Below are 113,816 nucleotides of genomic sequence, written 5' to 3' on the forward strand. Positions count from 1 at the left end.
ACGTCGTTGAAGAACGGGTTCTGCCCGTCGAGCACCACGAAGCCGACGGTCGAGCTCACGCCGTTGCGGAGCTTCCGCGCAGCGTCGTTCCGCACGTAGCCGAGCGACTCGACGGCGGCGTTCACCCGGGCGAGCGAGTCGTCGGAGACCTCGTCCGGCCGGTTGAGCACGTTGGAGACCGTGCCGACCGAGACGCCGGCGCGCAGGGCGACGTCGCGGATGCTCACTCGCGCCACATCGCCTCCCCTGGGACGCCGAGCCGCATCTCGCGTTGACCGCTCCGGCTCAGCGTCCCTATAGTAGCGATGAAGCTGGATGAATCGATTCAGGTCCTCTTCATCCGAAGCCGGGACCTGGACGCGATTCCCCTCGATGAGGAGGTACCACCCGTGGCATCAGATCCGCCACCCGCACTCGAGCTCGCCCGCGTGGTCAAGGCGTTCGGCGCCGTCGTCGCGCTGCGCTCGGGGACCATCGCCGTGCACCGCGGGTCGATCCACGCGCTGGTCGGCGAGAACGGCGCCGGCAAGTCGACGCTCGTCAAGATCATCGCCGGAGTGCACCAGCGCGACGCGGGCGAGTTCCTCCTCGACGGCGAGCCGGTCGACTTCTCCTCGACCGCGCAGTCGAAGGCCGCGGGCATCGCCGTGATCTACCAGGAGCCGACGCTCTTCCCCGATCTCAGCGTCACCGAGAACATCTTCATGGGCCGGCAGCCCCGCGGTCGCCTCGGCCGCATCGACCGCAGGGCGATGCGCACCGAGGTCGTGGGCCTCTTCGAGCGCCTCGGCGTCCGGATCGACCCCGACCGCCCCGCCGAGGGCCTCTCCATCGCCGACCAGCAGATCATCGAGATCGCCAAGGCCATCTCGCTCGACGCGAAGGTCCTCGTGATGGACGAGCCGACCGCCGCGCTCTCCGGCGTCGAGGTCGAGCGCCTCTTCACCGTCGCCCGGTCGCTCCGCGACGAGGGCCGCGCGCTGATCTTCATCTCGCACCGCTTCGACGAGGTCTTCTCGCTCTGCGACACCATCACCGTGATGCGCGACGGCGCCTACATCTCCACGACCGCCACCACCGACGCCACCGTCGACGGCATCGTCCGCGAGATGGTCGGCCGCGACATCACCGAGCTCTTCCCCAAGCAGACGACCGAGATCACCGACGTCCTGCTCGAGGTCGCCGGCCTCACCTCGGCCGGCGTCTTCCACGACATCTCCTTCACCGTCCGCGCCGGCGAGATCGTCGGCCTGGCCGGACTCGTCGGCGCCGGCCGCAGCGAGGTCGCCCGCGCCGTCTTCGGCGTCGACCCGTACGACTCCGGCTCGGTCACTCTCGCCGGTGGCCGGATCCCGGCCGGCAGCCCCTCCGCCGCGATGCGCGCCGGGCTCGCGCTCGTCCCCGAGGACCGCCGCAAGCAGGGCCTCGTGCTCGACTCCTCCGTCTCGCGCAACATCACGATGGCGATCCAGAAGTCGCTCTCCAGGGGCGGCCTGATCACCGGCCGCCGCGAGAACACGGCCGCCCGCGACTGGGCCGCGCGCCTCGAGGTGAAGACCGACGCGCTCGACACCGTCGCCGGCACCCTCTCGGGCGGCAACCAGCAGAAGGTCGTGCTGGGCAAGTGGCTCGCCACGGATCCGAGGGTCCTGATCATCGACGAGCCGACCCGCGGCATCGACGTCGGCACCAAGTCCGAAGTGCACCGGCTGCTCTCGCAGCTCGCCGGGGAGGGAATGGGGATCCTGATGATCTCGTCCGAGCTGCCCGAGGTGCTCGGCATGGCCGACCGCGTCCTGGTGATGCGCGAGGGGCGGATCACCGCCGAGCTCGACCGCTCCGACGCCACCAGCGAGACCGTGATGCTCGCCGCCACCAGAGGGGCAGCCGCATGAGCACCGCCCAGGCGCCGGCGCAGAAGCGCGTGCCGGCCGCGAAGCCCAACGCCTTCTCCTCCGGCTTCGGCTCCTTCATCCGGGCCCGCGAGACGGGAATCCTGCTCGCGCTGGTCCTCGTCGTCATCGCGACGACCGCGAAGAACCCGACCTTCCTCTTCTCCCCCGACGGCTGGCGCGACCTGCTGCTGACCCCGTCGATCCTGATCCTGATCGCGGTCGGCCAGGCCATCGTGATCATCACCCGCTCGGTCGACCTCTCGGTCGGCTCGATCCTGGGGCTGACCGCCTACCTCACCGGCCGGCTGTTCCTGGACGTGCCGGGGATCCCGATCCTCGCGGTCTTCGCCGCCGGCGTCGTCTTCGGCGGACTGCTCGGGCTGATCAACGGCGCGCTCGTCGCGTTCGCGAAGGTCCCGGCGCTGGTGATCACCCTCGGCACGCTCTACGCCTACCGCGGCATCAACGTCGCCTGGACGGGCAGCGACCGGATCAACGCGTCCGATATGCCCAAGGACTTCCTCGCCCTGGGCACCGGCCAGTTCCTCACCATCCCGTACCTCACGATCATCGCGCTCGTCGTGCTGGTCGCCGCGGGCTGGTACCTGCGCAACCAGCGCGCGGGCCGCGAGTTCTACGCGATCGGCTCCGACCCGGACGCCGCGCGGCTCTACGGCCTGCCCGTCACCCGGCGCATCCTGGTCGCCTTCGTCGTCTCCGGCGCGCTGACCGGCCTGGCCGGCGTGCTCTACGCCGCCCGCTACGGCACCGTCAACTCGCAGGCCGGCTCCGGCTACGAGCTCGACGCGGTCGGCGCCGCGGTGATCGGCGGCGTCGCGATCTTCGGCGGCTCCGGCACGGTCTGGGGCGCGGCGATCGGCGCGGTGCTGCTGCTCACCATCAACCGGGCCCTGCCGATCCTGGGCGTGCCCGACTTCTGGCAGCGCGCGGTCGTCGGCGTGCTGATCATCGGCGCGATCGTGCTCGACCGCGTGCTCTCCCTCCGACAGTCCCGCAAGCTCCTCGAAGAGAGGGACGACTCCTGATGAGCCTCGTCACCGACACCACCGCCGTGCGCACCGCGCGCGAGTACCGCGACTACGCCCGGCCGGCCTGGCAGCGCGTCCTGTTCAGCCGCGAGACCGCGATCGTCGTGCTGCTGATCCTCGTGATCGTCGTCGCCTCCGCCTCGGTGAAGAGCTTCGACAAGCCGATCACCATCACCTACCTGTTCCTCGACATCGCGCCGACGCTGCTGATCGCGCTGCCGATGACGCTGATCATCATCACCGGCGAGATCGACCTGTCGGTCGCCTCCACCGTCGGGCTGGCGAGCGTGCTCACCGGCACGCTGCACCAGGCCGGAGTGCCGTTCGAGGTCGCCGCGCTCATCGCGATCGTGGCGGGCGCCGTCGGCGGAGCGCTGAACGGCTTCCTGGTCACCGTCGTCGGACTGCCCTCGCTCGCCGTCACGATCGGCACGCTCGCGCTCTACCGCGGGCTCGCGGTCGGACTGCTCGGCACCACCGCGGTCACCGACTTCCCCGAGTTCTGGACCGACCTCGCGAAGGCGAAGCTCGTCGGCCCGGTGCCGCTCGTGGTGCTGCCGTTCGCGATCCTGGCGATCGTCTTCGCGGTGGTGCTGCACTCCACCCGCTTCGGCCGCGGCGTCTTCGCCATCGGCCTGAACGACGAGGCGGCGATCTTCTCCGGCGTGAACGTGAACCGCACCAAGTTCATCCTCTTCGTGGTCTCCGGCGCCGTCTCCGCACTGGCCGGCATCTACTACACGCTGCGCTACGGCTCCGCCCGCGGCGACAACGCGACCGGGCTCGAGCTGCAGGTGATCGCGGCCGTCCTGCTGGGCGGCGTCTCGATCTTCGGCGGCCGCGGCGCCCTGCACGGCGTGATCGCCGGCGTGATCCTGATCGGAGTGATCGCCTCGGCCCTGCGCCTCGCGAACGTCACCTCCGACGTCATCAACATCATCACCGGAGTGCTGCTCGTGCTCTCGGTGGTGTCCACCAGCTTCCTGGCCTGGCTGTCGCGACTGCGGCGCTCGGGCAGGAGACGCCCCTGATCGCGCATCACCGGCACAGCACCCGCACCACCCCGCACCACCCCCACAGCACCTCGACGAAAGGCAGACGATGATGTTCTCCTCCCGTGGGCGCCGCCTCGGCACCCTCACCGCACTGGCCGTCTCGGTCGCGCTCGTCGCGACCGGCTGCTCCGCCTCCGACGGCGACGCCGGCGGCGACTCCGGTGGCGACGCCGGCTCCGGCTCCGGCGACTACTCGATCACCTTCCTGCCGAAGAACCTCGGCAACGCGTACTTCGACACCTCCGACGCCGGCGGCGAGAAGGCCATCGAGGAGTTCGGCGGCACCTACGCCGAGGTCGGGCCCGCCGAGGCCTCCCCCGACGCGCAGGTCTCCTACATCAACACGCTCACCCAGCAGGGCGCCGGAGCGATCGTCGTCTCGGCGAACGACCCGAAGGCGATCTGCGACGCGCTGAACGAGGCGCGCGACAACGGCACCAAGGTCGTCACCTTCGACTCCGACACCAACGCCGACTGCCGAGACCTCTACATCAACCAGGCCACCGCCGAGGGCATCGCCAAGGCGCAGGTCGACCTGATCACCGAGCAGATCGGCGACAGCGGCGAGGTCGCGATCCTCTCCGCCTCCGCGAACGCCACGAACCAGAACGCCTGGATCGAGCTGATGGAGGAGGAGCTCACCGCGAACCACCCGGACGTGACGCTCGTCGACACCGTCTACGGCGACGACGACGACCAGACCTCGTTCGACAAGACCGCGGCCCTGCTGCAGACCCACCCCGACCTCAAGGGCATCATCTCGCCCACGACGGTCGGCATCGCCGCCGCCGCCCGCTACCTCTCCACCTCGGACTTCAAGGGCAAGGTCGCGCTGACCGGTCTCGGCACGCCGAACCAGATGCGCGAGTTCGTCGAGGACGGCACCGTCACCGCGTTCGCGCTGTGGAACCCGGGAGACCTCGGCTACCTCGCCGCCTACGCCTCGAAGGCCCTGATCGACGGCGACATCACCGGCGCCGAGGGCGACACCTTCGAAGCAGGCGACCTCGGCTCCTTCACGGTCGACGCCGACGGCACCGTCCTGCTCGGCGACCCCTTCACCTTCACCGCCGACAACATCGCCGACTTCGACTTCTGATCCGTCGCAGTCGTGCTGATCGCGGCATGCTGATCGAGTAGCGCCCGCAGGGCGCGTATCGAGATCCACCGTCCCTGAAGCGGTGGGTCTCGATACGCCGCTCCGCGGCTGCTCGACCAGCGAGGCTGCATGCCGCTCGAACAGCTTCCGCAGGGCGACCCTGTTCATGCTGATCGAGCAGCGCCCGCAGGGCGCGTATCGAGATCCCCCACCGAGAGGCCCCACCCATGCAGCGCGTCTGCTTCCAGCTCCAGGTGCGACCCGAGCGCATCCCCGAGTACACCCGCCGGCACGCCGCGATCTGGTCCGACATGGCCGCCGCCCTGAAGGCCACCGGCTGGAACAACTACTCCCTCTTCCTCCGCCCCGACGGCCTGCTGATCGGCTACTTCGAGACCCCGTCGCTCGAGGCCGCCCGCGCCGGGATGGCCGCCACCGAGGTCAACGCCCGCTGGCAGGCCGAGATGGCCGAGTTCTTCGTCGAGCTCGACGGCGCTCCCGACACCGGCTTCCTGCAGCTGACCGAGGTCTTCCACCTCGAGGACCAGCTGCCCTGACTCCTCCCCTCCTCCCCGACACCCATCGGACAGAGCCGCGGCTCCGAATGATGCACGGGGCCGATCGAGGAGGTAGTGCGGAATGTCGTTCAACAGCCGCCGCTGGCAGGTCCGCACCATCGTGGCGCGGGTCCAGGCCACCGCAGCACTCAGCACGTCGACGCTGGACACGGCCGGCCGCGCCGACCGCAAGCTCGAGATCCTCCGGATCGCGGACGGCGTCGACGCCGGGCGGGTCAGCAACGACGAGGCCGTCGCCGCATTCGAGCGCCTGGCCCAGGACGTCGGCCACACTCCCGAGGCGCGGCTCGGTTGACGCCTCCGCACCCGGGCGCACCGTGACGGACGGCGCCCCGTCCGCGCAGGACGACCTCGTCCCGACGCTCGCCGGCGGCGACCACGCCGCATTCCGCCGGCTCTACGAGCGCACCGTCCGCCGCGTCCGCTCGATCACCGTCGGCATCCTGCAGGACCACGCTCAGGCCGAGGAGGTCGCGCAGGAGACCTACTTCGAGCTCTGGCGCTCCGCCGGTCGGCACGCGGTCCTCGAGGAGCAGCAGCACCTCGTCGCCGTCATCGCCCGCCGCCGCGCCATCGACCGGGTCCGCGCCGCGCAGTCCTCCCGCGAGCGCGACCACCGCTACGCGATCCACAGCTACCTCCGCGAGATCGACGAGGCGGAGTCGCACGGCGAGATCGCCGGCGAGTTCCGCCGTGCCGCGGCCGAGATCCGCCGCCTCGCCCCGAAGCACCGCGACCTGCTCTTCCTCGCCTACGTCCGCGGCCTGACCCACGCCGAGATCGCCACCGAGCTCGGCCTGCCGATCGGCACCGTCAAGACCCGCCTCCGCGACACCCTCGCCCGCCTCCGCCGCGAGCTGACGCCCCCGCCCCCCTGACGCGCACTGCACGCCGGTCGAGCACCCGCGCAACGCCCCTGCATGCTGGTCGAGCACCCGCGCAGCACCCCCTGCATGCTGGTCGAGCAGCCGCGAAGCGCCCCCCGCATGCCGGTCGAGCAGCCGCGCAGCGGCCTCCGCATGCTGGTCGAGCAGCCGCGCAGCGGCGTATCGAGACCCACCGTCCCCAGCAGGCCCGGTCTGCAGACTCCCCGTCCGACGCCGGTGGATCTCGATACGCGCCCTGCGGGCGCTACTCGATCAGCATGGAGGGCGGTACCACCTCTCCAGCGGCCACGCCTTCCATGCTGGTCGAGTAGCCGCGGAGCGGCGTATCGAGACCCGCCCACGCCGAAGCCCCCGCCCTCCGGACACGGAGAGCGGGGGCCACGGCGAGACCGTCAGCGCGTCAGAGCGTCTGCGCGAACGGGTCGAAGTCCACCGGCACCGCGGGCACCGGCGCGGACAGCGTGCTGTCGATCGCGACGAACTCGCCGCTCTCGGCCGACTCCTGCGCCGACAGCATGACGTCGAGCACGTGGAAGCCGAGCTCGCCGGTGGCCACGTGCGGGCGGTCCTCGGCGATCGCGCGGACCATGTCGAGCAGGCCGAGGCCGCGGCCGACGACCGTGCCCTTCTGCTCGATCTCGGTCCACTCCTGCTCGCCCCACTGGCCGTCGGCGATCGAGGTGCGGGCCTTCACGTAGGCGGTGCGCCCCTCGAACTGGTTCGGGTCGGGGATCACGATCGACCCCTCCGTGCCGTGGATCTCGAAGACGCCGTGGCGCTCGAGCGCGGAGTCGAAGCTGAGCAGGCTCGACGCCTGCGGCCCGGCCGCGAACGAGGTCAGCACCTGCAGCGAGGTGGGCACCTCCACCGGGAACGTCGTCCCCGCGTCGGGCCCGGAGCGGATGACCCGCTCCTCGAGCTTCTTCCGCCCGAGGGCCGCGACCCGCTGGACCGGTCCGAACAGGCTGACGAGTCCGGTGAAGTAGTACGGACCCATGTCCAGCAGCGGGCCCGCGCCCTCCGCGAAGAGGAACGCCGGGCTCGGGTGCCACAGGTCCGGTCCGACCGTCTGGAAGACGGTGGACGCGAACATCGGCTCGCCGATCACGCCGTCCGCGATCGCGCGCTTCGCGGTCTGGAAGCCCGGGCCGAGCAGCGTGTCCGGCGCCGAGCCGACGCGCAGCCCCTTGGCGGCGGCGTCCTGCAGCAGCTGCGCGGTGCCGGCGCGGTCCAGGCCCAGCGGCTTCTCGCTCCAGACGTGCTTGCCCGCGGCGATCGCCGCGGCCGAGACCTCGACGTGCGCGGCGGGGATGGTCAGGTTGACGACGACCTGCACGCCGGCGTGCGCGAGGACGTCCTCGGCGGAGCCCCAGGCGGGGACGCCGTGCTTCTCGGCCTGGCTCTTCGCCCGGTCGAGCAGCAGGTCGCCGACGATCAGGACCTCGACGTCCGGGAAGGACGCGAGGTTCTCGAGGTAGGTGTCGCTGATGACGCCGACGCCGATGACGCCGATCCCGATGGGCCCGCTCATGCCGCGTACCCGCCCTTCACGAGGAAGTCGTAGCTGGCCTGGATGTCCGCGAAGACGTCGCCGGGGGCGTTGTCGTACTCGATGACGGCGTACTTGATGGCACCTTCGCCGGCCTTGAGCGCCTCGACGAGCGGCACGTCGCCCTCGCCCGGGCGGCGCTGGTCGAGGGTGTCCGAGCCGAAGGCCGCGGCGCCGGGGGCGAACGGGTTCTCGGCCGGCGCGATGCCGTCCTTGACGTGCACCGCGACCAGGCGCGAGCCCAGCTTCGACACCAGTGCGGGGCCGTCCTGGCCGCCGGTCAGCGCCCAGAACAGGTCGAGCTCGATCTCGACGCGCTCGTCCGTCGTCGCGACGAAGCGCTCATAGGCGGTCTGGCCGTCGAAGGAGGCGATGAACTCCTGCGCGTGGTTGTGGTAGCCGACCTTCAGGCCGAAGGTCGCGGCGACCTCGGCGGCCTTGTTCAGGCGGTCGGCGATGTCCGCCACGCCGTCCTCGGTCAGCCAGCGCTCGGCCGAGACGAACGGGTCGATGACGGTCTGGATGCCGATCTGCGCGGCCGCCTCGAAGACGACCTCGGGGGCGGGCGTGGGGATGGAGCCGTCCGGCGTCCACAGCTCGTCGGAGAGCAGCGGAGCGTGGCCGGTCGGCGAAGCGAGACCGCTCGCGTCGAGCGCGGCGCGGATCTCGGCGGGACGGCGGACGAAGTCGAACGCCTCGACGTTCTTCAGTCCGATCGCCGCGAGCTTCTCGAGCGAGCCGTTCGGGTCCTCGGAGAACTCCTTGGCCAGCGTGTAGAGCTGGATGGAGGCCAGGGGCAGAGTCATGATCGATGTCGCTTTCACTGGTGATGGTGGTGCGGGCAGGACTGTCGTCTCCGACCAGCCTGTCCTATGGACGTCCGAGAAAGGCCTATCGGACTTTCTTGATGGGGAGGATGACGAGTGCGCCGACCACTGCGGCCAGTGCGCAGACCGTGAACCACAGCCCGTAGTTGTTGCCGGTCGGGTCGCTGACGTAGACGAGGATGCCGCCGACCAGCGGCGCGAGCGTCTGCGGCAGCGCGTTGGCGATGTTGAAGACGCCGAGGTCCTTGCCGGAGTCGTCGGGGTTCGGCAGCACATCGACGACGAGCGCCAGGTCCACGCCGACGTAGATGCCGTAGGCGAGTCCGAGGACCGCCTCGAGGACGTAGAAGGCGCCGATGTCCTGCACGAAGATCAGCGCGAAGGTGCCGACCGCGAAGAGCGCGGTCGAGCTCCAGACGAACACCTTGCGGCGCCCGATCCGGTCGGAGAGCCAGCCGGCGAAGTAGCTCGCGCCGACGAGGGTCACCGTGTAGATCAGCACGCTGGTGGTGATCACGGCCGGGATGCTCCCCTCCTCCACGCCGATGTGGTTGAGGAGGTAGAAGAAGCGGAAGGTGGTGAAGCCGAAGCTCGCGAAGATGATCAGGAAGCGCGACCACCACGCGAGCGCGTAGTCGGGGTTCTTCACCGGGCTGACCCAGAAGGTCTCGGCCCAGTCACGCAGCGTCGCGCGCGGCGGCGCCTGCGGCAGGCGCTTGTCGGGCAGCACGACCGCGAAGACGACCATGGCGACGATCGCGAGGATCGACGGGGCGACGAACATCACGACCAGCTGGCCGGCGAACGCCTGGGCCACGTAGGTGCCGCCGAGGATGCCGACGTTCTGCGCGATGCCGAGCGCCGCGGTGATCTTGCCGCGCTGGAACTTCGGCACCTGGTCGGCGAGCGTCGCGGTGAAGGGGGCGAGCGTCATGTTCGCGCCGAGCTGGGCGAGCGACCAGCCGACGGTGGCGACGAGCAGGGTGGGGGCGAGCGCCATGATCGCGAAGGCGACCGTCATCAGCACCGTGCCGGTCACGATCCAGATCCGGCGGCGGCCGAAGCGGCTCGTCGTGCGGTCGGAGAGCCGGCCGACGACGACGTTCGCGATCGTGGCGAAGAGGGCGCCGAAGCCGCCGAGCACCGCCGCGGCGCCGGTCGCGCCGTCCTGCGCGATCTCGCCCGACTCGACGAGCGACTGGATCTTCAGGCCGATGCCGACAACCGCCGGCCCGAGCAGGGCGATGAAGAAGATCAGCTGCGCCGCGAGCAGCCAGAAGACGTAGCCCTTGGTCGCCGGCTCGGTCGGCTCGGAGAACGCGTGGTGCCCCCGCACCGTCGCCGTCGCGGTGGTCATGCCCGAGGGCATCCCCGCCGCGGATCCGCTGGACGTCGTCATGATCGTTCCCTCTCGTCATCGAGTGTGCAGAATCGAGCGGTCGTGCCCAAAACCTTGCGTCGTGTGGTTTTGAGTATGCAGGGCGGCTCACCTCGCCGCAACCGTCGACCGCTCGAGACGCCGGTCGGGAGTTGCGCAAGATTCTGCCCCCACGACGCTAGCCCTCCCCCTCGCGCCCCCGCCGCCCCTCACCCGAGCTGGCGCGCGACGTCCCGCGAGCAGACCCCTGACGTCGGACTGCACACCCCTCCGCGCCGAACCGCAGACGCCCCGGCGGCCGAACGTACGCTCGAAGCATGCCGACCATCAGCGTCACCGACGCGTGCGCGAACTTCTCCGAACTGATCATCCGCTCACGCACCGAGGCTGTCATCATCGTGCGCCAGGGACGTCCGGAAGCCGTGCTCATCAGTCCCGAGCAGTACGAGCGGATGAGAGACGCTCTCGAGGACGCGGAGGAGGTGAAGGCCTTCGACGCGGCGCTGGCGGAGGACGGCGACAACATCCCCTGGTCAGAGGCGAAGGCGGAACTCGGCCGTCTGCGAGCGGACGAACGACCTCAGTCCGGAGATGCGGAGGCTGCACCCTGAACCAGGCGTTGAACCAAGAACGGCCCGCCGAAGCGGGCCGTCCTGTTCTGTCTCAACCAGAGTGCGCCCGGAGGGATTCGAACCCCCAACCTTCTGATCCGTAGTCAGATGCTCTATCCGTTGAGCTACGGGCGCAGTCCATCGCGTGGCCTTGGGGGGCGCACGCAACGAGGTACGACTATACACATCGGGGAGCCCCTCCGCGAATCGAGCGGGCGCCCGCCCGGGCCCGCGTACCGTGGCAGTCATGGAGGCCGCCGCGATCGAGCTCGTGCGCTTCGTCGTCTCGCCGCTGCACCGGTTCGAGGGGCGGCCGGCGGACGGCCCGATCCCCTCCGAGGGCAACGAGCAGCCCGAGCGGATCGAGATCCGCGCGGGACTCGGCATCGTCGGCGACCGCTACTTCGCCCAGCGCGCGCACCGGACGGCCGCGGTCACCCTCTTCGCGATCGAGTCGCTCGAGCACGTCGCGGCGGAGCTCGGCCGTGCCGCGTTCGACCCCGCCGACACCCGCCGCAACATCATCGTGCGCGGCGCCGACATCGACGCGCTCGCCGGCCGCACCTTCGCGGTGGAGCAGGGCGGCGAGCGGATCGAGTTCCAGGGCGGCCGCCCGGCCAACCCCTGCGCCTGGATGGACGTCTCGCTCGCGCCCGGAGCCTTCAAGGCGATGCGGCGCCGCGGCGGCGTCCGCTGCGCTCCGCTCACCAACGGCGTCCTCCACATCGGGCCCGCCCGGCTGATCCTCCACCGCTCCGAGGACATGCTGATCTGAGCGGATCGGCCAGCGCCTAGGCTCTCCCCCGACCCGTTCCCGCCAGGCCGCTGCGCCGCGACACCCGAGGAGGCGCCCGTGCCCTACCCCGGCCGCCCCCTGCGCGCCCTCGCCTCGAGCGTCCGCCACGGCCTGCGCGACGTCTTCTCCACCACGCGCTCCCGCCGGCGCGACCCGCGCCGCCGCTACAAGAACACCGACGTCTCCGTCCTCCGCGTCCACCGCCGCGACGTCTACGCCCGCGTCAACACCGTCGGCCACACCGGCGAGCGCACCTTCGTCCTCGTCCCGGGCATCGGCGTCGCCGCCACCTACTTCGAGCGGCTCGCCCCGGCGCTCAACGAGTTCGGACCCGTGCACGCCCTCGACCTGCCCGGCTTCGGCGGCGTCCCGCACCCGCCGAACGCCCGGCACATGACCATCGGCGACTACGCCGAGCTCGTCGGCGCGGTCATCGACGACCTCGGCCTCGACGACCCCGTCGTCCTCGGCCACTCGATGGGCACGCAGGTCGTCGCCGAGCTCGCCGCGCGCCGGCCCGAGCTCACCACGATCGTCCTGCTCGGCCCGGTGATGAACCCGCACGAGCGCCGCCTCCCCGTCGCCGCCTGGCGGTTCCTCCAGTCGAGCGTCCGCGAGCCGGTCCAGGTCGCCGTGCTCGCCGCCGCGGCGTACCTGCTCTGCGGTCCGCGCTGGTTCTCGCGGGTGCTCCCCGAGATGATGCAGTACCGGATCGAGGACGTCCTGCCCCGGATCCGCGCCTCCACGCTGGTCATCCGCGGCGAGTTCGACCGCCTCGTCCCGCGGGAGTGGGCCGAGGAGGTCGCCGAGGCGATCCCGCACGCGCGCGCCTGGGAGATCCCGGACGCCTCGCACTCGGTGATGCACGCCCACGCGGAGGAGGTCGCCCGGCTCTGCGTCGAGCACGCCCGCGCGCCGCAGCCCGACCGCGGCGAGGCCGAGCTGCGCCGCTTCCCGGACGACGAGGTCGACCGCTCGCAGGAGGACGCCCCGATCGAGGACCCGCTGGGCGCGATCCGCGGCCGGGTGACCGAGCTCGCCGGCATCCTCGTCGACGACGACTCGCTGATCGCCGAGGGCAAGACCCAGCACGCGGAGGCGACCGACCCGGCCGCCCTGCAGGAGTCCGACACCGATGCCGGAGACGGCGACTCCGGGCCCGGCCTCTTCGACACGCCCGCCGCACGCTGAGCGCGGAGCCCGCTCAGGACTCCTCGCCCACGATCTCCTCGCGGATGCGCCGCAGGTCCTCGGCGAGCGCCCCCAGCAGGATCCAGTGCTCCGGGTGCGGGGTCACGATCACCAGCGGGGCGGTCAGCGCCGGCAGCTCATCGGTGATCGGCTCGGGTTCCGGCACCGCGACCGAGGACTGCACGAGCAGCCGCAGGTCGTGCGCCGCCCGGTGCAGCTGCACCGCGATGTCCCCGATCGTCGGCTCGCCCACCAGGTCCTGGTCGTAGAGGTCGTGCACCGTGCGGGTCATCCCGCGCACGCGCGTCACGATGCGGGCGAGCCGCGGAGTGACGGAGTCCAGCGCCAGCAGCCGGTCGCGGTGCGCGGAGCGGCGCGGGTTGAGCCGCAGCGACTCCTCACCGGTCGCGATCGCCTCCTCCGCCTTCGTCTGCATGGTCTGCAGCAGCCGCGCGTTGATCAGCAGCTCGCTGAGGCGCTCCCGGCCGACCTTCGTCTCGAGCACGTCGGCCAGGTCGTCGAGCGCCGCGGCGAGCTGCGCGGTGAGGTCGCCGACGGCCCGCTCCGCCGGTGCGAGGGTGATCGGCGGGACGATCAGCGCGTTGACGACGATCCCGACGGCCGCGCCGATCAGCGTCTCGAGGATCCGGTCCACGGCGTAGTTCGGCGTCACCGAGCCGACCGAGAGCACGAGCATCGCGCTGATCGGGATCTGCACCGCGGAGGCGGGCGTCAGCCGGACCACCCAGCCCACCGCGATCGCAGCGACGATCGCGCCGAGGACGATCGCGCTGTCGTCGCCGAAGAGCGTGCCGATCAGCGAGCCGACCACGACGCCGATGATCACGCCGACGCTGCGCTCGAGCGCCTTGGAGAACGACTGGTTCACGCTGGGCGCGACCACCAGCAGCGCCGCGATGGCGCCGAAGACGGGCAGCGTCCCGGGGAAGATCAGGGCGGCGATGATCCAGGTGACGACGGTCGCCGCCGCCGTCTTGACCAGCTGGAGCACCGGCGGCCGCGTGTCCACGGTGAAGCTGGACGTGAGGCGCATGGCTCCACGGTAGCCGCGGCGTGCGGGCGCGGTCACGGCCTCGGCGCCGCCTCGATGCTCGCGAGCACCGCGCGCAGCCCCCGGGCGGCGTCGTCGCGGAGCGCGTCGGGCACCGCGGCGAGCAGTTCCCGCTCCACTTCGAGCACCTCGGGGAAGGCGGCGTCGACCAGCGCGGTCCCCTCGGCGGTCAGCGCGATCAGCGCGCCGCGCCCGTCCGCCGGGTTCGCGGTCCGCAGCACCAGACCGCGGCGCTCGAGCGCGTGCAGCCGCTTCGTCACGGCCGGGGCGGAGGCGAGACCGATCGTCCGCAGCGTCGTCGGCGACTGCGGTGCGGCGAGCCGGCGCAGCGTCGTCAGCACGTCGAACTCGCCGCGGGTCAGATCGAAGGCGGCGAGCCGCTCCTCGGTCGCGCGCACCAGCAGGGCGGAGGCGCGGATCAGCCGACCCGCGACGTCCACCGCCGAGGTGTCCAGCTCGGGCCGCAGCCGGCGCCAGCCCGCACGGATCTCATCGACGGCGTCCGGAGCCGCGCCGGGGTCCGGATTCGACGAGTCGCTCGACAGAAGATGATTCACGAGTAAAGTATATCTGGTTCACCCGTGAACGACCTCTCCGGCCGGTGCCGCTCGGACCCGCCCGCCGACCCGAGGACTCCGATGCCCGCCACCCCCTCCCTCCGCAGCGCGCTGCCGCACCCCCGCGAGCTGGTCGCCTTCGGCCCGCACGACGGCGCCCACCGCGTCGCCCTGCGCGCCGGGATCTCGATGGCGGTGCCGCTCCTCCTCCTCTGGGTCTTCGGCCGCACCGATCTCGCCCTCTACGCCACCTTCGGCGCCTTCACCGCGCTCTACGGACGCCGGCACACCCACCGCCCGCGCCTGCTGATGCAGGCCTCGGCCGCCGCCTACCTGGTCGCGATGGTGACGATCGGCACCGCCGTCGCCCTGTCGCCGCAGCGCGACTGGCTGATCATCCCGGTGGTCACGCTCGCCGCCATCGGCGCCGCCTACCTCAGCGACGCCCTGCACTGGCACCCGCCCGGCCCGCTCTTCCCGGTGTTCGCCGTCACCGCCTGCGCCTCGGTGCCCGTCGAGACGACGCGGATCCCGGAGGCGTTCGCCCTCGCCGCCGCCTCCGCCGCCTTCTCGCTGCTCATCGGAGTGAGCGGGATCGCCGCCCCGCGCGCCCGGCTGCTGCCCGCGACGCCCTGGCGCCCCTCCTTCCGCGCCGCCGCCGTCCGCTCCACGACCCGCGCCGGGATGCTCCGCTTCGGCGCCGTCGTGCTGATCGCCGGTGCGATCCCCACCGCGACCGGCCTCGGCCACCCCTACTGGGCGATGGTCTCCGCCGTCGCGGCGGTCTCGGGCGCCGACGCGACCGCCCGTCTCGTCCGCGCCGGCCACCGGATGCTCGGCACCGTCATCGGCGTCGCGATCGCCGCGGCGCTGCTCGCCCTGCCGCTGTCCCCGCTCGCCACGATCGGCGTCGTCGTGCTGCTGCAGATGCTCGCCGAGCTCGTCGTCGGCCGCAACTACGGCCTGACCCTCGCCCTGATCACCCCGCTCGCGATCCTGATGGTCGAGCTCGCCCACCACACCGACGAGTTCGTCCTGCTGCGCGACCGCGCCCTCGAGACCGCGATCGGCGTCGCCGTCGGCGTGGCCGCCACCCTCCTGTCCCACGCGATCGCCACCCGCACGCACAGCGGAACCGCCGCCACCCGCTGACCGCCGCGCGCCTGCGGAGCACATCGCCCAACTCCAGATCTGCTCCAGATTCAGACACGATCTGGAGCAACGGGGCGCTCGGGTGGGGACCACAAGCGGACCGTCGTGCGGCTCCCCCAGCAGAGCGATCGCGCGTCCGGGCACGACGGAACCCCCGGTCGGCTCGCGCTGACCGAGGGCTCCACGGCGGGGGTCGGCGGGCGCCGGACCCGATGGGCCCGCCCGCCCCCGCACGAGGCGCGGAGTCGCGCGGCGGTTCCCCCCACCGCGCGACCCTCACGCCTCAGCTAGGCGACGAAGCTCCACCTCTGGTGATTGCCTCCGTTGCAGGACCAGGTCCCGAGCTGACGACCCGCGGTCGTGCTCTCGTCGGGCACGTCGAGGCAGGCGCCGCTCGCGCGGTTGACGATCGTCTGACCGCTCACCTGCCACTGCGCCGTCTGTCCGGACGTGCAGGGCGCCTGCACCAGCGCACCGCCGGAGCCCGAGGACCCGGACTGCGCGAGGCAGAGCCCGCTGTGCTGCGTCTGGAACTGCACGTAGCCACCGGCCGACGCCCGGGCGAACACGGCGTTCGACCCGTTGCCGCAGGTCCACTGGACCACCTTCGAGCCGGTCGCGGTCGAGTCGTCCGCGACGTTCACGCAGAGTCCGCTCGAGGCCGACTTGATCGTCGACCGCGGCAGCGCCGGGGCGGCGTTCACCGTTCCCGCCGCGGTGTCGATGACGACCCCGTCCACCTCGGGCATGGCGACCGAGGTGTTCGACGGGAACTGCAGCGGCTGCCAGACGTAGCTGGAGTCGTTGACCGCGCCGTTGTTGGCGCCCGCCCAGCGGTCGCCCATGTAGAGGTAGGACGTGCCGGCGCTGCCGCTGATGGTCGCGACGTAGGTCGGCTGCGAGCGGTTGCCGGTCGGCCCGCCGAAGTCGGTCGGCGTCGACCACGGCCCGGTGATCTTCGTGGCCGTGGAGTACTTGTTCTGGTTCGGGCTCCAGCCGGTGGTCCCGGACGAGAGCGCGAAGTAGACGCCGTTGCGCTTGAAGATCGTCGGCGCCTCACGCGACTGGTTCTCCCAGTGCAGGCCCTGGAACGACTCGACGTTCGTGTACGACGCGTTGAGCTTGAAGATCGCCGTCGACGCGTTCGTCGTGGGGATGGCCGTCGACGAGAAGAGGTACGCCGACCCGTCGTCGTCCTGGTACACCGTCATGTCGCGCGACTCGTAGCCCAGCGGCCGGAAGCTGCCCTGGTAGGCGTAGGAGCCGTCGATCGTGCTCGAGGTCGCGACCGCGACCCGGCCCTCCCAGTAGTTCTGCCCGTTCTCCCAGTGCATCCAGAGCACGTACTTCTGGGTCGCGGCGTTGTAGACCAGCTTCGGCCGCTCGATCGTGGAGACGTTCAGCTCCGGCGCCGAGTTCTTGGTGAGGATGTCGCCGCGGAACTCCCAGTTCTTGAAGTCGGTGGAGCGGTAGAGCGGGACCGAGATGAACCGGTTGTCCGCGTCGGTGCTCTGACCGACCCAGTAGTAGTACTTCCCGACCTTGAGCAGCCCGGCGCCGTGCCCGTGGATCGGCTGGCCCTGGGTGGTGAGGAACTGCGTGCCGTTGGTGACGGTCTGCGGCGCCGCCGTCGCGGGCGCCAGGCCCGTGACCGCGACCAGCGCCGCCGTGGCGAGCGCCATGAGCGCCAGCCTGATCCGTCCTCGTCGTTTCGTCATTGAAACTCTCCTTCTAGTTGAGGGTCATCGAGGGGACGACCCACGTGGTGGTCGACATCGCGGGAGCGGATGCCGTGAACCGGTTGCCGGCGAGCGCGGCCGAGGGCAGCGCCGCGAGGTCCTGGGAGCCGCTGGTGCGCACCCCGGAGGCGGTCGCGGTGGCGGGAGCGAATCGGGTGAGGTCGTAGGTGACCGTCGCGGCCGTCGAGGTGGTGTTGACCGTGACGAGGACGACGCGCCTGCCGGCCTCGTCGTGGAAGGCGACGGTGTCGTTGTCGCTCACGCCGATCACCCGGTAGCCGCGGCGGATGTAGCGGCTCCACTGCGCCATCGCCCAGAACTTCTTGTTCCGGGTGTAGCTCGACAGGTCCGCGGAGGCGTTGTTGAGGTCGGTGTCGAGCATCCCCCAGCCCCCGGAGTCGACCGCCTGCCAGTAGGCGAACGCGCTCGCGCCGAGCCACTTCACGTCCCAGAGGATGTTCTGCGAGAGGGTCGTGCCGCTGGCGTCGCCGTTGCCGTGCTCGGAGTCCCAGATCCGCGTGCCGCGAGCTGCGGTCTTGAAGCCGGTCCGGTCGGAGCCCTCGTAGCTGTGCACGTTGTACTGCCCGACGAGCGCGCGGGTCTGCGCGGACCAGCTGTTCACCGTGTCGCGGCCGACGTCGATGCTCGTCTCGTCCGACGCCGCGATCCGCGTCGGCGACCCCTGCCGCGCGAGCTCGTCCGCCAGCGCCTCGAGCATCGTCGCCTGGTTCGCCGGGAGCATCCGGTTGCCCTCCTGGCGGTTGCCGAAGGTCCAGTAGGCGGCGCTCGGCTCGTTCACCGGCGACAGGGTGCGGAACGGGACGCCCCACGTCGTGCGGAAGCGCTCGTTGACCGTCACGAGGTAGCGGGCGAAGGCCTCGTAGCTGTCGGGGCGCAGGTTCTCGGCGGCGTTCCTGCCCCCGGTGACACTGCCCGAGATCGTCATCCACCAGGGCGGCGAGTTGGCGAAGGACTCGGCGAGGAAGTCGCTGGCCGGGATCCGCGACTTCGCGGCCTGGAGGAACCAGCGCTGATTCGGATCCGCCGACCAGTCGTAGGCCGCCGAGGCGGACGCGAGGTAGCCGGGGATGCGGGCGCGCAGGTCCATGTGCCCGGGGTAGGCCGGGTTCTCGCCGCCACCGATGTTGTAGCGGACGATGTTCAGCCCGAGACCCTTGTCGCGGTCGAAGAGCAGATCGGCGTAGGTGTCGCGCACGGCCGCCGTGCCGCCGATGCGGTGCGCGAACCAGCAGAGCGCCGTGCCGAAGCCCTCCCACACCGGTCCCCGCTGCGCCGGGTCGACGACCGCCGTGCCGCTGGCGGCGTGCGCGGGCGAGGCGCCCGACCCGGCGGCCGCCGTGACCGCTCCCGTGAGCGCCGCCGTGCCCGCGAGGGCGAGAAGCCCTCTCCTGTCCATCGTCATGGGTACCTCCTCGTACCTGTGGTGCTCGTGCCGCGGCGCTCGATCGGCGTCTCCACTGCACGGATGTCCACGTCAACATCACTTCGGTGAACGTAGCATGGCAGCGCAACCATCGCCAGCACGATGCGCGCCACGATGGTCAGGAGCCTCGGACGGGGGTCACTCGTAACCGCAGACGGATCGTCGTCCCCGAGCACCAGGAGCGACGCACCCGGGAACGACAGAACCCCCGGTCGGCTCTCGCTGACTCGGGGGTTCTGACTGGCGGTACCGGTGGGATTTGAACCCACGGTGGACGCAAGCCCACACATGTTTTCGAGACATGCTCCTTCGGCCGCTCGGACACGGTACCGAGGACGAGTGTACGCGAGGCTCCGGAATCCCGCCAATCGGCGCGGGAACCGCGGCCGAGCGCGGGCGTGCGGCCGGCGCCGAGGCGTCAGGCGGGCTCGGGCAGGAGGAAGGCGAGCACCCGGTCCCACTCGGAGACCGCGAGCAGATGGCCTCGGCCGGGCACGACCTCGAGGCGCGAGTCGGGCAGGCGGGCGGCGTACCACTCGCCGTGCTGGCGGCCGACGGTCGCGTCCTCGCCGCCGTAGAGGAGGAGCGCCGGAGCGTCGACCGTCTCGACCGCGAAGCCCCACTCCTGGAGGGTGTAGCCGACGATGTCCGCGGCCTGGCCGAGGTTGCCCTGGGTGACGGCGCGCTCGAGCATCACCAGGAGCCGCTCGCGGACGCCGGGCGCCTCGAGCACGTCCGTGTCGGCGGCGTCCCCTCCGAGCACGCCGAGCAGTGACTCGGGGCTGGGTGACGGACCGAACGCCGTGTCGAGCGCGGCGGCGAGGGAGCGGACGGCCTCGTCCACCGGCAGCTCGCGCAGGTTCTCGAGCATCGCCCGGTTCTGCTCGCCGACCCACGGCACGGCGTCATCGGGCGCGGGAGTGCCGAGGACGGCGACGCGCCCGACCAGGCCCGGGTAGTTGGCCGAGAGGGCGAGGGCGACGCGGCCGCCCGCCGACCAGCCGGCCGCGGTGACGGAGGCGATGCCCGCGGTGGCCAGGTACTCGGCGATGTCAGCGGCGGCCTGCTCCGGGCTCGCCCCGGCACCGGCGCCGGCGGGATCGACGTCGGTCAGCAGCTCCGAGGCGCCGTAGCCGGGGCGGTCGAACGAGAGCAGCCGCACGCCGTGGCGGGCGGTGGCCGCGGGGTCGGGGTCGAGTCCGGCGGCGCCGGGTGCGGGGTGCACGAGCACGACGACGTGCTCGGCGCCCTCCGGGCCGGACCAGGCGACTCCGAGCGCGCGGCCGGACTTGAGCGTGTGCACCGTCGAGGTCATGGGCCCAGTCTCCCGCAGACGACCGACACCGCCGGCGCGCCGCTCGGGTGCCGGCCGGACTCCTCCCCAGCGAGTCACTCGGCCGGCTGTCCACCGTCCGGGCGCGGCGCGTCCGGGTGTCGGCGGTGGCCGCTAGGGTCGAAGACACGTTCGAAAGAACTCTCCGATGTCGGAGGCCGGCCGTAGCGTCGCCGGTGCTCCCGCACTCCACCCCTGCCCCGCACTCCCCCGGCCCGGAAGGACCCCATCGCCTCCTCGAAGACGCGCACCGCCGCCTACCGCTGCTCCGAGTGCGGCTGGACGACCGCGAAGTGGGTCGGCCGCTGCGGCGAGTGCCAGCAGTGGGGCTCGGTGATCGAGAGCACCGAGCGCACCGGCCTCGTCCGCGCGGTCGCCGCCGTCGCCCCCACGGCGGCGCGGCTCGCCAAGCCGATCACCCAGATCGAGACCACCTCCGCCGCGCACCGGCCCACGGGCGTCGGCGAGCTCGATCGGGTGCTCGGCGGCGGCATCGTCAACGGCGCCGTCGTCCTCCTCTCCGGCGAGCCCGGCGTCGGCAAGTCGACGCTGCTGCTCGAGGTCGCCTCGCGCGCCGCCGCCGAGGGCCAGCGCGTCCTCTACGTCAGCGCGGAGGAGTCCGCCGCCCAGGTGCGGATGCGGGCCGAGCGCACCGGCGCCATGCACGACAGCCTCTTCCTCGCCGCCGAGACCGACCTCGCCACCGTCCTCGGCCAGATCGACGAGGTCCGCCCGGACCTCCTGATCGTCGACTCCGTGCAGACCGTCGCGAGCGACACGGTGGACGGCCTGCCCGGCGGTCCGAGCCAGGTCCGCGAGGTCGCCGCGACGCTGATCCGCGTCTGCAAGGAGCGCGCGCTGCCGCTCGTGCTCGTCGGCCACGTCACGAAGGACGGCTCGATCGCCGGCCCGCGCCTGCTCGAGCACCTCGTCGACGTCGTCTGCCACTTCGAGGGCGACCGCCAGACGGCGCTGCGCTTCGTCCGCTCCCTCAAGAACCGCTTCGGCCCGACCGACGAGGTCGGCTGCTTCGAGATGACCGCCGAGGGCATCGCCGAGATCCCCGACCCCAGCGGCCTCTTCCTCAGCCGCACCCGCTTCCCCACCCCGGGCATCTGCGTCACCGTCGCGATGGAGGGGCGCCGCGCCCTGCCCGTCGAGATCCAGGCCCTCGTCATCGCGAACGACGGCGACCACCCGCGCCGGGTGACCAACGGCGTGGACGCCTCCCGCGTCGCGATGATCCTCGCGGTGCTCGAGCGCCAGGCCGGGATCCCGCTCCGCCGCTGCGACGTCTACGTCTCGACCGTCGGCGGAGTGAAGCTGATGGAGCCGGCCGCCGACCTCGCCATCGCCGTCGCGATCGCCTCGGCCCACGCCTACACGCCGCTGCGCCCCGGCATCGCGGCCTTCGGCGAGATCAGCCTCTCCGGAGACATCCGTCCGGCGTCCGGCGCGAAGCAGCGCGCCAACGAGGCCACCCGGCTCGGCCACCCCTCCCACCTGGACTCCAGCGCCTTCACCCTCTCGAGCGCGATCACCCACGCCCTCGTGCCGGTGCCCACCCGCATCCCCGTCGGCTGACGGCCCCCGCGCCGGACCGCCGCCCTAGGCTGACGCAGTGAGCAGCGACACCGAGCGGGCCGGCACCGACCAGGACCGTCCCGCCACGGACGGAGACTCCGCCCCCACCTCCGCACCGGCGGTCCGCCGCCGCCGCTTCCCGATCCCCGCGCTGCTCGACCAGGCCTTCTTCGTCCTCGGCGGCGTCGCGGCGACGCTGCTGGCCGTCGTCCTCGTCACCGACGGCGTCCGCTCCGGCTGGGCCCAGATCGGCTTCTACGTCGCCGTCTGGGTCCTCGTCGCCTACCTCGTGCTGCCGCGGCTGCACCGGATCCTCACCCGCCTCTACGTGCCCGACTACTTCATCGGCCGCGCGCGCACCAGCGACGGCCTGCTCGGCGACCCGGTCAACCTCGCCTTCCAGGGCAGCGACGCGCAGCTGGTCCACGCGATGACCTCCTCCGGCTGGACCCGCGCCGACGAGGTCACGGTGCGCAGCAGCCGGCGGATCATCACCGCCACGCTCACCCGCCGCAGCTACCACCGCGCCCCCGTCTCGCCGCTCTTCGTGTTCGGGCGGCAGCAGGACGTCGCGTTCCAGCAGGAGGTCGCCGGCAACCCGGGCAAGCGCCACCACGTGCGCTTCTGGCGCTGCCCCGAGAACTGGTTCCTGCCCGGCGGATTCCCCGTCGAGTGGGTCGCCGCCGGCACCTTCGACCGCAGCGTCGGACTGTCGCTCTTCACGCTCCAGGTCACGCACAAGATCTCCCCCGACACCGACCAGGAACGCGACCACATCGTGGCGAGCCTCCGCGAGCACCACCCCGAGGTGACGGTCGACGTCATCCAGGACTTCTCCACCGGCTACCACTCCCGCAACGGCGGCGGCGACTCCATCGTCACCGACGGCGATCTGCCGGTCGTCGACCTCCGCGCGATCCCCCTGCCGTCCGGGGCCGCCGAGCGCGACGCGATCGCCCCCGTCGCCGCCACCGAGCTCGCCGGTGCACTCGGCACCTCGTCCGCGACGGTCCTCCGCCGGCCCGTCACCACGCACGTCGGCGCCCTGATGCTCGTCGCCCGCGGCCTCGCGTACGCGCTCCAGGCCGTGCTGCTGCTCGCCGGCGCCGCCTCGCTCGACGACCTGACCTGGCTCGACGGCGGCACCGCCACCGCGGGCGGCTCCACACTCGACGAGGCCTCGACCCGGCCGATCGCCGCAGCCCTCCTCGGGGCGGCGACGCTCCTCTGGCTGCTCCTCGGCGCACTCGTGCTCCGCGGCTCCGGGACGGCCCGCCTGCTCGCCCTCTCCTCCAGCCTGCTCAGCACGATCACCGCCTTCGCCGCGGTGCTCCAGGGCGGCGCGGCGATCAGCCTGCAGACCAACCTCGGCAGCGTCGCCTTCGACATCCTCGTGCTGCTCGCCCTCTCGAGCCGCAGCTCCCGCGACTACGCGGCCGCGAAGAGCCGGCTCCGCGCCGACCGCCGTGCCGAGAGCAGGTCGAGACGGGCCGCGCGCAGCCGGACGGGCTAGACGCCTCCGCCTCCGCCGCCGCCGCCGCCGCCGCCGGAGCTGCCGCCGCCGCCAGCGCCGCCGCTCGACGAGCTCGACGAGGAGCCGACGAAGCTCGACGCGGTCGAGGAGAACGAGGAGATGCTCCCCGCGAACGCCGCGGCGTGGAACCCCGTCGACCCCGAGTACCAGACCGGACTCTCACCGGTCTGCTCGTAGGCGGTCGCGAGCGCCGCCGACCACTCCTTCTCCAGCCCGAGGAGCACCGCCCAGGGCAGCAGCCGCTCGGTCACCTCGACGACCTCGACCGGACCGACGCTGCGCCGGTCGGCACCGCGGGGCGACTGCAGCATCGCGAACCGGTCCGCCTCCGCCAGCCGCAGATACAGCTCGAGACCCTTCAGGTGGTCGCGCAGCTCCGCGCCGGCCGCGGTCAGCGGCACCTTCGCGAGCAGGACGCAGACCAGCGCCCCCACGACCAGCGCCGAGAGGAGCAGCACGATCGGCAGCGCCCCGCCGAGCGCCGCCCCGAGCAGGAGCGCCCCGGACAGCACGACGCCGACGACGGCGACCACCGCGAGCACGATCAGGAGCACGGAGCCGCGCACCGTCCCGGAGCGCCGCAGTCCCTCCTCCACGACCCGCGCGGACATCACCGTCTGGAAGGACGACACCGCCTTCCCGAACTCCTTGTCCTTCCCGCTCAGATCACGGACGGCGCCCGGCGTGGGCGACGCTCCGAACGCGATGTCGAAGAACTCCCGGTCGACGGGAGGGACGACCCGCGGTCGGCCGGCCCGTCGCGGTGCGGCCGTCGCCGGATCGAGCACGCGGAGCAGGAAGCCCGGCTTCCTCCCCGAGTCCTTCTCCTCGACCCGGACCAGCCCGCGGACCGCCGCGTCGAGCAGCGCCGCGGCCGGTGCGCGCGAGGACCGCCCGCGCAGCGCCGCGGAGAGGAAGAGTCCCTGCGCGGGCGGCTCGTACTCGGCGATCACCGTCGGGCGCCCCGGAGCATCGCGCAGCACGGTCGCACGCCGACGGATCGCCGCGACGAGCACGCCGAGCAGCACGAGCATCGACGCCAGCTGCACCCAGGCCCAGCCCGAGGCGAAGTAGCCGTCGTCGCGCGGCGTGAAGGTCCCCGGTGCGAATCCGACCGCGACCGTCACGTTCTCGTACGCCGCCAGGTCGGTCCCGCTCGCGGTCACCACGGCGCCGTCGCGACCGATCGAGCAGCCGTCGGTGGAGCCGGCCGCACCGCGGTAGCAGGACGCGGTCCCGGTCGCCGCCTCGGCCAGGCCGCCGGTGAGCCGGACCCGGACGTCGTAGCGGTCGAAGGGCTGCCGCCACTGCGTGCCGTTCGCGTCCCAGTAGAACTCGTCCTCGCCGCTCCTCGTGCCGGAGCCGGGCAGCGTCACGTCGTGCTGGGTGTAAGTGAAGACGTAGGTCTGGCTGCCGCTGACGAAGCCGTCCGCGGCGCTCGTCACGAGGAGGATCCCGTCCTCGGTCTCGGTGTCGACGGGCCGAGCCCGTCCCGTCTCGTCCGTCACCGACACCAGGTCGACGCCAGTCGGGTAGCCCTGGTACTCGAGCGGGATCGCCCGCTGCATCCCGCGGTTCTGGTCCTCGGGGAACTCCGCGACGAACGTCTCGAGCGTCGTCAGCGTCGAGCGCCCCTCGGCGTCGCGGCCGAGGTCGTAGTCGACGGCGTAGCGGGAGAAGCGGAAGTCGTCGACTCCGCGTGCTGGTCCGCCGATGGCGGCGGCGCCGACAGCAGCGGCGGCGACCGGCTCACCCACGTGGACCGCCCGCAGTGGCCCGGCCGCCGCCGTGGGCGCCCCCGCCAGCGCGGCCGCGAGCAGCATCCCCGCCGCTCCCGCGGACAGCCCGGGTCCGCGCGCTCCGGAGCCCCGCCCCCTCGGCGTGATCGCGGACAGGAGCCGGCGGAGCGTCCTCATCATGTCCGTGAGCGTACGCGCGCGTGTTCCGCGCCACCTCCCCCTGAAGGGCGACAGGCGGGACGGACTACTGCAGCAGGAACTGCGTCGTCGACCCCGACGGGATCCCCGCGACCGAGACCGACAGGTTGTACGCCGCGCCGCCCCCCTCGACCGCCTCGCGCCCGCCGGAGCAGGTGTCCGGCGAGGAGCGGGTGCGGTCCCAGGTGATCGAGCTGCCCGTCACCGAGGTGCCCGCCGGGAGCAGGATCTCCAGGGACGACGCACCCGTCTGGCAGTCGGTCGAGGTCCAGACCGGGTCGGACCCGCTGGTGATCGTGAAGACCTGTCCGCTCGTCCCGGCGTCGATCACGCAGTCGGTGCTCGAGATGTTCGCGAGCGACAGCGAGAGCTGCGGCGCCTCGTCCGGCCCGTAGCTCGTCGCGTCGGTGACGGCCGTGACCGCGACGGTGTCGGCGGTGCAGGCGGCGGCGTCGGCGGGCGGCGAGCCCTCCGGCGCCGTCGAGGGGTAGAGCGTCGGCAGCGACGAGGCCATCGGGCTCGCGCTCTCAGCGGCTCCGCGCGCGCCCGCCCACGGCTGCAGCGAGACCAGCGCGGCGATCCCGGCGATGATCACCAGAAGCGCGAGGATCAGGCCGGCCCTGCGCCGCCGGTAGACCCGGGAGGGCAGGCGGCGGGGAGGCGGAGTCACCGACACAGGCTACGACGCGCGAGCGCTCAGAGCGTCTTGAGCATGCGGGTGTTGCCGAGCGTGTTCGGCTTCACCCGGGCGAGGTCGAGGAACTCGGCCACGCCCTCATCGGGAGAGCGCAGCAGCTCGGCGTACACCTCGGGGTCGACGACCTTCTCGCCGATCGGCGCGTAGCCGTGGCGCTCGAAGAAGCCGACCTCGAAGGTCAGGCAGAACAGGCGCTTCAGCCCGAGCTCCCGCGCGTCGTTCTCCAGGCGCTCCAGGATGTGGTGGCCCACGCCCCGGCCGAGCCAGTCCTTCGCGACGGCGAGCGTGCGCACCTCCGCGATGTCGTCCCACATCACGTGCAGCGCGCCGCAGCCGATGGCGGTGCCGTCACCGGACTCCGCGATCCGGAACTCCTGCACGGCGCCGTAGAGCACCACGCGGTCCTTGCCGAGGAGGATGCGCTCGTTGACGAGCGGCTCGCTGAGCTCCTGGATGAAGGGGACGTCGCTCGTGCGCGCGCGGCGCACCGGGTACTTCCAATCGGCCATCCGACAAGCGTACGGCCGAACGACGACGAGCCCGTCCCTCCGCGAGGAGGAACGGGCTCGCTGTCGTGCTGTGCGGGTGCTACGCCATCAGGTCGGGCGTCGCCGGACCGGCGGTCGCCGCTCCCGCCGTCGCACCGGCGCTGATCGAGATCAGGCGCGGCGTCGTCGTGAAGACGAACTTGCCCTCCGCGAAGTCCACGTGCACGTGGTCTCCGGCACCGAGCTGGCCGTGCAGGATCTGCTCGGACAGCTGGTCCTCGATCTCGCGCTGGATCGCGCGGCGCAGCGGGCGGGCGCCGAGGGCCGGGTCGAACCCGACCTCGATCAGCCGCTCCTTGGCCGACTGCGTCAGCTCCACCGTCATGTCGCGGTCCAGCAGGCGGTCGCCGAGGCGGCCGATGAACAGGTCGACGATCTGGAGCAGCTCGGGCTTCGACAGCTGCGGGAAGACGATGACGTCGTCCACGCGGTTGAGGAACTCGGGCTTGAAGTGCTTCTTCAGCTCCTCGTTGACTTTGCCGCGCATGCGGTCGTAGCCGGTGGCGTTCTCGCCCTCGATCTGGAACCCGACGGGACCACCGGCGATGTCACGCGCACCGAGGTTGGTGGTCATGATGATGACGGTGTTCTTGAAGTCGACGACGCGCCCCTGGCCGTCGGTCAGACGACCCTCCTCGAGGATCTGGAGGAGCGAGTTGAAGATGTCGGGGTGGGCCTTCTCGATCTCGTCGAAGAGGACCACGCTGAAGGGCTTCCGGCGGACCTTCTCGGTGAGCTGGCCGCCCTCCTCGAAGCCGACGAACCCGGGAGGGGCACCGAACAGCCGCGAGACGGTGTGCTTCTCGCCGTACTCCGACATGTCGAGCGAGATCATCGCGTTCTCGTCGTCGAAGAGGAACTCGGCGAGCGCCTTGGCGAGCTCGGTCTTTCCGACGCCGGTGGGGCCGGCGAAGATGAACGATCCCGAGGGGCGCTTGGGGTCCTTGAGCCCGGCGCGGGTGCGGCGGATGGTCCGCGAGAGGGCCGCGATGGCCTCCTCCTGGCCGATGACGCGCTGGTGCAGCGCCTTCTCCATGAAGACGAGCCGCGAGGACTCCTCCTCGGTCAGCTTGAAGACCGGGATGCCCGTCGCCTGCGCGAGGACCTCGGCGATCAGGCCCTCGTCGACGACACCGGTCGCCTTGACGTCGCCCGACTTCCATTTCTTCTCCAGGCGCAGGCGCTCACCGAGCAGCTGCTTCTCCTCGTCGCGGAGCGACGCGGCCTTCTCGAAGTCCTGGTCCTCGATCGCGGCCTCCTTCGCGGTGCGGACGACGGCGATCTTGTCGTCGAACTCGCGCAGCTCCGGCGGGGCCGAGAGGATCGAGAGGCGCAGGCGGGCGCCGGCCTCGTCGATCAGGTCGATGGCCTTGTCGGGGAGGAAGCGGTCGCTGATGTAGCGGTCCGCGAGGTTGGCGGCCGAGACGATGGCACCGTCGGTGATGGACACCTTGTGGTGCGCCTCGTAGCGGTCGCGCAGGCCCTTGAGGATGTTGATGGTGTGGGGCAGCGACGGCTCCGCGACCTGGATCGGCTGGAAGCGGCGCTCGAGCGCGGCGTCCTTCTCGAAGTGCTTGCGGTACTCGTCGAGCGTGGTCGCGCCGATGGTCTGCAGCTCGCCGCGGGCGAGCAGCGGCTTGAGGATCGAGGCGGCGTCGATCGCGCCCTCCGCGGCCCCTGCGCCGACGAGGGTGTGGATCTCGTCGATGAAGGTGATGATGTCGCCGCGGGTGCGGATCTCCTTCGTCACCTTCTTGAGGCGCTCCTCGAAGTCTCCGCGGTAGCGGGAGCCGGCGATGAGCGAGCCGAGGTCGAGCGTGTAGAGCTGCTTGTCCTTGAGCGTCTCGGGCACGTCGCCGCGCACGATCGCCTGGGCGAGGCCCTCGACGACGGCGGTCTTGCCGACGCCGGGCTCGCCGATCAGGACGGGGTTGTTCTTGGAGCGGCGGGAGAGGATCTGCATGACCCGCTCGATCTCCTTCTCGCGCCCGATGACCGGGTCGAGCTTGTTGTCGCGCGCCGCCTGCGTGAGGTTGCGTCCGAACTGGTCGAGGATCTGCGAGCCGCCCTGAGGCTGCTGCTGCTCACCGCCCACGGCGACCTGCTCCTTGCCCTGGTAGCCCGAGAGGAGCTGGATGACCTGCTGGCGCACCCGGTTGAGGTCGGCGCCCAGCTTGACGAGCACCTGTGCGGCGACGCCCTCGCCCTCACGGATGAGGCCGAGCAGGATGTGCTCGGTCCCGATGTAGTTGTGGCCGAGCTGCAGCGCTTCGCGCAGGGACAGCTCGAGGACCTTCTTCGCACGCGGCGTGAAGGGGATGTGGCCGGTGGGCTGCTGCTGCCCCTGGCCGATGATGTCCTGGACCTGCTCGCGCACCGCGTCGAGCGAGATGCCGAGGGATTCGAGCGCCTTGGCGGCCACTCCCTCGCCCTCGTGGATCAGGCCGAGCAGGATGTGCTCGGTCCCGATGTAGTTGTGATTGAGCATCTTGGCCTCTTCTTGGGCCAGGACGACGACGCGCCGTGCGCGATCGGTGAATCTCTCGAACATGCTGTCACTCCCTACAGAACCCGCAGGGGTGGGCTCCGATAGCTCGACTGTAGCCAGCGCTCCCCCCGGTCGGACCCCCTGTTCGCCCTGGGCGTGAGGACCGATTTCTATGCACAGACATAGACTTCCGCTATGAGCAATCTGGAGGAGCATCCGGACGAGCACGCGGTCGCGTCCGAGCCGGTCGCCGCGTCTCCCGTCGAGATCCTCGAGGCGCGACTCGTGCCGCTCGGCGGAGCCCGCGCCATCGAGGTGCGGCGCACCCTCCCCCAGCGCTCGCGCTCCACGATCGGCGCCTGGTGCTTCGCGGACCACTACGGTCCGGTGCACCTCGGCGAGGAGGCGGGGATGGACGTCCCGCCGCACCCGCACACCGGACTGCAGACGGTCAGCTGGCTCTTCGAGGGCGAGATCGACCACCGCGACAGCGTCGGGAGCCACCAGCTCGTGCGCCCGGGCGAGCTCAATCTGATGACCGCCGGGCGCGGCATCTCGCACTCCGAGGTCTCCACCGGCGCCGAGCCCGTTCTGCACGGCGTGCAGCTCTGGGTGGCGCTGCCCGAGGAGGCGCGCCTGGGCGAGCCGTTCTTCGAGCACCACCGCGGCGTGCGGGTGGAGCTGCCCGGTGCGAGCGCGCAGGTGTTCGTCGGCGAGCTGCTCGGCGCCTCCGTGCCCGCGAGCGTGTTCACCCCGCTCGTCGCCGCGCAGCTCGACCTCGAGCCGGGCGCCCGCGTCGAGATCCCGCTCGAGACCGCGTGGGAGCACGGAGTGCTGGTCGACGCCGGCCCGCTCGAGGTGGACGGCGTCGACGTCCCCCGCTCCGACCTCGCCTACCTCGCACCGGGTCGCGACATGCTGGTGCTGACGGCCGGGGTCGCGGGCGCCCGGGTCGTGCTGATCGGCGGCGAGCCGTTCCCGGACCAGCTGGTGATGTGGTGGAACTTCGTCGGCCGCAGCCACGACGACGTCGCCGCCGCGCGCGAGCGCTGGCAGAGCGACGTCATCGCGGGCGGCGACGCGGACGGGCCGTTCGGCAGGGTCGCGGGTTACCCCGGCCGGGCACTGCCGGCGCCGACCCTGCCGACCGTCCGGCTGAAGCCGCGCCGACGCGCCTGAGCGCGCCGGCGCCGGCCGGCTCAGGCGGTTCGCCTCAGGACGCTCCGGCCGCCTCCTCCTTCTCCTTCGCCGCGCGCTTCTCCGCCGCCTCGCGGTCGGTCGCCTCGGCGGTCTCGCGGAACGCGCGGCGCGGATCCTGCAGCGCGCTCATCGGCGACAGGTCGCGGCGCGAGACCGCGTCGACGACCCAGCCGGCGATGATGCGCCACTTGCGGTCGAACGTGGGCATGGCCGCCCCGTGGTACGCCCGGTGCGCGAGCCAGGCGGGCACTCCGCGGAGCTTCACGCCCTTGATGACCCCCGCGCCCTTGCCGATCCCGTACTCGGCGACCGTGCCGACGGACACGTGCCGGTACTCCTCGACCGGGCCGCCGGTGATGTCGGCGATGATGTTGCGCGCCAGCAGCTTGGCCTGGCGGACGGCGTTCTGGGCGTTCGGCGGGTAGTACGCGGGCTGCTTCGCGGCGGTGAGGTCGGGCACCTGCGCGCCGTCGCCGGCCGCCCAGGCCGAGCCGACGGGCTCGCCGTCCTCGGTGATCACCCGGAGGCGAGCGTCGGCCATCACGTGCCCCTTCGGCCCGCGCGGCGCGTCGGTCGCGTCGAGGATCGGGTTGGGCTTCACGCCCGCGGTCCAGACGATCGTCGCGGCGGGGATCCGCTCACCGCTGGAGAGCTCGACCACGCCGTCCTCGCAGGAGGGCATCGTCGTCTTCAGGTGCACGTGCACGCCGCGCTCGCGGAGGTGGTCGAGCGTCCAGACCGAGAGCTCCGGGCCGACCTCGGGCGCGACGCGGTCGAGCGCCTCGACGAGGTGCCAGGTGACGTCGCCCATCGAGAGCGACGGCTGCGCGGCGAGGGTGCGGCGGCTGAGGTCGAGCAGTTCGCTGAGCGCCTCGACCCCGGTGTAGCCGCCGCCGACGAAGACGAAGGTGAGCAGGCGCCGGCGCTCGGTCGGATCGGTGGTCAGCGCAGCCTTCGCGATGTTCTCGATGACGCGGTCGCGCAGGTGCGCCGCCTCCTCGACCGTCTTGAAGCCGATGGCGTGCTCGGCGAGACCGGGCGTCGGGAAGGTGCGGGTCACCGCGCCGAGCGCGAAGACGACGTGGTCGAAGGGCAGCGTGCGGCTGGTGCCGTCCATCGCTGCGACGGTGGCCGAGCGCTCGGCCAGGCTGACGCCGGTGATCGCGCCGCGGACGATGCGGGTGCGCTTCAGCGCCTGCACCAGCGGCACCGTGACGTGGCGCGGCTGGACGTGCCCGCCGGCCACCTCGGGGAGGAGCGGCTGGTAGGTCATGTAGGGGTTCGGCTCGACGACGGTGACGTCGATCGGCGTCGCCCCGCGGAGCTTCTCGAGGCCCCAGGCCGTGTAGAGGCCGACGTAGCCGCCGCCGAGGATGAGGATGCGCGTCGTTCTGCTCGCCGCCATGACGTTCCCTTCTGAAGTGCCGGCCCCGGAAGGACCGACGGCCCACCGTGCTGAGGACGCTCCGACGCTACGCCGGGCGCCTCGGACAGCACAGGGCCTTGCGCGAGTCGTCGTCACCCGCAAGCGACGAGGGCGGGCGAGGATCGGCGGAACCGCGGGCGAGGGCCGGCTCAGCCCGCGGCGAGGTCCTCCCCGTTCAGACGGCGGCGGTACTCGCTCGGGGACAGTCCCGTCTCGGTCGCGATCGCGCGCCGCAGCCGCTCGGGCGACGAGAAGCCGGAGCGCCGCGCGATGTCGCTGAGCGGGAGGATGCTCGACTCCGGCGTGCCGACCAGGCGCAGGGCGTTCTCGGTGCGGACGTCGGAGATGAGCCTGCGCAGGGTCGAGCCGCGCTCGTCGGCCACCGCGCGCTGCAGCGTGCGCAGGCTGACCCGGCAGCGCCGCGCCACCGTGCTCGGGTCGAGCGTCGGGTCGCTGTAGTCGGCCTGGATGACCTGCAGGGCGGCCTCGACCATCTCGTGCAGACCGAGGCGCTCGCGCGAGCCCTCCTCCCGCTCCGAGCCGAGCAGCCGGGCGAGTCGCAGGACGGTGCCCTCGAGGTACTCGGCCTGCACCGGGTTCTCGGGGTCGAGCTCGGCCAGGAACGCCCGCAGCATCGTCCGCGCGGTGTTCGTCGTCGAGGTGGCGGGGACGAGCCGCACCGGATCGGCGCGACGGCGCTCGGAGACGCCGTTGTCGGCGCAGAGCACGAGGAAGCGGGCCGGACGGGACGTGCGGACGACGACCGGATCCTCCGAGGAGAGGGCGAGCCCGCCCTCCTCGACCTCGAGCAGGCCGGACGACGTGTCGACGGCGAGGACGCCGTCCATCGGCAGGAGGAAGACCGAGGAGCCGTCGACGGCGCTCGCTCCGGGCCAGCGGACGGCGAACGGCGTCGAGACGACGTGGACCACGCGGACGCGCTCGGTCGCGGCGATGGCGAGGTCCATCCGGAAGCCGGACGTCGTCGGCACGGAGACGTCCACCGTGCGGCGCAGTGCCACGGCGCCCGCTGAGCCCCGGAGCCGCACGGCGCGGGCTCCGGCACTCAGCGGGACGCAGAGCGGATTCAGATGGGAGGGACGAGGGATCACGAGGGCGACTCCGATCGAAGAGGAGCGGACGTCGAGGAACGTTCGCCTTCGGAGCGTAACAAGAAGTGAGAGAGTCTCGCCATTCCTGAGCGAAGCTCGAGCCTCCCCTATTGGAGGGCCGAGGTGAGCCGCGCCAGATTGTCGAGGATCGTCGAGCGCAGCGGCTGCTGGCGCCACTCGCGCAGTGTCAGTTCGCGGGAGTGCTCCCGGTAGTCCTGCTGCACCTCGCGCAGGTCCTCGACGAAGTCGGAGCCGCGCACCATCAGCGACACCTCGAGGTTGAGCGTGAAGGAGCGCATGTCCATGTTGCTCGAGCCGATCACGGCGACGTCGTCGTCGATGGTGAAGTGCTTCGCGTGCAGGATCGTGGGCTTGCGGTACATCCAGATCCGCACGCCGGCGGTGAGCAGCGTCTCGTAGTAGGAGCGCTGCGCGTGGTAGACGACGGCCTGGTCGCCGATCTCGGAGACGAAGAGCTCGACGTGCACGCCGCGGCGGGTCGCGGTCGTGATCGCGTAGAGCATCGCCTCGTCGGGGACGAAGTAGGGGCTCGTGATGATGATCGACTTCTGCGCCGAGTAGAGCAGCGCGAGGAAGAGCCGGAGGTTGTTCTCGCCGTCGAAGCCCGGGCCGCTCGGCACCACCTGGCAGTCGATGGTGTCGCGCTGCTGCAGCGCCTCCATCGGCTCGGACTCGCGCAGGAGCAGCTCGTCCGTCTCGCTGTACCAGTCGGTGATGAAGATCGCGTTGATGCCCTGCACCACCGGGCCCTCGAGGCGCACCATCAGGTCGTGCCAGTGCAGGCCGCGGCGGATGTTGCCGCGCTTGTTGTAGCTCGAGTCGACGACGTTCTGCGAGCCCATGAACGCCGCGTTGCCGTCCACGATCAGCAGCTTGCGGTGGTTGCGGAGGTCCGGGCGCTGGTACTGGCCGAGCCACGGGCGGACGGGGAGCATGTACGACCAGCGCGCACCGGCCCGCTCCAGCGCCCTCAGGCGGCGGTGCGTCCCGGTGTAGTAGCCGGGGACGCGGATCGACGCGATGTGGTCCAGCAGGATCCGCACCGTCACGCCGCGGGCGACGGCGCGGTCGAGCGCGTCGAAGAACGGGGCGGTCGTCGCATCGGCGGCGAGGATGTAGAACTCGCAGTGCACGTAGCGGCGGGCGCGGTCGATCTCGTCGGCCATCGCGCGGATGGTCTGCTCGTAGCCGCCCTGCAGGCGGGCGTCGTTGCCGCCGACGAGGGGCATCGCGCCGAGGTTGCGGTTGAGGGTGACGACGGACTCGAGCCAGAGCGGCCAGGGGTGGTCGCGGGCGACCCGGTCGATGCCCTCGGTCGACTCGAGGATGAAGCGGTTGATCTCCTCCTGCTTGCGCCGGCGCTTGCGCGGCAGCCGGTAGCTGCCGATGAAGAGGAAGAGCAGGATGCCGACGTAGGGGATCAGGAAGATCGCCATCAGCCAGGCGAGGCCGGTGGTCGGGCGGCGGTTGCGCGGGACGACGACGACCGCGATCACGCGGACGACGAGCTCCACGACGATCGCGCCGACCGCGAGGACCAGCGACCAGTCGGGGGAGTTCACGCGGGCTCTACGCCGCGTCGCGCGGGGGCAGACCGCGGCGGGCCCGCTCCTGCGCCTCGATGCGGTCGTAGGCGCGGCGCTCGTTGCGGTCCGAGCGGATCAGCGCGCGCATGATGAACCAGAAGAGGAGCCCGATGGTGACGGTCGGCACGAGTGCCCACAGTCCTTGATTCCACAGCTCCCAGTCCATGGGGGCGATCCTACCCGGCCCGGCCGGGAGCGGGCCCGGAGCGGCCGCTCAGCGAACGGGCCGGACGGACCGGTCCCCCGGCCGCCCGGCGCGGTTCAGCTGCTCTCGATCGACTGGTTGAGGGCCGATGCGTCGGCGTTCAGCCCCTCGAGCTCGGTGCGCAGACCGTCGTACACCGCGATGTCCGCGTCGATCGCGGCGCGGGTGGCGTCGATCGCCTCGCCCCGCGCGAGCAGGTCGGCCCGCTCGGCGTCGAAGGCGGCGTCCGAGGCGAAGTCGCCGCTGTCCGCCCGGGCGTTGAAGGAGTCGATCTCGGCGTTCAGCGCGTCGTACTCCGCGTTGTTGGCGTCGATGCGCGCGGTGAGGTCCGCGTACATCGCGTCGATGCGGGCGACCAGCTCGGTGATGCGGTCCTCGAGGTCGGTGAAGACCGCCTCGTACTGGGCGTTCAGGCCGACCACGACCGATCGGTCGGCGAAATACTCGGCGTAGTGGGCCTCGAGCGCGGGCGGCAGGTCGGCGACCTCGGTGCCGAGTATCGAGTGCAGCTCGTTGACGCGCTCGCCGAGGCCACCGGTGCGGTAGAGCTCCAGACGCTCGGCGATCGGGCCGTCCTGCGGCAGGGCGGCGTAGGCCGCCTCGAGCTGCGCGCCGACCTCGGCCTGCTCGGCGGCGTCCATCCGGACCCACGCGGCGTGCAGCATCTCGTGCGCGGCGGTCACGTCGCGGATCCCGTCGAGGTCGGGGTTCTCGACGTCCGAGATGTAGATGTCGCTGCCGGTGTAGCAGCCGAGCACGATCTCGTCCGAGGCGCCGTAGCCGCAGAGCGCGTTGAAGCCGGCCGTCGGCTCGACCGAGGGGTTCGAGGCGTAGTAGAGGGCGCGGCCGCGGGTGGACATCGCGGTGCGGTCCGCGAAGCCGGTGATCGTGGCGTCGGGGGTGAACGACTCCGCCGCCCGCTGATCCGCCAGCGCACGGCCGACATCGGCGGAGTCGACGAGCACCGAGCCGGCGACCGCCGCGCCCACGCCGAACTGCGCGAGGGTGAGGACGCCGGCGACGACCGTCGCGACGATGCTGGATGCCCTGACCACGCCTCGAACCTACTTGACCAGCGGGAAGAGGATGGTCTCGCGGATCCCGAGACCGGTGACGGCCATCAGCAGCCGGTCGATGCCCATGCCCATGCCGCCGGTCGGGGGCATGCCGTGCTCGAGCGCGCGGAGGAAGTCCTCGTCGAGGCGCATCGCCTCGTCGTCGCCGGCCGCGGCCTGGAGCGCCTGCTCGACGAAGCGCTCCCGCTGGACGACCGGGTCGATCAGCTCGGAGTAGCCGGTCGCCAGCTCGAAGCCGCGGACGTAGAGGTCCCACTTCTCCACGACGCCCGGGATGCTGCGGTGCGCGCGCACCAGCGGCGAGGTGTCGACCGGGAAGTCCATCACGAAGGTGGGCCGGACGAGGTCGCCCTTGACGAAGTGCTCCCAGAGCTCCTCGACGTACTTGCCGTGGGTGGGCACGTGCACCTCGACGCCCTCGCGCGCGGCGAGCGTCTCGAGCTCGACCAGCGGGGTCTGCGGGGTGATCGCGATGCCGGCGGCCTGCGAGAGGCTCTCGTACATCGAGAGGCGGTCCCACTCGCCGCCGAGGTCGTACTCGGTGCCGTCGGCCCAGGTGACCACGTGCGAGCCGGCGACGGCGAGCGCCGCGTTCTGGATCAGCTCCTGAGTGAGGTCGGCGATGCTCGAGTAGTCGCCGTAGGCCTGGTACGCCTCGAGCATCGCGAACTCGGGCGAGTGCGTCGAATCGGCGCCCTCGTTGCGGAAGTTGCGGTTGATCTCGAAGACGCGCTCGATGCCGCCGACGACGGCGCGCTTGAGGTAGAGCTCCGGCGCGATGCGGAGGTAGAGCTCGGTGTCGAAGGCGTTCGAGTGCGTGGCGAAGGGGCGGGCCGAGGCGCCGCCGTGCATCACCTGCAGCATCGGGGTCTCGACCTCGAGGAAGCCGTGGTCGACGAAGGTCTTCCGGAGGGACGCGTTCACGGTCGACCGGGCGATCACGGTCTCGCGGGCCTGCGGCCGCACGATCAGGTCGAGGTAGCGCTGGCGCATCCGGGTCTCGTCGCCGAGCTCGTTGTGCAGGTTCGGCAGCGGGAGGATCGCCTTGGCCGCGATGCTCCACTCCGACACCCAGACGGAGAGCTCGCCGCGCTTGCTGGAGAGCACCTCGCCGGCGACGAAGAGGTGGTCGCCCAGGTCGACGAGCTCCTTCCAGCTCGCCAGCGACTCCTCGCCGACGTCGCCGAGCGAGACCATCGCCTGGATCCGCGAGCCGTCGCCGGCCTGCAGCGTCGCGAAGCAGAGCTTGCCGGTGTTGCGCTGGAAGACGACGCGGCCGGCGAGGCCGACCCGCTCGCCGGTCTTGACGTCCGGCTCGATGCCCTCGTGGCGCGCGCGGACCGCGGCGATGGTGTCGGTGACCGCGACGGACACCGGGTAGGCGCCGCCGCCGAGGTCGTCGCCGGCCAGCTCGATCAGGCGCTCGCGCTTGGCCAGGCGCACGGCCTTCTGCTCGGAGGCCTCCTCGGGCGTGGGCTCGGACGGGGGCACGGGGGCGCCGGGAGTGTCGACCATGTCAGAACGCGGGTGCTTTCGGTTGGAGGCGGCGGGCGCGATCAGGCGAGCAGGATCGGGCCGTTGTCGAGGAGCCGGGTGGAGCCGACGACCGCGGCGACGAGCACGAGGGCCGGGCCGCGGTGGTCGTCGTCGACCGGCAGGAGCGTCGCCGGGTTCGCGACGACGAGGTAGTCCAGCTTAACCAGCGGCTCGCCCATCGAGGCGGACTGCGCGGCCGCGATCACGGCGTCGATCCCGCGGTCCGCGGCGGAGGCCGCGGCCTCGAGCAGCAGCGGGATCGTCCGGGCGGCCCGGCGCTCGCGGGCGTCGAGGTAGCGGTTGCGGCTGGAGAGCGCGAGGCCGTCCTCCTCGCGGACGGTGTCCACGCCCTCGATCGCGACGGGCAGATCGAGGTCGCGCACCATCCGGCGGACGAGGAACAGCTGCTGCGCGTCCTTCTGGCCGAACATCGCGACGTCCGGCTGGACGATGTGCAGGAGCTTCGAGACGACGGTCAGCATGCCGTCGAAGTGGCCGGGGCGCGAGCGGCCCTCGTAGAGCGAGCCGACCTTCCCCGCCACGACGCGGGTGGAGGAGGGGCCGTCCGGGTACATCTCGGCGACACTCGGCGCGAAGACGTGGGCGACGCCGCGCTCCTCGAGCAGGGCGACGTCGGCCGCGAGGTCGCGCGGATAGCGGTCGAGGTCCTCGTTCGGACCGAACTGCAGCGGATTCACGAAGATCGACACGACGACGACGTCCGCGATCTCCCGCGCCCGGTCGACGAGCGCCAGGTGCCCGTCGTGCAGGGCGCCCATCGTCGGCACGAGGGCGATCCGCGCCCCGGCGCGCCGCGCCTCCTGCAGGGTCTCCCGGAGCTCGCCGATGCGTTCGATGGTGCTGATCACCCGAGAACCCTACCGGCGGTGCGGAGTCCGGTGATCGAGGAGCCCGCGCAGCGGGCGTATCGAGATCCACCAGCGTCAGAGCAGAGGTCTGCAGACGCGCACTGCTGATGACGGTGGGGCTCGATACGCGCCTGCGGCGCTACTCGACCAGCATCGGGCGCGCCTGCGGCGCTCCTCGGCCGGAGGGCGGCGTCAGCCGGCCGCGCGGCGGAGGGCGTCGTCGACGGAGGAGCGGACGAGGCTGGAGAGGAAGAAGCCGGGCTTGTCGACGCCGATGCCGGCGAGGAGGCCGGCGGCCTGCTCGACGATGGCGGTGGAGAACGTGGTCGCGGTCGAGACGGCCTCGGCGTAGGCGGGGCGGTCCGCCTCCGCGACGGTGACCGGCTCGCCGCCCATCTCGACGACGAGGGCCTGCGCGATCGGCAGCACCGGGCCGGGCGCGGTCACGGCGAAGTACGTCTCCGCCAGGCGCGCCAGGTCGAGGCTGGTCCCGGTGAACGTCATCGCCGGGTGCACGGCGAGCGGGATGACGCCCGAGGCCAGGGCGGGCGCCAGGACGCCGAAGCCGTGCTCCGCCGCGGTGTGCAGCACGAGCTGCCCGGGCTGCCAGGCCCCGGTCGCGGCGAGGCCGGCGACGAGCGCCGCGATCTCGGCGCCGGGGACGGCGATGATCACCAGCTCGCTCCGCTCGACGAGATCGGGGATCGCGAGCACCGGAGCGCCGGGCAGCAGGGCGTCGACGCGCTCGCGGCCGGTGTCGCTCGTCGTGGCGACGCCGACCACGGCGTGCCCGGCGTTGGCGAGCGCGGCACCGAGCACCGGGCCGACGGGTCCGGCCCCGATGATCCCGACGCCGAGGCGTCCGTCGCGGCGGGCGTCAGGCATACGGGTCCCCCTCGGGTGCGGCCCACGCGTCGCGGGGCGTCGGAGCGGCGGCGGCCCGCCGCCCCCAGTGGTGGCTGGCGTCGCGCTCGGCCGCGGCGGTTCCGGCGCGACCCACGCTCTCGAAGAAGGCGACTCCGTCGGCGACGCTCATCACCGGCACCAGCGGCGTGACCGGACCGGCGACCGTGTGCACGCGCGCCGAGGCCAGCCCGAGCATCCGCTGCAGCGGCCCCTGCTGCACGCCGACGCTCTGCATCCGCGCGAGCGGGACGACCGTGACGCGGCGCCAGACGGCTCCGCTGCGCAGGACCACGACGTCCTCGGCCAGCCGGAAGCCGGTGCGCCGCCAGGAGAAGGGCCGGAGCAGCATCGCCGAGCGGGGCGCGCTGGTGAAGCCGGGGGCGTCCCGGCGGCGCAGCGCGTCGCCGACGGGGGTCGCCTCGGCGCCCTCGTCGTCGCCGGGCAGCAGCAGCGCGAGCACGCGCTCGACGGCGGCGAGGTCGCCGACCGGGAGGATCGTGGTGTTCGGCTCGCCGTTCGCACCGCGGGACGCCGCGTGGCCGGCCCGGTCGATCTTCACCTGCCACCAGCCGAACGGCCGCCAGAGCAGCGGCTGGGTGATCTCCACCGCGTGGATCCGGCCGGGTGGCAGGGTGTCGCTGCTGGTCGAGAGCACGCCGTAGCCGACGCGCACGCCGTCCGGCGTCGCGGCGATCGAGTAGCGCAGCGAGCGGACGAACTGGCGGATGTAGTAGCTGCCGGAGCCGATCAGGCCGGGCAGGATCGCGATCAGCACGTAGGGCGAGCCGTAGACCGAGGTGAGGACGACGGCCACGATCGCCACCACCAGGAAGACGGTGAAGCCGCTGAACACCAGGGAGCCGAGCAGCCGCCCGGGCGGGATGGAGACGACCGACTCGGGCGCAGCCTGCTCCTCCGGCTCGGCGAACTCCTCCAGCCGGCGCGCGAGGAAGCCGCCGGCCGGCGCCTCCCCCGCGACCGCCTCCCGCTCGCGCACCCCCGACGCCAGCCGCAGGATGTCGCGCCGCAGCGCATCGACCAGCCGCGAGCCGAGGTAGGAGAGCTGCACGTTCGCGTCCTGCCCGGCGACGCTGACCTCGAGCTTGGCCGCGCCGAAGAGCCGGGCGAACAGCGGGCGCTGCACGGCGATGCCCTGGATGCGGTCGAGCCGCGCGCGTCGGTTGGTGCGGAACAGCACTCCCGAGCGCACCTCGACGATCTCGTCGGTGATGCGGAAGGTGTGCATCCGCCAGGACAGCCAGAAGGCGAACACGGCGACGGCGAGACCGGCCGCCACGGCGAGCAGCGCCCAGCCGATCAGCCCGCGATCGATCAAGGCGTCGACCGGGTCGCCGCTCTCGTAATCGCCGGGGCCGGGGAGGAAGAGCTCGAGCAGGCGCTCGCGGAGGTTGGTGATCAGGATGCCGAGGACCACCAGCAGGCCGATCCCGCCCTTGAGCACGGGCGTCGCGGGGTGCAGGCGGTGCCACTCGCCGTCGGCGAGGTCGGTCTCGATGCCGCGGACGGCCGCAGGAGCCTCGCTCACAGGCCGGCCCGGCGCGACTCCGCCAGTTCGACGAGCCGGTCGCGCAGCTCCTCCGCGTCGCCGTCGACGAGCCCGGGGATGCTGACACCGGTCGCCGCGGCGGCCGTCACGAAGCGCAGGTCGGCCAGGCCGAGGGCGCGGGCGAGCGGGCCGCGGTTGACGTCGATCAGCTGCATGCGGCCGTAGGGCACCGAGACGAAGCGCTGGAACATGATGCCGCGGCGGAAGAGCAGGTCGTCCTCGCGCAGCCGGTAGCCGTACGCGCGAGCGCGGCGGGGGGCGACGATCAGCAGCGTGACGGCGAGGATCGCCGCTGCGAGGACGAGGATCCAGGCCCAGTCGACGCCGATCAGCAGCAGGAAGGTCGGCACGGCGAGGAGCACCACGCTGGAGACGACCGCCGAGACGACCTCGACGGCCACGTACTTCGGCGAGACGCGCCGCCACGGACCGGCCAGGTCGAGGCGGCCACCGGTCGCGCGCTCGGGACCGACGGAGTCGAGCCCGACGCCCTCCGGCCGGACCGCGTCCGGCTGAACCGCGTCACGCACGGGCCGGACCGACTCGCGCTCCTGCTCGAGCGCCGCCTCGCGGCTCCGCGCCTCACGCCGGCTCAGCGGCTCCGGGTTCAGCGGCTCCGGGCTCAGCGGCTCCGGAGCGGCCGCGGGGGTCGCCTCCTGGTCGTCGGCCATGATGACGTCCTCCCTGCCTGCGTCCGAGCGGGCGTCGGCGTCAGGCGTGGTTCACCTCGCCGACAGCGGGGTCGTCGTCGTCGGTCGGCGGGATGGTGCACAGGTGCTCGGCGACCAGACCGGCCACCAGCAGGACGATCGCGCCGACGATGGCGGCCACGTCCTGCCACACGGAGCCTAGCGAAGGCACCACGGGCCGGCTCAGCAGGTAGACGAGCACCCCGCCGGAGGCCCCGAGGAGCAGAGCGCCGACGAGACTCGACGCCTTGGCCAGCACGACGACGCGCATCGCGCGGAACGGGTCGAGGGGGCGGCGGAGCGTCCCCTTGGTCGCCCGGTGGATCGGGATCGCGAAGCCGATCACGAGCGCCGCGACCACCACGAGCGTCAGCGGGACGGTGAGCGGCGGGATCAGCACCGGACGTCCGGCGGAGGCGATGGCCAGGTCGATCAGGAAGCCGGCGACGGCGCCGACGAGGGCCAGGCCGAGCAGGGAGCTGATGCGGGTGCGCTTCACGGAGTGCTGCTCTCGGGGTCGGTGCGGCCGGGGGCGGGGGCGGTCTCGGAGGTTCGCGGGCGCCGCCACGCTATCGCCTCGGGCCGGTCGGTCACCCGGTCCGTCGCGCGGGCGCGCAGCTCGGCGATCGGGCCGCGCCCCGGCAGGACGGCGTGCGGCTCCACGTCGAACCACGGCTCGAGCACGAAGGCACGCTCGCCGGCGCGGGGGTGCGGGAGCGTGAGGTGCGCGTCGTCGCGGACGACCCCGCCGACCGCGATCAGGTCGATGTCGAGCGTGCGGTCGCCCCAGCGCTCCTCGCCGTCGCCGCGGATCCGGCCGCCCGCGCTCTCGATCGCGGCGGTCGCGGCGAGCAGGTCGTCGGGCTCGAGCGTCGTCGATCCGATCACGACCGCGTTGAAGTAGGCGGGCGCGTCCTCGTCGACGCCGTCGAGCTTCCACGCCGGCGACTCGACCACCTTCGAGACCGCGTCGAGGCGGAGCCCGGGCGTCGTCGCGAGCGCGCGGACGGCGGCCTCCAGGTGCGCGAGCCGGTCGCCCAGGTTGCTGCCGAGGGCGAGGACGACGCGGCGCTCGGGCAGCAGCCGCTGCTGCCGCGGCCTCACCGGCGGACCCGGGTGATCTGCACCGCGACGTCGTCGAACGGCAGCGGGATGGGGGCGTCGGGCTTGTGCACGGTGATCCGCACCACCTCGGCGGCGGCGAAGCTCAGCGCGACCGCGGCCAGGCGCTCCGCGACGGTCTCGATCAGGTCGACCGGATCGCGGGTGACGGCGTCGGCGAGGGCGATCGCCAGCTCGCCGTAGTGCACCGTCTCGGCCAGCGCGTCGCCGCTCGCCGCGGGAGCGAGGTCGAGCCAGACCGTGGCGTCGATGACGAAGTCCTGGCCGTTCTCGCGCTCGAAGCCGAAGACGCCGTGGTGCGCGCGCACCCGGAGGCCCGTCAGGGTGATCGAGTCGCGCAACGCGAGCGCGGCGGCGTCGAGGGTCGGCGGGGTCGCGGCGGAGCGGGCGGGGTCGGTCACGGGAGCTCCTCCTGGAGGCGGGCGCCGAGCGCGAGGGCGCGGGCGCTCGAACGGACGTCGTGCACCCGGACGCCCCAGGCGCCGCGGTCGACGGCGGCGAGGCTCAGCAGCGCCGTCACGTCGTCGCGCTCCGCCGCGGTCGAGCCGGCCGGCGCGAAGGGCGCGAGGAAGCGCTTGCGGGAGTGGCCGACCAGCACGGGCAGGCCCAGCGAGACGATCGCGTCGAGGTGCGCGAGCAGCGCCCAGTCGTGGCCGCCGTCCTTCGCGAAGCCGAGTCCGGGGTCGAGGATCAGGTGCTCGTCGCGGATGCCCGCCGCGCGGGCGGCGTCCACGCGGCGCTCCAGCTCGGAGCGCACCTCGGCGACCACGTCGGCGTAGGAGGCGAGCTCCGTCATCCCGGCGCTGTGACCGCGCCAGTGCATGGCGATGTAGACCGCACCGCGCTCGGCGACCAGCGGCAGCATCGCCGGGTCGGCGAGCCCGCCGGAGACGTCGTTGACGACGACCGCGCCCGCGTCCAGGGCGGCCTCCGCCGTCGCGGCGCTCATGGTGTCGATGCTGACCCGGACGCCCTCGGCCGCGAGAGCGCGGACGACGGGCAGCACCCGCCCCTGCTCGGCAGCGGCGTCGACGCGCGCGGCGCCGGGCCGGGTCGACTCCCCGCCGACGTCGACGAGGTCGGCGCCGAAGGACGCGGGGCCGTCGCCGGTGGGGCGGGTCATCCCGAGTCCGTGCTCGACCGCGTCGTCGACGGACAGCCAGCGACCGCCGTCGCTGAAGGAGTCGGGGGTGACGTTGAGGATCCCGAGGAGCGCGGCGCGGTGGCCGGGTGCGAGATCGGTGACGGCGAGGCCCACGTCAGGCCTCCCGGGCGGCGCCGATCAGCGCGATGATCTCGGCGCGCGCGGCGGGGTCGGCGAGGGTGCCGCGGGCGGCGACGGTGACGGTCGAGCTGGCCCTCTGGCGCGCGCCGCGCAGCCGGACGCAGCCGTGCTCGGCGTCGACGACGACCAGCACGCCCTCGGGCGAGAGGCCGGCGTCGAGGACGTCCGCGATCTGCTCGGTGAGCCGCTCCTGCAGCTGCGGCCTGGACGCGACGGTCTCGACGACCCGCGGGAGCTTGCCGAGGCCGACGACCCGCTCACCCGCGCGGTAGGCGATGTGCGCGACGCCGGCGAAGGGCAGAAGGTGGTGCTCGCAGACGGAGCGGAAGGCCAGGTCGCGGACGACGACCGTCTGGGTCGCCGGCGGCTGCTCCCCCTCCTCGACGACCGCGAAGGTCTCGGCGAGGTGCGAGGCGGGGTCGAGGTCGAACTCGCCGAAGAACTCCTCGTACGAGTCGGCGAAGCGCTGCGGGGTCGTCGAGAGGCCCTCGCGGCCCGGGTCCTCCCCGATGGCCGCGAGGAGCTCGGCGACGGCGGCCTCGATGCGCGCCCTGTCGACCGGCACGGTGCTGCTACGCCGTCGTCGGGCGCGGGTTGATCAGCGGCGGCCGCTGCGGGGCGGCGGGCTCGGAGCTCTCCGAGACGACCGCGCCGTCGGTGGCGCCGGCGTCGATCGGCGCCTTGGCCGGCGGCATGGCGATCGGCGGGAGGTCGGAGAGCGGGCGCTTGTCGCTCGAGAGCCACTGCGGGCGCTCGTCGATCTTGCGGACGTCCTTGAAGATCTCGGCCAGCTGGTCGTGGTCGAGGGTCTCCTTCTCGAGGAGGTCGGCGGCGAGGCGGTCGAGGATGTCGCGGTTGGCGTTGATGACCTGCCAGGCCTCGTCGTGCGCCTGCTCGATCAGCTGCCGGGTCTCGAGGTCGACGCGCTCGGCGACCTGCTCGGAGTAGTCGCGCTGGTGGCCCATGTCACGGCCGAGGAACATCTCGCCCGAGGAGGAGCCGAGCTTCACCGCGCCCACGTTCGAGGACATGCCGAACTCGGTGACCATCTTGCGGGCGATCGAGGTCGCCTTCTCGATGTCGTTCGAGGCGCCGGTGGTCGGGTCGTGGAAGACGATCTCCTCCGCGACACGGCCGCCCATCGCGTAGGCGAGCTGGTCGAGCAGCTCGTTGCGGGTGGTCGAGTACTTGTCCTCGAGCGGCAGGACCATCGTGTAGCCGAGGGCTCGGCCGCGCGGGAGGATCGTGACCTTCGTGACGGGGTCGGTGTGGCGCATCGCCGCGGCGGCGAGGGCGTGGCCGCCCTCGTGGTAGGCCGTGATCAGCTTCTCCTTGTCGCGCATGACGCGCGTGCGGCGCTGCGGACCGGCGATGACGCGGTCGATCGCCTCGTCGAGTGCGCGGTTGTCGATCAGCTGCGCGTTCGAGCGGGCGGTGAGCAGCGCGGCCTCGTTGAGGACGTTCGCCAGGTCGGCGCCGGTGAAGCCCGGGGTCTTGCGGGCGACGACCTCGAGGTCGACTCCGCCGGCCAGCGGCTTGCCGCGGCCGTGCACCTCGAGGATCTTCTTGCGGCCGAGCATATCCGGGGCGTCGACGCCGATCTGGCGGTCGAAGCGGCCCGGGCGCAGCAGCGCGGGGTCGAGGATGTCGGGGCGGTTGGTCGCCGCGATCAGGATGACGTTGGTCTTGACGTCGAAGCCGTCCATCTCGACCAGGAGCTGGTTGAGGGTCTGCTCGCGCTCGTCGTGCCCGCCGCCCATGCCGGCGCCGCGGTGGCGGCCGACGGCGTCGATCTCGTCGACGAAGATGATGGCCGGCGAGTTCTCCTTGGCCTGCTGGAACAGGTCGCGGACGCGGCTCGCGCCGACGCCGACGAACATCTCGACGAAGTCGGAGCCGGAGATCGAGTAGAAGGGGACGCCCGCCTCACCCGCGACGGCGCGGGCCAGCAGGGTCTTGCCGGTGCCGGGAGGGCCGTAGAGCAGGACGCCCTTCGGGATCCGCGCGCCGACGGCCTGGAACTTGGCGGGCTCCTTGAGGAACTCCTTGATCTCGTGCAGCTCCTCGATCGCCTCGTCGGCGCCGGCGACGTCGCCGAACGTGACCTTGGGCGACTCCTTCGAGACCAGCTTCGCCTTCGACTTGCCGAACTGCATGACGCGGTTGCCGCCGCCCTGCATGCCCGAGAGCATCAGCCAGAAGAACGCGCCGATCAGGAGGATCGGGAGGAGGAAGCCGAGAGCGGAGAGGAACCAGTTGGTCTGCGGGACCTCGTCGTCGTAGCCGTCGGACGGAGCAGCGGTGGTGACCGCGTCCACGACCTCGGCGCCGCGCGGTGCCACGTAGTAGAACTGCACCTGCTTGCCGTTGTCGCCGTCGTCCTGCGCGAGGGTCAGGTCGACGCGCTGCTCGCCGTCGACGATCTTCGCGGAGTCGACCTTGCCGTCGGAGAGGAGCTGGAGCCCCTCCTGCGTGCTGATCTGCCGGAAGCCCGACATCGTGATCAGCGAGGAGCCGATCCAGACCGCCACGATCGCGAGGACGACGTAGAGAATGGGACCCCGGAAGATGCGCTTGACGTTCATGAATGTTGCGGGCGCAGGCCCGGCACCTTTCTGACGAGGAAATGTGAGTGTCAGGCTACCTCCCGCTCTCTGAGCGCGCGCCACGCGTTCGCCCTGGGCGGAGGAAGCGCGGGCTGGGCGCGGGGCGGCGGCGTTCGGCGCGCGGAACGGGCTCCCGACACTGCCTGCCTGCTGATCGAGTGGCCCGCGCAGCGGGCGTATCGAGATCCACCAGCGTCAGAAGACGAGGCTTCAGACCCGTCCTGCTGATGGCGGCGGGTCTCGATACGCCGCTGCGCGGCTACTCGACCAGCATGCTGGGCGCCACCGCCGCAGGCGTCCTCCGGTCACGCCGTCTCGCAGCATGCTGCGCGCCGCCGCAGCCGGCGGCCTCCGGTCAGGCCGTCTCGAGGAGGGGCTCCGGGTCGCGCAGCGCCGGCGTCAGGCCGCGGCGGCGGCGGGCGGCGGCCAGCACGGTGACGGCGAGGGCGCCGAGCAGCCAGAGCGAGAGCACCAGCACGGCGTTCGCGACGCCGATGCTGCCGCCGGCGATCAGGGAGCGGAACGCCTCGACCGTGTAGGTCAGCGGCAGCACCCCGTGCACCGCCTGGAAGAAGGCGGGCGCCGTCTCGATGGGGTAGGTGCCGCCCGCCGAGGAGAGCTGGAGCACGATCAGCAGCAGCGCGAGGAAGCGGCCGGGCGCGTCGAGCAGGGCGATCAGCGCCTGGTTGATCGCGACGAAGGTCAGGCTGGTGAGGACCGCGATCCCCATCAGCGCCGGGAGCTGCGCCATCTCGACGCCGACGCCGAAGCGGATCACCAGCGCGGCGAGCACGCCCTGCGCCACCGCCATCAGCGCGCCGGGGAGGTAGCTGCGCATCGCGATCACCCAGGCGGGCCGGCGGGCGGCGAGCAGGCGCTCGCTCAGCGGCGCGCTCATCAGGTAGAAGGCGAGGGCGCCGACCCAGAGCGCGAGGGCCATGAAGTACGGCGCGAGTCCGGAGCCGTACTCGGGCACGCGGTTCAGGCGCTCGGTGTCGAGAGCGACGGGGGCCGCGGCGACGGCGCTGAGCGCGTCCGCCTGATCCGACGTGTAGGACGGGACGTCGGCCGCCCCGTCGGCCAGCTTCCCGGACAGCGTCTCGGAACCGGAGGCGAGGGAGTCGACCCCTGAGGCGAGGCTGCCCGCGCCGGTCGCGGCGTCCGCGCTGCCCTGCGCGGCGGAGTCGGCACCGGTGGCGAGGGCGTCGGAGCCGGAGGCGAGCGAGGCGGTGCCCGAGGCGAGCGCTCCGGCCCCGCTCGCGGCGGAGTCGAGGCCGGTCGTCAGCGGGCCGACGCTGCCGGCGAGGGTGCCGGTGCCGGCGGCGACCTGCGCCGCTCCGGAGTCGAGGGAGGCGGCGCCGGTCGCGAGGGACTGCGCCCCGGTGCTGAGCGACTGCGCGCCGGAGTCGGCGGAGGCGGCTCCGGAGGCGAGCGACTGCACGCCGGTCGTGAGGTCGGCGGCGCCGGAGGACACGGAGGCGGCGCCCACGGCGAGCGCGGTCAGCCCGCCCGAGGAGTCGCCGACGAGCGCCGAGGACCCGGCGGCGAGGGTCTGCGCGCCCTGGTCCGCGGCGGTCGCTCCGGACGAGACTCCGGCGGCTCCCGACTCGAGCTGCGTGAGGAGGGCGAGGCGCTCGGTGTCGGTGAGGGTGCCGTAGCCCGCGATCAGCGACCGGAGGCCGGTGTCGACCGTCGCCGCTCCGGTGGCCAGGGCGGGAGTGCTCGCGGCCAGCGCCGCCGAGCCGTCGCGCAGCGTCCCGGCGCCGGCGAGCGCCGCCGTCGCGCCGTCGGAGACGGAGGAGGCGCCCTCGGCGAGGGACTGCGCGCCGGTCGCGGCTGTCGCCGCTCCGGAGGACAGAGCGGCGGTGCCGTCGGCGAGGGTCGCCGCTCCGGCCGCCAGGTCCGCGGCTCCACCGTCGAGGGACTGCGCACCCGTGGCGACCGACTGCGCGCCGGCGTTCAGCGCGGCGGCGGACGACGGCAGCGCGGACGTCCCGTCGGCGAGCTGCTGCAGGCCGGAGGAGAGAGTCGCCGCTCCGTCCGCAGCGGAGTCGGCCCCGGTGCGGAGCGAGTCCGCCCCGGTGGCGAGCTGCGCGGTGCCGTCCTGCAGCTGCTCGAGGCCGACGACGAGCTCGTCCGAGCCGCTCGACGCGGTGGCCGCGCCGTCGGCGAGCTGCGTCGCGCCGTCGGCGGCCTGCTCGAGGCTGTCGTGCACGTCCGTGAAGCCGACGTAGACGTTCTTCAGGTACTCCTCGCCGACCTGCTTCTCGAGGGTCTGCGTGACCGTGCTGCCGATCGTCGCGGCGATGTTGCCGACGATCAGGTTGGCGCCGTCGTTCGTCGCGATCGACAACCGGGCCGCGGTCGCCGCCGACGGGTCGTCCCCGCCGACCGAGGCGACGTCGGCCGAGAAGCCGGCCGGAACGGTCAGCACTGCGTAGACGGCGCCGGAGGCGAGCTCGCTCGCGGCCTCGTCGGCGTCGGTCCGCGTCCAGTCGAAGTTCGAGGCGGAGGTGCTCGTCGTCAGCTCGTCGGTCAGCGCGTCGCCGAGCGCGAGGGCCGAGCCGTCGGCGGCGGTCGCGCCGGTGTCCTCGTTCACGATCGCCGCGGGGACGGTGTCGAGGTGGTGGGTCGGGTCGAGGTTCGCCGAGGTCAGCAGGCCCGCGTAGATCAGCGGGATGAGCGCGATCGCGGAGAAGACGACGACGAGCCGCGGGGAGACGGAGCGCAGACGGTGGAGGAGCCGGGGTGAGCGGCGGGTGGCGGAGGCGGGCATGGTCCTTCTACTTCGAGGAGTCGGGGGCGGGGGCGGTGAGCCGCGGCGATGCGACTCCGGTGACGAGGAGCTCGGCGATCTCGGCCGAGGCGGAGGCGACCGGGCGGCGGTCGTCGCCGTCGAGCAGCCAGCCGACGACGAGCCAGACGGTCCCGGCGGCGAGGAAGACGGCGAAGCGCTCGACCCGGGCGCGGTCGCCCGCCTCCTGCGCGGCCAGCGGCGAGAAGGCGAGCAGCCGCTGGGCGAGGAAGGCGACGACCGACTCCTGGACGGAGCGGGCGGTGCCACCGCTCAGCGCGCGGCGGTAGAAGTCGGCGTGCTCGAGCAGCCCCGAGAGCAGGCCGCGGACGACGCGCGGCACCGCGGTCTCCCAGTCGTCCTGCGGCGAGGGCGGCACGACGGCGGCGAACAGCGCGTGCATGCGCTCGAGCGCGGCGGCCTCGACCAGCGAGGGCACGTCGCCGAAGTGCTGGTAGAACGTCGGCCGGCTGACGCGGGCGGCCGAGCAGAGGTCGGTGATCGACGGCTGGTCGTCGCCGGGGTGGTCGAGCGCGACCGTGATCGCGGCGATCAGCTGCTCGCGCGAGCGGGCGAGGCGGGGGTCGGTCATGGTGCCTCCTTTACGTTCGTAACTTACATTACATCCGTAAAGGACTTTGGGGGAAGCGTCCCCCGTTGAGCGAGCAGCCGCGTCGCTCTCATGCTGATCGAGTAGCCCGCGCAGCGGGCGTCTCGAGATCCACCGTCACCGGACGTCGAGTCTGCAGACCTCCCTGCTGACGACGCCGGGTCTCGATACCCCCCTGCGGGGCTACTCGACCAGCATGGTGGCGCTCGGAGCGTCAAGTGGTCGGTGCCGCTCCGTCGGGCTCGGCGGCGAGGATCGTCGCGATCTCGGTGGTGTCGATCACGAGGGTGTCGTGCGGGGTGAGGCCCGGGCTCTTCGGGGTCGGCACGGGCAGGCGGACGAGCAGCGCGCCGGGGTCGACGCTGAAGCGGCCGCTCGTGGTGCGGCCGATCGGGTCGCCGTCGAGCTCGGCGAGCACGGGCTGGTCGAGCGAGAAGGAGAACTCGCGCCCCGGCCACTGGTGCAGGGACGCGAGGCCGTTGCGGTTGCCGGTCGCGACGTCGAGAGCGAGGCCGAAGCGGCGGCGCAGCAGCACCAGCTCGAGGTCGCCGTCGTCGAGGACCGCGCCGGCGGCGAGCTCGATGTTCGCCACGACCGAGCTGCAGTTGCAGGCCAGCACCATCAGGGTGCGGGTCGGCGGCTCCGGCTTCCCGTCGATCGTCAGCGTCACCTCGAAGCCGGCCTTGAACATCACCTCGGCGCCCGCCGCCACGTAGGCACCCCAGCCGACCCGCTTCTTCAGCTCGTCGTCGGTCTTGTCCATGATCTCCGCGTCCAGGCCCACGCCGCCCATCACCATGAAGACGCGCTCCTCGCCGTCGTCGAAGGTCGCCGTGCCGACGTCGATCGCCCGGTCCTGCCCGAGCAGCGCGATCTCGACCGCGTCGGCGAGCGCACCGAGCGGGATCCCGAGGTTGCGGGCGAGCAGGTTGCCGGTGCCGCTGGGCAGCAGTCCGTAGGGAACAGAGGTGCCGCGCAGCACCGAGGCGACCGCGCGCACGGTGCCGTCGCCGCCCATCGCGCAGACGAGGTCGGCGCCCGACTCGAGCGCGGCCCGCGCGGCTCCGGCTCCGGAGTCGTCGGCGCTGGTCTCGAACCAGAGCGGCTCGCGCCAGCCGGCGCGGCGGGCGACCGTGGCGACCACGTCCTGCGCGGCGCCGACGTCGTCGAACTTGCTCGGATTGATGACGACGGCGACCACGGGTCGCGCGGCCGTGGATCTCGCGGAAGGGGCTCTCACGCTCTCAGTCTGCTGTGCCGGGCGCCGGCTCCCGCACCGTGCGCCGCTCGAGGGTCGCCGCCGCCTCCGTCGCGAGGACCGCGCCGAGCTCGGCCGAGAGCGTCGCGGGCAGGGTCGGCGGGGCGTCCCAGCGCGGACCGGCGAGCAGGATCCCGCCGCGCTCGCTCGAGCGCCAGAGGGCGTCGACGCTGCCGGTGACGAAGCGGCGGATCCGCGTGGCGGACGCGGCGTCGACCCCGTCCGCCGTCGCGAGGTCGACCAGGTGCCGGTAGGCGATGCCGCCGAAGAGCGCGCCGTCGCCCGCACCCTGGTCGACGAAGACGCCGTCGGGTGCGAGGCGCGTGAGCAGGTCGTCGGCGGTGCGGGAGGCGTGCGCGAGCAGCCGTCCATCCGGACGCAGCCGGTGCAGCGCCAGCGCCGCGCCGATGTAGACGCCGTGGTTGTAGCTGAACGCCCAGTCGTCGCGGGCCGAGCCGCCCTCGCGGCCGATGCCGTCGGCGACGAAGCCGGTGTCGTCGTCGCGCAGGCGCACGTGCAGCCAGTCGAAGGCGGCGCGGGCCAGCTCCTCGCGGCCGTCCGGGCGGAGGCGCTCCAGCCGGGCGCCGAGGATCGCGAACGGCCCGTTCGCCGGCGCGTTCTTGTAGTCGAGCTGGCGGCGGCGCCAGGCGAGGCTCGCGCCGTGCCGGAGGTTCCAGCCTCGTGCGACCGCGAAGCGCCAGAGCCGGTCCGCGCGGTCGAGCCAGCGCCCCTCCCCGGTCGCCTCGCCGAGGCGGGCCAGCGCGCCGCCGAGCCACATCATGTCGTCGAAGTAGCCGTTGACCAGCCGGCCGCCGTTGCGGAGCCGGACGGCGCGGTGGATCCGCGCGGCGCGCTCGAGGTGCGCGTTGTCTCTGGTGCGCTCGAACGCGTCGACGGCGGCGTCGATCGCGTGCGCGAGCCACCAGTAGTCGAACTCGAGATCCGCGCGCAGCGACGTCGGGTAGCTCACGTGGTAGCCGAGCACCGGCACCGCGAACAGCCGTTCGAGGCTCGACTGCGCCGCGTCCGCGCGGGCGTCGGCCCCGGACCGGTCAGGCGTAGACGTGGGGAGCGAGGATCGCGACATCGCGGAGGTTGCGGTAGCGCTCGGCGTAGTCGAGGCCGTAGCCGATGACGAAGTCGTTCGGGATGTCGAAGCCCACGTACGCGACGTCGACCTCGACCTTGGCGGCGCGGGGCTTGCGGAAGAGCGCGCAGATCTCGACGGACTCCGCGCCGCGGCTGCGCAGGTTGCCCTGCAGCCAGGAGAGCGTGAGGCCGGAGTCGATGATGTCCTCGACGATCAGCACCTTGCGGTCGGTGATGTCGGTGTCGAGGTCCTTGAGGATCCGCACCACGCCGGAGGACTTGGTGCTGCTGCCGTAGGAGGAGACGGCCATCCAGTCCATCACGATGTCGAGCTTGAGCTCGCGGGCGAGGTCCGCCATCACCATGACGGCACCGCGGAGCACCCCCACGATGAGCAGGTTCTCGCCGGCGTAGTCGCGCTCGATGGCGCGGGCCAGGTCGCGGATCCGCTCGTGGATCTCGGCCTCGGTGAAGAGGACCTCGGTGATGTCGTCGGCGATGTCGGCTGCTTCCACCCGGCCACTCTACGGGCGGCGACGCCCTGCGCCCCTCCGCGAGATGCCACTTGTGCACGCCTTCCACGGCGTGTCGCGTGCACAAGTGGCATCTCGCGGGGGGAGATCACACGGGGGCGAAGACGAGAGTTGCGGAGACCCGGGTGGCGCGGACTCCGGGGAGGTCGACGCCCTTCTGGCCGTGCCAGTCGGTGACGAGGGCGGCGACGGCGAGGGTCTGGGTGCGGGAGAGGGCGACGCCGAACTCGTTCTGCACGACGAGGCGGATGATGCGCTGGCGGAGCGCCGGCGGATCGGCGGCCAGGCCGCGGGCGTCGATCGTGACGTGGCCCTCGTCGTTCTGGCCGACGAGCTCGAGCGCCCAGTCCAGCGCCATCGCGTCGAGCGCGTCGCCGTCCTCGCGGAGCTGGTCCGCCGTGCGGGCGAGCGCCTCGGCGACTCCCGGGCCGAGCTCGTCCTCGAGCACCGGCAGCACGGAGCGGCGCACGCGGACACGGGTGTAGCGCGGGTCGTCGTTGTGCGGATCGCTCCACGGCTCGAGGCCGGCGTCGGCGCAGGCCGCCACGGTGCTCGCGCGGCGGATGCCGAGCAGAGGGCGCCGCAGCACCCCGCTCACCGCCGCCATGCCGTGCAGACTCGCCGCGCCCGCACCGCGCGCGAGTCCGAGGAGCACCGTCTCGGCCTGGTCGTCGAGGGTGTGCGCGAGGAGGACCGCCGCGGCGCCCGTCGCCTCGACCGCGTCGTCGAAGGCGCGGTACCTCGCCGTGCGCGCCGCCGCCTCCGGACCGTCTCCGTCCGGCAGCACGGACACGACCTCGCGCAGCACAGGGGCGAGGCCGAGGGCGTGCGCCTGCTCCGATGCGCGTCGCGCGACCTCCGCCGATCCGTCCTGGAGACCGTGGTCGACGATCACGGCGCCGGCCCGCCGACCGCCGCGCTCGGCCTCGAAGGCGACCGCGGCCGCGAGGGCCAGCGAGTCGGCTCCGCCGCTCAGCGCGACGAGCACCAGGGCTCCGGAATCGAGCTCGTCGAGGGTCGCGCGCACCGCGCGCCGGATGTCGGCGACGGCGGGAGTCAGGCGGGGGCGATCGGGCACATCAAGTAACGTTAGGCCAGCGATCCGGCCTGCGAGCGCGCGCGTCCGCGCGCACTCCCCCGGCCGGTCCGACCCGCCGATGCGCCGCCCGCGGCGCCACCGACTCAAGGAGCGAACATGGCCGCATACGACGTCGTCGTAGAGATCCCCAAGGGCAGCCGCAACAAGTACGAGGTCGATCACGAGACCGGTCGCGTCTACCTCGACCGCGTGCTCTTCACCTCCTTCGTCTACCCGACGGACTACGGCTACTTCGAGAACACCCTCGGCCTCGACGGCGACCCCGTCGACGCGCTGGTGCTGCTCGAGTACCCCGTCTTCCCGGGCGTTGGCGTCTCCGTCCGCCCGGTCGGCGTGCTCAACATGAGCGACGAGGCCGGCTCCGACGCCAAGGTGATCGTGGTCCCCGCGAAGGACCCGCGCTGGCAGCACATCCAGGACATCGCGGACGTCCCGGAGCAGACCAAGAACGAGATCAAGCACTTCTTCGAGCGCTACAAGGACCTCGAGCCCAACAAGTGGGTCAAGGTCGAGGCCTGGGGCGACGCGGCCGAGGCCGAGCAGATCGTCCAGGACGGCATCAAGAAGCTGGCCGAAGAGGGCCACTGACCCTCACGGGTCTTCTCACGACGGAACCCGCCCCGTCGAGTCGACCGGCTGCTGCCGGCGCCTCGAGGGGGCGGGTTCTCGTGTCTTCGGGCGGTGCTGCCCGGGCGGCGCTACGCCGTCGGGCGGCCGACCATGCCGGTCGGAGTGCCCCAGATCGAGTGCACGCGCACCGGCGAGTTGGGGTTCGGCGCCTCGATCATCTGGCCGTCACCGAGGTAGATGGCCACGTGGTAGTAGTCGCCGGGCGAGTCGGACCAGAAGAGCAGGTCGCCGCGCTGACGCTGGCTGTAGGGGACGAGCTTGCCCTCGTTCGCCATGGTGTTGTACTGGTTCGTCGCGGAGTGCGTGCCGATGTACTCGCCGGCGCTCGCGTACGACTGCTTGGTGAGACCCGAGCAGTCCCAGACGTCCGGGCCCATGCCGCCGAGCACGTAGCGCTCGCCGAGCTGCGCCATCGCGTAGGAGATCGCGGTCTCGACCTGGTCGACCTGCGGCTCCGGGTTCGCCACCGGGACCGGCGCGGGCTGCGGTGCGGCCGGCTGCGGGAGCTGGACGGCGGGCTGCTGCGCGGGGGCCGCCGGCGCAGCGGGCTGCTGCGGTGCCGGCTGCTGCTGCGGCGCCTCGGGCTGGGGGGCGACCGGCTGCTGTGCGATCGGGGCCGAGGGCTGGTTCGCGGCCGGCGCGGCCGGGCGGGAGCCGGACGAGGCGGAGCCGGACGACGAGCCCGACGAGGGCTGAGCGGCGGCCGGTGCCGCGGCGACGGGCTGGGCGGCCGCAGCGTCGGCCTCGGCCTTCGCGGCGGCTGCGGCTGCGGCGGCCTTGCGCTCCTGCTCGCCGGCGAGGAACGCGGTCTCGATCTCGACGGTGGAGTCCTTGAGCAGGGCGAGCTGCGCGATGAGCTCCTCCGACTTCGCCTCCTGCGCCGCGAGGGCACTGCGGGCGGAGGCGGCAGCGGCGTCGGCACCCGTGCGGGCCTCGTCCGCGGCGTCGGACAGCTTCTGGTGCTCGACGACGGCGACGTCGGCCTGCTCGGCGAGCGACTCCGCGGTCTGCTTGTCGGCGAGGGCGTCGGCGTAGACGCGCTGCGACTGCTCGGAGAGCTGCGACATGGCGCCGAGCTGGTAAAGCAGGTCGCCCGCGTCCTGGCCCTTCGCGACGAGGCTCATCGAGAGGTCGCCGCCGGCGGAGCGGGAGAGGTGCGCGGCGAGGAGGCCGGCCCGCATCTGCGACGTGTGCGCCGTCGACGCCGCCGCGTTCGCGCGGTCCTCGAGTTCGGTGACGGCGGCGGCCGCGGCGTCGAGCGCCTCCTGGGCCTGGCGCCAGGCCTCCGCCTTCTTCATCGCGACGAGCGAGGCGTCGTCGACCGAGGTCTGCAGCCCGCCGATCAGCGCGGTGATCGAGTCGATCTCGGCCTGCTTGCTCGCCTCGTCGGTCTTCGCGTTCTGGACGTCGTCCCACGAGGGGTACGACGGGTCGTCGGCCTGGGCCGGCACGATGCCGAGCGACGCCGTGACGGCCGTCACCGCGAAGGCGGCCGAGACCGCCAGCGGAAGACGGCCCTTCCAGGCCCGCTCACGCGGGGCGGGGGTGAAGCTGCGGGCGGTCTTCTGCGCGTCAACCAAGTGTGACTCCTCGTGCGGCCATGAAGGGCTGAGCGTCGACGGCGGTGCCGTTGACGCGGGTCTCGTAGTGCAGGTGGCAGCCGGTCGAGGCGCCGGTGGTGCCGACGGCGGCGATCTGCTGGCCCGCCTCGACCCGCTGGCCGACGCTGACGTAGATGCCGCCGGGCATGATGTGCGCGTAGCCGGTGCTGATGCCGTCGCCGTTGCTGATCTCGATCCAGTTGCCGTAGGTGCCGAACCAGCCGGCGTAGGTCACCGTTCCGCTGTGGGCGGCGAAGATCGGAATGCCGCAGCCGCCGGCGATGTCGGTGCCGCGGTGGTACGAGCTGGTCGAGCCGCCGCCGGTCGAGAGGCTGCCGCGGGGGCCGAAGGTGCCGGTGATGCGGCCCGAGGCGGGGAGCACCCAGCCGGAGTCGCTGACCGCGGTGGAGCCGCCGCCCGGGGACGGGGCGACCGGGGCGCTGTAGCCACCGCCGCCGCCGGATCCGCGGGAGGGCGCCGCTGCTGCCGCCGCCGCCGCGGCCTCTCGGGCTGCTGCAGCCTGCTGGCGGGCGAGCTCGGCCTGCGCCTGACGGGCGGCCTCCTGCTCGGCGAGGATGCGCTGGCGCTCGGCCTCGCGGGCGGCGACGCCGGCCTCGTAGTCGGCGACAGTCGTCGACTCCGTGTCGCGGAGCGCGGCCAGCTGCTGCTCGAGCACGATGCTCTGGTTCTGCTGCTCGGTGAGCGCGGCCTCCGAGGCGGCCTGCGCGGCCGTGGCCTCGGCGAGCTTCGACTCGGCGGCGACGCGGAGCTTCTCCCTCTCGGCCTGCGCGACCTTCGCCTGGTCGCCGAGCGACTCGGCGGTGTTCTTGGTGGTGCTGGCCTGCTCGTAGATGGCGTTGGAGCGCTCGACGAGCTTCGTCATGTTGCCGATGCGGCCGAGGAGGTCGTCGGCCTTGCCGCCCTCGCCGTCGAGGAAGATGTTGACCGAGAGGTCGGTGCCGGTGGTGCGGTAGAGCTGAGCGGCCAGGAGGCCCGCCTGCTGCGTCGCGGCGTCGGCCTGATCGGCACTGGCGGTGGCCTTGGCCTCGAGCTCGCTCGCCCGATCGGAGGCGTCGTCGAAGTCCTGCTGCGCCGCGAAGTACTCCTCGCCGCGCTGCTCGGCGACCTGCTGCGCCGCCGCGACCTCGCTCTGCAGGCCGTCGATCAGCGAGAGGATGCTGTCCACCTGCGCGGCCGCCGCCTGGGTGTTGCCCTTCGCCGCCTCGACGTCGGCCCAGCTGGGGTACTCGACCGCCTGGGCGGGAGTGGCGACCAGCAGACCCGCGACCAGGGCCACCGCGGCCGAGACGAGGGCGGTGCCGCGGAGACGGCCGATCCGCGGCGCGCCGGAGCGGCGTGCGGGGCGGTTTCGGCGCGAAGAGTGGATCATGGGACCTCGGTGCTGGAGACGGACTACTCCCCCGACGGCGGTGCGGCTCCGTCGCGAGGAAGTGGCGATTCCGACCCACACTAGCCAAGCCCTCCCCGTACGCCTAGGAATCGGCGTCGCCCGTCCGGGGCACAGGCGCGCATCGACGTGCGGGGGCCGACCCGCGATCGGCGCCCCTCGAGGGCCGATTTTGCATATCCGGCCGGCTGTCCCTATGCTTGCGTGTCGGTAGTCATGGTGGGTCGGCCGCAGGGTCGCCCCGGCGAGCTTCCGGCCCCATCGTTTAGTGGCCTAGGACACCGCCCTTTCACGGCGGCAGCACGGGTTCGAATCCCGTTGGGGTCACGGATGAGGGTTACCACCGCAAGAGAAGTGCACGACCGCAGAACGGCCGGAGACGGACGGGATGTGAAAATCGAACAGCCTCGAAGGCAGTATGCTTGTCTTCGCAACGAGGCCCTGTAGCGCAGCTGGTTAGCGTGCCGCCCTGTCACGGCGGAGGTCGCGGGTTCAAGTCCCGTCAGGGTCGCAGAGAGGCCCTTCCGAGAGGAAGGGCCTTTTCCAGGAGACGACTCGTTCGTCTCCTCGCGGCATCGATGTCCTCGGACATCCTCGGCTGCAACGGCTCTGTAGCTCAGTTGGTAGAGCGCACGACTGAAAATCGTGAGGTCACGGGATCGACGCCCGTCGGAGCCACGGAAACCCTCGCCTAGCTTCTACATGGCGGGGGTTTCTTCCGTTGACGGGTCGTTCCCGAGCCCCACCGGTCGGGCCGCGCCTCACTCCGCAGAAGTCGTCGTACTCGATGCAGGAGTACGACGGATCTCGCGCAGCAGAGTTCGAGAGCGGCTGCTCGGCTCGTCGGATCGGCCTCGGCTCGCGAGAACGGCTCGATCCTGCGAGCCGGACGTGGTTCTGCGAGCCCGAGGTGCGCTCCGGGCGCTCAGCTGGGCTGCGTAGCCTGGGCGGGCCATGAATCCCGCCGCCTTTCCGCCGCCCGATCCGTCGACCGTCGCTCCTGAGCAGCCTGCCGTCGCCGCCGCGCCGCCGCACGGTGGGCCCGTCTTCGCCTGGGCGCCGCCGCCCGAGCCGCAGCCGTCGGTCGACGCTCCGTACTCCTCTCTCCTCTATCTGCCGGATCCGCGGGTGCGCTGGGGACTGCCGACGGCGGCGCTGACGATCGCCGGGATCGTGCTGCCGCTCGCGCTGCTGATCGTGCTGTTCGGCTTCGGGGTGCTGCCCTACTCCCCCGGGCTCGTGTTCGCGGGGTCGTTCGCCAGCTACCTGGTCGCGCTCGTCATCCCGTTCGCGGCGTCGAGGCTCCGCGGGCTGGGGTCGCTCGCCGCGGACTACGGGCTGCGGTTCCGCTGGATCGACGTGCCGATCGGCATCGGGCTGGGGATCGGCGTGCGGATCGCGATCGTCGCCGTGCTCATCGTGTTCTCGCCGCTGCTGGGCGAGGCGGAGAGCAACCTCGAGCTCGACCCCGACCCGCTGTGGTTCGTGCTGAGCTCCGTGATGATCCCGGTGCTGGTCGCTCCGATCGTCGAGGAGATCCTCTGCCGCGGGGTCGTCATGCGGGCGGTCCGCAACCGGATGCTGCGGACGAAGGGCGACGCCGCGCCGCCGACCCGCGGACGGCGCGTCTGGGCGGCGGTGTTCAGCGTGATCGCGTCGACGCTGGTCTTCGCTCTGCTGCACGGGCACCAGATGGTGAACCCCGCGACGGTCGTCACGCTGGGGACGACGACGGTGATCGCCGGGCTGGCGCACGGTTGGATCTCCACGGTGACCGGGCGGCTCGGCGCGGCGATCGTGTCGCACGCGACGCTGAACGGGTCCGCGGTGCTGCTGCTGGTGCTGGTGACGGCGCTGGGGTAGTCCCGGGGACGGCGGATCTCGATACGCCCGCTGCGCGGGCTACTCGATCAGCATGAACGGTGCCGCGGGTCAGACGTCGAGGATGCGGAGGACCGGGTCGAGGGGGAGCTCGCCGCGGACCTGGCGGTGCAGGCGCTCCATGTCGGCGTCGAGGGCGGCCGCGGTGCGTGCGGCGTCGGACAGGCCGTCGAGCAACTGCTGCGGGACCTGGCGGTCGTACTTGTAGTAGATCTTGTGCTCGAGGCTGGCCCAGAAGTCCATCGCGATGGTGCGGAACTGGACCTCGACGCAGACGTCGACCGAGCCTCCCGAGAGGAACACCGGCACCTCGACGATCGCGTGCAGGCTCTTGTAGCCGTTCTCCTTCGGAGTGGCGATGTAGTCCTTCACCTCGAGGACGCGGACGTCGGCCTGCGAGGTGAGCATGTCGAAGACGCGGTAGACGTCCGAGACGAAGCTGCAGGTGATCCGGACGCCCGCGATGTCGGTGACGGCGGCGGCGATGCCCTCGAAGGAGGTGTCGCAGCCCTTGCGCTCGATCTTCTCGATCAGGCTGTCGGCCGACTTCAGCCGGCTCGACACGTGCTCGATCGGGTTGTACTCCCGCATCTCGCGGAACTCCTCCTGCAGGATCGTCACCTTCGTGACGATCTCGTCCATGCCGAACTTGTACTGCAGCATGAACCGCGCGAAGTCGTCGCGGAGGGCGCGGATCTCGGCGACCGTCCCGGCGTCGAGCGCCTGCGCGACCTCGTCGCTGAGCGGGGGGACGGCGGGCGCCGCGCGGTCGGGAGATCGGGGTTCCACGGGGAGTCACCCTACGCGCGGGCACCTCGGGCCCGGATGTGAAGCGCCATCGGGGTTCCGAGGAGTCGCTGCTCCGTCACGCGGGGGACGACCCGCTCGATGTCCGCTGGCTAGCGTCGGAGGATGTTCTCCGCTCTGAACGTCTTCGGCATCCTCTACATCGTCGCGGCCATCGCGGTCGTCGTGATCGTGCTCGTGCTCGCCGTGCTGCTCTGCCGGCTCGCGATCGCCGCGCGCGAGAACCAGCTGGCGACCGTGCGCCTGCGCGAGCTGCAGATCGAGCGCCTGCTCCTCGACGAGGAGTGAGCACGGCGGGCTGCGCGACGCTCGGGCGAGCGCGCCGGCCGGAAGCACCGGTCAGGGCAGCGCCGGACGCACCTCCGGGCGGGACACCTTCGGGATCAGCAGTCCGAGCACCACGGCGACCACCGCGCCGATCGCGCCGATGACGAACGTCGTCTCGAACGCCTCCGAGCTCGGCAGATCGACGGCGCCGACCGAGACGGTCAGCTGCGCCAGCACGGCCGCGGTGACCGCGGAGGAGAGCGTCGTGCCGAGCGTGCGCATCAGTGAGTTCAAACCGTTCGCCGCCGCGGTCTCGGAGGCCGGGACCGCGTGCATGATCAGGGTCGGCATCGCGGCGTAGGCGAGGCCGAGGCCGACGCCGATCAGCGCGTTGATCACGAGGATCTGCCAGACCTCCGCGCCGAACGGGAGGATCAGCAGGTAGGACACGGCGATCAGTGCGGCTCCCGACACCAGCACCAGGCGCGGTCCGGACTGCGCCGAGAGCCGGGCGGCGAGCGGCGAGGTCGCCATCATCGCCAGGCCCGAGGGCGCCAAGACCAGGCTCGCCACGATCAGGCTGAGGCCGAAGCCGACGCCCGACGCGGCCGGCAGCTCGAGGCGCTGCGGCAGGGTGATCTGCGCGCCGAAGAAGGCGAAGCCGACGGCCACCGAGGCGAGGTTGGTGAACAGCACCGCGGGGCGGGCGGCGACCCGGAGGTCGACGAGCGGGCTCTCCTGGCGCAGCTCGTACCAGCCCCAGATCAGCAGGACCGCGACGCCGCCGAGGCCGGAGCCGAGGATGCCGGGGCTCGTCCAGCCCGCGTCGTTGCCGCGGGAGACGGCGATCAGGATGCCGCTGAGTCCGATCGCGAGGCCGATCGTGCCGACGACGTCGAAGCGGCCGGGCGAGCGCAGGGTCGAGACCGGGATGACGAGGAGCACGAGGACGATGTCGAGGACGCCGAGTCCGGCGGACATCCAGAACAGCACGTGCCAGTCGAGGTTCTCGGCGACCAGGGCGCTGAGCGGCAGGCCGAGCGCGCCGCCGATGCCGAGCGTGGCGCTGACGAGGGCGATCGCGCCGGGCAGGCGGTCGCGGTGCAGGGTGTCGCGGAGGATCGAGATGCCGAGCGGGATGACGCCCATCACCGCTCCCTGGAGGGCGCGGCCGACCACGAGCGTCCAGACGTCGTCCGCGAAGGCGCAGACGATCGAGCCGAGCACGAGGACGACGAGCGCGGCGAGGGCCATCCGGCGCTTGCCGTAGAGGTCGCCGAGACGCCCGGAGACCGGGGTGAGGATGCAGGCGCTGAGCAGGGTCGCGGTGATCACCCAGGCGGTCTCGCTCCGGTCGGCGCCGAGCAGGGTGGGCAGCTCCGACTGGATCGGGACGACCAGCGTCTGCATGAACGACGCGCTCATCCCCGCGAAGGCGAGGACGGCGGTGATCAGGCGGGGGCTGGGCGAGCGGGTGAGCGAGCGTCTGTCGGAGTCGGGCACTGCGGTCCTTCGTGTCGGCGGCGTGCAGGAGCGGGACGCCGGAGGTCCGGCGTCCTGCAGGGCGGGTCGTATTGCTCAGCTTTGCATCGCCGGGCCTCTGAGCCGAACCGACCGATGCTCGGAAACCTTCCCGATCGCTCTACCGGGCTGCCGCGGGCGGGACGAGGATGGGCGCATGATCGAGATCGAGAGCTGGATCGCCGGCTACGAGAAGGCCTGGGCGACGGACGACCCCGCGGATGTGGCGGCGCTCTTCACCGAGGGCGCGGAGTACTTCACGGCGCCGTACGCGGAGGCGATCACCCCGCGGGAGGCGATCGTGGAGTGGTGGGTCGCGGAGAGCGAGCCGGACGACCCGACGTTCGCGTGGGGGCTCGTCGCGCTGACGGAGACCACGGCGGTGGTGGAGGCGCGGACCATCTACCCGTCGGACCGCACGTACCTGAACCTGTGGGTGATCCGCTTCGCGGAGGACGGGCGGGCGTGCTCCTTCACGGAGTGGTACATGGAAGAGCCGAGCGACTCGGTGAGCTGAGGCGGGTGGGGGGGTCTCGATACGCCGCTGCCCGGCTGCTCGACCAGCATGAGCTGCTTGCTGATCGAGTAGGGCGCGGAGCGACCGTATCGAGATCCACCGTGTCTGGGACGGCTGGTCTCGATACGCCCCTTCGGGGCTGCTCGACCAGCATGAACGCGGGGCCGCTCCGGGGTGGGGTCAGAGGGCGGAGCCCGCGACGGCGAAGGTGTCGCAGGCGGTGGCGTCGGCGTCGAAGCCGGCCTGGAACCAGCGCTGGCGCTGCTCGGCGGAGCCGTGGGTCCAGCCCTCGGGGTCGACGGTGCCGGTCGCCTGCTCCTGGATGCGGTCGTCGCCGACGGCCGCGGCGGCGCTCAGGGCGTCGCGGTACTGCTCCTGCGTCACGGGCTTGAGATAGGGGGTCCCGGTCTCGTCGGGCACGGTCGAGGCGTCGCCGACCCAGGCGCCGGCGTAGCAGTCGGCCTGCAGCTCGAGGCGCACGGAGTCGGAGTCCGGGCCGGTGCCGCTGCGGTCGGCCGACTCCATCGCGCCGGTCAGGCTCTGGATGTGGTGGCCCCACTCGTGGGCCAGGATGTACATCTGCGCGAGCGAGCCGCCCGAGGTGTCGAAACGGGTGCGCAGCTCGTCGAAGAAGTCGGTGTCGAGGTAGATCGTCTGGTCCGGCGGGCAGTAGAACGGGCCCACCGCGGCAGTGGCGTTGCCGCAGCCGGTGCTGGTCTGGTCCTCGAAGACGATCACTCCGCCGGTCGTCGTGTAGGTCGCCCCGACGGAGCCCGCCGCGCCGGCCCAGTAGCGGTCGAGCGACTCCGCCGCGCCCTCGAGCCGGCAGTCGACCTCGGCGTTGGCATCGGCGCCGCTTTCGCAGGCGACGGCCGTGCTGGTGATCTGCTCCGGCGAGGATCCGCCGCCACCGCCGACGAGACCGCCGAGCCCGGACAGGTCGACGCCGAGCAGCTGCGAGAGCAGGGCGAGGACGACGACGCCCACGGCGCCTCCGCCGACCGCGATGCCGGTGGTGCGACCGCGCCGGCGGACCTTGCCGCCGCTGAGCTGGGAGTCGTCGTTGAAGGTCATGCGGTCAAACTAGCGCCGACCGAGGACACGCTGCCCGGGGTTGCGGACGGCCCCCGCGGCTCGGCCGGATCAGCCCCAGCGCGACTCGCTGGCGTCGCGGATGATGTCGAGCAGCGCCTCGCGCAGCGGACCGTGATCGAGGGTCCCGGGCAGCATGTCGACCTCGAGCCGGTGCGCGCGCTGCCAGGCCTCGCGGCCCTTGTCCGTCAGCGACACCAGCTGCCGACGGCGGTCGGCGGAGTCGCTCACGCGGGAGACGTGCCCCTCGCGCTCGAGGCGCTCGATCGTGCGCGACATGGTCTGCACCTCGACGTGCGCGGAGGCGGCGAGCTCCTTCTGCGCGGCCGGCCCGGCCTGCAGCAGGTGCAGCACGACCAGCCCCGCGTGGGTGAGGCCGATCTCGGCGAGCGCGCCGTGCCAGGCGTGCTCGACCATCCGGGACGCCGTGGCGAGGAGGCGGCCGGTGGGCCAGCCGTCCATCCCCTTGTCGTCGTCCGCGCGCATCCGCCCAGGCTAGTCCGCCCCGCCGGCCGGGCGGGACGGAGCCGCTGATCGGCTCAGGAGGCGAAGCGGTCGGTCGCCTCGATGAGGGCGTCGAGGATGCCCGGCTCGTCGAACGCGTGGCCGGCGTCCGGGATCAGGTGGAAGTCCGCCTCGGGCCAGGCCCGGTGCAGGTCCCACGCGGTGAACGCGGGCGTGCACATGTCGTAGCGGCCCTGGACGATGACGGCCGGGATGCCGCGGAGCGCGCCGACGTCGCGGATCAGCTGCCCCTCCTCGAGCCAGCCCTTGTGCACGAAGTAGTGGTTCTCGATCCGCGCGAAGGCCAGGGCGAAGGCGGGGTCGGACCACGCCTCGATCATCTCCGGCTTCTGCAGGAGCGTGATGGTCGAGGACTCCCAGGTGGTCCAGGCGACGCCGGCGGGGCCGTGCACGGCCGGGTCGGCGTCGTGCAGCAGCCGGTAGTAGGCCTCGATCAGGCTGCCGCTCGTGCCCGCCGGGATCACCGAGGTGTAGCCCTCCCAGAGGTCCGGGTAGACCGCGGCGGCGCCGCCCTCGTAGAACCACTCGAGCTCGGCCCGGCGGAGGGTGAAGATCCCGCGGAGGACGATCTCGGTGACGCGCTCGGGGTGCGACTCGGCGTAGGCGAGGGCCAGCGTGGAGCCCCAGGAGCCGCCGAAGACCTGCCAGCGCTCGATGTCGAGGTGCTCGCGGAGCTTCTCGAGATCGGAGACCAGGTACCAGGTGGTGTTGGTCGAGAGGTCGGCGTCCGGCTCGCTCGCGTGCGGGATGGAGCGGCCGCACATCCGCTGGTCGAGGAGCACGATCCGGTACTTCTCCGGGTCGAACAGGCGGCGGTGGGTGGCCGAGGCGCCGGCGCCCGGTCCGCCGTGCAGGAAGACGACGGGCTTGCCCTCGGGGTTGCCCGAGGCCTCCCAGTAGATCTCGTGGCCGTCGCCGACGTCGAGCATCCCGGTGTGGAAGGGCTCGATCTCGGGGTACAGAGTGCGCATGGGCCGCACACTACTGACGATCAGGGTCGGGGGAGGCGATTTCACGCGGCCCGGCCCCGGATGCGCCCGGGGGTTGCGCATCCGGGGCGGCGTCAGGCCTGTTCGAGGACCGCCTCGGCGCGCTCGGCGTCGCCCTCGGCCAGGCCGCGATCGATCGCGCGGCGGGAGGCGAGCCAGAGCACGGCTCCGGCGACGAGGACGAGCACCTCGGTGGCGGTCAGCGCCCAGATGATGCCGCCGAGACCGAACCAGAGGTTCCCGAGCAGCACGACCGGGACGAAGAGGACGCCCTGGGTGAGCGACATGGTGGTCGCCGCGAGAGCGCGGCCGGTGGCCTGGAACAGCGAGGTGAGCAGCCCCGCGAAGCCGTTCGCGATCATCGCCACGAGCTGCGCCGCGAGCACCACGGCGCCGAGGGTCAGCACGGCGGGGTCGTCGGCGAAGACCGCGAGCACCGGCTCGTGCAGCAGCCAGAGAGCGGCGGCCGCGAGCACGGTGATCGTCCCGACCGCGACGGCGGCCCCGCGGACCGCCGCGCGAAGGCGCTCGCGGTCGCCCTTGCCGTAGGAGTAGGCGAGCAGCGGCAGCACGCCGAGGGTGATGCCCATCACCAGGAACTCGGGGACCTGGGCGATGCGGACCGCGACACCCATGGCCGCGAGCGGTCCGTCGCCGTAGGCCGCGGCGAGGTTGTTGAGCACGAGCGCGGTCACGATCAGGAAGCCCGACTGCAGCAGCTCGCCGGCGCCGACGCCGAAGACGGGCTTCAGCACGCTCGCGCGCAAGGTGAACCAGCGCGGCGAGAGGTCGATGTGCTCGCTCCGGCGCTGGAGCCAGAGGGCGAAGTAGCCGACGACGAGCAGGTTGGCGAGGCCCACGGCGAGCGCCGCCCCGGCGACGCCGAGGTGCAGCACCAGGATGAAGAGGACGTCGAGGAGGAGGTTCGCGACGGTCGAGAGGAGCAGGCCGATCATGACCTGGCGGGCCGCGCCCTCCGCCCGCACCAGCTGCTCGAGGCAGAAGGAGGCGGCGAGCACGGGCACGAAGGCGAGGGTGACCGCGGTGAAGGCGCCGGTCGCGGCCGCCGTGGTCGGGTCGGCGCCGAGGAGCGCGACCAGCGGGCCGAGCAGGAGCAGGCCGAGGCCGCCGAGGACCGCGCCGGTCAGGATCGAGCCCCAGAGCGCGAAGGAGGCGACGTGCTTGATCTCGCCGGCCTGCGCGGGGTCGCGCTCGGAGGCGCCGAGCAGGCGCGAGATGAGCGCGCTGCCGCCGACCCCGAAGACTCCGCCGACGGCCATCACCAGCCCGAGCAGCGGGGAGCCGAGGGTGATCGCGGCGAGCAGGGTCGCGTCGTGCAGCGAGCCGACGACGCCGGCGTTGATGACGCTGTAGACGGCGGAGACGATCATCGCGGCGGCCATCGGCACGCAGAGGTGCACGAGCGCGCGGACGATCGGGGCGGAGGAGAGGTACCAGCGGTTTGAGCCGGGGGCGGCGGGGGGCGGGGTGGGGGTGTCGATGGCGGCGTTGGGGGTGTCGGTGCTGGGGGTGCTGTTGCAGGACATGGGCGGGCTTCTTCCGGGCAGGGTCGAGCGCGCGCCGAGGGTCGCCGGCACGGCGCGAGGAGGGAGGGCGCGCCGAGGAGGGCGCGGTCGGGGCACCACGGAGGGCGCGGTGAGGAGGCGCGCGAGGGAGCGGCGCGCGCGGAGGGGCGGAACGGGAGGCGGGGGCGGAGCGCCCGGACGCCTAGCGGGTGGGGGGCGGGAGGACCGCGGTGATCTTGGTCAGGAGCGCCTGCAGGGTGGCGCGCTCCTCGGGGTCGAGGGGTGCGAGGAGGGTCTCGTCGGCGGCGAGCATGGCCTCCTCGAACCCGGCGATGAGCTCGGCGCCCGCGGGAGTCGCGTAGACCCGCTTGCGGCGGTCGTCGCCTCCCTCGGTGCGCCGCTCGACGAGACCGCGGCGCTCGAGCCCCTGCAGGAGGCTCGTGACGCTCGCGGGGCTCGTGCGGCTGACCTCGGCGATCTCGCGCTGGATGACGCCGGGCGTCTGCGCGAGGTAGCCGAGGACGAAGGCCTGCTCGTGGCTGAGCTCGCGGGCGCGGATCCAGTCCTCGCCGGCCTTGCGCTGCGCCCACGCGAGCCAGCGGACGAGCTCGAGTCCGGAGGTGGGGCGGTCGCGGGGTTCGTGCATGCTCAGAAGACTAATGGTTAGAGGTCTAACGGTCAAGGATCGAAGGGGTGGGGTCTCGGTACGCCGCGTGCCGCGGCTGCTCGACCAGCATGCACGGGAGCGCGGCGGCGAGGGAGAGCGACAGCAGGCACGGGCGCGGGAGGGAGAGCGCGGCGACAGCCGCTCCTTGTGCGGGTCGAGGAGCGCAGCGCGTCTCTGGACCCCGCTTCCGATGCGGTGCGCAGGCGGCCGGACTAGCGTCGGCCGCATGAGCATGCAGCGCACCCCCGTCACCGTCGCCGTCACGGGAGCGGGAGGCGCGATCGGCTACGCGCTCCTGTTCCGCATCGCCTCCGGGCAGCTCCTCGGGCCCGACGTCCCGGTCCGGCTGAGCCTCCTCGAGATCCCCGCCGGCCTGCGCTCCGCGGCCGGCACCGCGCTCGAGCTGCAGGACGGCGCATTCCCGCTGCTGCGCGGCATCGAGGTCACCGACGACCCGGCCGCCGCGTTCGACGGCGCGAGCGTCGCCCTGCTCGTCGGCGCCCGCCCGCGCTCGGCAGGCATGGAGCGCGCCGACCTCCTCGCGGCGAACGCCGGCATCTTCGGTCCGCAGGGGGCCGCGCTCAACGGGCACGCCGCCGACGACATCCGCGTGCTCGTGGTCGGCAACCCGGCCAACACCAACGCCTGGATCGCCCGCGCGAGCGCCCCGGACATCCCGGCCGGGCGCTTCACCGCGATGACCCGCCTCGACCACAACCGCGCCGTCGCGCAGCTCGCCGCGAAGCTCGATGCTCCGGTCGACGCGATCTCCGGCGTCACGATCTGGGGCAACCACTCCGCCTCGCAGTACCCGGACGTCAGCCACGCGGTCGTCGACGGCCGGCCCGTCACAGACCTCCTCGACACCGCCTGGCTGCACGAGGAGTTCGAGCCGCGGGTCGCCAAGCGCGGCGCCGAGATCATCGAGGTGCGCGGTGCCTCCTCCGCCGCCTCGGCCGCGTCCGCCGCGATCGACCACGTGCACGACTGGGTCACCGGCACCGAGTGGACCTCCGCGGCGGTCGAGTCGGACGGATCCTACGGTGTGGAGGAGGGCCTGATCTCCTCGTTCCCCGTCCGCTCCGTCGACGGCGAGTGGCGCATCATCCCGGGCCTGGAGATCGACGCTCACTCGCGCGCAAAGATCGACGAGTCCGTCCTCGAGCTCCGCGCCGAGCGCGACGCCGCCCTGGCCTTCCTGGGGCGCTGACGCAGGCCGCGAGATGCCACTTGTGCACGCTTCTCACGGCGTGTCGCGTGCACAAGTGGCATCTCGCGGAGGGGGTCAGCGCTTGGGGGACTTTTCGGGGGTGGGGAGGGTGCCGTCCGCGCGGGCGGCCTCGTACCAGGCGTGCGCCTCCTCCTGGCGGGTCGCCTCGGCGCCGCTCGCGATCGACGCGCGGATGTGCTCGGGGCGGTAGCCGAACGCGGCGACCAGATCGCCGGCGTGCGGGCGCAGGCGCGCGAGCAGGCGGTCGATGTAGGAGGTCACCGCGAGCGCCCGCTGCGACGAGAGCCGGCCGTGCAGCAGGTACCAGGCGAGGTGCTTCTCGATCAGCTCGAGGCCGAAGAGGTCGCGGAGCCAGGTCAGCACCGTGCGCGTCCCGTCGTCCTCGATCGTGGCGAGCGCCTCGGTGAACGCCTCCCACTGCAGAAGCTCGGCGTGCGCGCGGGCGGCCTCGATCAGCTCGCTCTGGTGCGCGTTGAAGAGGCGGGCGGCCTCGTCGGCGGGCAGCTTCGACGCCGAGCGCAGGTGGGACGCGACTCCCGAGACCATGCTCTCGACGCGGTCCGTGAGCAGCTCGCGCTGCTCGTCGCGGAGCTGGCCGACGGAGCGGGCGGTCGAGCCGCGGTCGGCGACGACCTGCGCGAGCCGCCGCAGTCCGGAGTTGTTGACCGTCGCTCCGGCGACCTGGCCGACCGCGTAGCGGGCCAGCTCCCCCGGCTGCGCGTTCTTGAAGCGGCGGCCGACGTCGGTCAGCAGTCGCTTGGCGACGAGCTGCAGCAGCACGGTGTTGTCGCCCTCGAACGTCGCGTAGACGTCGAGGTCGGCGCGGAGCTGGGTGAGCCGGTTCTCGGCGAGGAAGCCGGCGCCGCCGCAGGCCTCGCGCGCCTCCTGCAGGGTGTCGAGGGCGTGCCAGGTGGACAGCGCCTTGAGACCCGCGGCGAGCGTCTCGAGGTCCTGCCGCGACTCGTCGGTGTCGTTCCTGCCGGAGAAGACGTCGTCGAAGGCGCGCAGCAGCCTGTCGTGCGCGAAGCCCGCCGCGTAGGTCGTCGCCAGGCGCGGCAGCAGTCGGCGCTGGTGCCGCTGGTAGTCGAGCAGCACCTCCTCGCGGTCGCCGCCGCCGGTGAACTGGCGGCGCTGGTCGCCGTAGGTGATCGCGATCGTCAGCGCGATCTTCGACGCGGCGACCGAGGCGCCGTCGAGCGAGACGCGGCCCTGCACGAGCGTGCCGAGCATGGTGAAGAAGCGACGCCCCGGGCTCGCGATCGGCGAGGAGTAGCTGCCGTCGGCCGCGACGTCGCCGTAGCGGTTGAGCAGGTTCTCGCGCGGCACGCGGACGTGGTCGAAGTGCAGGCGGCCGTTGTCGATGCCGTTCAGCCCGCCCTTGAGGCCGTCGTCCTCGCCGCCGACGCCGGGGAGGAACGCGCCCCCCTCGTCGCGGATCGGCACGTAGAACGCGTGCACACCGTGGTTCACGCCGCGGGTGACGAGCTGCGCGAAGACGACGGCGGCCCGGCCGTCGACGGCGGCGTTGCCGAGGTAGTCCTTCCATGCGGCGCGGAACGGGGTGGTCAGGACGAAGTCGCCGGCCTCCTCGTCGAAGGTCGCCGAGGTCGCGATCGAGGCGACGTCGGAGCCGTGCCCGGTCTCGGTCATCGCGAAGGCGCCGGGGATCTCGAGGCTCATGATGCCCGGCAGCCACTTCTCGTGGTGCGGCTGCGTGCCGAGGTGCAGGACGGCGGCGCCGAAGAGCCCCCACTGCACGCCCGACTTGATCTGCAGCGACGGGTCGGCGGTGACCAGCTCCTCGAAGCCGGCGATGTTGCCGCCGTGATCGGCGTCGCCGCCGAGCGCGACCGGGAAGGCGCGGTGCACGCCGCCCTCCGCCGCGAGGATGCTCATCTGCTGCGTGACCCGGGCGCGGTGCTCGGCCATCGGCAGGCCGTCGGTCCGGTGCAGCTCGGGGCGGGAGGTGAGGGCGCGGGTGGCGAGGCGCTGCTCGCGCCAGTCGCCGAGCAGCAGCTCGCCGAGGGCCGCGATGTCGACGCCGGGGGCGCCGTCCTCGTCGAGCCGGGCGTCGACCTCGCTGCCGAGCACGTCGACGGGCGGCGGCGGGGTGATCGGGCCGGAGCGGGAGCGGCGGACCCGGGAGCGCGATCCGGCGCGGTCGGCGGCGTCGGCGGCGGAGTGGGGGCGGGGCGCTGTGGTGCTCATGAGGAGGATCCCTTCGACCGTCTTCGGCTCGGACCGCTCGCGATCGGCCGGAGCGGAGGATCGAGCGGTCGATCCCGTCGCTGCAGTGCGTCGGGAGGCGGTGCTCCTGCACGGTAGGTCGGGTCGGCGGATCGCGGAAACGTTCCGTCGCGCGGCCACAAAGGGCGGCGGGAGCGGGCGGGGGCGGGTTGTCGGAACCGGCCAGCGGAGCGGGACGCGGATGCGCCGGTGGTGGGGCTCGGGTCTGCGGAGCCTCAGTGCCTGGGCGGGTGGGTCTCGATACGCCCCTGCGGGGCTACTCGACCAGCATGGAAGCGGGTGGGTCTCGATACGCCGCCTGCGGCGGCTACTCGACCAGCATGAGTCGGATCCGACCCTTGTCGATCGGCAGGCTCACGAGGGACGTGCTCCGCTCGTCTCCACCGCTGCCCTGGGGTGGCGGGAGGGGCGTGGCTAGGCTCGGGGCATGAGCGAGCCGCAGCTGCCTCCGCCCCCGCCGCCCCGTCGCGAGAGCCGGCCGGACTGGCGGCCGCCCACCTCGATGGAGTCGGTGCAGGCGCTGGAGTCGGCGCGGCCCTCGGGGCCCGGTACACCGTGGACTGCGGCCCGGCAGCGGCGCCCGGTGCGGGTCTGGGACCTCGTGCTGACGATGGTGCTGATCCTGTGCGCGCTCGGGGCGACGCTGCTGCTGTCCTACTTCGGTCTGTTCTTCGCGATGGCGAGCGACGCCTGCGGGGGCTCGAACGACTGCGATGGCGACCTGATCGGCTGGGGCGTGCTCGTCGCGGCCGGCGGGGTGTGGGTGCCGTTCCTCGCGGCTGTCGCAGTCTCCATCGTGCTGCTGGTGCGGCGGCGGATCGCGTTCTGGGTGCCGATCGCGGGGCTCGCGCTGTCGTTCGGCTGCACCGTGCTCGGCGGCTGGATGGCGACGGTCGGCTCGGGGTCCTGAGCGGCGCAGCTCGGCCCTACAGCCGATCAGGCGCCACCGCGGGGAGGCCCCGCGGAGTCGGCGTCGACGCGGGGTCGGCGCCGCGAGGTCAGCCCGTTCACGAGATCAGCGTCGCCTCGGGCTCAGCGCCGCGGCGGGCTCAGTAGGTGTCCCAGCCGGGGTCCTCGTCGGGCTCCTCCGGCGGGACCCAGTCGTCCTCCGGCGGGGCCGAGGACACGGGCGGGCCGGACCGCTCGCCGCCGAAGGACGGGCGGGCGCCGGACGACCGGCCGGCCGTCGACCGCGCTGCGGGCTGACGCCTCGCGGGGGCCGCCTCCTGGTTCTCGTCGGGCTCGGCGATCACGGGAGTCTCGCCGGCGACGACGGCGAGCACCGCCGCGCCGTAGGTGATCAGCTTCTTCTGGCCGACGCCGCCGATGACGCTGAGGGCGTCGATGGTGGTCGGCTCGACCGTGGCGATCTCGCGGAGGGTCGCGTCGTTGAAGACGACGTAGGCCGGGACCGACTGCGCGCGGGCCTGAGCGACGCGCCACTCCCGGAGCCGCTCGAACAGGGGCTGCGCCTCGGCCGAGAGGTCGGACACGGTGGAGCGGCCGGAGCGCGACGAGCCGCTCGAGCGCGCGGGGCGCTCGGGCTCCTGCCGCAGCTCGACCTTGCGCTCGCCGCTCAGCACGGACGACGACTCGGGGGTCAGCACGAGCGTGCCGAAGCCGTCGTCGTTCACGCCGAGCAGGCTCTGCGCGAGGAGCTGGCGGGCGACTCCGCGCCACTGGGTGTCGCTGAGGTCGGCGCCGATCCCCCAGGTCGCGATCGAGTCGTGCTTGTGCTGGGTCGTCCGCGGGGTGGTCTTGCCGCGCAGGATGTCGATGATGTGGCCGGCGCCGAACTGCTGGTTGCGCTCGCGCTTGAGCCGCACCACCGTCGAGAGGAACTTCTGCGCGGCGACCGTGCCGTCCCACGAGGCCGGCGGCTCGAGGCAGGTGTCGCAGTTGCCGCAGGGGGTGCTCTCCTGGCCGAAGTAGGCGAGGAGGTTCATCCGGCGGCACTGCACCGTCTCGGAGAGGGCGAGCATCGCGTCGAGGTGCGCGGACATCCGCCGCCGGTGCGCGAGGTCGCCCGGGGACTCGTCGATCATCCGGCGCTGCTGGACGACGTCCTGCAGGCCGTAGGCGAGCCAGGCGGTGGAGGGCAGGCCGTCGCGGCCGGCGCGACCCGTCTCCTGGTAGTAGCCCTCGACCGACTTCGGCAGGTCGATGTGCGCCACGAAGCGGACGTCGGGCTTGTCGATGCCCATGCCGAAGGCGATGGTGGCGCAGACGATGACGCCCTCCTCGCGGAGGAAGCGCGACTGCGCGGCGGCCCGGACGCGGGCGTCGAGACCCGCGTGGTACGCGACCGCGTCGAAGCCGGCCGCGCGCAGGGCCTCGGCCGTCGCCTCGACGCTCTTGCGGGAGAGCGCGTAGACGATGCCCGCGTCGTCGGCGTGCTCGCGCTTGAGGAAGTCGATCAGCTGCTTGCGCGGCTCGACCTTGTTGACGATCCGGTACTGGATGTTGGGGCGGTCGAAGCTGGAGATGAAGTGGCGGGCCGCGCCGAGGTGCAGGCGGGTGGTGATCTCGCGGTGGGTCGCCTCGGTGGCGGTCGCGGTGAGGGCGATGCGCGGGACGTCGGGCCAGCGCTCGGCCAGCTCGCCGAGGGCGAGGTAGTCGGGGCGGAAGTCGTGGCCCCACTGGCTCACGCAGTGCGCCTCGTCGATCGCGAACAGGGCGATGCGTCCGCGGGCGAGGAACTGCTTGGTGCCCTCGTTGCCGAGGCGCTCGGGGGCGACGTAGAGGAGGTCGAGCTCGCCGTCGAGGTAGGCGCGCTCGACGCGCTGGCGCTCGCCCATGTCCTGGGTGGAGTTGAGGAACTCGGCGCGGACGCCGTTCGCGCGCAGGGCGTCGACCTGGTCCTGCATCAGGGCGATCAGCGGCGAGACGACGACGCCGGTGCCGGGCCGGACGATCGACGGGATCTGGTAGCAGAGCGACTTGCCGCCGCCCGTGGGCATCAGCACGACCGCGTCGCCGCCGCCGATGACCTGCTCGACGATGGCCTGCTGCTCGCCGCGGAACGAGCCGTAGCCGAAGACCCGCTCGAGGATCTCCTGGGCCGCGGCGGAGGAGCCGGCCGGGGCGTCCGCGGTGGGGCGCTCGGCGGTCGAGAGGGCGGTCGCGGTCGGCTCAGTCACCCGTGGAACTCTACCCGCCGCCTCCGACGCGGCCCCGGGCGAACGGCGTTCTGGGGAGGGTCGCGGCAGGTGCGGGGCTGGGGAGGAGGGACGGGCGCGGCGGAGTGGCGGGCGCCGGGGTGCCTCCGGCTCGCGGAACGGCCTCGGGCACGCGGGAATCGGTCGATCCCGCGAGCCGGAGGTGGAATCACGAGCCGGAGATGGGCGATACGCGGCTTCGGCACGCGGAAGCATCTTCGGCACGCAAGAACCGCCCGACTCCACGAGCCGGGGGTGTAATCACGAGCCGGAGGTCGATGGGAGCGGGCGGGCCAGAAGCCGGCGGGCGGGGCGCGGGGCGGCGGGGTCGGCGAGGGGCCGGCGGGGTCAGAGGTCGGTGATGGTCTTGGTGTCGCCGTCCCAGAAGCGGATGCTCGCGAGGCCGACGGTGAAGGGCTCGCCGAGGAGGGGGACGGCCCGGCCGAGCTGCTCGGCGCGGAGGCGGCGGGACACGCTGATGTGCGGTGTCCAGGACTCGGGCAGCGAGGTGGGCACGGCGCCGGGCATCAGCTCGGTCGCGCGGGCGTGCAGGGCGTCGAAGGCGGGCGAGCGGACGGCTCCCCAGGCCAGCACGAATCGGCCGGCGTGCGGGAACAGCAGCACGGCGCCGAGCTCGACGGTCGCCGGGAGCGCGCCGAGCGCGCCGGGCGGCGGCGGTGTCAGCTCGGGGCCGGCGAGGAGGGTGAGGTGCGGGCGGTTGCTGGCGGACGTGTGCAGCGCGAGGCTCGGGATGCCGGCCGCCTCGAGCGCCTCCCACTGGCCGCGGATCCGCGCCTCCGACTCCGGGTCGAGGAGGACTTCGAGGCTGCGCATGCCCCCATCCTGCCGCGCCGGCCGTCCCGCTCTCGGCCGCTCGCCCGGTCCACGCCCGCGCGCCCGCGCGACCCTCCAGAAGTTGCGGTGGTCGACGGCGACTACCGCAACTACTGCGTTGTCGACGGGTCGCGGCGTACGGGGAGGCTCGCGAGCGCCCAGGAGTTGCGGTAGTCGGGCGCGACTACCGCAACTTTTGGAGAGTGGGGAGAGGGGTGGCCGGGGGCGGGGTGGGTCAGCCGATGGTCACCAGGGCGGAGAGGAGCTCCGGGGCGCGGCGGTCGAGGATGCGGCCGCCGACGCGGATGCCGATCAGGGCGAGCACGGCGCCGAGGACCACGGCGGCGGCGAGCGCGCCGAGGCCGAAGCCGAGGCTGCCGCCGACCAGCGAGATCGTGCCGAGGATCAGCGAGGGCAGGGAGAGCACCACGGTGGCGCCCATGCTGCCGAGCATCACGACGCTCGAGATCATCCCGGAGCCGGGCGGGGTCTTCAGCGGGCTGTCGCCGGGGGCCGGCACGGGGTAGACGACCAGCGCGGACGCCACGCTCGAGACGCCGAAGCCGCTGAGCACCAACGCGAGCGACATGCCGAGGACGGCGGGGATCGACTCCGGCCGACCCGCGTAGAGGCAGGTGCCGACGGTGACGATCAGCACGGCCGGCACGCCGATGAGGCCGGCGGCGATGACGCGGCCGGCGCGGTCGGCCGAGCCGGCGACTCCGGAGCTGACGTGCGCGGCCCAGGCGGTGCCGTCGTAGGAGACGTCGGCGCAGAGGGTCACGCCGAAGATCAGCGCGATGAAGAGGGAGGAGAGGACGACCAGCATCGAGCCGCCGCCCTGCAGCGCGCTGTAGAAGACGGCCAGCACGACGACCGCGGGGATCACCAGCAGTCCGCGGCTGTAGCGCGGGTCGCGCCACCAGTAGCCGAGGGCCCGCGCGGCGATCGCGCCGGTCGGGGTGCCGGGGAAGCGGCCGAGGAGACCGATGCCCTGCGCGCCCGAGGCGACCTGCGAGGAGGACGCGGCCGGCTCGGCCAGCGCGTGCCGCAGCGCCCGGGCCCAGAGCCAGACCACGGCGGCGAGCGTGGCGACGCCGATCGCGAAGCGGCCGACGGCGACCGCCCACTCCCCCGCGACGATCGCGCCGGGGACGCCCCAGATCGCGCCGAGCGGCGACCAGCCGAGGGCCGAGGCGACGACGGGGAGCATGTCGAGGCCGTCGCTGATCACGGTGGTGAGTCCGATGAACAGCGGTCCGAGCAGGATCACGACGACCAGGACGACGCCGCCGATCACCTCGCGGTAGCGGCGGCTCGAGCCGAGGCCGGTGGTCAAGGCGCCGATGAGGCGCGAGGCGACCACGCAGGTGGCGACGCCGATGACCGCCGAGACGAGGCCGGGCAGGATGCCGACGGGGTTGCTCCACCAGGCCGCCGCGGCGGCGAGCGCGCCCAGCGAGGTGACGATCCCGGGGAAGCCCGCGAGGCCCGCGGCGGCGAGGCCGAGCATCAGCGTCCGGAGCGGGATCGGGAAGGTCGCCAGGGTCGGCAGGTCCAGGCTCTGGTCCGAGCCGGAGACGAAGATCGGACCGAGGACCCAGCCCAGCAGCAGCGCGGAGCCGCCGAGGATCAGGGCGACGTTCGCGAACGCCGGGTCGGAGGCGCCGAGCGCGATCAGCCCGACGACCACCAGGCCGAGCACGCCGACCGCGTAGAGCCCGCCGAAGATCACGCCGATCAGCTGCCAGACGTTGCGGGTGAGCGTGTTGCGCAGCAGCAGCAGGCGCAGCCTCAGGAGATGCGCAACCATGCCGGGCCCTCCTGGTGGGTGCGGCCGCCGACGAGGTCGACGAAGCGCTCCTCGAGGCTGGAGCCGGCGCGGACCTCCTCCAGCGTTCCGGCGGCGAGGACCCGGCCGTCGGCGATGACGGCGACGCGGTCGCACATCCGCTCGACGAGGTCCATGGAGTGGCTGGAGACGATGACGGTGCCGCCGGAGGCGACGTAGCCGGTGAGGATGTCGCGGATGTTCGCGGCGGAGACCGGGTCGACGGACTCGAAGGGCTCGTCGAGCACCAGCAGCCGCGGGGCGCGGACCAGGGCGCAGGCGAGCGCGATCTTCTTGGTCATGCCGGCGGAGTAGTCGACGACGAGGGTGCGGTCGGCGGGGTCGAGGCCGAGCAGGGCGAGCAGGTCGTCGGCGCGCTCGAGGACGGTCGGGCGGTCGATGCCGCAGAGCAGGCCGTAGTAGGTGATCAGCTGCAGGCCGGTGAGGCGGTCGAAGAGCTTGACGCCGTCGGCGAGCACGCCGATCAGCCGCTTGGCCTCGAGGGTGTCCCGCCAGACGTCGACGTCGTGGATGGTGACGGTGCCCGCGTCGGGGCGGAGCAGGGCGGTCGCCATCGAGAGGGTGGTCGTCTTGCCGGCGCCGTTGGGGCCGACGAGGCCGAAGAAGGAGCCGGCCGGCACATCGAGGTCGATGCCGGCGACGGCCTCCTTGTCGCCGAAGCGCTTGCGGAGGCCGCGGATGCGGAGGGCGATCTCGTCCTGGCGGCCGGTGGCGTCCGGGGCGGCCCAGGCGGGGGCGGGGGTGGCGGTGGCCGGGGTCGCGGTGCTCGGGCTCGCGACGGCCGCGGTCGCGTCGTGCCGATCGACGCCGTCCTGCGGGGAGTCGGTCGCGTGCTGCGGGGTGCCGGTCGGCGTCGTGCCGTTCGTCCCGTCCATGGGAGTCCCTTCGGTGCATGTGTCCTCGGGGCCGCGGTGGGCGGCCGCTCCTCCACGGTAGCGAGGGGCGGGCCGCGCGGCATCAGTCGCGGGGAGGAGGGGGCGGGGCCGCGCGGAGGAGGGGCGGAGGGGGGCGTGTCTAGGCTGAGCCGCATGCCCACGCTCCTTCTCGTCCGTCACGGGCGCACCACGGCCAACACCGCCGGGATCCTCGCCGGACGCACCGCCGGGGTCCGGCTCGACGACGTCGGGCGCACGCAGGCCGCGCGCACCGGGGAGCGGCTCGCCGCGGTCCCGCTCGCCGCGGTCGTGTCGAGTCCGCTCGAGCGGTGCCGGCAGACGGCGCGGTACCTCCTGGAGCGGCAGGACGGCTCACCGGCGACGCCGATCGAGAAGGGGATCACCGAGTGCGACTACGGCGAGTGGCAGGGGCGCTCGCTCCGGGACCTCGCCAAGGAGCCGATGTGGTCGGTCGTGCAGAACCAGCCGTCGGCGGCGGTGTTCCCCGGGGGTGAGGGTCTGGCCGGGATGCAGGCGCGCTCGGTCGCCGCGATCCGGCGGCACGACGCGGCGGTCGCGGCGGAGCACGGGGCGAACGCGGTGTGGGCGGCGGTCAGCCACGGCGACATCATCAAGGCGGTGCTCGCCGACGCGCTCGGCATGCACCTCGACCTCTTCCAGCGGCTGTCGGTCGGGCCGGCGTCGGTGTCGATCATCCGCTACGGCGCGGGGCGGCCGGACGTGATCGCGATGAACACGGAGGCCGGCGACCTGGGCTGGCTGCGGGCGTCGGCGCCGGCCGAGGCCGAGGCGCCGGTCGGGGGCGGGGCGGGGCACGAGTAGCGGCGCAGAACATCGGCTGAGAGGGGTGGGCCTCGGCTGTGGGGGGAGGGACACCGCTCTCAGCTGATGGTGTGCGGGGTGGATCTCGATACGCCCGCTGCGCGGGCTACTCGATCAGCATGGGGCGACCGCTGCGCGGGCTGCTCGATCAGTGGGAAGGGGCGGCGCCCGCAAGGGCGTCTCCTCGGCGTGCAGGGGCGGGTCAGGCGGGCGCTCGTAGACTGGGGGCATGCCCATCGTGCACGGATTCGACTGGCCGGACCGCGTCGTCGTGGGGACGATCGGCTCCCCCGGCTCCCGCTCCTTCTACCTGCAGGCCCGCACCGGGCCGCGCGTCGTCAGCGTCGGGCTGGAGAAGCAGCAGTCGGCGCTGCTCGCGGAGAAGATCGACGAGATCCTCGACCAGCTGATGTCCGCCGAGGGCAACCCGGCGAGCGTGCCGCCCGGCACTCCGCCCGAGCTCGTCGACAACGAGCCGCTCGACCAGCCGGTGGCCGCCGAGTTCCGCGTCGGCAGCCTCAGCCTCGGCTGGGATCCGTCGACGGCGCAGGTCGTCATCGAGGCGTACCCGGTGGTCGAGGGCGACGACGAGGACGACCTCAGCATCGACGACTCCCCCACGCTGCCCGACGAGATGCTGCAGGTGCTCATCCCGGTCGGCACCGCCCGCGCCTTCGCCAAGCGCACGCTCGAGATCGTCGGCGCCGGCCGTCCGCTCTGCCCGCGCTGCGGCGAGCCGATGGACCCCGACGGGCACGACTGCCCGCTGACATGACCGACGCGTCCGAGCCGGCCGCCGGGCAGCCCGGCATCGAGCTGCCCGCCGACTCCGAGCTGCAGAGCGGCGAGCTGGAGCTGACCGGCCGGATCACGGTCGCCTCGAACGCGACGTTCCTCGGCAGCATCGGCGGCACCTCCGTCGTCTACAAGCCGGTCGCCGGCGAGAAGCCGCTCTGGGACTTCCCGGACGGGCAGCTCGCGGGCCGCGAGGTCTCGGCCTACCTCGCCTCGGAGGCGCTGGGCTGGAACGTCGTGCCGCGCACCTGGCTCCGCGAGGGGCCGCTGGGCGTCGGCATGGTGCAGCTCTGGCAGGACATCGATCCGGAGCAGGACGCCGTCGACCTGGTGCCCGCGGACGCGGTGCCCGAGGGCTGGCGGCACGTCCTCGACGGCAGCGACGCCGAGGACCGCGACATCTCGCTCGTGCACGAGGACTCGGCGGCGCTGCGGCGGATGGCCGTCTTCGACGTCGTGGTCAACAACGCGGACCGCAAGGGCGGTCACGTGCTCGAGATGCCGGGCGGCCACCGCTACGGCGTCGACCACGGGCTGACCTTCCACGTCGAGCACAAGCTGCGGACGGTGCTCTGGGGCTGGGTCGGCGAGCCGCTGACCGAGGGCGAGCTGTCCGCGCTGCAGCGACTGCGCTCGGCGATCGACGGGCCGCTCGGCGCGGCGCTGTCCGAGCTGCTGCTGGACGAGGAGATCGCGACGTTCGCCAAGCGCTGCGACCGGCTCCGCTCCTCCGGCCGCTTCCCGGCACCGCGCGGCAGCATGCCCGCCGTGCCGTGGCCGCTGTTCTAGCCGCGGACGGCGATCCGGGCGCCCGGGAGCACCGGGCGCCCGGACACCCGACGCTCTAGAAGCCCCAGCCGCGGCCGAACAGCTCGTCGCCGGGCGGTCGCCCGCCGGGAGCCGCCCCGCGCGCGCCGAGGTACGACGACACGACGGCCGCACCGAGGTCGTCCGCCTCCGGGTTCACGACCGAGCCGCCGACGCGCCGCGCCAGCGAGTCGATGAAGCGGGCGAGCCCCGGGTCGTCGCCGAGTCGGAAGAACGTGGTGTGCGCGCCGAGGCGGGTGGAGGCGTCGAGCTCGCGGACGGAGACGGCGACGGTCACCGGGTCCGGCGGGTAGTCGAAGTAGATCTGCCCGTCGGGCTCGAGGTGCGCGGTCGGCTCGCCGTCGGTGACGATCAGCAGGACCGGCTGCGCGCTCGGGTGCTTGCGGAAGTGCCGGTTGGCCAGCAGCAGCGCGTGGTGCAGGTTGGTGCCCTTCTCCCACTCCGCATCGAGGCCGACGAGCTGCTCGACCTCCATCACCTCGGCCTGCCGGCCGAACGCGATCAGCTGCAGCTCGTCGCCGCGGAACCGGCTCGAGATCAGGGTGTGCAGGGCGAGCGCGGTGCGCTTCATCGGCACCCAGCGGCCGTCCATCGCCATCGAGAACGAGGTGTCGACGAGGAGGGCGACGCAGGCCTGGGTCCGCGTCTCCGTCTCCTGCACCTCGACGTCGCCGATCTCGATCCGGACGCCGGAGCCGGTCTCGCGGCCCTCGCCGGCGGTCCGGGTCAGCGCGTTGGTGAGGGTGCGGGTGACGTCCCACGCCTCGGTGTCGCCGAACTCCCACTGCCGGGTCGCGCCGGAGCGCTCGCCCGCGGCGCCGGCCCGGCGCACGTCGCGCGCGCCCTGGCGGCCGGACATCGTGTCGGCGATGTCGCGCAGCAGCGCCTTGCCGAGCTGGCGCATGGCCTTCGGAGTGAGGGTGAGCGCGCCGTCCGAGCCGCGGCGCAGGGTCCCGGAGTCGCGCAGCGCCTTCTCGAGGCGCTTGAGGGTCTGCGCGTCGACCGCCGCGTCGTCGCCGAGGCGGCGGGCGAGCAGGTCGAGGTCGAGGTCGTCGAGGTTCGAGCGCTCGTGCGGCTGCGCGAGCTGGTCGGCGAGCGCGTCGAGGTCGGCGAGCTCCTGGAAGACGCCGGTGCCGTCGCCGAGGCCGAGGCCCTGCTCGCCGTCCATCCGCTCGGAGCCGCCCCAGTCCTCGCCGGGGCGCAGGCCCCGCAGGGTCTCGTCCAGCTGCCCGAGCGACTGCATCAGCTCGGGCGTGCCGAAGGCCTGCTGCGCGAGGGCGTCGAGCTCGTCGCGCTGCTGCTGGGTCATCGAGTTGCGCATCCGCTGGGCCGCGGCGGCGCGGGCGGCCAGGGCGTCGATCAGCTCGTCGACGGTCTCGGGCCGCTCGGGGAAGTACTCGCCGTGCTGCGCCATGAAGGCGTCGAACTGCTCGGGGGTGTCCTCGCCGCGGGCGTGCGCCTCGAGGAGCTGGTTGAGGTCGCGGAGCATCGCGTCGATCGCCGCGCGGTCCTCGTCGCTCGCGTTCTCGAGGGCCTGCTTCATGCCCTCGAAGCGCTGCTCGAGCATCTCGGCGCCGAGCAGCTCCTTGATCTTCTCGAAGTCGGCGCGCGCCTCCGGGCTCTGCCAGCGGTAGTCCGAGAGCTCGGAGACCGCGGCGGCGGGCGAGGGCGGGAGGCTGTCGAGCTGGATCTCGGCGAGGGCGCGGTCGCCGTCGTCCATCTGCGTGTCGCGGGCGAGCTGCTTGCGCTCGGCGAGGACGGCGCGGTCGAGCAGCTCGCGGACCTCGCGGAGGGTGCCGTCGAGGCCGTGGTTCTGCGTCAGCTCGCGCCGGCGCTCGGCGACGCGGGCGGCGAGGTCGTCGAGACCCTGGCCGTCGCGGCCGCCGCGGCGGAGGAACTCGCGCATCGCGCGCTCGGGCGAGGTGCCCGCCATGACGTCCTCGCCGATGGCGTCGAGCGCCTCGGCCAGGTCGACGGGCGGGGCGAGCGGGTCGGGACCGCCGTCGTAGCGGGAGTAGCGGGCGTCGCGCCCGAGGCGGCGGTTGCCCCTAGGCACCTGCGGGCCCTCCGGGCAGCGGGAAGCCGGCGGACAGCGGGAGGCCGATGGCCAGCGGCTCAGCCATAGACGGCCTCGCCCCCGCCCGTCTCCTTGCTGAGCTTGCGGGAGAGGTAGAGGCCCTCGAGCGCGAGCTCGACGGCGCCCGCGCGGCGGCCCGCGCCGACGGCCTCGAGGCGGTCGGCGATGTCGTCGTAGAGGGTCGACTCACCGAGGACGGGCAGGGCCGCGAGGAACTCCTCGGCCGTCACCTGCTCGCCCGTGGTGATCATTGCACCGTTCTCCACTGCGGTGACGAGCGGGGTGAGGTCCAGCCCGCGCAGGTGCGCGCGGACCGTCTCGGCGGTGGCCTGGCGGAGGAGGTGGTCGAGGATCTCGTCCTCGCGGCCCTCCTCGCCCGACTCGAACTCGATCTTGCCGCCGAGGACGTCGACCGCGGTCTCGAGGTCGATCGGGCGGGCGACCGCCTCCTCCTCACCGCGCCGGGTGGCCCGGTGCAGCGCGGCGGCGGCGATGGTCTCCGCGCCGGCGATGGCGAAGCGGGCGCTCACTCCGCTGCGCTGGTCGACCGAGGACGACTCGCGCAGGGCCCGGGTGAAGCGGGCGAGGATCTCGATCAGCGCGTCCGGGACGGTGGCGACGAGGTCGGCCTCCTGGCGGATCACGGCGATCTCGTCGACGAGCGCGGTCGGGTAGTGGGTGCGGATCTCGGCGCCGAAGCGGTCCTTCAGCGGGGTGATGATCCGGCCGCGGTTCGTGTAGTCCTCGGGGTTGGCGCTGGCGACGACGAGGACGTCGAGCGGGAGCCGCAGGACGTAGCCGCGGATCTGGATGTCGCGCTCCTCCATCACGTTGAGCATCGCGACCTGGATGCGCTCGGCGAGGTCGGGCAGCTCGTTGATCGCGACGATGCCGCGGTGGCTGCGCGGGATGAGGCCGAAGTGGATGGTCTCCGGGTCGCCGAGGCTGCGGCCCTCGGCCACCTTCATCGGGTCGACGTCGCCGATGAGGTCGGCGACGCTCGTGTCCGGCGTGGCCAGCTTCTCGACGTAGCGCTCCTCGCGGCTGCGCCAGGCGACGGGCAGCTCGTCGCCGAGCTCGTCCGCTCGGCGCCTGCTGATCGAGGTGATCGGCTCGTAGGGGTGCTCGCCGAGCTCGGAGCCGTCGATGACGGGGGTCCACTCGTCGAGCAAGCCGTTGAGCGTGCGGAGGAGGCGGGTCTTGCCCTGGCCGCGCTCGCCGAGGAGCACGATGTCGTGCCCGGCGATCACCGCCCGCTCGACCTGGGGGATGACGGTGTCCTGGAAGCCGTGCAGGCCGGGCCAGGGGTCGCGGCCCTCGCGGAGGGCGTCGAGGAGGTTGTCGCGGATCTCGGTGCGGAGGGTCTTCTGCGCGTGCCCGGAGGCGCGCAGCTGGCCGAGGGTGCTGATCTGGGGGCGCATCACCTCTGCAACGCTACGCCGCGGGTCCGACATGCGGTGGGGGTGCGCGGGATCCGTCGGGGTGCTAGCGGTGAGCGCGGCAGCGGCTGAGAGGGCTCGAAGGTTCGGCGGGCAGCCTGGGGGGATGACCGGTCCCGTCCTCCGCTCGGCCCTCGTCGGCGCGACGCTCGCGCTCGGCGTGGGGCTCGCCTCCTGCAGCACGACTCCCGCCGCTCCCGGCCCCGAGGCGCGCGAGCTCGTCGGCGCGAGCAGTGTCGCGGAGGGGCTCGAGGCGCCGTGGTCGGTCGCGTTCGTCGACGACGGCACGGCGCTCGTCAGCGAGCGGGACAGCGGACGGGTGCTCGAGCTGGCGGACGACGGCGAGGCGCGCGAGGTGGGCGTCGTCGACGGCGTGGTCGCCGAGGGCGAGAGCGGGCTGCTCGGGCTGGCCGTCGACGGACGGACGCTGTTCGCCTACTCGACCGCGGCCGACGGCAACCGGATCCAGCGGTTCGCGCTCGAGGGCGAGGCCGGGTCGTACGCGGTCGGCGAGCCGGAGACGATCCTCGACGGCATCCCGGCCGCGCGCACCCACGACGGCGGCCGGATCGCGATCGGCCCCGACGGGATGCTCTACGCGACCGTCGGCGACGCCGGGCGGCGCGAGGCGGCGCAGGACCTGGGCGAGCTCTCCGGCAAGATCCTCCGGATGACGCTCGACGGCGCCGTGCCCGAGGACAACCCGTACCCGGGGTCGCTGGTCTGGAGCAGCGGGCACCGCAATCCGCAGGGCCTGGCCTGGGCGGAGGACGGCACGCTCTTCGCGAGCGAGTTCGGGCAGGACACCTGGGACGAGCTGAACGTGATCGAGCCGGGCGCGAACTACGGCTGGCCAGAGGTCGAGGGGATCGCCGGCGAGGACGGCTTCGTCGATCCGGTGCAGCAGTGGGAGCCGGGCGCGGCCAGCCCGAGCGGGATGACCGAGCTGGACGGCGTGCTCTACCTGGCGAATCTGCGCGGCGAGGTGCTGCGCGCGGTGCCGGTCGCGGATCCGTCGGTCTCGACCGACTACGCCGTCGGCGAGTACGGCCGGCTGCGCGACGCGGTGGCGGCGCCGGACGGCGACCTGTGGTTCGTGACGAGCAACACGGACGGACGCGGGTCGCCGGGCGAGGAGGACGACCGGATCGTGAGCGTGCCGCCGCCGGCGTGACGCGCGCGCGACGTCCCGCTCCCGTCGAGGCGTCCGGGTGCTGCGGGACGCCTCGACGGTTCGAGGACGCCTCGGCGGGCGCCTCAGGCGCCGGGGGTCAGCAGGCCGCTCTCGTAGGCGGCGATGACGAGCTGGGCGCGGTCGTGGGCCGAGAGCTTGGTCATGATGCGGTTGACGTGGGTCTTGGCGGTGTGCGGGGAGATGACGAGGTCGTCCGCGATCTCCTGGTTGGAGCGGCCGCGCGCGACGAGCAGCAGGACCTCGCGCTCGCGGTCGGTCAGCTGGGCGAACTCCGGCGGCTCGACGAGCGGCGGCGACGCCTGGGGCGCGAGGACGTAGCGGGTGATCAGGCTGCGGGTCGCGGCGGGCGAGAGGAGGCTGTCGCCCGCGTGCACGGCGCGGACGGCGGCGGCGATCTCCTCCGGCTCGGCGCCCTTGCCGAGGAAGCCGCCGGCACCCGCGCGCAGGGCGGCGATCAGGTACTCGTCCTCCTCGAAGGTCGTGAGGATGAGGACCTTCGTCGCCGCGAGCTCCGGGTCGGCGCAGATCAGGGCGGTGGCGCCGATGCCGTCGAGCTCGGGCATGCGGATGTCCATCAGGACGACGTCCGGGCGCAGGCGGGTCGCCAGTTCGACCGCCTCGCGGCCGGTGCGCGCCTCGCCGACGACCTCGATGCCGCTCTCGCTGCTCAGGATGTCGGTGACGGCCTGGCGGATCAGGGGCTGGTCGTCGACGACGAGGACGGTGGTCATCGCGGGTCCTCCTCCGGAGACGGCATCGACGGGGACGGCATCGGCGCGGTCGGGGATGCCTGCGGGAGCGACGCCGACGGCCCGACCGCCGACTGCGGCAGCGGCAGCGACGCCGCCACCCGGTAGCCGCCCGGTGTCGCTCCCGTCACCACCGTGCCGCGGACGGAGGCCACGCGCTCGCGGAGGCCGAGCAGCCCGTGCCCGCTGCCGCGCTCGGGGTCCGGACCCGCGACGGCCGCGACCGGGTTCGCCACGACGATCTCGACGCGCTCGTCCGCCACCGCGACGAGGACGTGCGCGCGGTGCTCGGCACCGTGCTTGTGGGCGTTGGTGAGCGCCTCCTGGACCACGCGGTAGGCGACGAGATCGGCCGCCCCCTGGATGCGGTCGAGCGTGCCCTCGGTGCGGACGGTGATCTGCAGGCCGTCCTCGCCGAAGCGGCGGACGAGCTCGTCGAGCCGGTCGAGGCCGGGCTGCGGAGCCGTGCCGGCCGCCTCGTCGGTGCGGAGGACCTCGAGGAGGTCGCCGATCTCGCCGAGGACCGATCGCGCCGCGCTGCGGATCGTGCTGAGCGCCTCGCGCGCCTTCTCGGGCCGGGAGTCGAGGGCGGAGCTCGCGACCCCGGCGTTCAGGCTGATCACCGAGATCTGGTGCGCGACGGCGTCGTGCAGGTCGCGGGCGATGCGCAGCCGCTCCTCGCTGACGCGGCGCCGCGCCTCCGACTCCCGGGTCTGCTCGGCCCGCTCGGCACGCTCCGTCACCGCGACGATGTACTCGCGGCGCGAGCGCGTCGCGTCGCCGGCGGCCGCCGCGAAGAGCACCGTGACGGCGTACTGCACGGCCCGGGCGTCGAGCGGGCTCACCGCCGCGCCGACCACGCTCAGGAGCACCACCGCGACCACCGTGACCCCGGTCACGACGAGACCGATCCGGCGGGAGCTGCGGTTCGTCACCGCGAACATCGCGATCGCCGTCGCGAGGACGACGCCCGGCGCGAGCAGGCCGAGGACCGCCGCGGCGGCCGACAGCACGACGATCGCCGCGAGCACCGGGATCGGCCGGCGCCGCCGCAGCGGCAGCAGGACCGCCGGCGCGAGCACGATCGCGAACTCGAGCAGACCCGACGGCCGCTGAGCGGACCCCTGGAACGGCGCGAACGCCGCGGCGACGATGATCGCGGCCGCGAGGGCGTCGCCGAGCCACGACCGCAGCCGCGGGTGGGCCTGCATCCGCGGCGTCATCCCCACATCCTGGCGGAGTGCGCGCACCGCGGCGTCACCCCGCCGCGGTGCTCCGCCTACCGCGACCGCGGTACGGCGGGGACACCCTGCGAGGGACGCGCGATCGGGCGGCGCCGCTCAGGCTGGAGGGGCCGCTCCGGAACCCGCCGGGCGGCGGAGGGAGTCCCATGAGCACGCCCATCATCTCGGTGAGAGACGTCCGCAGGTCGTACGGCCGAGGCCAGAACCGCTTCGAGGCGCTGAAGGGCGTGAGCTTCGACATCCAGGAGGGCGAGAGCGTCGCCATCGTCGGCAAGAGCGGCTCGGGCAAGTCGACCCTGATGCACCTGCTCGCGCTGCTCGACGCCCCCAGCACCGGCGTGGTCGAGCTCGAGGGAGTGGACACCAGCACGCTCAAGGGGCGCCGGCTCGACGTCACCCGCAACCGCACCTTCGGCTTCGTGTTCCAGCAGTTCTTCCTCACGCCGAACGCGTCGGTGCTCGACAACGTGGTGCTGCCGATGAAGATCGCCGGGATCGGCCGGGCGGAGCGCAAGCGCCGCGGCCTCGCCGCGCTGGCCCAGCTCGAGCTCGACGACAAGGCCGGCAGCAGGGCCGTCGACCTCTCCGGCGGACAGAAGCAGCGGACGGTCATCGCCCGCGCGCTCGTCAACAACCCGCGCATCCTGTTCGCGGACGAGCCGACCGGCAACCTGGACACGACGACCGGCGGGGTGGTCGAGGACATCCTCTTCGCGCTCAACCGCGAGAACGGCATCACCCTGATCGTGGTCACCCATGACGAGGAGCTGGCCGCGCGCTGCGACCGGCGCCTGATGATCCGCGACGGCCTGCTGGTCGAGGACTCCGCGGCGGTGGCAGCATGAAGGCCGTCGACCTGATCGGGACCGCGATCGCCAACACCTTCCGCTCCCGGACGCGCACGCTCTTGACGATCCTCGCGATCTTCGTCGGCGCGTTCACACTGACCCTCACCAACGGGCTCGGCACCGGCATCAACGCCTACATCGACGACACGGTCGACGGAGTCGGCGCCTCGGACGTGATGACCGTGTCGAAGACCTCCGAGTCGGCGACGGGCCTGGGCTCCGGGCCGGTCGAGTACGACCCCGACGCGGTCGCGAGCGGGGCGGCGGGGCCTCCCGGGCAGACCGTCGTCGCGCTGACCCCGGCCGACCTCGACACGCTCGCCGGGGTCGAGGGCGTGCTCGACGTGCAGGCGGTGAAGTCGATCTCGGCCGACTACGTGGCCGCCGGCGACGACGGCGCGAAGTACGTGATCGGGATCGGGAGCCTCGTGGAGGGGCAGACCGTCCAGCTCGCCGCGGGGGCCGGCCTCGACGACGCGTCGACGCAGCTCCAGGCGGTGCTGCCGGTGTCGTACGTCGAGCCGCTCGGCTTCGCGGACGACGCGGCCGCCGTCGGGACGACGCTGTCGATCGGCATCACCGACGCGCAGCGGACGCCGCACGTGGTCGAGGCGACGATCGTCGGCGTCGCGGAGGAGAGCATCGCGGGAGCGGGCGGAGGCCTCGTCACCAACGACGCGCTCACCGACGCGCTGTTCACGACCCAGAGCATCGGCGTGCCGGCGGACCAGGTCGACCGCTTCGCCCAGGCGAGCGTGCGCTTCGACGCGGCGGCGGACGACGAGCAGGTCACCGCACTGAAGGACCGCCTCGCGGACGCCGGCTACACCGGCACCACGGTCGCGGACCAGCTGGGCACGATCAAGGCCGTCGTCGACGGGATCGTGCTGGTGCTCAACGCCTTCGCGGTGATCGCGCTGCTGGCGGCGAGCTTCGGCATCGTCAACACGCTGCTGATGAGCGTGCAGGAGCGGACCCGCGAGATCGGCCTGATGAAGGCGATGGGCATGGGCAGCGGACGCGTGTTCGCGCTCTTCAGCATCGAGGCGGCGTTCATCGGCTTCCTCGGCAGCGCGATCGGCGCGCTGCTGGCGGTGGCGGCGGGGACCGGGCTGAGCGGGGTGCTCTCGGGCTCGCTGCTCTCGGACCTGCCCGGGCTGACCCTGATCGCGTTCGACCCGGTGTCGATCCTGACGGTGGTGCTCGTGGTGATGGTGATCGCGTTCGTGGCGGGGACGCTGCCGGCCGCGCGGGCGGCACGGGCGGATCCGGTGCAGTCGCTGCGCTACGAGTAGCACTCCGGGGCCTGCCGCTGCAGAACGTCGGCTGAACGTGCGGCTCATCGCTCAGGGGCGATGAGGAAGCGTCTCAGCCGATGTTCTGCGTCCGTCAGCGGCCTCCGGCTCCGCTGCCCTCGGCTGCGCTGCCCTCGTACTCCGCGTCGGTGATGTGCTCGGCCCAGGCCGTGGTCGTCGACGGGTCGTCGGCGGCCTCGAGCACGGCGAGGTGCTCCATGAAGACGCCGGGCGCGGAGGCGTGCCAGTGCTCCTCGCCGGGCGGGGTGTAGAGGGTCTGGCCGGCGTGCACCTCGAGGATCGTGCCGTCGCGTCCGCCGAAGCGGGCGACGCCCGAGGTCACGTGCAGGTACTGGCCGCGGGCGTGCGAGTGCCAGGCGGTGCGCGCGCCGGGGGCGAAGCGCACCCGGGCCATCGTGGTGCGCTGCTCGGCGTCGTGCGGCACGACGATGGTGTCGAGCCAGACGTCGCCGGCGAACTGCTCGGGCGGGTTCTTGACGGTGGGGGTCGTCGGTTCGATGTTCACGGGGTCCTTCTTCCGGGACGGACGGGCGGGGCGGGCTGGCGTCTCCGTCGCCACGCTAGGCCGGAGTCGGAGCACGGGACAGGCCCTGGCGGTACACGTTCCGGCAGGGCCTCGCTCGCGCGTGCACAGCGGTGTGGAGTGGTCGGGATCCCCCTTCCCCCAGCCCCGAGGAGACCCCGTGCCCGAGACCACCCCCAGCCCGCTCCGCGCCACCATCGGCGACCTCGCTCCGAAGATCGTCCAGCTCACCGAGGACGTGCTCTTCGGCGACGTGTGGGAGCGCCCCGAGCTCGCCAAGCGCGACCGCAGTCTGCTCACGCTCTCCTCGCTGCTCACCGGCGGGAGCACGGTGCAGCTCGACGCGCACATCCGCATCGGCCGCGACAACGGACTGACCGAGGCCGAGATCGTCGAGGCGTTCACCCACCTCGCCTTCTACGCCGGCTGGCCCAAGGCGCTCTCGGCGATCGACGTCGCGAAGCGCGTCTTCGCGGAATGAGCACGCGCCGCAGCACGCGCCGCAGCACGCGCCGCTCCGTCTCGGAGCCGCTCGTAGGGTGGTCCCGGAACGACCTCGACGAGCGGAGACGACGATGACGAACGCGCAGGACGACGAGCGCCGCCAGGCGGTGGCGGGGCCGACCCGCTTCTTCGGCGACGAGGCGTTCGAGGACGACGGCGGCACGACGCTCCGCTGGCTCGGCATGGCCGGGTTCCTGCTCACCTCGCGCGGCACCTCGCTGATGATCGATCCGCTGCTCGGCGGCTTCGACATGCCGGTGCTGATCGACTTCCCAATCGCCGCCATCGCCGTGCCGCGGCTGGACGCGGTGCTGGTGACGCACAGCGACAACGACCACTTCAGCCGGCCGACCTGCCGCGAACTCGCGCCGGTGACGACCGCGTTCCACTCGACGCGGTACGTCGCGTCGGAGATGACCGCCGAGGGGCTGCCGGCCCACGGGCACGGGATCGACGACGCGTTCGAGGTCGGCGGTGTGAGCGTCCGGCTCACCCCGGCCGACCACGCCTGGCAGAACGCGTTCCCCGAGCCGGGGCAGCGCTTCTTCGAGGAGGAGGACGCCTGCGGCTTCTGGCTCGAGACGCCGGACGGCACGGTCTGGGCGCCGGGCGACTCGCGGCTGATCCGCGAGCACCACCTGACCGGGCCGAGCCCCGACGTGATGCTCTTCGACTTCTCGGACAGCGAGTGGCACTTCACCTTCGAGGGCGCGATCGAGATGGCGGACGCGCATCCGACGTCGCAGCTGCTGCTGCACCACTGGGGCTCGGTGGACTCGCCGGACTTCGCGCCGTTCAACGGCGACCCGGCCGACGTGCTGCGGGCGGTGACGCATCCGGAGCGGGTGCACGTGCTCGCTCCTGGCGAGCCCTTCCGGCTGGGCTGAGAGGCCGGGCTGGGCTGGGCTGAGGAGTCCGGCTGAGCGGCCTGGCGGACGGGCCGGCGGTCCCCGAGCTCAGACCGCCGGCTGCGCCGCGGGGAGCACCAGGGCCGAGCGGCGGCCGAGCAGCCAGACCGTGAGCGCGAAGCCGCTCAGCACGGCGCCGGCGATGCAGACCGCGCCCCAGCCGCCGTGGGTCCAGAGGAAGGACGCGAGGGCCGAGCCGAGCGCGCCGCAGACGAAGTTGGTCGTGACGAACGCGGTGTTCAGCCGGCTGCGCGCCGACGGGTCGACCTGGAACATCCGCGACTGCACCAGGATGTTGTGGCCCTGGATCGCGATGTCGAGCACCAGGATCGCGACGATCACGGCCACGATCGAGCCGCCTCCGATGCCCGCGATCACGAAGGACAGCAGCACCGCCGCCCAGGCGACGCCGATCGCCGGGAGCGCCAGGCCGCGGTCGTGCAGGTGCCCGGCGCGCTGCGCGGCGACGGCGCCGGCGAGGCCGATCAGGCCGAAGAGGCCGATCGTGCCGACGTCGAAGGAGAACGGCGGGGCGCTGAGCAGGAAGGTCAGCGAGGTCCAGAACATCGTGAAGACCGCGAAGGACGTGCCGCCGAGGGCGAGGCTCCAGCGCACCGAGCGCTCGCGGCGGACGATCGCGAAGACGGAGGCGATCAGGGCCGGGTAGCGCAGGCGGGTCCGCGGCGGGAGCGACGGGATGGCCCGGGCGAGCAGGACCGCGAGCACGACGCCCGCGACCGCCGCGACCACGTAGACGGTGCGCCAGCCGGCGGCCTGGGCGATGAGGCCGCTGATCGTCCGCGAGACGAGGATGCCGGTCAGGATGCCCGAGACGACGGTGCCGACGACCCTGCCGCGGGTGGCGTCGTCGGCGAGGTCGCCCGCGAGCGGGGCGAGGATCTGGCCGGCGACGGTGGTCAGGCCGACGAGGGCGAGGGTCGCGACGAGCACGGCGAAGGTCGGGGCGAGTGCGCAGGCGAGCAGGGCGAGGGAGGCGCAGAGCATCGCGGCGGGGACGAGGACGCGGCGGTCGAGCACGTCGCCGAGCGGGACGAAGAGGAGCACGCCGACGGCGTAGCCGAGCTGCGTCGCGGTGACGAGCCAGCCCGCGGATCCGGTGCTCGTGCCGAGGTCGGTGGCGAGGAAGTCGAGCAGCGGCTGGGCCCAGTAGAGGTTGCCGACGGCGACGCCGCCCGCGATCGCGAAGAGGAGGGTGGTGCGGCGGTTCACTCGGCGGTCCTGTCGGCGGGGGCGGGGTGCGCGGCGGGGGTGTCGGCGCTCTGGGTCGCCGACCAGCTCGCGAGCAGCTTCAGGGCGTCGTCGCTCGGCGAGCCCGGCTCGGCGCTGTAGATCAGGAAGTCGAGGCCGGGGTCGCCGAGCGGCTCGAAGGCCTCGTAGCTGAGGTGCAGGTCGCCGACGATCGGGTGGTGGAAGAACTTGCTGCCGCTGGCGTGGTGGCGCACCTCGTGGGCGCCCCAGCGGGTGCGGAACTCGTCGCTCCGCGTGGACAGCTCGCCGACGAGGGCCTGGAGGTCGGCGTCGTGCGGGGCGCGGCCGGCCTCGGTGCGGAGGATGCCGACGGTGATGTCGGCGGCGGTGCTCCAGACCGGGTAGAACGCCTCCGCCAGCTCGCGCTGCAGGAAGGCGAAGCGGGCGAGGTTGACCGGGCGCTCCGGGAGCGCGTAGAGGTCGGCGTAGAGCGCGCGGAACAGGTCGTTCTCGACCAGGACGTCGAGCCGGCCGTTGCGGACGAAGGCGGGGGCCGAGGTGATCGACTCGACCGCGAGCCGCATGCTCGGCCGGACGGCGGCGGGCGCGCGCCGGCGGGAGCGCAGCGGCGAGCGCTCGGCCGTGCGGGCGAGATCGAAGAGGTGCTCGCGCTCGGCGCGGTCGAGGCGCAGGGCGTCGGCGAGCGCCGTCAGCACCGACTCGGACGCGCCGCGGAGGTCGCCGCGCTCGAGCCGCGAGTAGTACTCGATGCTCACGCCGGCCAGCTGGGCCACCTCGCTGCGGCGCAGGCCCGGCACCCGGCGGTTGCCGCCGCCGGGCAGCTCGACCTGCTCGGGGGTCAGCCGGGCCCGGCGGGAGGTCAGGAAGTCGCGCGCCTCGGGGTCGTTCGTCATGCCAGTCACGCTACGGCGCGGCGGCGCGCGGAGGGATGCCCTGCGGGGGCACCGGTGCGGCGGGCGGGTGCGGCGGAGGCCACCTGGGGAGCGGCGGGCGGGCGACCCATGCTGATCGAGTAGCCCGCACAGCGGGCGTATCGAGATCCGTCCGCATGCAGCACCACTGCCGGAGGACGTGGGTCTCGATACGCCCCTGCGGGGCTACTCGACCAGCATGTGTGCGGGCGTCTCTTCCAAGCAGATCCCGTCGGCAGAACTCCAGCACGCAGACCCACTCCGCTGGTGACGGCGGGTCGCGCTGCGCCCCTGCGGGCTCCTCGACCGGCAGTCGGTGCGCACAACATCAGCTGAGAGCAGGGTCCCTCCCCTGACAGCGGAGGCCACCCCTTCTCAGCTGATGTTCTGCAGCGCCCGAGCGCTCCCCACCGTTCGAGCGCCTCTCTGCTGATCGAGCAGCCCGCGGAGCGGGCCCTATCGAGCGGAGGGGGCGCCTCCGGCGCCATCGCAGGGCGGGGAAGAGGCCGACGTCCTTGGGGTGCGCGGGTCTCGATACTCCCCTGCGGGGCTACTCGACCAGCATGTCTGCGGGCGTCTCTTCCAAGTAGATCCACCAGCGTCGGAAGGCGAGTCTGCAGAGTCGCCCTGCTGATGACGGCGGGTCTCGATACGCCCCTGCGGGGCTACTCGACCAGCATGCACGGGCCGACGTCGTGCGACGGCGAAGGCGTCAGGGGCGGTCGAGGCGGGGGGCCGCGGCCAGCAGGCGGCGGGTGTAGGCCTCGCGCGGGGTGCTGAGGACGGCGGCGGCCGGGCCGGACTCGACGAGGCGGCCGTCGCGCATCACGGCGATGCGGTCGCTCATGTGCGCGATGACGCCGAGGTCGTGGGAGATCAGGAGCAGGGCGAGGCCGTGGCGGCGCTGGAGGTCGTCGAGGAGGTCGAGGATCTGCGCCTGCACCGAGACGTCGAGGGCCGAGACCGGCTCGTCGCAGATCAGGACGTCGGGGCGGGTGGCCAGGGCGCGCGCGATCGAGACGCGCTGGCGCTGCCCGCCGGAGAGGGTGCGCGGCGAGCGCCGCTCCAGCGACGCGGCGAGGCCGACGCTCTCGAGCAGGGCCGGCACCGACTCCGCCCCGGCGTCGCGGAGCAGCCGGCCGACGCTCCAGCGCGGATCGAACGACGACAGGCTGTCCTGGTAGACCGCGCCGATCCGCGGGCGGAGGGGTCGCCGCGCGCGCTCGGTCGCCGCCGACCACGGGCCGCCGTCGAACTCGACCGAGCCCGCGTCTGGGCGGCGCAGTGCGAGCAGCAGCCGGGCGACCGTGCTCTTGCCCGAGCCGGACTCGCCGACGAGGCCGAGGGTCTCGCCGCGGCGCAGCTCGAGGCCGACGCCGTCGACGGCGGTGCGGGTGCCGCCGCCGGGGCGGGGGAATCGGGTGACCAGGTCGGCCGCGCGCAGCAGCAGCTCGCCGGGCGGCGCGGGCGGGACGACGGGTGCGTCCGGATCGGTCAGCCGCGAGCCGCGCGGCCGCCCGGCCGGGACCGCGGCGACGAGCGTCCGCGCCTGGACCGACTCCGGCGCGCGCAGCACCCGCTTCGCCGGGCCGTCCTCGACCACCCGGCCGTCCGCGAGCACCAGGATCCGGTCGGCGAGCCCGGCGACGACGGCGAGGTCGTGCGAGACCAGCAGCAGCGCCCGGCCGCGCGCCTTCTGCTCGGCGAACAGCTCGAGCACCCGCGCCTGCACGGTGACGTCGAGGGCGGTGGTCGGCTCGTCGGCCACCAGCAGCGGCGGGTCGAGCGCGATCGCGGCGGCGAGCAGCGCGCGCTGGCGGAGTCCGCCGGAGAGCTCGCCGGAGCGGTCGCGCATCCGCTCCTCCGGGTCGGGCATGCCGACGCTCGCGAGCACCTCGGCCACCCGCGCCGACGCCTCCGCCGCGGACAGCCGGGAGTGCAGGCGCAGCACGTCGCCGATCTCGCGGCCGACCGGGCGCAGCGGATCGAGCGAGAGCAGCGCGTCCTGCGGCACGAAGCCGACTCCGGCACCGCGGAGGCGCCGGAGGGTCCGCGCGCCCGCGCCGATCACCTCCTGGTCGCCGACCCGGACGCTCCCGGTCGCCACTCCCCCGCTCAGACCCAGGAGCGCCCGCGCGGTGACGCTCTTGCCCGAGCCGGACTCGCCGACGATCGCGACGCACTCCCCCGGCTCGATCCGGAAGGACACCCCGTGCACGACCTCGACGCCGTCGAAGGCGACGCGGAGGTCCTCCACCACGGCGGCACTGCCCGCGCGCCCGGCGCTCATCGCGCACCCCGCAGTCGGCCGCCGAGGACCGTCGTCGCGAGCGTGGTCAGCACGATCGCGAGACCCGGGAAGACCGTCAGCCACCAGGCGCTCGAGAGGTAGGTGCGGCCCGCGGAGAGCATCGCGCCCCACTCCGGCGCCGGCGGCTCGGCCCCCAGGCCGAGGTAGCTGAGCGCCGAGGCCCAGACGATCGCCTGCCCGACGCCGAGCGTCGCCAGCACCGCGAGCGGGCCGAAGGTGTTCGGCAGGACGTGCGCGAGCAGGATCCGCGGCGCGGAGTGGCCGAGCACGCGCGCCGCCTCGACGTAGCCGGAGTCGCGGATGCCGAGCAGCTGGGTCCGGAGGATGCGCGCGTAGCCGGGCGCGGTCGAGAGGCCGACCGCGACCGTCGCGGGGACGACTCCGGGGCCGGTGACCACGATGACCAGCAGCGCGAGCAGCAGCGCGGGGAAGGCGAAGAGGACCTCGAGGACCCGGCCGATCACTCCGTCGACGAAGCGGCCGCCGAACGCCGCGGCGACGCCCAGCACGGCGCCGAGCACGAGGCCGATGGCGGTGGCGCTGACGCCGATCAGGAGGGAGGCTCCGGCGCCGGAGATCAGGCGGCTCAGGACGTCGCGGCCCGACTCGTCGGTGCCGAGGAGGTGCGCGGCGGAGGGCGGGTCGAAGGCGTCGCGCGGGGCGATGGCGAGCGGATCGAACGGGGCGAGGAAGCCGGGGGCGACGGCCGCGAGCAGCAGGAGGACGACGAAGGCGAGGGCGAGCAGCTCGCCGACGCGGAGGCGGCCGGCGGCCCGGCGCGAGGGGCGGGCGGCGCGCAGCTCGAGCTCGCTCATGCGCGGGCCTCCTGCGGGCGGGCGGCGGCGAGGCGCGGGTCGATGAGGCGGGCGACGAGGTCCGTGGCGAGGGTGACGACGATGTAGGCGAGGGCGGTGACGAGCACGACGCCGGTGACGACGGGCACGTCGCGGACGGTCACCGCGGCCAGCAACGTCCGGCCGAGGCCGGGCCGGGCGAAGATCGTCTCGACCACCACCGCACCGCCGATCAGGTAGCCGAACGCCCAGCCCGAGAGCGAGACGCCCGGCAGCACCGCGTGCCGGAGCGCGTGCCGGAGCCGGATGCCGAGCTCGCCCTCGCCTCGGGCGCGGGCCGCGAGCACGAACGGCGACTCCAGCGCGTCGAGGAGGGAGCGGCGCATCACCTGGCCGAGGAAGCCGGCGAGCGGGATCGCGAGGGTCAGCGCGGGCAGCACGAGGCCGTTCGCGGAGCCGGTGCTGACCGGCGGGAACCAGCGCAGCGCGGTCGCGAAGACGGCGATCAGCACGGTCGCGAGCCAGAAGTGCGGGAGGGCGGCGGCGGTCAGCTCGAGGCCGGAGCCGATCGCGGCGGCGACGCGGCCGCCGCGGGTGGACCAGAGCGCGGTGGCGAGGGCGAGGACCCATGCGAGGGTCAGCGCGAGCGCGGCCAGGAGGAGGGTGCCGGGCAGCTGCTGGGCGAGCAGGTCGGCGACGGGGGTGCGCAGGGAGTAGGACGTGCCGAGGTCGCCGCGGGCGAGGCGGCCGAGCTGGGTGAGGTACTGCACGAGCAGCGGCTGGTCGAGGCCGTACTGCTCGCGGACCGCGGCGAGCGCCTCCGGAGACGCCTGCGAGCCGGGGCCGCCGAGGATCGCCTGCGCGGGGTCGCCGGGGATGAGGCGGATGAGGAAGAACACGGCTGTCGCGACCGCCCAGAGCACCACGAGCGCGCCACCGAGGCGGAGGAGGAGGCGGATCACGGGGGCTCCTCTCGGGATGCGGGGTCGTGCGGGCGGGTCTCGATACGCCGCTTCGCGGCTACTCGACCAGCATGGTGGAGGCTGCGGCACCGCTCGACCGGCGGGCGACGCATGCTGATCGAGCAGCCCTCGCAGAGGGCGTATCGAGATCCACCGTGATCAGGACGCCGGGTCTCGATACGCCGCTGCGCGGCTGCTCGACCAGCATGCTCGGAAGCAGCGCGGGCCCGCAGCGTCAGAGCCAGGCGTCCGCGAACCAGGGGGTCGAGACGGTGGCCAGGGCGGCGACGCCCTGGACGGCCGAGCGGTGCAGGTAGTGGTTCTGCTGGTCGTAGAGCGGCAGGATCCAGTAGCCCTCGAGCACGATCCGCTGGGCCTGCGAGTAGAGGTCGGCGCGCTCGGTCTCGTCGACGGTCGCGCTCGCCTGCTCGAGCAGGGCGTCGAGGGCGGGGTCGTTCACCTGGGCGTGGTTGGCGAAGTAGCCGCTCGGAGCCGGGGTGATGCCGGAGGACGCGTAGAGGGTGCGCAGGACGTCCGGTCCGACCTTCGTGTACGGCGCGCTGACCAGCTCGTACTCGTTCGCCGCGAGCGCGGTGTACCAGCTGGAGAGGTCGAGCAGGCTGATCTGCACGTCGAAGCCGGCGACCTTCGCCGACGCCTGGATCTGCTCGAACAGCGACTGCTCGGCCGGGATCGACTGGTTGGTGCTGACCGGCAGACGCAGGACGAGCGGAGCGCCGTCCTTCTCGCGGATGCCGTCGCCGTCGGAGTCGACCCAGCCCGCGGCCGTGAGGAGGTCCTCCGCGGCGGCGATCTCGTCGTCCGAGCCGGCGTCCTCGAAGAGCGACGGATCGGAGTAGGCCGTCGCCTCGCTGCTCGACAGCGGCGAGTACGAGCGCTCGGCGGTGCCGAAGAAGAGGGAGTCGATCGCGTCGTTGACGCCGACGGCGCGGATGAACGCCTCGCGCACGCTCTGGTCGTCGAACGGCGCCTGGCCCGAGTTGAGCTCGAGGCGGTTCACCGAGCCGGGGCGGGGCGCGTCGATCTCGACGAGGTCGGAGGCGTCGGTGGCGGCCGCGAGCGTGTCGGGCTGGGCGTTGTCGATCACGTCCACCTCGCCCGCCTGCAGTGCCGCGTAGCGGGTGGCGGAGTCGGGGATGAAGCGCCAGGTGATGCTCGAGAGGTAGGCGGGGCCGTCGTGTCCCTCGCCGGTCGGGCCCGTGGCGGCGTCGTAGTCGTCGTTGCGGGTGAGGGTCACGTGGTCCTGCTTGACCCACTCCGTCACCGTGAACGGGCCGGTGCCGACGGGCGCCTCGCAGTTCGCCTCCTCGCCGCGGGCGATGCCGGTGGGCGACTCGATCGCGGTCCACGGCTGCGAGAGCGACTCGAGCAGCGCACTGTCGGGGGCGCTGAGGGTGAAGCGGGCGACGGTCGGCGAGACGGCGGTGACCGACTCCACCTTCGCGACGGCGAGGTAGCCGGTGGAGGACTTGGTCGCCGGGTCCTGCAGGTGCTCGATGTTCGCAGCGACCGCGTCGGCGTCGAGCGGGGTGCCGTCGGTGAAGGTCAGGCCCTCGCGGAGGGTGAAGTCGTAGCTGAGCGCGTCGTCCGAGACGGTCCACGACTCCGCGAGCCACGGGGTGATGGTGCCGTCGTCGCTGCGCGAGACGAGCGACTCCAGGACCTGGGTCGCGAGCAGCGCCTGCGGGTAGTTGCCGCCGACGTGCGGGTCGAGGCAGGTGGGCTCGGCGTCGCCGGTCGCGTAGGTGAGGACGCCGTCGGCGACCGGGGTGCTGGAGCCTCCCCCGGCGTCGCCGTCGGACGCGGCGGTGCAGCCGGTCAGCAGGAGGGCGGAGGCCGCGAGGGCGGCGAGGGCGGAACGGCGCAGAGTCATGGCGGCTTTCGTCAGGAGGGGGAAGCCGCGTTTCTTGGACCCGGCCCACTAAACGCTACCAGCGCGCTCAGCCTCCGGGCGGAGGTCCCCCGTTCTGCCCGTCTCCGCGAGATGCCACTTATGAGCGCGACACGCCGTGAGAAGCGTGCACAAGTGGCATCTCGCGGGGAGAGGCAGACGGGAGTGTCAGCCGGAGGTCGAGGCGCGGACGACGAGCTCGGGCTGGAAGACGACCTGGCGGGGCTCGGACTCGAGGAGCAGCTCGACGGCGGTCGCGCCGATCAGGGCGCTCGGCTGCCGGATGCTCGACAGCGGCACGATCGTCGCGGTCGCGAAGGCGATGTCGTCGTAGCCGATCAGCGCCACGTCCTCCGGCACCCGCACCTCGCCCAGCAGCATCAGCCCCTGCAGCACGCCGACGGCGAGCAGGTCGTTCGCGCAGAAGACGGCGTCGGGGCGGTCGGCGGGATCGCGCTCGGCGAGCGCCCGGCCCGCGGCCCGGCCGTCCAGCACGGTCAGTCCCGGCGTCAGCAGCACCTCGAGCGTCGCGCCCGGCACCGCCGCCACGGCCTCGCGCGCGCCCGCGAACCGGTCCGCGACCTGGCGGATCGACTCCGGCCCGCCGACCACCGCGATCCGGCGCCGCCCGAGCCCGAGCAGGTGCTCGACCGCGAGCCGCCCGCCGGCGACGTCGTCGACCGCGACCGACGAGAACGCGCTGTCCCCCGACTCCCGGTCGACCAGCACGCAGGGGATGCCGTGGGCCCGGAGCCGGTCGAGCCGCGCCGACCCCTCCCCCTGCGGCGAGATCAGCACCCCGCTCACCCGCTGCTCCTCGAACAGATCGAGGTAGGAGTCCTCGCGGTCGGCCTCGGCGTCGGTGCTCGCGAGAAGCACGGAGAGCCCCGCCTCGGCGGCGCGGGCCTGGGCTCCGCGGGCGAGCTCGGCGAAGAACGGGTTGCCGGCGTCGAGCACGACGAGGCCGATGCTGCGGCTGCGCCCGGCGCGGAGCTGGCGGGCCGCGTCGTTGCGGACGAAGCCGAGCTCGGCGATCGCGGACTGCACCCGGCGGACGGACTCGGCGCCCACCTTCTCGGGGCGGTTGAGCACGTTCGAGACGGTGCCGACCGAGACTCCGGCGCGAGCGGCGACCTCGCGGACACTGATGGACGGCACATCGTCTCCTCGGGTCGTCGCGGGTCGCAGGGCTGCGCGCGATCCGGGAATCATCTCATCCGGCGGCACCGCAGGCGTGCCCCCTCTCTGCAGGCCTTTGACAGCCCGGGAAGCGGAGCGATACGCTCGGCCCACGGCGCTGTGAAACGATTCATACGGTGCCGCCCGGTCGGCGTCCGCCGCACGGCCGGATCGCCCCGCACAGAAGGACCCCGCCGTGACCGACCTCAGCCCCGACATCCTCCGCCAGCTCGAGCAGCAGGCGATCGAACTGCCCTCGTGGGCGTTCGGCAACTCCGGTACCCGCTTCAAGGTGTTCAGCACGCCGGGCACCCCGCGGACCATCGAGGAGAAGATCTCGGACGCGGCGAAGGTCAACGAGCTGACCGGCCTCGCGCCGAGCGTCGCGCTGCACATCCCGTGGGACAAGGTGGACGACTACGCGGCGCTGGGCGAGTTCGCCGCGTCGAAGGGCGTCGCACTGGGCACGATCAACTCGAACACCTTCCAGGACGACGACTACAAGTTCGGCTCGCTCACGCACTCCGACCCGGTGATCCGCCAGAAGGCGATCGACCACCACCTCGCCTGCATCGACATCATGGACGCGACCGGCTCGCGCGACCTCAAGATCTGGCTCGCCGACGGCTCCAACTACCCGGGGCAGCAGGACATCCGCGGCCGTCAGGACCGCCTCGCCGACTCGCTCGCCGCGATCTACGAGCGCCTCGGCACCGAGCAGCGCCTCGTCCTGGAGTACAAGTTCTTCGAGCCCGCGTTCTACCACACGGATGTTCCGGACTGGGGCACCTCCTACGCGCACGTCGCCGCGCTCGGCGACCGCGCGCTGGTCTGCCTCGACACCGGACACCACGCGCCGGGCACCAACATCGAGTTCATCGTCGCCCAGCTGCTGCGCCTCGGGAAGCTCGGCTCGTTCGACTTCAACTCGCGCTTCTACGCCGACGACGACCTGATCGTCGGAGCGGCCGACCCGTTCCAGCTCTTCCGCATCCTCTACGAGGTCGTGCGCGGAGGCGGCTACGGCCCGGACTCGCCCGTCGCCTTCATGCTCGACCAGTGCCACAACGTCGAGGACAAGATCCCCGGCCAGATCCGCTCGGTGCTCAACGTGCAGGAGATGACGGCGCGCGCGCTGCTCGTCGACCGCGCGGCCCTCCACGAGGCGCAGCTCGCCGGCGACGTGCTCGGCGCGAACGGGATCTTCATGGACGCCTTCTACTCCGACGTCCGCCCGGCCCTCGCTGCCTGGCGCTCGGAGCGCGGGCTGCCGGCCGACCCGATGGCGGCGTATGCGGCGTCCGGCCACGCGCAGGCCATCGCGGAGGAGCGCGTCGGCGGCACGCAGTCGAGCTGGGGCGCGTAGGTCTCGGCGGGAACGCCCGCACGACTCAGGCTGGAAGGGCCGATCCGACCGTTTCTCGACGGATTCGGGGCTTCCAGCTTTAGTCCTGCACGGCGGCGGGGTGTGACCGGCCGGCGAGCGGGGTCCTGAGCGCCGTCGGGTGCGGGATCCGGGGGCCGATCGGGCCGTTCGGCTGACAGAGATGAGCTCCGGCTCGCGGAACGAGCTCCGGCACGCTCCTTCGCGGCGTTTCGACGAGCCGAAGGTGCTTCCGCGAGCCCGACGTCGCTTCCGCATGACCTCCGGCACGCGGAACGCGCTCCGGCACGCGAAGTCGCGGCGTTTAGACGAGCCGGACGTGTTTCCGCGAGCCTGAGGTGGCTCCGGCACGTTCCGGCACGCGGAACGAGTGCCGGCACATGGAATCGCGGCGTTTCGACGAGCCGGAGGTGTTTTCGCGAGCCCGACGTCGCTTCCGCATCCTCCGGCACGCGGAACGAGCCTCGGCACGCAGAATCGGCCCGTTTCGACGAGCCGGAGGTGTTTCCGCGAGCCCGACGTCGCTCCGACGCCTTCCGGCACGCAGAAGCAGCTCCGGCTTGTGGAATCGCGGGATTCTCGCGAGCCGGAGGCGATTCCGCGAGCCGGAGGTCGTGCCCGGGGTCAGAGTGCCGCCCGGAGGCCGTCGACCAGGTCGTGCTGCGCCTCCCGGCCCGCGCGGGTCGGCACCAGCGGGTACACGTGCAGCTGGCCGACCGCCTCGTGCAGCTCGAACGGCACTCCGGCCGCCGCCGCCTTCTCGGCGAGGACGTGCGCGTCGGGGTTCAGGACGTCGCGGGTGCCGGTGTAGACGCTCAGCGGTCCGAGGCCGGCGAGGTCGCCGAAGAGCGGACTGACGATCGGGTCGAGCAGATCGAGCTCGCCGCGCCACTTCTCGGCGAGCACGCGGCCGCCCGGCGTGCCGAGCCACGGATCGCTCGGCTGCACCTCCGGGATGCGCGGGTTGCTCCAGGAGAGATCGAGGGCGGGCGAGATCAGCGTGGTCGACGGCAGGACGACGCCCTCGTCGCGGAGGGCGAGGGCCGTCGACAGCGCGAGCTGGCCGCCCGCCGAGTCGCCGGCGAGCGCCGTCGCGCCGTACCGGTCGAGACTCCGGTGCACCAGCGCGCGGACGCCGTCGCGCGCCTCGAGGGCCGTGCCGAACGGGACCAGCGGGTAGATCGGCAGGGTGACCGCCGCAGAGGCCTCGTCCGCGATGCGCGCCGCCAGCCACCAGTGCTGCGGCGCGATCTCGTTGACCCAGCCACCGCCGTGGGCGTAGACGACCCCGCCGCGGATGCGCTGCGGGCGGATCGTGTAGACCGGCCAGCCGGCGACCTGCTCGACGTCGACGCGCACTCCGGGTCGCAGCCGCGGAGGCGGGCCGAAGCGGGCCGGGCGGAGGGCGTTCTCGCGGATCCGCCGGCGAGCGCCGTCCGCGCTGACGAACGTGCGGTTGGCGCGGGCCAGGCGCAGGGCGAGCGGGACGAGGGCGTCGGGGACGGCGAGGGGCATGCCCCAGCATCTCCCGCGGGGATCAGCGGAGCCTGGGCGCTCCGGCGAGCGGCGGATGCGGGCGCGGCTCCCCTCGGGACGGGAGCACTGTCCGGCACGGGTGACGAGCGTCGGCTCGGAGGAAGCGGTCGGAACCACGAGCCGAAGGTGATCTCGCGAGCCGGAGGTGGGGAGGACTCCGGTGTCGACGACCGGTGCCATGCCTCAGTCGCCGCCGCCGCCGCCGTCCGCGCCGCCGCCGTCCGAGGCGCCGCCGTCCGAGGAGCTGCCGTCGTCGGCACGGCCGTCGCGGGTGTCCGACCCGCTCGAGGTGCCGTCGGCCGTCGCGGCGGTCGAGCCGCCGTCCCGTGAGGCCGGGCGCGTTCCCGGTGCACCCGCGCGCATCCGCAGGACGGTCGCGATGACCGATCCGACCACCGCGATGGCGACGACGAGGGCGACGAGCGCCGCGATCTGCTGGTTCTCCACGTCCGGCTCCTGACTGCGTGAGTGAATCCTCAGCGTCACCGTAGCGAGCGGGGCTGGACGAGGGCGACGGGACGGAGGCCGCGCAGAACATCAGCCAGGAGTGGTTCTCGTCGCCGATGGGCGATGACGGACGCTCTCGGCTGATGTTCTGCCGAGCGGCGGGTCTCGATACGCCCCTGCGGGGCTACTCGACCAGCATGCAGAGGCGCCTGCGGGGCTGCTCGACCAGCATGCGGAGGCCGCTGCGGGGCTGCAAGACCAGCAGGGTGGGCCGACGCGACCGACTGCGCCGGGCGCTACGGTGACCCCATGCCGAGACAGCCGACGATCCGCGACGTCGCGGTCAGCGCGGGCGTCTCGTACCAGACGGTGTCGCGCGTGCTCAACGACAGCCCGCAGGTCCGGCCGCGCACCCGCGACAAGGTGCTCACGGCCATCGACGACCTCGGCTTCCGGCGCAGCGCCGCAGCCCGGGCTCTCGCGGCCGGCCGCTCCGGGCTGATCGGCATCCTCGCCGCCGAGAGTCACAGCTTCTACGGCACCGCCACGGCGATGGCCGCGATCGAGCAGGCCGCGCGCGACGCCGGCTACCGGGTGCCCGTGGTCAACGCGGCGCCCGACGCGGAGTCGCTGGCCGCCGCGCTCGAGCACCTCCAGCGCGAGGCGGTCGAGGCGATCGTCGTGCTCGCCCCGCAGGAGCGCGCGCTCGAGGCGATCGAGAGCCTCGCGATCGGAGTGCCGTTCGTCACCCTCGGCGCGGCGGGGCGCGGGGCCGACCCGCGACTCCTCGTCGACCAGGCCGCGGGTGCGCGGCTCGCCGCCGAGCACCTCCTCGCGCTCGGCCACACCCGGATTGCCCACCTCGCAGGCCCGCAGCACTGGGTGGAGGCGCACGCCCGCCTCGACGGGTTCACCGCGCGGATGGCGGAGGCGGGGCTGGAGCCGGCCGCGCTCATCGGCGGCGACTGGACGGCGGAGTCGGGATACCGGGCGGGGCTGCGGCTGCTCGACGAGGTCGCCGACCTCACCGCGGTCGTCGCCGGGAACGACCAGATGGCGCTCGGGCTGCTGCACGCCTGCGCGGACCGCGGCGTGCGCGTGCCCGAGGACCTGAGTGTCGTCGGCTTCGACGACGTGCCCGAGGCCGCGCACTACCGGCCGCCGCTGACGACGATCCGGCAGGACTTCGCCGAGGTCGGCCGCCGCACGATCGGCGTGGTGCTGGCGGAGCTGCGGGGCGAGCCGGCCGCCGTCGACCGGCCGGTGCCGCCGGTGCTGGTGGAGCGGGACTCGACGCGGGCGGTCTGAGGCGGAGCGCCGGCGACGCCGGGTCTCGATACGCCCCTGCGGGGCTACTCGACCAGCATGAGCACGGCGGGTCTCGATACGCGCCCTCCGGGCGCTACTCGACCAGCATGAAGACGGCGGATCTCGATACGCGCCCTGCGGGCGCTACTCGATCAGCGTGGGACGCCGGGCCTCCTGGGAAGCTCACCTACTGCGGAGGGGGAAGCCATGTTGATCGGGTAGCCCGCACAGCGGGCGTATCGAGATCCACCCGCGTCAGAAGACAAGTCTGCAGACCGCCCTGCCGGCGACGCCGGGTCTCGATACGCCCCTGCGGGGCTACTCGACCAGCATGACTGAAGACCGCCGCGTGCTTTCCCTCACCGCCGAGACGCGAAGCGGCTTCGCCGGACGGTGGATCTCGATACGCGCCCTGCGGGCACTACTCGATCAGCGAAGGACGCGCCCTGCGGGCGTCCGCTACCGGCGGGCGGGAGCGGCGCGCTTGCCGTCCGCAAGACACTTCGCCTACGCTGGCCCGTGGCTTTGTGAACGGTCACATGGCCCTCAGCGAGGAGTGCAATGGACCAGCGACGGCCCCCCGCCGAGGCGATCACGAGCGGCGCGACCGCCCTCGGGATCGAGCTCGGCTCCACCCGCATCAAGGCCTGTCTCGTCGACGCGGCCGACCCGTCCGTGGTCCTCGCCGTCGGCAGCCACGAGTGGGAGAACCAGCTCGTCGATCGCCGCTGGACCTATTCGCTCGACGCCGTGCACGAGGGGCTCCAGGCCGCCTACGCCGACCTCGTCGCCGACGCCGAGAAGCGCCACGGCGCGCGCCTCACCACGGTCGGGGCGCTCGGCGTCTCCGCGATGATGCACGGCTACCTCGCCTTCGACGAGGCCGGTGAGCTCCTCGTCCCGTTCCGCACCTGGCGCAACACCAGCACCGGCCCCGCGTCGGCCGAGCTGACCGAGCTGTTCGGCGCGAACATTCCGCTGCGCTGGTCGCTCGCGCACCTGCACCAGGCGGTCCTCGACTCCGAGCCGCACGTCGAGAGGATCGACTTCCTCACCACCCTCGCGGGCTACGTGCACTGGCGCCTCACCGGCGAGAAGGTCCTCGGAGTCGGCGACGCCTCCGGCATGGTCCCCACCGACCCGGCGACCCGCGACTACGACGAGACCGTCCTCGAGCGCTACGACGCCCGCGTCGCCGGCACCCTGCCGCCGCTGCGCGAGCTGCTGCCGACGGTCCTCCCCGCGGGCGCCGCGGCCGGCGACCTCACCGCCGAGGGAGCGCTGCTGCTCGACCCGACCGGCGCGCTCCAGGCCGGCGTCCCGTTCTGCCCGCCCGAGGGCGACGCCGGCACGGGCATGGTCGCCACCAACTCCGTCGCCCCGCGCACCGGCAACGTCAGCGCCGGCACGAGCATCTTCGCGATGGTCGTCCTGGAGCGCCCGCTCGAGAGCGTGCACCACGAGCTCGACCTGGTCGCCACTCCGGCCGGCGACCTCGTCGCGATGGTGCACTGCAACAACGGCGCGAGCGAGCTCGCCACCTGGGTCGGCCTGTTCTCCCGGTTCGCTGCGGCCTCGGGCGGCCCCTCCGACAGCGACGCCGTCTACGGCACCCTCTTCGCGGAGGCGCTGGCCGGCGAGCCCGACGCGGGCGGGCTCCTCGCCTATAACCACCTCGCGGGCGAGCCGATCGCCGGGCTCGTCGAGGGCCGCCCGCTCGTCGTGCGCACCCCCGACTCGCGCCTCACGCTGGCCAACTTCATGCGCGCGCAGCTCTACGGCGTGTTCGGCACGCTCGCGCTCGGCATGCGCGTGCTGGCCGGCGAGGGCGTCGTGATCGACGAGATGTTCGCGCACGGCGGCATGTTCCGCACGGCCGGAGTCGCCCAGCGCTTCCTCGCCGGTGCGCTCGACGCCCCCGTCTCGGTCGCCGCGACCGCCTCCGAGGGCGGCCCCTGGGGCATGGCGGTGCTCGCCGCCTTCCGCCTGCAGGAGGGGACGACCCTCGACTCCTACCTGACCGAGCAGGTCTTCGGCGACGCCGGCTTCGAGACGGTGGCGCCCGACAGCGCCGACGTCGCCGGCTTCACCGCCTACCTCGAGCGCTACCGCGCCGGCCTCGCCGTCGAGCAGACGGCCGTCGACACCCTCACCACGCAAGGAGACACCGCATGACCGACAGCACGACCGCTGCGCCCACCGGGTTCGGCCCCGAGGTCGAGGCGGCGATCGCCCGCGTCCGCGAGGACGTCGCCCGCCTGCACGCCGAGCTCGTCCGCTACGGCCTCGTCATCTGGACCGGCGGCAACATCTCCGGCCGCGTGCCCGGCGCCGACCTGTTCGTGATCAAGCCGAGCGGCGTCTCCTACGACGACCTCGCGCCCGAGAACATGATCCTCTGCGACCTCGACGGCACCGTCGTCCCGGGCAGCCTCGGGTCCGAGCGCAGCCCGTCCAGCGACACCGCCGCGCACGCCTACGTCTACCGCGAGATGCCCGAGGTCGGCGGCCAGGTGCACACGCACTCCACCTACGCCACCGCCTGGGCCGCCCGCGCCGAGGCGATCCCCTGCGTCATCACCGCGATGGCGGACGAGTTCGGCGGTGAGATCCCGCTCGGCCCGTTCGCGATCATCGGCGACGACTCGATCGGCCGCGGCGTCGTCTCGACGCTCACCGGGCACCGCTCGCGCGCGGTCCTGATGCAGAACCACGGCGTCTTCACCATCGGCAAGGACGCGAAGGACGCCGTCAAGGCCGCGGTGATGACCGAGGACGTCGCCCGCACCGTGCACATCGCGCGCCAGGGCGGCGAGCTCGTCCCCATCCCGCAGGAGTCGATCGACGCCCTGTTCGACCGCTACCAGAACGTCTACGGACAGAACCCCACCGGAGCACTCGCATGACCCGCAGCATCATCCCCGACCTCGCGACCCGCACCGTCTGGTTCCTCACCGGCAGCCAGGACCTCTACGGCGAGGACACCCTCCGCCAGGTCGCCGAGCAGTCGCAGGCCGTCGTCGCGCAGCTGAACGAGTCCAGCAACATCCCCGTCACGATCGAGTGGAAGCCGGTGCTGAAGAGCTCCGACGCGATCCGCCGCACGATGATCGAGGCGAACTCCGACGACTCCGTCGTGGGCGTCATCACCTGGATGCACACCTTCAGCCCCTCGAAGATGTGGATCCACGGCTTCGACGCGATGGCCAAGCCGCTGCTGCACTTCCACACCCAGGCGAACGTCGCCCTGCCGTGGCAGGACATCGACTTCGACTTCATGAACCTCAACCAGGCCGCGCACGGCGACCGCGAGCACGGCTACATCCTCAGCCGGATGAGCGTGCCGCGGAAGACGGTCGTCGGCCACGCGAGCGACTCCCGGGTCACCGAGTCGATCGGCATCTGGTCGCGCGCCGCGGCCGGCTGGTCGGCCTCGCAGAGCATGAAGGTCGCCCGCTTCGGCGACAACATGCGCAACGTCGCCGTCACCGAGGGCGACAAGACCGAGGCCGAGATCCGCCTGGGCGTCAGCGTCAACACCTGGGGCGTCAACGAGCTCGTCGAGCGCGTGGACGCCGCGACGGACGCCGACATCGACGCGCTGGTCGCGGAGTACGTCGAGAGCTACGACGTGGTGCCCGAGCTGCTCCCCGGCGGCGAGCGCCACGAGTCGCTCCGCTACGGCGCGGCGGTCGAGATCGGCCTGCGCTCGTTCCTGGAGGAGGGCGGCTTCGAGGCGTTCACCGACAGCTTCGAGGACCTGGGCGGGCTGCGTCAGCTCCCCGGCCTCGCCGTGCAGCGCCTGATGGCCGACGGCTACGGCTTCGGCGGCGAGGGCGACTGGAAGACCGCCGTCCTCATCCGCATCGCCGCGGTGATGGGCGCCGGCCTGCCCGGCGGCACCAGCCTGATGGAGGACTACACCTACGACATGACGCCCGGCGAGGAGCTCATCCTCGGCGCGCACATGCTCGAGGTGTCGCCGTCGCTGTCGTCGAAGCGCGCGTCGCTCGAGATCCACCCGCTGGGCATCGGCGGCCGCGAGGACCCGGTGCGCCTGGTCTTCACCGCCGACGCCGGCGACGCGGTCGTCGTCGCGCTGAGCGACGTGCGCGAGCGCTTCCGCCTGGTCGCGAACAAGGTGACCACCGTCGAGCCGCCGCAGACGCTGCCGCACCTGCCGGTCGGCCGTGCCGTCTGGCAGCCCGCCCCCGACTTCGGCACCAGCGCCGCGGCCTGGATCACGGCCGGCGCCGCGCACCACACCGTCATGACGACGCAGATCGGCCTGGAGGCGTGGGAGGACTTCGCCCGCATCGCCGGCGTCGAGCTCCTCGTCATCGACGAGTCGACCACCCTCCGCGGCTTCGAGGCCGACATCCGCTCGAACGCGGCGTACTACCGCCTCGCGCAGGGGCTGTAGAGACACTGCACGACCGACGGCCGGCTCCCCGCGGGGGGCCGGCCGCTCGTGTGTCTGCGACGGCTCGCGCCAGACGCCGCCGGAGGATGCTCGGCTGGTACCGTCATCGCAACAGTTCAGCCCGCCCGGTGCATCCGGTGCGGGCTGGATCTCTTTCCGGGGGCGGAACGGGACACACGACGTGGCGACAGAGCAGACGATTCCGGAACAGATCGACACCCTGGTCAGCAGAGGCATGACGATCGACGACGATGCCGATCGATGGCTCCGATATGTCGGCTATCACCGCCTCAGCGGCTACTGGCTCGTCTACCAGCGGCTTGCCGACTCCGCGTGCTCCCCGCAGCGGTCGGAAGAGTTCGATCCCGGCTGTCGCCTGTCCGAAGTCGTCGCGCTCTACGAATTTGACCGTCGACTCCGGACGCTCACGCACGATGGGATCGAGCGGGTCGAAGTGGGGCTGCGTCGGATGATCGTCGAGGTGGTCGTCCGGCGCGATCCACTCGCTCACCGTGACCCGCTCTTCTTCCGGCCCGGCTTCGATCATCAGAGCTGGATGCGCCGAGCCGAGTCCCGGATCGATCGGTCCGCGCGCCGCTCCCGGTCGCTCCAGTCGGAGCTCCGGCATCACGACCGACGCGTGCCGATATGGGTGCTCGTCGAGCTGCTCGACTTCGCAGATCTGTCTCTGCTCTTCCAGGGGATGAGGGCTGAGGAGCAGTGGGCGATCGCCGGCGAGCTCGGGATCGCGATAGCACCGGAACGTCTTACCGGCAACCAGCGAGCAAAGGCTCTGCGGCACCACCCGCTCGCCAATTGGCTCGAACAGCTCACCCTTGTGCGCAACATCTGTGCGCACCACGCGCGACTGTGGAATCGGACTCTCATCCCTGCGGGGACTTCGGCGATGCGCACCGTCCCCGGGCTCGAATCACTGCCCACTGGCCAGACCGAGAAGGTCTACGGGTCACTCCGTCTGATCGCGTCGGTACTCGCGACTGTCTCGCCCGGCTCGCGGTGGTGGAGCACGATCACTGAGCTCGTCGACTCTCGTCTCGTACTGGCAGCGAGAAGAGCACCGGAAGAAATGGGTTTCCCTCGCAGGGGCGCGGCAAAGCAGTGAAGACGACGCAGATCGGCCTGGAGGCGTGGGAGGACTTCGCCCGCATCGCCGGCGTCGAGCTCCTCGTCATCGACGAGTCGACCACCCTCCGCGGCTTCGAGGCCGACATCCGCTCGAACGCGGCGTACTACCGCCTCGCGCAGGGGCTGTAGGGACACTGCACGACCGACGGCCGGCTCCCCGCGGGGGGCCGGCCGTTCGTGCGTCCCCGGATCGCCTGATCAGCGGAGGACGCCCTTGCATGCTGGTCGAGTAGCCGCGGAGCGGCGTATCGAGACCCAGCGTCGCTTGCACGGTGAGACTGCAACACCGACGTCTCGGCGACGGTGGATCTCGATACGCCCGCTCCGCGGGCTACTCGATCAGCATGAAGGGCCTGCGGCGCTGCACAACATCAGCTGAGAAGGGGTGGCCTCCGCTGACGGGCGAGGGACCCTGCTCTCAGCTGATGTTGTGCCCGCCCCTTGCTGGTCGAGTAGCCGCGGAGCGGCGTATCGAGACCCGACGTCGTCAGCTCGGGGCTGCAGACCGAGGTCTCGGCGATGGTGGATCTCGATACGCCCGCTTCGCGGGCTACTCGATCAGCATGGAGTGGCCCGCGGCGCGGACTCGATCAGCATGGAGTGGCCCGCGGCGCGGGCTGCTCCATCAGCATGAGAAGAGGGGCGCGGCGTCAGCCGCTCGATCACCGGCGCCGGCCGCTCGATCACCGGCGCCGCGCCGCTCAGCGGGAGGTGGAGAAGGCCGCGTCGAAGGCGTCGGCCGGGGGCGTGATGGCGTCGAGCTTGCGGACGAAGGCGAGGGCCTCGGGGGCGCCGTCGAGGCGGTCCATGCCGGCGTCCTCCCACTCGACGCTGGTCGGGCCGGTGTAGCCGATCGCGTTGAGGGCGCGGAAGACGGGCTCCCACGGGACGGCGCCGTGGCCGGTCGAGACGAAGGTCCAGCCGCGGCGCGGGTTGGCCCAGGGCAGGTGCGAGCCGAGGACGCCGTTGCGGCCGTCGAGGTTGGCGATCGACTCCTTCACGTGGACGTGGAAGATGTGCTCGGCGAAGTCGAGGATGAAGGCGACGCTGTCGAGCTGCTGCCAGACGAAGTGCGACGGGTCGAAGTTGAAGCCGAAGGACGTCCGGTGGCCGATCGCCTCGAGGGTGCGCTTCGCGGTCCAGTAGTCGTAGGCGATCTCGCTCGGGTGCACCTCGAGGCCGTAGCGCACGCCGACCTCCTCGAAGACGTCGAGGATCGGGTTGAAGCGGTCGGCGAAGTCCTGGTAGCCGGCGGCGATCCACTCGTCGGAGGCCGGCGGGAACATCGCCACGCCCTTCCAGATCGACGAGCCGGAGAAGCCGTTGACCTGCTTCACGCCGAGCGCGGCGGCGAAGCGGGCGGTGTCCTTGAGGTCCTGCGCGGCCCGCCGGCGGACGCCCTCGGGGTCGCCGTCGCCCCAGACGCGGTCGCTGAGGATGTCGCGGTGGCGCGCGTCGATCGGGTCGTCGCAGACGGCCTGGCCGGTGAGGTGGTTCGAGATCGCGAAGACCTGAAGGCCGTTCTTCTCCAGGATGTCCTTCCGGCTCTGCACGTACGCCGCGTCGTCCCAGCGGGCGACGTCGATGTGGTCGCCCCAGCAGGCGATCTCGAGGCCGTCGTAGCCCCACTCGCCGGCGAGACGGGCCACCTCCTCGAACGGGAGGTCTGCCCACTGGCCGGTGAAGAGGGTGATCGGTCGCGTCATCGCGGAGTCCTTACTCTCGACTCCCGTGCGCCGTCGCACCGGGAGAGGTAATTTGAAGTTCCAGGCAACATATCAGGCGCTCCCTCGAGCCCGAAAGGAACCGATCATCTCCTCGATCGACAGCGCATCGTCGCGCACCGACCTCCTCGTCACCGCCACCGCCGCTCCCACCTGGGAGGAGGGGCTGATCGTCGGCAGCGGCCGCGTCGGCGCCGTCGTCCACGGGCCGGCCGACGCGCTCACCGTGTCCCTGGCGCACGAGCGGTACTTCCTGCCCGTCAATGCGCGGCCCGCCGCGCCCGATCTCGCCGGAGTGCGGGAGGAGCTGCGCAGCGCCCTGCTGGCCGGCGACGCCGATGCGGCGAGCGAGGCGCTGACCCTCGGCGCGCGCTCCAGCGGCTACGACGGCGGCCTGATCTGGACCGACCCGCTCGGGATCTGCGCGACCGTCTCGATCCGCACGACCGGCGGCGTCGCCTCGAGCCGCCGCCTGATCGACCCGCTGCTCGGCGAGGTCGCGGTCGAGTGGACCGACCTCGACGGCGGGCGGCACGCGGTGCGGCTGCTCGCCCCGCACGGCGGCGAGAGCGTGCGGCTGTGCGTGGAGTCCGACCGCGACGGCGAGAGCGTCGTCGAACTCGGGCTGGGCGCGGGCGACGCGACCTCGTTCGACACCGGGGTTCCGGACGCGTCGGCGGTCGTCGAGGCGAGCGTCGAGGGCGGGGCGACGGGGCGGCTCGTCGCCCTCGCCGGGACCGGCAGCGCGGAGACCGGGGGCGAGCGCGTCCGCGCGGTCGTCACCGCCGGCACCGGGACACCGTGGCAGGTCGACGGAGGCGTCACCCGCTCCGTCGCGCCGGTCGCGGCCGGGGCGCCCCGGCTCCTCCGCCTCGACCTCTCGCTCTCGGACGAGGAGTCGGTGGCGGACGATCTGTCGTGGACCGACCTGCGCGCGGCGCAGCGCGACGGCCACGGCCGCCTCGTCGGCGCCTCCGCGCTCGACCTGGCCGGCGCCTCCTCCGCCGTGCTCACCGAAGACCTCTGGGACGAGGCCCGCGCCGGCGACGAGGGCGCGCGCCGCCGCGTCGTCGAGCTCGCGTACCTCAGCGGCCGGGCGAACATCGTCGCCTCGACGGGCGAGCTGCCGCCGACGCTGCAGGGCGTCTGGCAGGGGACCTGGCGGCCTGCCTGGTCCGCCGACTACACGCTCAACGGCAACGTGCAGAACGGGGCGATGGCGGGGATGATCCCGACCGGCACGCCCGAGCTGGCGCTGTCGATCCTGGAGCTGGTGCTGCCGCACCTCGACGACTACCGCGAGAACGCGCGCCTCGTCTACGGGGCGGAGGGGATGCTGCTGCCGTCGCGGATGTCGACGCACGGCCGCGCGGACCACTTCGCGGCGAGCTACCCGCACCTGTTCTGGACCGGCTGCGGCGGCTGGGTGCTGCGCCTCGCCGCCGACGCCGTCGCCGCGACGGGCGACCGCGGCATCGTGGACGACCGGCTGTGGGAGCTGGCCGAGGGCGTGCTCCGCTTCGCCGAGACCGGCACGACCGTGGTCGACGGGGTCCGGCGGATCGTGCCCTCCTACTCCCCCGAGAACACACCCGGCGGTGCGCGCTCGCCGCTGGCCGTCGACGCGACGATCGACGTCGCGGTGCTGCGCGACGCCGCCCGGGCGACCGCGCTGCTCGGGCGGGCCCGCGGCGACGACTCGCTCGACGAGCGCTGGGCGAGAGTGGTCGCCGAGCTGCCGGAGTACCGCGTGGCGCAGGACGGCACGCTCGCGGAGTGGATCGACCCGCGGTTCGCGGAGGAGATCGCGCACCGGCACGCCTCGCAGCTGTACCCGCTCTGGTACGGGAGCGATGCGGCCTTCGAGGGGGACGGTACGGCGGCCGTGCGCCTGCGGGCGGCCGCGGCGGCGACGGTCGCGGCGAAGATCGCGTGGCGGGCCGAGGCGCCGACCGCTCCTCCCGGGCGGATGGAGATGGCGTTCGGGCTGGTGCAGGTGGGCACGGCGGCCGCGGCGCTGGGTGATGCGGAGTCGGCACTGACCTGCGCGGAGTGGCTCGCGG

99 protein-coding genes, 5 tRNA genes and 1 pseudogene (2 of these 105 running past the window's edge) are annotated in these 113,816 nt (G+C 72.9%); 39 read left to right on the forward strand and 66 right to left on the reverse strand.

All coding sequences use genetic code 11. The features are described 5' to 3' along the window. Positions 1-236: the beginning of a LacI family DNA-binding transcriptional regulator gene (locus MT350_RS12810; protein WP_243598171.1), read on the reverse strand. 781 nt of this gene lie to the left of the window's left edge; 236 of the gene's 1,017 nt are visible here — the first part of the coding sequence; it begins with the start codon at positions 234-236; the stop codon falls past the left edge of the window. A gap of 153 nt (positions 237-389) precedes the next feature. Between MT350_RS12810 and MT350_RS12815 the strand changes: the two genes are divergently transcribed. The 7 genes from MT350_RS12815 to MT350_RS12845 all read left to right on the forward strand — a co-directional run bounded on the left by MT350_RS12815 (position 390) and on the right by MT350_RS12845 (position 6,554). Continuing rightward, a complete protein-coding gene (locus MT350_RS12815; RefSeq protein WP_243616054.1) occupies positions 390-1,895 on the forward strand; it encodes a sugar ABC transporter ATP-binding protein in 1,506 nt (501 codons plus the stop codon). Then, positions 1,892-2,941: an ABC transporter permease gene (locus MT350_RS12820; protein ID WP_173251333.1), complete on the forward strand. Its 1,050-nt coding sequence runs from the start codon at positions 1,892-1,894 to the stop codon at positions 2,939-2,941. The genes MT350_RS12815 and MT350_RS12820 overlap by 4 nt, the downstream gene beginning before the upstream one ends. Next, positions 2,941-3,975: an ABC transporter permease gene (locus MT350_RS12825; protein WP_132437977.1), complete on the forward strand. Its 1,035-nt coding sequence runs from the start codon at positions 2,941-2,943 to the stop codon at positions 3,973-3,975. Before MT350_RS12820 ends, MT350_RS12825 begins: the two co-directional genes overlap by 1 nt. 70 nt (positions 3,976-4,045) lie before the next feature. Further along, the gene (gene rhaS, locus MT350_RS12830; RefSeq protein ID WP_243616055.1) at positions 4,046-5,098 is read left to right on the forward strand and encodes a rhamnose ABC transporter substrate-binding protein; all 1,053 of its coding nucleotides are present in this window, start codon (positions 4,046-4,048) and stop codon (positions 5,096-5,098) included. Positions 5,099-5,325: 227 nt separating this feature from the next. Further along, positions 5,326-5,655, forward strand: coding sequence for an L-rhamnose mutarotase (locus MT350_RS12835; protein WP_243616056.1), 330 nt, complete (start codon positions 5,326-5,328; stop codon positions 5,653-5,655). A gap of 82 nt (positions 5,656-5,737) precedes the next feature. Beyond that, on the forward strand, positions 5,738-5,971 hold the full coding sequence (locus tag MT350_RS12840; protein WP_243616057.1) for a hypothetical protein: 234 nt from the start codon (positions 5,738-5,740) through the stop codon (positions 5,969-5,971). 22 nt (positions 5,972-5,993) lie between these two features. Then, entirely contained in the window at positions 5,994-6,554 is a 561-nt protein-coding gene (locus MT350_RS12845; RefSeq protein WP_243616058.1) for a sigma-70 family RNA polymerase sigma factor, read from the forward strand. A gap of 409 nt (positions 6,555-6,963) precedes the next feature. Here MT350_RS12845 and MT350_RS12850 read toward each other — a convergent pair whose 3' ends face one another. The 3 genes from MT350_RS12850 to MT350_RS12860 form a co-directional block, all read right to left on the reverse strand. Continuing rightward, positions 6,964-8,094, reverse strand: a complete 1,131-nt coding sequence (locus tag MT350_RS12850) for a Gfo/Idh/MocA family protein (RefSeq protein ID WP_243581178.1) — start codon at positions 8,092-8,094, stop codon at positions 6,964-6,966. After that, a complete protein-coding gene (locus MT350_RS12855) occupies positions 8,091-8,918 on the reverse strand; it encodes a sugar phosphate isomerase/epimerase (protein WP_243616059.1) in 828 nt (275 codons plus the stop codon). The genes MT350_RS12850 and MT350_RS12855 overlap by 4 nt, the downstream gene beginning before the upstream one ends. Positions 8,919-9,003: 85 nt before the next feature. Beyond that, on the reverse strand, positions 9,004-10,338 hold the full coding sequence (locus MT350_RS12860) for an MFS transporter (protein WP_208110589.1): 1,335 nt from the start codon (positions 10,336-10,338) through the stop codon (positions 9,004-9,006). A gap of 296 nt (positions 10,339-10,634) precedes the next feature. Between MT350_RS12860 and MT350_RS12865 the strand changes: the two genes are divergently transcribed. Then, on the forward strand, positions 10,635-10,928 hold the full coding sequence (locus tag MT350_RS12865) for a type II toxin-antitoxin system Phd/YefM family antitoxin (RefSeq protein WP_243616060.1): 294 nt from the start codon (positions 10,635-10,637) through the stop codon (positions 10,926-10,928). Between the two features lie 62 nt (positions 10,929-10,990). Here the strand turns inward: MT350_RS12865 and MT350_RS12870 are convergent. Continuing rightward, positions 10,991-11,063 (reverse strand) — tRNA-Arg (locus tag MT350_RS12870). Positions 11,064-11,175: 112 nt separating this feature from the next. Here MT350_RS12870 and MT350_RS12875 point away from each other — a divergent pair. Continuing rightward, a complete protein-coding gene (locus MT350_RS12875; RefSeq protein ID WP_123736632.1) occupies positions 11,176-11,703 on the forward strand; it encodes an MOSC domain-containing protein in 528 nt (175 codons plus the stop codon). A gap of 78 nt (positions 11,704-11,781) precedes the next feature. Beyond that, a complete protein-coding gene (locus MT350_RS12880; protein WP_243616061.1) occupies positions 11,782-12,915 on the forward strand; it encodes an alpha/beta fold hydrolase in 1,134 nt (377 codons plus the stop codon). A 13-nt stretch (positions 12,916-12,928) separates the two neighbouring features. On the opposite strand, the gene MT350_RS12885 is transcribed toward MT350_RS12880, so the two are convergent. Next, on the reverse strand, positions 12,929-13,969 hold the full coding sequence (locus tag MT350_RS12885; RefSeq protein WP_243616062.1) for an aromatic acid exporter family protein: 1,041 nt from the start codon (positions 13,967-13,969) through the stop codon (positions 12,929-12,931). A 32-nt stretch (positions 13,970-14,001) separates the two neighbouring features. Further along, entirely contained in the window at positions 14,002-14,544 is a 543-nt protein-coding gene (locus MT350_RS20485; protein WP_243616063.1) for a MarR family winged helix-turn-helix transcriptional regulator, read from the reverse strand. 81 nt (positions 14,545-14,625) lie between these two features. On the opposite strand from MT350_RS20485, the gene MT350_RS12895 reads away from it, so the two are divergent. Beyond that, positions 14,626-15,696, forward strand: coding sequence for an FUSC family protein (locus MT350_RS12895; RefSeq protein WP_243616064.1), 1,071 nt, complete (start codon positions 14,626-14,628; stop codon positions 15,694-15,696). Between the two features lie 287 nt (positions 15,697-15,983). Here MT350_RS12895 and MT350_RS12900 read toward each other — a convergent pair whose 3' ends face one another. From MT350_RS12900 to MT350_RS12915, 4 genes are all read right to left on the reverse strand, one after another. After that, the gene (locus MT350_RS12900) at positions 15,984-17,414 is read right to left on the reverse strand and encodes an RICIN domain-containing protein (RefSeq protein ID WP_243616065.1); all 1,431 of its coding nucleotides are present in this window, start codon (positions 17,412-17,414) and stop codon (positions 15,984-15,986) included. Between the two features lie 13 nt (positions 17,415-17,427). Beyond that, positions 17,428-18,858 (reverse strand): glycoside hydrolase, encoded by a 1,431-nt coding sequence (locus MT350_RS12905; RefSeq protein WP_243616066.1) that lies wholly within the window; start codon positions 18,856-18,858, stop codon positions 17,428-17,430. A 262-nt stretch (positions 18,859-19,120) separates the two neighbouring features. Next, positions 19,121-19,210 (reverse strand) — tRNA-Ser (locus tag MT350_RS12910). An 87-nt stretch (positions 19,211-19,297) separates the two neighbouring features. Next, positions 19,298-20,194, reverse strand: a complete 897-nt coding sequence (locus MT350_RS12915; RefSeq protein ID WP_243616067.1) for an alpha/beta fold hydrolase — start codon at positions 20,192-20,194, stop codon at positions 19,298-19,300. A gap of 246 nt (positions 20,195-20,440) precedes the next feature. Here MT350_RS12915 and radA point away from each other — a divergent pair, with 246 nt between their 5' ends. After that, positions 20,441-21,796, forward strand: coding sequence for a DNA repair protein RadA (gene radA / locus MT350_RS12920; RefSeq protein ID WP_123736624.1), 1,356 nt, complete (start codon positions 20,441-20,443; stop codon positions 21,794-21,796). A gap of 37 nt (positions 21,797-21,833) precedes the next feature. After that, the gene (locus MT350_RS12925) at positions 21,834-23,309 is read left to right on the forward strand and encodes an LssY C-terminal domain-containing protein (protein ID WP_243616068.1); all 1,476 of its coding nucleotides are present in this window, start codon (positions 21,834-21,836) and stop codon (positions 23,307-23,309) included. Here the strand turns inward: MT350_RS12925 and MT350_RS12930 are convergent. From MT350_RS12930 to MT350_RS12945, 4 genes are all read right to left on the reverse strand, one after another. Further along, positions 23,306-25,249: a DUF2207 domain-containing protein gene (locus MT350_RS12930; RefSeq protein WP_243616069.1), complete on the reverse strand. Its 1,944-nt coding sequence runs from the start codon at positions 25,247-25,249 to the stop codon at positions 23,306-23,308. The two genes, MT350_RS12925 and MT350_RS12930, sit on opposite strands and share 4 nt — an antisense overlap. A gap of 64 nt (positions 25,250-25,313) precedes the next feature. Then, the gene (locus tag MT350_RS12935; protein WP_243616070.1) at positions 25,314-25,937 is read right to left on the reverse strand and encodes a hypothetical protein; all 624 of its coding nucleotides are present in this window, start codon (positions 25,935-25,937) and stop codon (positions 25,314-25,316) included. A 26-nt stretch (positions 25,938-25,963) separates the two neighbouring features. Beyond that, positions 25,964-26,473, reverse strand: coding sequence for an amino-acid N-acetyltransferase (locus MT350_RS12940; protein WP_123446786.1), 510 nt, complete (start codon positions 26,471-26,473; stop codon positions 25,964-25,966). A 79-nt stretch (positions 26,474-26,552) separates the two neighbouring features. After that, positions 26,553-29,063: an ATP-dependent Clp protease ATP-binding subunit gene (locus MT350_RS12945; protein ID WP_123446787.1), complete on the reverse strand. Its 2,511-nt coding sequence runs from the start codon at positions 29,061-29,063 to the stop codon at positions 26,553-26,555. A 132-nt stretch (positions 29,064-29,195) separates the two neighbouring features. Here MT350_RS12945 and MT350_RS12950 point away from each other — a divergent pair, with 132 nt between their 5' ends. Beyond that, positions 29,196-30,179 (forward strand): pirin family protein, encoded by a 984-nt coding sequence (locus tag MT350_RS12950; RefSeq protein WP_243616071.1) that lies wholly within the window; start codon positions 29,196-29,198, stop codon positions 30,177-30,179. A gap of 34 nt (positions 30,180-30,213) precedes the next feature. On the opposite strand, the gene MT350_RS12955 is transcribed toward MT350_RS12950, so the two are convergent. The 22 genes from MT350_RS12955 to tilS all read right to left on the reverse strand — a co-directional run bounded on the left by MT350_RS12955 (position 30,214) and on the right by tilS (position 53,568). Further along, complete coding sequence (locus tag MT350_RS12955) at positions 30,214-31,605, reverse strand: NAD(P)/FAD-dependent oxidoreductase (protein ID WP_243616072.1); 1,392 nt, start codon at positions 31,603-31,605, stop codon at positions 30,214-30,216. A gap of 170 nt (positions 31,606-31,775) precedes the next feature. Then, positions 31,776-32,648: a helix-turn-helix domain-containing protein gene (locus MT350_RS12960; RefSeq protein ID WP_243598149.1), complete on the reverse strand. Its 873-nt coding sequence runs from the start codon at positions 32,646-32,648 to the stop codon at positions 31,776-31,778. A 197-nt stretch (positions 32,649-32,845) separates the two neighbouring features. Continuing rightward, the gene (cls, locus tag MT350_RS12965; RefSeq protein ID WP_243598148.1) at positions 32,846-34,321 is read right to left on the reverse strand and encodes a cardiolipin synthase; all 1,476 of its coding nucleotides are present in this window, start codon (positions 34,319-34,321) and stop codon (positions 32,846-32,848) included. Positions 34,322-34,328: 7 nt separating this feature from the next. Further along, the gene (locus tag MT350_RS12970) at positions 34,329-34,511 is read right to left on the reverse strand and encodes a hypothetical protein (RefSeq protein ID WP_123446793.1); all 183 of its coding nucleotides are present in this window, start codon (positions 34,509-34,511) and stop codon (positions 34,329-34,331) included. Positions 34,512-34,606: 95 nt separating this feature from the next. Further along, a complete protein-coding gene (locus tag MT350_RS12975; RefSeq protein WP_243598147.1) occupies positions 34,607-35,605 on the reverse strand; it encodes a hypothetical protein in 999 nt (332 codons plus the stop codon). Positions 35,606-35,614: 9 nt separating this feature from the next. Next, the gene (gene lysS / locus MT350_RS12980; protein ID WP_243598146.1) at positions 35,615-37,141 is read right to left on the reverse strand and encodes a lysine--tRNA ligase; all 1,527 of its coding nucleotides are present in this window, start codon (positions 37,139-37,141) and stop codon (positions 35,615-35,617) included. Positions 37,142-37,182: 41 nt separating this feature from the next. Next, entirely contained in the window at positions 37,183-38,031 is an 849-nt protein-coding gene (panC, locus tag MT350_RS12985) for a pantoate--beta-alanine ligase (protein ID WP_243581153.1), read from the reverse strand. Positions 38,032-38,223: 192 nt separating this feature from the next. Next, entirely contained in the window at positions 38,224-38,916 is a 693-nt protein-coding gene (locus MT350_RS12990) for a Rossmann-like and DUF2520 domain-containing protein (RefSeq protein WP_132438022.1), read from the reverse strand. After that, positions 38,909-40,483 carry a PH domain-containing protein gene (locus MT350_RS12995; RefSeq protein ID WP_243598145.1) on the reverse strand — a complete coding sequence of 525 codons (1,575 nt, stop codon included), beginning with the start codon at positions 40,481-40,483 and terminating at the stop codon, positions 38,909-38,911. Before MT350_RS12995 ends, MT350_RS12990 begins: the two co-directional genes overlap by 8 nt. Then, a complete protein-coding gene (locus tag MT350_RS13000) occupies positions 40,480-40,941 on the reverse strand; it encodes a PH domain-containing protein (RefSeq protein ID WP_374204632.1) in 462 nt (153 codons plus the stop codon). Before MT350_RS13000 ends, MT350_RS12995 begins: the two co-directional genes overlap by 4 nt. A 274-nt stretch (positions 40,942-41,215) precedes the next feature. Continuing rightward, positions 41,216-41,692, reverse strand: coding sequence for a DUF3180 domain-containing protein (locus MT350_RS13005; protein ID WP_132438025.1), 477 nt, complete (start codon positions 41,690-41,692; stop codon positions 41,216-41,218). After that, positions 41,689-42,297 (reverse strand): 2-amino-4-hydroxy-6-hydroxymethyldihydropteridine diphosphokinase, encoded by a 609-nt coding sequence (gene folK, locus MT350_RS13010; protein WP_243598143.1) that lies wholly within the window; start codon positions 42,295-42,297, stop codon positions 41,689-41,691. The genes MT350_RS13005 and folK overlap by 4 nt, the downstream gene beginning before the upstream one ends. Next, the gene (gene folB / locus MT350_RS13015) at positions 42,294-42,716 is read right to left on the reverse strand and encodes a dihydroneopterin aldolase (RefSeq protein ID WP_243598142.1); all 423 of its coding nucleotides are present in this window, start codon (positions 42,714-42,716) and stop codon (positions 42,294-42,296) included. Before folB ends, folK begins: the two co-directional genes overlap by 4 nt. Next, a complete protein-coding gene (gene folP, locus MT350_RS13020) occupies positions 42,713-43,573 on the reverse strand; it encodes a dihydropteroate synthase (RefSeq protein WP_243598141.1) in 861 nt (286 codons plus the stop codon). Before folP ends, folB begins: the two co-directional genes overlap by 4 nt. Position 43,574: 1 nt before the next feature. Beyond that, the gene (gene folE / locus MT350_RS13025; RefSeq protein ID WP_123446802.1) at positions 43,575-44,165 is read right to left on the reverse strand and encodes a GTP cyclohydrolase I; all 591 of its coding nucleotides are present in this window, start codon (positions 44,163-44,165) and stop codon (positions 43,575-43,577) included. 7 nt (positions 44,166-44,172) lie between these two features. Beyond that, positions 44,173-46,185, reverse strand: a complete 2,013-nt coding sequence (gene ftsH / locus MT350_RS13030) for an ATP-dependent zinc metalloprotease FtsH (RefSeq protein ID WP_123705529.1) — start codon at positions 46,183-46,185, stop codon at positions 44,173-44,175. Between the two features lie 376 nt (positions 46,186-46,561). Next, positions 46,562-48,982 carry a YhgE/Pip domain-containing protein gene (locus MT350_RS20155; RefSeq protein ID WP_279391985.1) on the reverse strand — a complete coding sequence of 807 codons (2,421 nt, stop codon included), beginning with the start codon at positions 48,980-48,982 and terminating at the stop codon, positions 46,562-46,564. Between the two features lie 7 nt (positions 48,983-48,989). Beyond that, entirely contained in the window at positions 48,990-49,592 is a 603-nt protein-coding gene (locus tag MT350_RS13045) for a TetR/AcrR family transcriptional regulator (RefSeq protein ID WP_243598140.1), read from the reverse strand. Positions 49,593-49,824: 232 nt separating this feature from the next. Beyond that, positions 49,825-50,850, reverse strand: a complete 1,026-nt coding sequence (locus tag MT350_RS13050) for a diacylglycerol kinase family protein (RefSeq protein WP_243598139.1) — start codon at positions 50,848-50,850, stop codon at positions 49,825-49,827. Between the two features lie 4 nt (positions 50,851-50,854). Continuing rightward, the gene (locus MT350_RS13055; protein WP_243598138.1) at positions 50,855-51,955 is read right to left on the reverse strand and encodes a glycoside hydrolase family 76 protein; all 1,101 of its coding nucleotides are present in this window, start codon (positions 51,953-51,955) and stop codon (positions 50,855-50,857) included. Continuing rightward, on the reverse strand, positions 51,921-52,472 hold the full coding sequence (gene hpt, locus MT350_RS13060; protein ID WP_123446809.1) for a hypoxanthine phosphoribosyltransferase: 552 nt from the start codon (positions 52,470-52,472) through the stop codon (positions 51,921-51,923). Before hpt ends, MT350_RS13055 begins: the two co-directional genes overlap by 35 nt. 106 nt (positions 52,473-52,578) lie before the next feature. Beyond that, the gene (tilS, locus tag MT350_RS13065; RefSeq protein WP_243598137.1) at positions 52,579-53,568 is read right to left on the reverse strand and encodes a tRNA lysidine(34) synthetase TilS; all 990 of its coding nucleotides are present in this window, start codon (positions 53,566-53,568) and stop codon (positions 52,579-52,581) included. 117 nt (positions 53,569-53,685) lie between these two features. On the opposite strand from tilS, the gene ppa reads away from it, so the two are divergent. After that, the gene (gene ppa, locus MT350_RS13070; protein ID WP_160090870.1) at positions 53,686-54,177 is read left to right on the forward strand and encodes an inorganic diphosphatase; all 492 of its coding nucleotides are present in this window, start codon (positions 53,686-53,688) and stop codon (positions 54,175-54,177) included. Between the two features lie 110 nt (positions 54,178-54,287). On the opposite strand, the gene MT350_RS13075 is transcribed toward ppa, so the two are convergent. Together MT350_RS13075 and MT350_RS13080 are read right to left on the reverse strand one after the other, a co-directional pair. Beyond that, positions 54,288-55,799, reverse strand: coding sequence for an NlpC/P60 family protein (locus tag MT350_RS13075; protein WP_243598136.1), 1,512 nt, complete (start codon positions 55,797-55,799; stop codon positions 54,288-54,290). Beyond that, positions 55,792-57,210: a M23 family metallopeptidase gene (locus MT350_RS13080; protein ID WP_243598135.1), complete on the reverse strand. Its 1,419-nt coding sequence runs from the start codon at positions 57,208-57,210 to the stop codon at positions 55,792-55,794. The genes MT350_RS13075 and MT350_RS13080 overlap by 8 nt, the downstream gene beginning before the upstream one ends. A gap of 272 nt (positions 57,211-57,482) precedes the next feature. Between MT350_RS13080 and MT350_RS13085 the strand changes: the two genes are divergently transcribed. The 4 genes from MT350_RS13085 (at position 57,483) to MT350_RS13100 (ending at position 59,091) form a co-directional block, all read left to right on the forward strand. After that, positions 57,483-57,555, forward strand: a tRNA-Glu gene (locus MT350_RS13085). A gap of 110 nt (positions 57,556-57,665) precedes the next feature. After that, positions 57,666-57,739, forward strand: a tRNA-Asp gene (locus MT350_RS13090). A gap of 94 nt (positions 57,740-57,833) precedes the next feature. Beyond that, positions 57,834-57,906: transfer RNA gene (locus tag MT350_RS13095), tRNA-Phe, on the forward strand. A 276-nt stretch (positions 57,907-58,182) separates the two neighbouring features. After that, positions 58,183-59,091, forward strand: a complete 909-nt coding sequence (locus MT350_RS13100; protein WP_243598134.1) for a CPBP family intramembrane glutamic endopeptidase — start codon at positions 58,183-58,185, stop codon at positions 59,089-59,091. Positions 59,092-59,160: 69 nt separating this feature from the next. Here the strand turns inward: MT350_RS13100 and MT350_RS13105 are convergent, their stop codons facing one another. Continuing rightward, a complete protein-coding gene (locus tag MT350_RS13105; protein WP_123732880.1) occupies positions 59,161-59,772 on the reverse strand; it encodes a GTP pyrophosphokinase family protein in 612 nt (203 codons plus the stop codon). 249 nt (positions 59,773-60,021) lie between these two features. Between MT350_RS13105 and MT350_RS13110 the strand changes: the two genes are divergently transcribed. Beyond that, complete coding sequence (locus MT350_RS13110) at positions 60,022-60,204, forward strand: hypothetical protein (RefSeq protein WP_123446814.1); 183 nt, start codon at positions 60,022-60,024, stop codon at positions 60,202-60,204. A 51-nt stretch (positions 60,205-60,255) separates the two neighbouring features. On the opposite strand, the gene MT350_RS13115 is transcribed toward MT350_RS13110, so the two are convergent. Further along, positions 60,256-61,686, reverse strand: a complete 1,431-nt coding sequence (locus MT350_RS13115) for an MFS transporter (RefSeq protein WP_243581140.1) — start codon at positions 61,684-61,686, stop codon at positions 60,256-60,258. Positions 61,687-61,861: 175 nt separating this feature from the next. On the opposite strand from MT350_RS13115, the gene MT350_RS13120 reads away from it, so the two are divergent. Then, positions 61,862-62,221 (forward strand): nuclear transport factor 2 family protein, encoded by a 360-nt coding sequence (locus MT350_RS13120; protein WP_123446815.1) that lies wholly within the window; start codon positions 61,862-61,864, stop codon positions 62,219-62,221. 180 nt (positions 62,222-62,401) lie between these two features. Here MT350_RS13120 and MT350_RS13125 read toward each other — a convergent pair whose 3' ends face one another. From MT350_RS13125 to MT350_RS13145, 5 genes are all read right to left on the reverse strand, one after another. Continuing rightward, positions 62,402-63,295, reverse strand: a complete 894-nt coding sequence (locus MT350_RS13125) for a neutral zinc metallopeptidase (RefSeq protein ID WP_243616073.1) — start codon at positions 63,293-63,295, stop codon at positions 62,402-62,404. Between the two features lie 69 nt (positions 63,296-63,364). Further along, positions 63,365-63,799, reverse strand: a complete 435-nt coding sequence (locus tag MT350_RS13130) for a MarR family winged helix-turn-helix transcriptional regulator (protein ID WP_123732676.1) — start codon at positions 63,797-63,799, stop codon at positions 63,365-63,367. Between the two features lie 53 nt (positions 63,800-63,852). Further along, on the reverse strand, positions 63,853-64,809 hold the full coding sequence (pip, locus tag MT350_RS13135; protein WP_243598133.1) for a prolyl aminopeptidase: 957 nt from the start codon (positions 64,807-64,809) through the stop codon (positions 63,853-63,855). A gap of 92 nt (positions 64,810-64,901) precedes the next feature. Next, on the reverse strand, positions 64,902-66,374 hold the full coding sequence (locus MT350_RS13140; protein WP_243598132.1) for an MATE family efflux transporter: 1,473 nt from the start codon (positions 66,372-66,374) through the stop codon (positions 64,902-64,904). Positions 66,375-66,555: 181 nt separating this feature from the next. Further along, positions 66,556-66,999 carry a MarR family winged helix-turn-helix transcriptional regulator gene (locus MT350_RS13145; RefSeq protein ID WP_243598131.1) on the reverse strand — a complete coding sequence of 148 codons (444 nt, stop codon included), beginning with the start codon at positions 66,997-66,999 and terminating at the stop codon, positions 66,556-66,558. A gap of 253 nt (positions 67,000-67,252) precedes the next feature. On the opposite strand from MT350_RS13145, the gene MT350_RS13150 reads away from it, so the two are divergent. After that, positions 67,253-68,230 carry a malate dehydrogenase gene (locus tag MT350_RS13150; RefSeq protein WP_308197299.1) on the forward strand — a complete coding sequence of 326 codons (978 nt, stop codon included), beginning with the start codon at positions 67,253-67,255 and terminating at the stop codon, positions 68,228-68,230. 75 nt (positions 68,231-68,305) lie between these two features. Here MT350_RS13150 and MT350_RS13155 read toward each other — a convergent pair whose 3' ends face one another. Further along, complete coding sequence (locus tag MT350_RS13155; RefSeq protein WP_243598129.1) at positions 68,306-70,459, reverse strand: acyl-CoA dehydrogenase; 2,154 nt, start codon at positions 70,457-70,459, stop codon at positions 68,306-68,308. Positions 70,460-70,925: 466 nt separating this feature from the next. Here MT350_RS13155 and MT350_RS13160 point away from each other — a divergent pair, with 466 nt between their 5' ends. After that, the gene (locus tag MT350_RS13160) at positions 70,926-71,408 is read left to right on the forward strand and encodes a DUF6264 family protein (protein WP_243598128.1); all 483 of its coding nucleotides are present in this window, start codon (positions 70,926-70,928) and stop codon (positions 71,406-71,408) included. A gap of 139 nt (positions 71,409-71,547) precedes the next feature. On the opposite strand, the gene recQ is transcribed toward MT350_RS13160, so the two are convergent. The 4 genes from recQ to MT350_RS13180 form a co-directional block, all read right to left on the reverse strand. After that, entirely contained in the window at positions 71,548-73,638 is a 2,091-nt protein-coding gene (gene recQ / locus MT350_RS13165) for a DNA helicase RecQ (RefSeq protein WP_374204625.1), read from the reverse strand. Between the two features lie 366 nt (positions 73,639-74,004). Next, entirely contained in the window at positions 74,005-74,490 is a 486-nt protein-coding gene (locus MT350_RS13170; RefSeq protein WP_243598127.1) for a 2'-5' RNA ligase family protein, read from the reverse strand. A gap of 235 nt (positions 74,491-74,725) precedes the next feature. Next, positions 74,726-76,303, reverse strand: coding sequence for a transporter (locus MT350_RS13175; RefSeq protein ID WP_243598126.1), 1,578 nt, complete (start codon positions 76,301-76,303; stop codon positions 74,726-74,728). Then, on the reverse strand, positions 76,285-77,217 hold the full coding sequence (locus MT350_RS13180; RefSeq protein WP_243598125.1) for an ABC transporter ATP-binding protein: 933 nt from the start codon (positions 77,215-77,217) through the stop codon (positions 76,285-76,287). Before MT350_RS13180 ends, MT350_RS13175 begins: the two co-directional genes overlap by 19 nt. A gap of 153 nt (positions 77,218-77,370) precedes the next feature. On the opposite strand from MT350_RS13180, the gene MT350_RS13185 reads away from it, so the two are divergent. The 3 genes from MT350_RS13185 (at position 77,371) to MT350_RS13195 (ending at position 79,644) form a co-directional block, all read left to right on the forward strand. Beyond that, complete coding sequence (locus tag MT350_RS13185) at positions 77,371-78,060, forward strand: histidine phosphatase family protein (protein WP_243598124.1); 690 nt, start codon at positions 77,371-77,373, stop codon at positions 78,058-78,060. A gap of 229 nt (positions 78,061-78,289) precedes the next feature. After that, positions 78,290-78,835, forward strand: coding sequence for a DUF3090 domain-containing protein (locus MT350_RS13190; protein WP_243616074.1), 546 nt, complete (start codon positions 78,290-78,292; stop codon positions 78,833-78,835). Further along, positions 78,832-79,644 carry an SCO1664 family protein gene (locus MT350_RS13195; RefSeq protein WP_243616075.1) on the forward strand — a complete coding sequence of 271 codons (813 nt, stop codon included), beginning with the start codon at positions 78,832-78,834 and terminating at the stop codon, positions 79,642-79,644. Before MT350_RS13190 ends, MT350_RS13195 begins: the two co-directional genes overlap by 4 nt. Before the next feature lie 55 nt (positions 79,645-79,699). On the opposite strand, the gene MT350_RS13200 is transcribed toward MT350_RS13195, so the two are convergent. Then, a complete protein-coding gene (locus MT350_RS13200) occupies positions 79,700-81,739 on the reverse strand; it encodes a VWA domain-containing protein (RefSeq protein ID WP_243616076.1) in 2,040 nt (679 codons plus the stop codon). 59 nt (positions 81,740-81,798) lie between these two features. Next, the gene (locus MT350_RS13205) at positions 81,799-83,181 is read right to left on the reverse strand and encodes a magnesium chelatase (RefSeq protein WP_243616214.1); all 1,383 of its coding nucleotides are present in this window, start codon (positions 83,179-83,181) and stop codon (positions 81,799-81,801) included. A gap of 124 nt (positions 83,182-83,305) precedes the next feature. Here MT350_RS13205 and MT350_RS13210 point away from each other — a divergent pair, with 124 nt between their 5' ends. Next, positions 83,306-84,373 carry a sorbosone dehydrogenase family protein gene (locus MT350_RS13210; RefSeq protein ID WP_243616077.1) on the forward strand — a complete coding sequence of 356 codons (1,068 nt, stop codon included), beginning with the start codon at positions 83,306-83,308 and terminating at the stop codon, positions 84,371-84,373. Positions 84,374-84,456: 83 nt separating this feature from the next. Here MT350_RS13210 and MT350_RS13215 read toward each other — a convergent pair whose 3' ends face one another. Beyond that, positions 84,457-85,125 (reverse strand): response regulator transcription factor, encoded by a 669-nt coding sequence (locus MT350_RS13215; RefSeq protein ID WP_123736589.1) that lies wholly within the window; start codon positions 85,123-85,125, stop codon positions 84,457-84,459. After that, complete coding sequence (locus tag MT350_RS13220; RefSeq protein ID WP_243616078.1) at positions 85,122-86,366, reverse strand: sensor histidine kinase; 1,245 nt, start codon at positions 86,364-86,366, stop codon at positions 85,122-85,124. The genes MT350_RS13215 and MT350_RS13220 overlap by 4 nt, the downstream gene beginning before the upstream one ends. A gap of 167 nt (positions 86,367-86,533) precedes the next feature. Here MT350_RS13220 and MT350_RS13225 point away from each other — a divergent pair, with 167 nt between their 5' ends. Next, on the forward strand, positions 86,534-87,232 hold the full coding sequence (locus tag MT350_RS13225; RefSeq protein WP_123446839.1) for an ABC transporter ATP-binding protein: 699 nt from the start codon (positions 86,534-86,536) through the stop codon (positions 87,230-87,232). Continuing rightward, positions 87,229-88,530, forward strand: coding sequence for an ABC transporter permease (locus MT350_RS13230; protein ID WP_243616079.1), 1,302 nt, complete (start codon positions 87,229-87,231; stop codon positions 88,528-88,530). The genes MT350_RS13225 and MT350_RS13230 overlap by 4 nt, the downstream gene beginning before the upstream one ends. Positions 88,531-88,624: 94 nt before the next feature. Here MT350_RS13230 and MT350_RS13235 read toward each other — a convergent pair whose 3' ends face one another. After that, entirely contained in the window at positions 88,625-89,056 is a 432-nt protein-coding gene (locus MT350_RS13235; RefSeq protein WP_243616080.1) for a cupin domain-containing protein, read from the reverse strand. Between the two features lie 178 nt (positions 89,057-89,234). Here MT350_RS13235 and MT350_RS13240 point away from each other — a divergent pair, with 178 nt between their 5' ends. Both MT350_RS13240 and MT350_RS13245 read left to right on the forward strand, forming a co-directional pair. Continuing rightward, positions 89,235-89,555 carry a carboxymuconolactone decarboxylase family protein gene (locus MT350_RS13240; protein WP_123705558.1) on the forward strand — a complete coding sequence of 107 codons (321 nt, stop codon included), beginning with the start codon at positions 89,235-89,237 and terminating at the stop codon, positions 89,553-89,555. A 94-nt stretch (positions 89,556-89,649) separates the two neighbouring features. Continuing rightward, positions 89,650-90,465: an MBL fold metallo-hydrolase gene (locus MT350_RS13245; protein ID WP_243616081.1), complete on the forward strand. Its 816-nt coding sequence runs from the start codon at positions 89,650-89,652 to the stop codon at positions 90,463-90,465. Positions 90,466-90,534: 69 nt separating this feature from the next. On the opposite strand, the gene MT350_RS13250 is transcribed toward MT350_RS13245, so the two are convergent. The 7 genes from MT350_RS13250 to MT350_RS13280 all read right to left on the reverse strand — a co-directional run bounded on the left by MT350_RS13250 (position 90,535) and on the right by MT350_RS13280 (position 99,764). Then, positions 90,535-91,716 carry an MFS transporter gene (locus MT350_RS13250; RefSeq protein ID WP_243598115.1) on the reverse strand — a complete coding sequence of 394 codons (1,182 nt, stop codon included), beginning with the start codon at positions 91,714-91,716 and terminating at the stop codon, positions 90,535-90,537. Then, positions 91,713-92,609 carry a helix-turn-helix transcriptional regulator gene (locus MT350_RS13255; protein WP_243598114.1) on the reverse strand — a complete coding sequence of 299 codons (897 nt, stop codon included), beginning with the start codon at positions 92,607-92,609 and terminating at the stop codon, positions 91,713-91,715. The genes MT350_RS13250 and MT350_RS13255 overlap by 4 nt, the downstream gene beginning before the upstream one ends. A gap of 730 nt (positions 92,610-93,339) precedes the next feature. Continuing rightward, positions 93,340-94,917, reverse strand: coding sequence for an ABC transporter ATP-binding protein (locus MT350_RS13260; protein WP_243616082.1), 1,578 nt, complete (start codon positions 94,915-94,917; stop codon positions 93,340-93,342). After that, positions 94,914-95,753 (reverse strand): ABC transporter permease, encoded by an 840-nt coding sequence (locus MT350_RS13265; protein WP_243616083.1) that lies wholly within the window; start codon positions 95,751-95,753, stop codon positions 94,914-94,916. Before MT350_RS13265 ends, MT350_RS13260 begins: the two co-directional genes overlap by 4 nt. Continuing rightward, positions 95,750-96,694, reverse strand: a complete 945-nt coding sequence (locus MT350_RS13270) for an ABC transporter permease (RefSeq protein ID WP_243616084.1) — start codon at positions 96,692-96,694, stop codon at positions 95,750-95,752. Before MT350_RS13270 ends, MT350_RS13265 begins: the two co-directional genes overlap by 4 nt. A 235-nt stretch (positions 96,695-96,929) precedes the next feature. After that, positions 96,930-98,588 carry an ABC transporter substrate-binding protein gene (locus tag MT350_RS13275; RefSeq protein ID WP_243616085.1) on the reverse strand — a complete coding sequence of 553 codons (1,659 nt, stop codon included), beginning with the start codon at positions 98,586-98,588 and terminating at the stop codon, positions 96,930-96,932. 186 nt (positions 98,589-98,774) lie between these two features. Beyond that, on the reverse strand, positions 98,775-99,764 hold the full coding sequence (locus tag MT350_RS13280; RefSeq protein ID WP_243616086.1) for a LacI family DNA-binding transcriptional regulator: 990 nt from the start codon (positions 99,762-99,764) through the stop codon (positions 98,775-98,777). Between the two features lie 217 nt (positions 99,765-99,981). On the opposite strand from MT350_RS13280, the gene rhaI reads away from it, so the two are divergent. Further along, on the forward strand, positions 99,982-101,151 hold the full coding sequence (gene rhaI, locus MT350_RS13285; protein ID WP_243616087.1) for an L-rhamnose isomerase: 1,170 nt from the start codon (positions 99,982-99,984) through the stop codon (positions 101,149-101,151). A 642-nt stretch (positions 101,152-101,793) separates the two neighbouring features. Here rhaI and MT350_RS13290 read toward each other — a convergent pair. Next, positions 101,794-102,684, reverse strand: a complete 891-nt coding sequence (locus MT350_RS13290; RefSeq protein WP_243616088.1) for an alpha/beta hydrolase fold domain-containing protein — start codon at positions 102,682-102,684, stop codon at positions 101,794-101,796. A gap of 204 nt (positions 102,685-102,888) precedes the next feature. Beyond that, on the reverse strand, positions 102,889-103,152 hold the full coding sequence (locus MT350_RS13295) for a hypothetical protein (RefSeq protein ID WP_243616089.1): 264 nt from the start codon (positions 103,150-103,152) through the stop codon (positions 102,889-102,891). A 309-nt stretch (positions 103,153-103,461) separates the two neighbouring features. On the opposite strand from MT350_RS13295, the gene MT350_RS13300 reads away from it, so the two are divergent. The 6 genes and pseudogenes from MT350_RS13300 to MT350_RS13325 all read left to right on the forward strand — a co-directional run. Continuing rightward, positions 103,462-104,460 (forward strand): substrate-binding domain-containing protein, encoded by a 999-nt coding sequence (locus MT350_RS13300; RefSeq protein WP_243616090.1) that lies wholly within the window; start codon positions 103,462-103,464, stop codon positions 104,458-104,460. Between the two features lie 561 nt (positions 104,461-105,021). Beyond that, a complete protein-coding gene (locus MT350_RS13305) occupies positions 105,022-106,635 on the forward strand; it encodes a xylulokinase (protein ID WP_243616091.1) in 1,614 nt (537 codons plus the stop codon). Beyond that, complete coding sequence (locus MT350_RS13310) at positions 106,632-107,366, forward strand: L-ribulose-5-phosphate 4-epimerase (RefSeq protein ID WP_123732647.1); 735 nt, start codon at positions 106,632-106,634, stop codon at positions 107,364-107,366. Before MT350_RS13305 ends, MT350_RS13310 begins: the two co-directional genes overlap by 4 nt. Beyond that, on the forward strand, positions 107,363-108,883 hold the full coding sequence (araA, locus tag MT350_RS13315) for an L-arabinose isomerase (RefSeq protein WP_243616092.1): 1,521 nt from the start codon (positions 107,363-107,365) through the stop codon (positions 108,881-108,883). The genes MT350_RS13310 and araA overlap by 4 nt, the downstream gene beginning before the upstream one ends. Positions 108,884-109,118: 235 nt before the next feature. Beyond that, the gene (locus tag MT350_RS13320) at positions 109,119-110,006 is read left to right on the forward strand and encodes an Abi family protein (protein WP_243616215.1); all 888 of its coding nucleotides are present in this window, start codon (positions 109,119-109,121) and stop codon (positions 110,004-110,006) included. Beyond that, positions 110,003-110,158: pseudogene (locus tag MT350_RS13325) on the forward strand (L-arabinose isomerase); the annotation flags it as partial. The gene MT350_RS13320 and the pseudogene MT350_RS13325, both read left to right, overlap by 4 nt. A 572-nt stretch (positions 110,159-110,730) precedes the next feature. On the opposite strand, the gene MT350_RS13330 reads toward MT350_RS13325, so the two are convergent. Then, positions 110,731-111,735 carry a sugar phosphate isomerase/epimerase gene (locus MT350_RS13330; protein ID WP_243616093.1) on the reverse strand — a complete coding sequence of 335 codons (1,005 nt, stop codon included), beginning with the start codon at positions 111,733-111,735 and terminating at the stop codon, positions 110,731-110,733. Between the two features lie 25 nt (positions 111,736-111,760). Here MT350_RS13330 and MT350_RS13335 point away from each other — a divergent pair, with 25 nt between their 5' ends. Next, positions 111,761-113,816, forward strand: the 5' portion of a protein-coding gene (locus tag MT350_RS13335) for a glycoside hydrolase family 95-like protein (RefSeq protein ID WP_243616094.1). It continues 401 nt past the right edge of the window; 2,056 of the gene's 2,457 nt are visible here — the first part of the coding sequence; its start codon is at positions 111,761-111,763; its stop codon lies off the right edge, out of view.

Origin of the sequence: Rathayibacter sp. VKM Ac-2928 (assembly GCF_022815545.1) — a bacterium.
GTDB classification, from domain to species: domain Bacteria; phylum Actinomycetota; class Actinomycetes; order Actinomycetales; family Microbacteriaceae; genus Rathayibacter; species Rathayibacter festucae.

Excerpts from the sequence above, each read along its gene's own strand:
- MT350_RS13245 (WP_243616081.1), top strand. The coding sequence starts at position 89,650 with ATGACGAACGCGCAGGACGACGAGCGCCGCCAGGCGGTGGCGGGGCCG.
- MT350_RS13320 (WP_243616215.1), top strand. The coding sequence starts at position 109,119 with ATGACGATCGACGACGATGCCGATCGATGGCTCCGATATGTCGGCTAT.
- MT350_RS12820 (WP_173251333.1), top strand. The coding sequence starts at position 1,892 with ATGAGCACCGCCCAGGCGCCGGCGCAGAAGCGCGTGCCGGCCGCGAAG.
- MT350_RS12945 (WP_123446787.1), bottom strand. The coding sequence starts at position 29,063 with ATGTTCGAGAGATTCACCGATCGCGCACGGCGCGTCGTCGTCCTGGCC.
- ftsH (WP_123705529.1), bottom strand. The coding sequence starts at position 46,185 with ATGAACGTCAAGCGCATCTTCCGGGGTCCCATTCTCTACGTCGTCCTC.
- MT350_RS13160 (WP_243598128.1), top strand. The coding sequence starts at position 70,926 with ATGAGCGAGCCGCAGCTGCCTCCGCCCCCGCCGCCCCGTCGCGAGAGC.
- MT350_RS12840 (WP_243616057.1), top strand. The coding sequence starts at position 5,738 with ATGTCGTTCAACAGCCGCCGCTGGCAGGTCCGCACCATCGTGGCGCGG.
- MT350_RS13180 (WP_243598125.1), bottom strand. The coding sequence starts at position 77,217 with ATGGACGGGACGAACGGCACGACGCCGACCGGCACCCCGCAGCACGCG.
- MT350_RS13080 (WP_243598135.1), bottom strand. The coding sequence starts at position 57,210 with ATGATCCACTCTTCGCGCCGAAACCGCCCCGCACGCCGCTCCGGCGCG.
- MT350_RS13185 (WP_243598124.1), top strand. The coding sequence starts at position 77,371 with ATGCCCACGCTCCTTCTCGTCCGTCACGGGCGCACCACGGCCAACACC.
- lysS (WP_243598146.1), bottom strand. The coding sequence starts at position 37,141 with ATGGTCGACACTCCCGGCGCCCCCGTGCCCCCGTCCGAGCCCACGCCC.
- MT350_RS13155 (WP_243598129.1), bottom strand. The coding sequence starts at position 70,459 with ATGAGCACCACAGCGCCCCGCCCCCACTCCGCCGCCGACGCCGCCGAC.
- MT350_RS12940 (WP_123446786.1), bottom strand. The coding sequence starts at position 26,473 with ATGGCCGATTGGAAGTACCCGGTGCGCCGCGCGCGCACGAGCGACGTC.
- MT350_RS13255 (WP_243598114.1), bottom strand. The coding sequence starts at position 92,609 with ATGACGAACGACCCCGAGGCGCGCGACTTCCTGACCTCCCGCCGGGCC.
- MT350_RS13210 (WP_243616077.1), top strand. The coding sequence starts at position 83,306 with ATGACCGGTCCCGTCCTCCGCTCGGCCCTCGTCGGCGCGACGCTCGCG.
- MT350_RS13265 (WP_243616083.1), bottom strand. The coding sequence starts at position 95,753 with ATGAGCGAGCTCGAGCTGCGCGCCGCCCGCCCCTCGCGCCGGGCCGCC.
- MT350_RS13130 (WP_123732676.1), bottom strand. The coding sequence starts at position 63,799 with ATGCGCGCGGACGACGACAAGGGGATGGACGGCTGGCCCACCGGCCGC.
- MT350_RS13290 (WP_243616088.1), bottom strand. The coding sequence starts at position 102,684 with ATGCCCCTCGCCGTCCCCGACGCCCTCGTCCCGCTCGCCCTGCGCCTG.
- araA (WP_243616092.1), top strand. The coding sequence starts at position 107,363 with ATGACCCGCAGCATCATCCCCGACCTCGCGACCCGCACCGTCTGGTTC.
- MT350_RS13230 (WP_243616079.1), top strand. The coding sequence starts at position 87,229 with ATGAAGGCCGTCGACCTGATCGGGACCGCGATCGCCAACACCTTCCGC.
- MT350_RS13150 (WP_308197299.1), top strand. The coding sequence starts at position 67,253 with ATGCAGCGCACCCCCGTCACCGTCGCCGTCACGGGAGCGGGAGGCGCG.
- MT350_RS12835 (WP_243616056.1), top strand. The coding sequence starts at position 5,326 with ATGCAGCGCGTCTGCTTCCAGCTCCAGGTGCGACCCGAGCGCATCCCC.
- MT350_RS13105 (WP_123732880.1), bottom strand. The coding sequence starts at position 59,772 with ATGCTGCAGTACAAGTTCGGCATGGACGAGATCGTCACGAAGGTGACG.
- MT350_RS13260 (WP_243616082.1), bottom strand. The coding sequence starts at position 94,917 with ATGAGCGCCGGGCGCGCGGGCAGTGCCGCCGTGGTGGAGGACCTCCGC.
- MT350_RS12855 (WP_243616059.1), bottom strand. The coding sequence starts at position 8,918 with ATGACTCTGCCCCTGGCCTCCATCCAGCTCTACACGCTGGCCAAGGAG.
- MT350_RS12875 (WP_123736632.1), top strand. The coding sequence starts at position 11,176 with ATGGAGGCCGCCGCGATCGAGCTCGTGCGCTTCGTCGTCTCGCCGCTG.
- MT350_RS12905 (WP_243616066.1), bottom strand. The coding sequence starts at position 18,858 with ATGACGATGGACAGGAGAGGGCTTCTCGCCCTCGCGGGCACGGCGGCG.
- MT350_RS13175 (WP_243598126.1), bottom strand. The coding sequence starts at position 76,303 with ATGGTTGCGCATCTCCTGAGGCTGCGCCTGCTGCTGCTGCGCAACACG.
- MT350_RS12900 (WP_243616065.1), bottom strand. The coding sequence starts at position 17,414 with ATGACGAAACGACGAGGACGGATCAGGCTGGCGCTCATGGCGCTCGCC.
- MT350_RS13055 (WP_243598138.1), bottom strand. The coding sequence starts at position 51,955 with ATGTCGCGATCCTCGCTCCCCACGTCTACGCCTGACCGGTCCGGGGCC.
- MT350_RS12915 (WP_243616067.1), bottom strand. The coding sequence starts at position 20,194 with ATGACCTCGACGGTGCACACGCTCAAGTCCGGCCGCGCGCTCGGAGTC.
- MT350_RS13310 (WP_123732647.1), top strand. The coding sequence starts at position 106,632 with ATGACCGACAGCACGACCGCTGCGCCCACCGGGTTCGGCCCCGAGGTC.
- ppa (WP_160090870.1), top strand. The coding sequence starts at position 53,686 with ATGGCCGCATACGACGTCGTCGTAGAGATCCCCAAGGGCAGCCGCAAC.
- MT350_RS12885 (WP_243616062.1), bottom strand. The coding sequence starts at position 13,969 with ATGCGCCTCACGTCCAGCTTCACCGTGGACACGCGGCCGCCGGTGCTC.
- pip (WP_243598133.1), bottom strand. The coding sequence starts at position 64,809 with ATGCGCACTCTGTACCCCGAGATCGAGCCCTTCCACACCGGGATGCTC.
- MT350_RS13110 (WP_123446814.1), top strand. The coding sequence starts at position 60,022 with ATGTTCTCCGCTCTGAACGTCTTCGGCATCCTCTACATCGTCGCGGCC.
- MT350_RS12955 (WP_243616072.1), bottom strand. The coding sequence starts at position 31,605 with ATGGCGGCGAGCAGAACGACGCGCATCCTCATCCTCGGCGGCGGCTAC.
- MT350_RS12860 (WP_208110589.1), bottom strand. The coding sequence starts at position 10,338 with ATGACGACGTCCAGCGGATCCGCGGCGGGGATGCCCTCGGGCATGACC.
- MT350_RS12850 (WP_243581178.1), bottom strand. The coding sequence starts at position 8,094 with ATGAGCGGGCCCATCGGGATCGGCGTCATCGGCGTCGGCGTCATCAGC.
- MT350_RS12930 (WP_243616069.1), bottom strand. The coding sequence starts at position 25,249 with ATGATGAGGACGCTCCGCCGGCTCCTGTCCGCGATCACGCCGAGGGGG.
- MT350_RS13100 (WP_243598134.1), top strand. The coding sequence starts at position 58,183 with ATGAATCCCGCCGCCTTTCCGCCGCCCGATCCGTCGACCGTCGCTCCT.
- MT350_RS12950 (WP_243616071.1), top strand. The coding sequence starts at position 29,196 with ATGAGCAATCTGGAGGAGCATCCGGACGAGCACGCGGTCGCGTCCGAG.
- MT350_RS13190 (WP_243616074.1), top strand. The coding sequence starts at position 78,290 with ATGCCCATCGTGCACGGATTCGACTGGCCGGACCGCGTCGTCGTGGGG.
- MT350_RS13045 (WP_243598140.1), bottom strand. The coding sequence starts at position 49,592 with ATGACCGACCCCCGCCTCGCCCGCTCGCGCGAGCAGCTGATCGCCGCG.
- MT350_RS13220 (WP_243616078.1), bottom strand. The coding sequence starts at position 86,366 with ATGACGCCGCGGATGCAGGCCCACCCGCGGCTGCGGTCGTGGCTCGGC.
- MT350_RS13225 (WP_123446839.1), top strand. The coding sequence starts at position 86,534 with ATGAGCACGCCCATCATCTCGGTGAGAGACGTCCGCAGGTCGTACGGC.
- MT350_RS12865 (WP_243616060.1), top strand. The coding sequence starts at position 10,635 with ATGCCGACCATCAGCGTCACCGACGCGTGCGCGAACTTCTCCGAACTG.
- MT350_RS20155 (WP_279391985.1), bottom strand. The coding sequence starts at position 48,982 with ATGCCCGCCTCCGCCACCCGCCGCTCACCCCGGCTCCTCCACCGTCTG.
- MT350_RS12970 (WP_123446793.1), bottom strand. The coding sequence starts at position 34,511 with ATGGACTGGGAGCTGTGGAATCAAGGACTGTGGGCACTCGTGCCGACC.
- rhaS (WP_243616055.1), top strand. The coding sequence starts at position 4,046 with ATGATGTTCTCCTCCCGTGGGCGCCGCCTCGGCACCCTCACCGCACTG.
- MT350_RS13215 (WP_123736589.1), bottom strand. The coding sequence starts at position 85,125 with ATGACCACCGTCCTCGTCGTCGACGACCAGCCCCTGATCCGCCAGGCC.
- MT350_RS12825 (WP_132437977.1), top strand. The coding sequence starts at position 2,941 with ATGAGCCTCGTCACCGACACCACCGCCGTGCGCACCGCGCGCGAGTAC.
- MT350_RS13300 (WP_243616090.1), top strand. The coding sequence starts at position 103,462 with ATGCCGAGACAGCCGACGATCCGCGACGTCGCGGTCAGCGCGGGCGTC.
- MT350_RS13305 (WP_243616091.1), top strand. The coding sequence starts at position 105,022 with ATGGACCAGCGACGGCCCCCCGCCGAGGCGATCACGAGCGGCGCGACC.
- MT350_RS12990 (WP_132438022.1), bottom strand. The coding sequence starts at position 38,916 with ATGCCTGACGCCCGCCGCGACGGACGCCTCGGCGTCGGGATCATCGGG.
- MT350_RS13330 (WP_243616093.1), bottom strand. The coding sequence starts at position 111,735 with ATGACGCGACCGATCACCCTCTTCACCGGCCAGTGGGCAGACCTCCCG.
- MT350_RS13275 (WP_243616085.1), bottom strand. The coding sequence starts at position 98,588 with ATGACTCTGCGCCGTTCCGCCCTCGCCGCCCTCGCGGCCTCCGCCCTC.
- MT350_RS13145 (WP_243598131.1), bottom strand. The coding sequence starts at position 66,999 with ATGCACGAACCCCGCGACCGCCCCACCTCCGGACTCGAGCTCGTCCGC.
- MT350_RS13125 (WP_243616073.1), bottom strand. The coding sequence starts at position 63,295 with ATGACCTTCAACGACGACTCCCAGCTCAGCGGCGGCAAGGTCCGCCGG.
- MT350_RS13205 (WP_243616214.1), bottom strand. The coding sequence starts at position 83,181 with ATGCGCCCCCAGATCAGCACCCTCGGCCAGCTGCGCGCCTCCGGGCAC.
- MT350_RS13170 (WP_243598127.1), bottom strand. The coding sequence starts at position 74,490 with ATGCGCAGCCTCGAAGTCCTCCTCGACCCGGAGTCGGAGGCGCGGATC.
- MT350_RS13195 (WP_243616075.1), top strand. The coding sequence starts at position 78,832 with ATGACCGACGCGTCCGAGCCGGCCGCCGGGCAGCCCGGCATCGAGCTG.
- MT350_RS13120 (WP_123446815.1), top strand. The coding sequence starts at position 61,862 with ATGATCGAGATCGAGAGCTGGATCGCCGGCTACGAGAAGGCCTGGGCG.
- MT350_RS12895 (WP_243616064.1), top strand. The coding sequence starts at position 14,626 with ATGCCCGCCACCCCCTCCCTCCGCAGCGCGCTGCCGCACCCCCGCGAG.
- MT350_RS13140 (WP_243598132.1), bottom strand. The coding sequence starts at position 66,374 with ATGTCCTGCAACAGCACCCCCAGCACCGACACCCCCAACGCCGCCATC.